Genomic DNA, 115,343 nt, shown 5'->3' with positions numbered 1-115,343 from the left:
GTAAGTAGTGTTTGTATGAAAGTAAACTTCTTCTCCCCTCCAACTAGTTTGAGGAAAAAATACTGAAGCTACAAATCTAGGATCTTTTTCTCCGAAAAAATCTTTTATATCCCAATCATTATTTGCTGTAAGCATAGATCTTGGTACATTTTGTCTTCCATCTTTATACTCAAATAACTCAGCAAAATCATACAGTACAGGGAAATTAGAGTTCCAGGTAGTATTAAAACCATCTGGATGCGCTAAGTAATCTAAATTATGACCTCTTACTATTGGCTCGTATACTTCTGCAAAAATTACCTCTGGATTACCTAAACCATCTGTTAAAAATAAATCTCCAAAATTTTTCACTTTGTCACTTGGACTTGCATTATAAAGACTAAATACTCCACTTTTCTCTAAAGCCACAGAAGCGTCGTAACTTCTTTTATAATACTGCTCTGTTAAAGATGAATTAATACCAACAACAGCATCTAAATCAACTTCACCAAATTTTGCTATACTCGCTGCATAAAGCATTGCTCTACTTTGTAGTGCTAGAGCTGTATATTTATCAACTCTACCTTCTGCTCCTGTTCTATCATTAGAAAACTTACCTATAATATCATTAAGTTCCGTATAAATAAAATCATATATTTCTTGTTCTTTTGCACGCTTTGGAAACAATTCTTCTTCAGGGTCATCTGCTTTTTGAACCTTTGTTATTAACGGGACACCTCCATATCTTTTTACCATATCAAAATAGATATAAGCTCTTAAAAATCTTGCTTCCAGTATTTTTTTATCAATATATTCTTTCTCAAAAGCTTTACTATTGACAATATTTTCGATAATAAAATTACTTTGCCTTACTGCCCCATAAGCCCAGTAGCCAAGTGTACCTGCCCCATTTTGTTGAGAATAGGTTCTTAAAAAAGCTTGGTTTGGTGCTTGCCAATTAGCAAAAGCAATAGCCTCTGCACCAATTGCACTAATAAGGCCCATATTTGTTTGCCCAAAAGAAGTAGTATTCATAAACTGCATAGATTCATAAATCTGTGACATATATGCCTCTGTTAAAGCTTTATCTTCAAAGACAGAACTCTCAGATAAAAAATCTGGCTCTACATTTAAATCATCATTACAGCTGAAAGTTGTAAGACAAATTGCTAAAAAAATTATAAATTTTCTCATATTGTTATTTGTTATTTTATTATTTTATAATCCTATTTTTATACCTAAAGTAACTGTACGTAATGTTGGTAAAGTAAAACCATCATTATTAGCTGCAGCCTCAGGATCGATTATGTCACTAAATATACCTAACTTATTAAACATCAATAAATTATCGGCAGACACATATAATTCACATTTATTCATTCCTGTTTTTTCTAAAATATTTTTAGGAATCGAATAATTGATACTTGCTGTTTTTAATCTTAAGTATGTTGCATCTTTGTACCAAAAATCTGAAAAATTATTATTCCAAGCACGAGCACCATTTCTACCAAAAGCTGGTAGTTGAGCATTAGGGTTTCCATTTTGACCTGGATTTTCAGGGTCTTGATAAAAACTATATTGTGTATGTATTTGGAGTGGTACACGTTCATTATCAAAAGGATTTCTTGCCTGAGTTGCAATACTTAAATTAAAACGAGTTGCACCTTGCCATAATAAGTTTAAACCAAAATTTTTGTATTTAAAATTAGTAGCTAATGCAAAAGTCATTTCTGGAAAAGTACCAAAACCTAACTGTTCTCTATCTTCTTGATTTATAATATTATCACCATTTACATCTTTATATCTTATATCTCCAAGTTGAGGCGAACCATTAAGGTCTTCTAATGTGTATTGATTTAAATAGTCATCTACCTCTAATTGATTTTGAAATAATCCATCAGATACATAACCAAATACTGTTTCATTAACAAACCTTCCTTCTCTTTTATTATACTTAACATCAATAGGATTGGTTTCATCAATTTCTTCCTCTACTTTTTCAAATTTTTCTCTAGCCAATCCAACATTTCCATTTAATGTAAATGTAAAATCTTCTCCAACTCTACCTTTATATCCTAAAGAAAGATCAAAACCACGATTGCTTCTACTATCTAAATTTGTTAGAGGTAAATTAGCTCCAAAAGTTGATGGAAAACCTTGTATTGGTCTTCTTAATAAGCCTTCTCTTAGTCTATAAAAAACATCTACACTACCATATAGTTGTCCATTTAAAAAACTAAAATCTAAACCGGCATTATAAAGTTTTGTTTGCTCCCAAGTAATAAATGGATTTGCCAACCCTTGATCTACAATTATTGGCGTTGCAGTGTTATCAAGGAAATATACATTACCAAGAGATTCTGAAAAACCAGTTAAGTAATCGAAAGTAGTTCTACCAACATTTGAATCTACACCAGTTTCACTATAAGAAAGTCTTAGTTTTAAATTTCTAACAAATTCATTATCTTTTAAAAAGTTTTCTTTTGATATGTTCCACCCAAGAGAAACTGATGGAAAATAACCCCAACGAACATCTGGTCCAAAATAAGAACTACCATCTGCTCTAATAGTTGCTTCTAATAAATATTTATCTTTATAACTGTAGTTTGCACGAGCTGCGTAACTAACTCTTTTATACTCTTGAGTTCTACCAGTACTTGCAGCACCAATAGATGTAAGGTCATCTGCTCCACTAATCTGCGGAACTTCAAAAGATAACAACTCACGTCTTTGAACAAATAAATTATTAAAGGTATTCGTTTCTTTTTCTTTTAATGCTAAAAATTTTAGATCATGGTTTCCTAATGATTTATCATATTCTATAAAAATTCTAGGAAGTATTCTTCTACGAGGTTCTCCGGCACCTGTAAAATAAGCCTGATCATAACCTGCTTGTGCAAAATTAGAAGCTTCAAGTGTATAACCATCGTTATCTTCTGTAACAGCTTCTGGATCGTAAGAAAAAACGTCATAAGCTCTTCGTAAAAAATCTTGATAATCATTTCTAAAACGTGCGTTAACTCTAACTCCTATAGATAAACCATCAATAAAGGGAGTTTTATATTTTAATTCTAAAGCAGCTGCTAGGGTTTCTGTTCTTGTTCTATTATAACCAGAAAACCTTTGATTTACCCTTGCCACTGGAGAACGCTGAGTAAAGCCTGAAAATGGTGCTCTGTCAGCATCTGGAAATTCATAATTATAGAAAGGTTGTGCCGTTCTTAAATCACCAAAAAAATCACCTAAAGTAGTTGCAGCATAATCTTTATATTCATCTATAAAAGAAGTGTTTAAACTCATCTTTAAATTCTCTGAAAGATCAGCATCCATATTATTAGTGATTGTCAATTTTCGATAGTCATAATCTCCTTCAAAAATAGCATCTTGTGTTGCTAGACCAATAGAAGTAAAGTATTTAAATTTCTCTCCACCGCCCCTAATACTTAAATTATGTTGCGCTATTGCAGCTCCACTATTTTTTAATAATCCATCAGCCCAATCATAAGATTTTCTTTGCCCAGAAGTGTATAAATCAAGTCTTTCTTGAGAGAAATCTGCAGGATACACTACATCAGCACCAGGATTTTTAGGATTATATTGATCGTTAAATATAGCTGACCTACCTAAGGTTAAATAATCTGTAGCATTCGCATAGTTTGCAAATGAAATTTCTTTTTGAAAACCATAATAACCATGATAATCTATTGATGTTTTACCTGCTTTACCTCTCTTTGTAGTTACTAATATAACCCCATTACCTGCTCTAGCCCCATAAATAGCAGCAGAGGCATCTTTTAAAACTGTAATTGACTCTATATCATTAGGATCTATACGATCAAAGAAAGACTCAACCCCATCTACAATAATCAAAGGAGCTCCAAACCCCCTAATACTTAAAGCAACATTATCTGAACCCGGTAAACCTGGGTTTTGATTTGTTAACAATCCAGGTATTTGTCCTATTAATAGGTTTTTTACATTTGTTACGGGGCTACTTACAACATCACCCACCTTTAAAGTTTCAATAGAACCTGTTATGGTTTCTTTTTTTTGAGTACCATAAGCAACAACCACAATCTCATCTAACCCTTCGTTATCTACTACCATTTTAAGAGAAATGTTATTTCTACCATTCACCAAAATTTCTTCAGTTTTATATCCTAAATATCGAAAAACAAGAGTTGCGTTGTCTTCAACTGTAATTTCGTATTTTCCATTAAAATCGGAGACGAAACCTTTTGTTGTATTTTTTTCCAAAACACTAACTCCTGGAAAAGGCTCTCCAAACTCATCAGTAATCTGTCCAGAAACTTTATTCTGCCCAATTAATGATGAAGAGATAATTAGGAAACCTGTCATAATTAAAAATAAGTGCTTCATATTGTATAGTATTTAATTGATTGTTTTTTTTGTTTTAAATATTATTTCGATAAGAAATTAAAATAATGATGTAAGATTAAAATTTTAAGTGTTGTAAAAATGGATTAATCAAGGTAAAATATGGACGCATCTATATTTTTCTAAAAAATCATTAAATGCCACCTTACTAAAAAGATAAAACCTACAATATTATATTTACAATTAATTATTCTTTAATTTAATCTTATAAATTTAACATACACCTTCTTTAAAATTGAAATGAAAAATTAGAAAATAATTTTAAAAGTACTAGTATTTAATGCTGTTAATCTTTACAAAACAATTTATAAACCATTAAAAACTTAATTTAAACACTTAACAGTCTTTATTTTCTTAAATCTAAGAATCTATTATATTTCAATTGAGAAAAATAACTGCATTTTGATATTTATAATTTTATTTAGTTTTTTTTACGTTATAATTAAAATAGGCATATAATTTTATCAAATATATAACGACCTACTAGTAAATAAAATAGACGAAAATATTTAAAATATAGACAAAAAAACTTAGGTTAAAAAAATATTTATTTCACAAAAACCTTTATAACTACCTAAATTAAAGGGTTTATTTAAATAAAAAAATACCAACTAAATTAAATAGCATAATTTATGGATTTAATCACTCTAAAAAAAAAGCATATATTTACAAATAAACTACCATTTAAAATGAATAAAAATTAAAAGTATATTTTACTATGGATACAACCGCTTTAAGAGAAGGCTTTTTGGGACAGAAATTAATTTCATTACCAAAATCTATAATTAGTATTGCAAAAAACAATCCTATTACTAAAAATTTTTACATTACCGATTTAGGTCATTATCCAAAAGCAAATAATCATTATAGACGAAGAAACAAAGGATCTAATGAATATATTTTAATTTATTGTACCAAAGGGCAAGGCGAAATTATTTTAGATGATATAAAACATATAATTTCTCCCAACGAATTTTTTATAATACCAAGAAAAGTTAAGCATGAATACAGAGCAGATGAATCTGACCCATGGACAATTTACTGGTTTCATTTTAGTGGAAATCTTGCTATCGAATTATTTAATCGATATAAAATTACTGATGCTAAAAATTATAAAAACACACCTTTTTCAAAAGAAAAAATAACATTGTTTGAAAAAATTTTTAATCTTTTTGATCATAATAATTTAGAAAATCAAATAGAGTATGCAAATTTACTAAGTTTAAGTTTTATTAGTACTTTTATTTATCAAGATTCCGATTTTAAAGTAAATAGAAGTGATAATGATAACGTTATCAATTCTATTAAAAATTTCTTGTTAGATAATTTGGATAAAAATTTTACTTTAGATGAAGTTGCAAGCAAGTTTAATTACTCAAAATCTTATTTGCACACAAAATTTAAATCAAATACTGGTTACCCAATTATGGTGTTTTTTAATCTCAAAAAAACTCAAAAAGCTTGTGAGTATCTAAATTATACAGATTTTAGTATTAAAGAAATTAGTTACAAAATTGGCTTTGAAGATCCGTTATATTTTTCTAGAATATTTAAAAATTTCATGGGTAAATCACCAAGAAATTACAAAAAAAGTCAAATAAAATAATATTTTTCAAGAACCTAAACAGGTATTTTTTTTAGAACTATTAATAAAATTTCTAACATTAACTTAAGTAGAAATCTTCACTAACTTTTTAAACAAAAAAAACAACTCAAACTACTGATTTACAATTGTTCTACCTAAAAAACCTGCACTAAAATAATTATAACTATTTAATGAATTATATTAAATATTTCCCTAACATATATGTTAGATAAATATTCTTAGTAACCATACTCATCGTTTTTTTTTTGGCATCATCTTTAATAAATGATGCCGAATATGCAAACCTATAGAAGTACATATCTATAAACTCTTTCTTGCAAGAATCTTCATTAATAATAACTTATGGTTATTGTTAATCAGTATAAAACATAAATTTACCTAAGAAGTTTAGCTAAAGACTATCAAAAGAAAACAATTATTTTTATTCTTTTAAAATTTTAACAAAAGCTGGTTTTTCTAAAAATATTTTAGCTAAATAAATACCTGAAGCTTCATTTTTTAGAGAAAGTTGAATTTGACCACCTACAACTTTGTATTTACTATTTGTAATTAACCTACCTGCTTCTGTATAAATATGCACTAAAACATCTTTTGAAGCATTAGGCACAGGTACTTTAAAACTTCCAGAAGTTGGGTTTGGAAATGCTTTAACGGATTCTGTTTCGTTTATAACATTATCATTTATAGACAAAGAGCTAACGTCTATTTTAAAATCGAAAACACCACTTCCATAAGTGGTAAATCTTACAATATCTTTAGACTTAATATACTGCACATCTGTAAAACTTGTTAATTCAGGCACATCATCTCCATTCATTTCAAACCATTTATCTTCTTCTGTAGAATAGACCCAGATTCCACTAAAATTACAAGCAGCAAATATAAATTTTCCTGAAGGAGCTACTGTAAAATCCATAATTTCATTAACATTAAGACCAATATTGTGGTTGGTGAATGTTATACCACCATCTTTAGAAATTAAAAAAATGTTGCCTTTACCTGTATAATATACTGTAGACTCATCTGCAGGACTTCCTTTTATAACCTGTCTTTGCTTTGTATGCTTATCTGTTTGACCAGGCATAGTACCAGTATAAGTTGTTTCTGTAAAAGTTGTACCACCATCTGTTGAATAGAAAAATTCTCCAGTTTTTAAACCAACATACCACCTATTTGTATTTACTGGAGAGTAATTAAAACTTACAGCAGATCCTGGAAAAGTATAAGGATGAATTGTTCTAATTAAAGTACTACCATTATAAGTAATCTTTTCTAATTTATTTTGACCAGAAGGAATATAAATAGCATCCTCATTATTGTCTGGTGAAGGAATCATGCTTGTTGCCCACCAATTTCCATAATAGTTTTTACCAACAACAGTGCCATAATTACCTCCATTAGTTGTGCTTGCTCTCCCTATTCTACCATACCAATACCAAAACCAAACTGAAGATTCATTTTTAGATAAAGCGACTCTAAAAACATCTGTATTCGCTTCTCTTGCAGTTTCGTAATATCCGTTTTGAGATGGTGTTCCAGAAAAACTCTGTGAACCCCTATCTTGATTTGCTACGTATATTTTATCGTGAATTTCACTGGTAACAGCATCATAAGAAAGCATATTAGGACTTCCTCTATTAATACTTTTCCAAGAACTCCAATCAGATGGGTCTGTGGTATAATAACTACCAAAATGAAATCCTGAAAAGGTAAAACTACCTCCATCTTCTTTATCATAAATTCTAAAATGTTCTAAATCCCAAACATAAGTTCCCGGACTTAAACGATGATTATTTCCTGCAAAACTAGCTCCAAAGTTTTGAGAAATAAATAAATCTACAAATCCTTTAAAAACAATATTTGGTTTTGTAGGATGCATTTCCACTATATTTCTGTCATTGGTATTATTTGTATGTTCCCAAGTTTCTCCTTCGTCTTTTGAATAATATATATTCTTGTTTCCACTACTTACATAAAAATAATAAACCCCACCAACTAAAGCTCCATGCAAGGTGTCTACTCCTGTAAAAGTTTGTGTTGGTTCTTTTATGATACTAAATTCACTCTCTCCTGCCTCCAGTTTAAAAATAAATATTTTCGAATCACTTTTTCTCCTAACAAAAGCGTAAATACTATTGTCATTATGAGGTTTAAGAGTATTAACCTCAAAAGAACTTCTAGAAAACTTATACCTAGATTCTCTATAATTTAAGCCGTAATCATCTGAAATAAAAAGTTTATCAAAACCAGAGTTGCCTTCAAAATTACCTCCATGAGCAACAACCCTTCTTCCTGTTGGCGTTTTCACAACATGCGTTTTAAAGTTTAGTGAATTTTGAAATAAGGCTCCATTGGCTGTTGTCCAAGTTCTACCTTCATCATCAGAAAACTCCATACCCCCATTTGATTGTTGATTTACAAGACGAAAACTATTATCTGGTAAATTAACACCACTTAAAACTAAACCTCTAAAATTTAAACTACTATTTCCTAAAAAATTTCGCTTATGATTTCTAAGAGACCATTTTACTTGTTTAGTATCATCAATTTTATAGAGGTGACCTGGTCTAGAAAGTACATACACCTCTTCGTTAACAGGGTCGTAAACAGAACCAAGTGCATCCGAACCACCTTCACTATAACTTGGCCCTACATTTGATGACATATGTAAATATTTTTGCGCCCAATTTCCATTAATTCTCTTATTTGCATAAGAATAACTTGGTAAATTAGAAAAATATTCTATTTCTCTATTTGGCTTTTTCTTACTATAATCTGTAAACTGATTGCCAGAAACCTTTAGCTCTTCTCTCCAATTTGCGTAGTCTTTCAACTCTTTTTCTTCTAATTTAGCAGGATCAAATGGTGGTGGTTGGGGAAACATAATTTTTGGTCTCCCTTTCTTTTCTTTATACTCAAAGTTAGCATCTGTACTATTGTTACTTTCTAGTAAATTATAATATATAAGTGATGTTATTACGATTATAACAAGTGATAGTATTAAGGTACTTTTTTTCATAATGAATTATATTTTTAAATTTTATAAATCTAATTGATGTATTAAAAACACTAATTATACTTTAAAAAAAATCTTTTTTATTAAACAATTGAGTCAAAAAATGATAATTTCAAATTTAAAATTAACTAAGTAGAAAAATATAGATATAATAACTTAAAAAATAGATAATAACATTTAAAAGAAGTTTTAACAAGGCTCTACAAACCCATATAATTAGTGATTTAAAAATACTTTGAGAAAAGCAAAAACAACAAACTATCGTTTATCCTTTAGAGACAGCAGCATTAAAGAATATTCAGATTTCCTAATCAGTTATTATCGGGTTCCTTACTTTGGTAAAAAAGAGAATAAACCGAGTAAATTAACCTATCATGAATCTAAAGGTTGGGTAAATCAAGACACGGTTTTAGCATCTATTAAAGAAGTTTTAATCCATAAGTTTATTGATTGTGGATATCGGCTTAACGAACTTCTATTTACAAAAGGATGGCTATCTAATTAATCATAAAAAGCTATTTAGAATCATAAAAGAAGAAGGCTTATTAAAACTAGAAAATCGGATAAACAGAAGTTGTTCTGGACGTAAATTTGTAAAATTCAGAAAAGTAAATACCTCTATACCTTTTTAAGGTTTAGAGATAGAGATAAAGAAGGTATGGATTCCTAACGTAAGTAAAAACACTTATTTACTGTCTATTATCGATGTGCATAGGCGTATAATATTAAAAGACTATTTTTCTTTTTCAATCAAACAAAATAAGGTAATCACATTTCTTTCTGATTTTTACTTTTAACAAACTCTGCAACTTCATAAACTTTAGGAGTGGTAACAAATACGGCACCCGAAGTAAAAGGCTTAGAAAATACAGACTCTAAATTGTCAGGTAGAATAGGTGTTTTAAGAATTAGAAAACATACCCAAAAAATATATAAATCTAGAGAAGGCAAACCGTAGAAAATAGGTTACGCTTTATTAATAAAAAGATGTGATAAAAGCAAATTTTGCCCCTGTAAACGCAGACTAATTTTATTGCAATTGCAGAACAGCTAAGAAATAAAGTTATAACTTTAATACGAAAGCTTATTCTTTAAAAAGCAACGTACATCAATTACAATTGTTTAAAAATCAACCCCAAATTAAAGTACACATAACAGACTAAATCTCAATTAAATATAAAACAATAACCATATTAAAAAAATAATGTAATTTTACATTAACTAAATAATTTAGAGAATAAATAGATCAAAATATTTTTGGCTAACAAAACGAAAAAAAATATTTTGACCGAGATAAAACTAATCTTGGTGTAGCACAGCTTTTTATGTATCTAAATAACTAACTAACTTTATAATTATGAAAACAAAAATTTATCTATCAATTGTGTTGTGCCTTTGCTCAGCACTAATGTTTGCAACCTCTTATAACGGAGATCCGTATAAATTTAAACAACCCGACGGAACCTATGTAACCGTGCATCTTTATGGTGATGCTTATTACATACGCGCTGAAAGCCCTGACGGTTACACTTTAATTAGAGATGAATCTACTGGTTGGATTAGTTATGCTAAGCTAACTGATAACAAAGGAAAATTGATTTCTACAGGTATCTATTTTAGAGAAAACCAAGCAAATCTAAAAAATAAATTACAAAAATTTAACTTAAAAAAACACTTAGATATTTCTAGTAGCGCCAGAAAATCTATAGTCAATGAAAATACAAAAATACTGAACCCTTCTTCTAGTACTATGAATAATTCAGTATTACAAAAAAGTGCAAAAAGCGCTGTTAATGGTACCATAAAAGGGCTAGCAATTGTTGTAGATTTTAGCGATTCAACAGCCCCTATAACCATGAACTCTATTAGAGATTTTTTCAATAAATCTGGCTATACTGGGTATGGAAATAATGGATCGGTTAAAGATTTTTTTTCTGATATATCTGGTGGTGCTTTAGTTTATGAAAATGTAGTTTATGGCTATTATCGTGCACCTAAAACTTTTGCAAGTTATGATGCAATGCCTTATGCCAAAGGAGCCCAAGAAATTCTTAACCAATCTCTAAATTGGATTAATAACCAAGGTTTTGATTTTAACACCTTAACTATAAAAAATGGCCGTATTCAGGCTATAAATTTAATGTATACAGGAACTCCTGCTGCATGGGCTAAAGGTATGTGGTATCACAAATCTACATATACTGGTTTTAGTGCAGATGGCGTATCAAGTGGAGATTACAATACAAGCCCTGTTAATAATGATTTATCATTAGGTACTGTTTGTCATGAAAATGGACACATGTTAGCAGGTTGGCCTGACACTTACACCTATGATAATAGCCCAAATGGTATTGGTGCTTTTGATTTAATGTGTTCTTATGGAAACAGGAAAAATCCATCAACACCTAATCCATATTTCTTAAATTTAGCAGGTTGGGGTACTACAATTAATATAAATTCTGCAAACCAAACATTTACTGAGAATTCTAATTCATTACGATCGTATAAATATACCAACCCTTCAAATTCAAAAGAGTTTTATTTAATAGAACCTAGAAGAAAAACAGGAAGAAGTACTTCTTTACCAGATGAAGGTATTACTATTTGGCACATTAATGAAAATGGGAATAATCAAAGAGCCGATAAACAAGTTGCCTTAGAGCATGCTAATAATAATATAAACGTTCACAATGCTGCGTGTTGGCACAACGGAGGCTCTACAACCTTTAATGATAACACAGCACCAAGTGCAAAATGGTATAACGGTTCCAATAGCGCTCTTAAGGTGAGTAATGTTGGAAACGTAGGTAATTCAATGAGTTTTACCATAGGAAATGGAGGAACTACAGGAGGTGGAGAAGCTGCTATTTCAAGCCCTACTCCAGGCAGTACACTAACTGCTGCTTCTATTAATTTTAAATGGAACAGACCTTCTGGTGCTAATAACTTCGACTTAATTGTGGGTACTACTGGAGCGGGATCATCAAACATTCGTTCTAGTTCTACTTTTAACACCACCAACCTAACAGTTAACGGTTTACCTACCAACGGTAGTACGGTTTATGTTAGATTGTGGACTTTAAATGGTTCTTGGTCTTATAAAGATTATACGTACAAGGCAACTACAGCAACTGCGGGAGAAGCTGCTATTTCAAGTCCTACCCCAGGAAGCACACTAACTGCTGCTTCTATTAATTTTAAATGGAACAGACCTTCTGGCGCTAATAACTTCGACTTAATTGTGGGTACTACTGGAGCGGGATCATCAAACATTCGTTCTAGCTCAACTTTTAACACCACCAACCTAACAGTTAACGGTTTACCTACCAACGGTAGTACAATTTATGTTAGATTGTGGACTTTAAATGGTTCTTGGTCTTATAAAGATTACACCTACAAGGCAACTACAGCAACTGCGGGAGAAGCTGCTATTTCAAGTCCTACCCCAGGAAGCACACTAACTGCTGCTTCTATTAATTTTAAATGGAACCGACCTTCTGGTGCTAATAACTTCGACTTATTAGTGGGTACTACTGGAGCGGGATCAACTAATATCCGTTCTAGTTCAACTTTTAATGGCACTAATAAAACAGTTAATGGTTTACCTACCAACGGTAGTACAATTTATGTTAGATTGTGGACTTTAAATGGTTCTTGGTCTTATAAAGATTACACCTACAAGGCAACTACAACAACTATATCTAATGGAAGTGCCAATATAACAAGTCCGTCGCCAGGAAGCAGACTAAATTCATCTTCTATTAACTTTAGTTGGAATAGACCCTCTGGTGCTACTTATTTTGATATTTTAGTAGGTACTACAGGAGCAGGATCAACTAATATACGTTCAAGTTCAACTTTTAACAGCACTAATAAAACAGTTAGCGGCATACCTACCAATGGCAGTATTATATATGTTAGGTTATGGACATTAAACGGATCTTGGAAATATAATGATTATACCTATAACGTAAATGGAGCACCTGTTAATTTAGAAGATAATTTAGACGAAAACATATCAATTTACCCTAATCCTACTGATAATAAATTTACTATTAATCTTGGTCAATATAAAAACTCAAGTGTTTCAATATTTAGTATAGATGGCAGATTAATTTATAAGGAATTACAAAAAGGTAACACAATGGAAGTAGATGCCATTTCTTTTAATACTGGAATATATTTAGTTCGTATATCAAACAATAAAGAAACAATAACTAAGAAATTAATAATTAAGTAAATTTATTAAAAATAAACTTACTGTATTTTAATAAGGCTGTTTACGTATTTAGTAAACAGCCTTATTTATGTACAATATATATGTTTTATCTAGAACAGTTTTTTTATCAATAAAAACTATTTTAGAACTTTTTACACACGCATATCTTAAAATATAATCTCTAAACTTTTGATAAAAAAAATTAAAAAAGTATCTAACAAAATAATAACACCACAGTAATTGTTACTTCAAATTTATTTTTAATTTTCAGATTTTGTTACTTGAATTAACGAAACCTAAATTCGGTTTATGAAAACCATTAACAAACTTATTTAATAACTTCTGCAGCTACAAGTGGTTATTGGATTCTAATTACGAGTTATGCTACGGTACTGTTTTTTACTACACAGAACATCAAGTTAAAAATTAGACAAAAAAATAAAGAGTTGGCATTACCAGCAAGTAACCTACACTTTTTACTTTTAAGAAGTAACAATTTTTATTAAATCTGAAGGATGCTCTAACACATGCTTAGATCCCGCATTAATCAAACTTTCTTTATCTCTAAACCCCCAAGATACTCCAACAGGAAGCATATTTGCATTTTTAGCTACTAAAATATCTACATCTGTATCGCCAACAAAAATAGTTTCTTCTGGTTTTACCTGCATTGCATCACAGGTCTCCAAAGCTACCTTCGGATTTGGTTTTTTATCAACCTCTACTTTCAACCCTAAAACAGGGCTCAAAAATTCTGGTAATAAAAACGCAGCTATTTTTTTTGTTAACGTATCTTCTTTATTAGAAAGTACACTTACTTTAATATTTTTAGCATTTAATTCTTCTAATAATTCTAATATGCCTTCGTAAGGTTTTGTTTTAGCAGTGCAAACTTCACTATACACCTGCATCATATCATTAAGACACGCTTCTACTTCTTTATCTTTAGGGTTTGCATCTGGCAGCGCCTTCACCACCAAACTCCTTACCCCACTTCCTACAAAAGTTTTATAGGTTTCATAATTGTAGGTAGGATATTGGCGTTTTTCAAGAACAACATTCATGGCATCTGCAATATCTTTTATAGAATTTACAAGTGTACCATCCAAGTCAAAAATAACCGCTTTATACTTCATTCTTTTTTTTGATAAAATTACTAATAATAGCTGATTAAGAGTTGAAAATAATAAAGATTTTCTGTTCTATTTTAAAGTAATTTATCATTAGTCTATACTAAAAAGACTTAAGACCACTGCTCTAAAAAACATAAGAAACAAGACTTTCTCAACTAGCTTCTTTTAAGTGTTTTGTATATTAAAAGATCGTTTTTTTTAAAATATTCGTAATTCAAATCTTCACGTAATAATTTCTATCTAACCAAATTGGGTTAAATAAAGCTAACTTAAAAACGTGATGTTTTTAGTAGACACTAGAAATATTATATAAAAGAAAAATCCCTCAAAAAGAGGGATTTAAAATAGTAATAGCTATAATCCTTAACACTAAAAAGAACTATATAACTAACAATTTACTGTGCTTTTTTTATTTCTAGTTTAAAAACTTAGGCTTAATTACTAACATTGCCCACGCCCAGTTTTGATTATTTGCTGCAGCTGCTTCTGTTACACCTTTTAATTCATACATACCGTCGCTTGCAAACATTTGAGAATACCCAAGTGCTAAAGAATATCCTTTAAATTTCTTTTTGTACACTAAATCTATTTCTGTTCCTAAAGATTTTTCTCCACTTGCTAATGCTTGCTCTCCACTAAAATTAAGTGCTTTAACCATTAAGCTAGAAGATTCACTTAAAGTGAAGTTTGCACTTAAATGTAGGTCTACTAAACCAATTGAGTTTGCATGATTCCCCACATAAAAATAATCCATAAAACCATTAAACTTATGGTTTGTTCCATATAAAGGGAAAAATGCTCCGGTTTCTCCTGCATCACCATCGTTACCACTAATAGCCTCTACACCTAATCCTAAACTTACTTTTGGAGCTACTTTATACGTTGCATCTAAACCAACTAAATACGCTCCTTTTACATCAACCTCTCCCTGACGTTTTCCTGTCTGTAAAAAAGCGTTTGCAGACAAACCAAAACTACCAGATTTATAATCTAAATGTGTTCCTAAGGTCTGTAAGTTACTTACGCCGTCTGCTTCTCCTGATACAGCATCAAATTCTTGAAATCCATTATTTAACAACAATAAACTACCCGTTAATTTATTCCACTTTTGTTTCATATATAACATTTGCATCGTTTTATATGAGAAAAAACCAGTTGTATTATACGCAGTACCTGCAGATTGAAAACCTGTTGGATTCGAATAATCTTGGTTAAATGCCAATGCAAAATCTAACATAAAATTATCTTTTTTATATTTAAGTAAAGCCGCATCGTGGTTTCTACCTTGTTGTGCCCAATCTAATCCTCCTAAGATTCTTTGATCATCATAAGATAATACTTGACGACCAATTTTTGTTGATGTATTTTCTCCTAACTTTAATTCTGCCCAAGCCTGAAAAACTGCAAAGGAATTATTTTGATCATAAGGTAAAATTTGTCTGTTTTCTCCCCACACCATTACATCTTGTAAACTTACGTACACCCAATAATTGTCTGTCATGTAGCTGGTATTTAAACGTACTCTTGTAGAAATTCCAAAACCGGCATCTGCTGCATCCGGAATTAAACTTCCAAATCCGTTTCTATATTCTGTTCTTGGTCTAAACTCTCCATCTAATGTAAATTGTGCATTTACAAACTGAAAACACGCTAACATTAGCCCTAAAATTACGTATTGTTTTTTCATTTTTTTCTTATTTAATTTAATCCTATTTGGTTTTTAATTGTAATTATTTGAGATTGAAATCTCAAAGATAACGCCCCTTATTTATGAATATTATGATAAATCTCACATTAAAAGACATAATTATCTTTTATTTAATGTTCTAAAAAATCTATTAAATGTTTTCTGTATGCATAGTAATCATTATGCTCTAAAACAGATTTTCTAGTTCTTGGTCTTTCAAAATTGATATCTAAAATATCTCCTATTTTTGCTTTCGGTCCACTGGTCATCATTACAACTCTGTCTGCTAAAAAGATAGCTTCATCCACATCGTGTGTAATCATCACAGCGGTAATTTTTTCTTTGTTCCAGATTTCAATTAAAATGTCTTGCAATTCTCCTCTTGTTAAAGAATCTAACATTCCAAAAGGTTCATCTAACAACAATACTTTTGGTTTTATTGCAAATGCTCTTGCAATACCTACTCTTTGTTGCATTCCTTGAGATAATTCACTTGCTTTTTTATGAAAAGCATCTTCTAAACCTACTTTTTGTAAATAGTATTTTGCAACATCATTTCTTTGTGCTTTTGTAGCTTTAGGAAAAACCTGATTTACGCCCAACAAAACATTCTGTAAAGAAGTCATCCAAGGCATTAAACTAGGCGATTGAAAAATAACACCTCTATCTGGTCCTGGTCCTTGTATATGTTTTCCTAACACAGAAATATTACCTCCAGAAATCGGGTTTAAACCTGCAATCATAGAAAGCATTGTTGTTTTACCACAACCAGAATGCCCAATAATGGTAACAAATTCTTCTTTTTTTATCTGAAGATTCAGATCTTCTAAAACCACATAATCCCCTTTTGGCGTAGGGTATACTTTTTTAAGATTTTTTAAATCTAACATTACATCATTCGAAGGAAAACGTGTGTTATTCGTAATAATCTTAGGTGTTTCTTGTTTTATTATAGTGCTCATTAGATTCCAAATTTAAACTGATTAACAAAATCTTTAGGCGTTAAATCTGGAAGTACATATTCCTTTTTAGCTTCAGATTTACGTTCATTTCCAATATCCATTAAATACTCAATAATAGCATTTCTGGTTTTCTTAAAACTCTCATTATCATTCATGGCTGTTTTATCTCTCGGACGCTCTAAATCAATTTTAAATTCTGGACCCAATGTTGCATTAGGCCCAGGCCTTAAAGGAATAATTCTATCTGCCATATAAATACCTTCATCCACATCATTTGTAATTAACAAGGCTGTTCTCTTATCTTTCCCCCAAATATTTAAGATTTCGTCTTGTAAATTACCACGTGTTAAAGCATCTAAAGCTCCTAGAGGTTCGTCCATAATTATCATTTCTGGTTTCATTGCCAAAGCTCTTGCAACTGCAACTCTTTGACGCATTCCTCCAGATAATTCGTTTGGTCTTTTATTTATTGCTGGCGTTAAACTCACCATTTCTACATAATTGGCAACAATTTCATTTAATTGCTTTTTGTTTTTCTTCGGAAAAGCTTCTTTTACTGCCATAAACACATTCTGACCAACCGTTAACCAAGGCAATAATGAATAATTTTGAAAAATCACTCCACGCTCATGACTTGTACCAACTACAGGCGCTCCTTTAAACAACACTTCTCCACTTGTTGGTTTTATCAATCCATTAATTAAATTAACTAATGTTGTTTTTCCACTTCCTGTAAAACCTACAATTGCAACAAATTCGCCTTCTTCTATTTTCAAGTTGATATTAGACAACACTTCTGTTTCTCCATCTGCTTGATGATAATTTTTGTAAATATTATTTAGTTCTAAATATGCCATCTTATTTATGTGTAATTGTGTAATTGCTGAACTGTTTAATTGTTGCTAAACTTACGTTTACACGTTTAAACAATTCCACGATTAAACATTATTTATATTGCATCCGTTTTATCAAAAGACACCCAATTCTGAATCGTTAACATCAATCTATCTAATAAAAAACCGATAATACCAATTACAAACATGGCTACAATAATTTTTGCATTAGAATCGTTTGCGCCATTTTGAAATTCTTCCCACACAAACAACCCTAAACCAGGACTCTGTGCCAAAAGTTCAATTGCTATTAAAACCATCCAAGCAACTGATAATGTTATTTTTAACCCTGTAAAAATTAAAGGTAAAGAAGAAGGTAAGATTACTTTAAAAATCTTCTGAAAAGTTCCTAATTTTAAAACTTTTGCAACATTTATATAATCTTTATCTACAGAAGAAACTCCCATAGCAGTATTTACTAATGTTGCCCACATAGAACAGAAACCAACACTAATAAATGAAATGGTAAACGAACTATCTTCATTAGAATCTATCAACAATGTTTTTACAATCATAAAAACTAATAAATACCAAACCACAGGTGATACTGGCTTAAAAATCTGAATAAACCAATTAAATGCACTTTTTAAAGTAGCACTTAATCCTATAAAAATACCTAAAGGAACTGCAATTAATAAGGCCAATAAAAACCCAGCAAATACCGTTTGTAAACTTCTAAATATTTGATCTACAAAAGAAGGTCTACCCGTGTAGGTAATTGCCTCTTTTCCTTCTGCAATTCTTTTGGCATTTAAAGCTGCTGTTTTTTCTATAAAAGCAGCTTTATCTGCACTAATAATTCTGTGATCTCTTAATAAAGAATGGAAAGATTCCCAAACCTGAGCAGGAGATGGTAATGTATTTGGCTGACAACTAGATTCAGCAGAAGCAATACATGCTTTTAAAGCATCTGCCGCAACTTGGCCTTGGTCTTGTAAAGCCTTTTCTATTTTAAATTCTGCCTCTATATTGTATAAAGACTTTGCCCCTAAATGCCACAAACCAATAAATAATAAAATGGAAGCAAGCGGCACTATTGTCTTGCGTAAAAAGTTTTTAAATGCTTCTTTTTCTAGTTTTCCAGTAAACAGATCTTTTAATGTTATAAAAAAACCTAATCCTATAAAATTAGAAACCTTCTCTAGTGTTAAACTTGCTTTCATGTGTTTATTTTTAAAGTTCTCGATACAAAATTTCTGAAAATTAATTTTTACTCGAATGACAGTACCTTATTTTTCAGTACTAATATTTTACGTTGTCACATCGAGTGATTTCGATTTTTCTTCGAAATTGTATCGAGATGTTTTTTTATCCTTTCCACAGAGTGAGGTATGAACGACGAGAAATCTTATAAATAGTGAGATTCCTCCTCATACTTCGTTCGGAATGACAAAATCAATTATTTTTTATCTTTATTTCCTATTTTAAAACTATTGATGTATCCTATAGGGTCTTTTGCATCGTACATTGTTCCATCAATAAAATCTGCTGTTGCTGGCTTGTAACCATCTGTTGTAGGAATATCTGTTGCAGGAATGTTTCCTTCTGCTACTAAAAGAGCTGCTGCTTTTTTCCAGATATCTGGTCTGTAAATATCCTTAATTGTACTTGCATACCAGTCTGCAGTTTTTGCATCAGGTATTTGTCCCCATCTTCTCATTTGTGTTAAAAACCAGATTCCATCAGAATAAAAAGGATAAGTAGCATTGTACTTATAGAATACATTAAAGTCTTCCATTTCTCTTTTATCTCCTTTTTCGAATTCAAAAGTACCAGTCATAGAATTTGCTAATACTTCTACTGGAGCACCTACGTATTGAGACATAGATAAAATTTGTACAGCTTCTTTTCTATTTTCTGGTTTGTCTAACCATTTACCAGCTCTAATTAATGCTTTGGTAACTGCAATGGCTGTATTTGGATTTTCGTTTACAAATTTCTCTGTCATAACAAATACTTTTTCTGGGTTGTTTTTCCAGATATCATAGTTTGTAACAACCGGAACTCCAATTCCTTTAAAAACAGCTTGCTGATTCCAAGGTTCACCCACACAATACCCATGAATAGTACCTGCTTCTAACGTTGCTGGCATTTGTGGCGGAGGCGTTACAGATAATAAAACCTCAGCATCAATTTGTCCTTGTACGTTTTCTTTGGTGTACATACCTGGGTTGATTCCTGCTGCTGCCAACCAATATCTAATTTCATAATTATGGGTTGAAACAGGAAAAACCATTCCCATTTTAAAAGGTTTACCAGAATTTCTATACTCAGTAATTACAGGCTTTAATGCTTCTGCTTTTATAGGATGAACTGGTTTACCATCTTTATCTTTTGCTACATGTGGTTTCATTTTAGACCAAACATCATTAGAAACTGTAATTGCATTTCCGTTTAAATCCATAGAAAAAGCAGTTACTAATTTTGCTTGACGACCAAAACCTGCTCCTGCAGCAATTGGCTGACCCGCTAACATGTGCGAACCGTCTAATTGACCATCAATAACACGGTCTAAAATATTTTTCCAGTTAGATTGTGCTTCTACAGAAACAAATAATCCTTCGTCTTCGAAAAATCCTTTTTCTTTTGCTATAGCTAAAGGAGCCATGTCTGTTAACTTGATAAACCCAAACGTTAATTGAGGTTTTTCTATTGCTAATGTTTTCGTTTTTGATACTGTTGCTTCAACAACTGTTGTTGCCTTTTTAGCTTCTTTACCACCACAAGCAAATAATAACATTGCTACAGGTAAAATGTAAGTTGATTTTTTAAATAGAGATTTCATTTTTAGTAAGTTTTATTAATCTACGTATTAATACTTATTTGTTTAACAAATATATAAGTAGATATGATTCTAACTTATGGGAAACCCCATGTTAAAACCTCTTTTTAAAACATACTATAAACTGCGATAAAACACTTTAAAAACCCAAACATTTAAAAATCAACAAATTAAATCAACATAAAACATATACGTATAATTCTACGTACTTATTTTAAGAATATTTTTTTACGTAAAAAACCCTTTAGATTTTAAAATCTAAAGGGTTTGTGATATTGATTTTTTAAAATTAGGTATCAACTACGCTCGACCAGACTTAAAGTTTATGGTAGTATTAAGAATCTAGATAGTAATTATGCTCACTAATTTCATTCTTTAAATTCTGAATATTGGCAATGCCAATTTTTTTTCCTTGAGCAATGATCAACCCTTCCTTTTTAAGTGTAGAAAAAATTCTTATAACTTGTTCTTCTGTAGTTCCTGCATAATCTGCATATTCTTTTCTACTTAAAGGCAGGTTTAAAAAACCTCTTAAATCGCCAAATTTTCTATGAATATATAGTAATGTATCAATAACACGTTCACGAACGGTCATTTGAGAAATCGTTTTTACTTTAGACTCACTTCTATTTAATTCGTTGGCGTAAAACAACATCATATCATACCCAAACTTTGGGTTTTCTAACAATGCTTCTTGTAAATCATCTTTAGAAAAGTAACACAAAACAGTATCTTGCAAAGCAATAGAACCAATAGAATAATATTCTTCTGTACCAAAACCTCTATGCCCTATAATTTCTCCTTCTTTAGCAAAACGCACAATTTGTTCACGTCCATTAATACCAGTTCTAAAAACTTTTACAGTTCCTTTTAAAATGAAAAACAAGCCATTTACAGGTGCTCCTTCCATAATAAATTGTTGCCCTTTTTTACATTTAAGCGTTTTCTTATGCTCTACAAAAGCTGAATTCGGTAAATTAGGTAGATTTTTCTTTATCAAACAATTCGTATTTATACAAGAAGCACAAGAAAAATCAGTAATTACTTTTCTTGAGTTTTTTAATACTATGTTTGAATTTATAATCAAATTATTTATGCTATATGTTACTTATTTAACTAATACTACTTTTTTAAAACTACTTTTAGGAGCTTCACAAAGCGAACATTCATAACTTTCAGGAAGCGCACTAAATAAGGTTTCTGGAGGAATATTTTGAGTAATATCGCCAAAGGCTTCATCGTAAATTGTGAAACAATCTTTACATTGATATACCTCTAATTCTGTGGTTTCTTTTTGTACCTCAACTTCTTTTTCTGCTTCTATTTCACTTCCTAATTGATCAAAATACAACTGACTTAATTCCATTAACAAACCGGGTAATTCTACTTTATCCACGTCTTGAACGTGCATAATATATTGCCTTGTATTCGGGTCGAAATTTTTAGCATACAAAAGATTATACGTATCTCTTGTTTGAAAGTTGCCAATCATTTCTGGTTGTTTATTTTTTTCAACAACTATCGATGTAAAATAATAAGCTGCTTTGCTATAATCTGTAATTCCGAAGGTTAAACCATACGTACTAATATCGTTTTGATCGAAATTAGAAACCAAGTATTTCTTTAAATTTAAAGCATCTTTATTAGCTACAGGAATATGCCAATTTAACTCTAACATAGAATGGCGCACATTAATTCCTCGCTTCCCTAAAAACTTCTCCCAAACCAGTTTAGATTCTTTCGGAATCCCTTTAACTACAAAAGATTTCCAAGGTGTAATAGAAATTTTACCAATTTTATTTTCAGAACACAATTCGCACATTTCTTTTAAGAAAGAAATATCATATTTATTGTTTCTCCAATACAAACCTAACCAGTATTTATCCATCCCAATTTTGTTCATTCCTTCAAAATAAGGAAAAGGATAAAAAGGCACTTCTAAAGGTTTATCTACCGTTCTATTATTGGTGTCTACTGCATCACTAACCAAATCGAAAATCATTTCGATGGTTTCTGGCTCTTCTTGAAGAACGTTTTCAATGGCAGTTTCAATCTTATCTAAATCCCAACTATAAATTAAAGCAGGATACATTTGTGTTTTTTTCCAATCTGGAAGCCTCACATACAAATACCAATAATCTTCGTGTTCTGAAGCGATAAAGTTTATATTCCCTGTAAACAAAGGAACTAAACGTTGTTTTGGATCTGTTAAATTTATTTTTAATTTAGATTCTGTATTAAATTGTTCTAAAAGATACAAATATCGATCTCCGGTTAACCAAGAAGTACTCGGAAAAATATCTGCACAAACATAAGACGAAACAATGTTTTCTACGCCTGTTTCATCGGCTTCTACAATTTTTAATTTATCAAATTGAGCTAACTCTTCTTGATTTACTTTTTTAGGCAATAAAATATCTTGTCTAGATCCAAAAGAAATGGTTTTTAAGCCCAAACTTTCTACAGATTCACAAATGTATTTTAGTTCTCCAGGAGATAAAACTCCACCTCTTACAATGATTCTATTTAACTGCTCGCTCATACTGTTACTTTTGCATTGTTCAAAATTTCTCTTACTTCCGTTTTACAACTTCCACACCCTAAACCTGCGCCTGTTTTGTTACATAATTCCGTAAAATTAGAACATCCTTTAGCAATGGCTTCTTCAATATTTCCTTCTCCTACTTGGCTACAAGAACAAACTAACTTTCCTAAAACAGGTGCATCATTAGATGCGCCTCTTAACAAAGTATCTCGTTTGTCAGACATTTCAATCTTGCTTTCAATTAAGGTTTTAAACTCTGCAAATTCATTTTTATCACCTACTAAAACAGCACCAATTAGTAAATCGTCTTTTACAATACACTTCTTATAATATCCTTTAGAAATATCTGTAAAAATAATTTCCTCGTAACTTGGGTCGTTGTCTGGTACAGAAACCTCTCCAATACTACACAAGTTTAAATCGCTAAATTTTAGAATATTCATTAGCACAGAACCATTGTAAGCTTCACTAATATCACCTGCAATAAAATTAGCTAAAATGCCTGCTTGCTCTTCTGCTGCAGAGGTAATACCAAATAATTTATTATTGAATTCTGCAATTTCTCCAATCGCAAAAATATCTGGATGAGAAGATTGTAAATGCTGATTTACCTTCACTCCTCGCCCGCAAACAATACCGTTATTTTTAGCAATTTCTATATTTGGCCTTGTACCAATTGCATAGACAATGGCATTGGCCGTAATGTATTTTCCACTTTTTAGGTTGATGGTTAACTCACCAGTATCTTCATCATCAAAAACAGTACTTACTTCATTATCAAAATAAATTTGAATGCCTCTTTCTTGTACGTTTATTGATAATAATTTACTAGAAATCTTATCTAATTGACGTTCCATTAATCTAGATGCACGCTGAATAATAGTGATTTTTACATTCTTATGCTTCATCGCTGCAGCCAACTCTAAACCTAACAAACCTCCACCAACAATTACAACATGTTGCTCTTCTGGCGGTAAACCTGTAGCATCTAAATAATTTTTAAATCGATCTGCATCATTTTTATTACGCATGGTAAAACGACCTGGTAAATCTATTTGTACATCTTTAGGAATAAAAGGTCTACTTCCTGTTGCTAAAATTAACTTATCAAACGAATGGGTTTCACCGTTAGAATCGGTAACTATTTTAGTCTCTTTATCAATCTTTTCTATAATTGTTTCTGGGTGAATTTTAATATTTAAATTCTTTAATTCAGCATTTTTTATTTTTAATAATTGCTCCCAAGAAAGTTCTTCTGTAATATATTCTGGTAATAAAACACGGTTGTAAAACAAGTTAGATTCCTTAGAAAAAACATGAATTTCATCTACCTCGTTATAATCTCTATAATTTTGTAAAAAACGAAAAGCGGCAGCTCCAGCACCTGCAATAATAATTTTGTCTTTCGGTTTTTTATATTTTGAAACTGAAACCGATGTAAATTTAAAATCTGGCTCTTTAGAAACCGGATCTATATGTGTATTGGTTAAATTATTAGCTCTATTTAAATTACTATTTAGCACTTTACCCCAATGCATTGGTAAGAAAACAACGCCTTCTTTAATTTCGTCTGTAATTTTTGCACGTACTCTAACAACTCCATTAGCACTTTTTATCTCTGTAATATCTCCGTCTTTAATTTTATTTAAATACGCATCTACAGGGTTTATTTCTAAAACAGGTTTTGGATAATGTGTTTTTAATCTTGCTACTTTTCCTGTTTTAGTCATGGTATGCCACTGATCTCTAACACGACCTGTGGTTAAAATTAACGGAAACTCGTCATTCGTTTTTACCGATGTATTTTCTATAGTTGATGGAACATTAAAAATTGCTTTTTGAGAAGGTGTATAAAACTTTTTATCTTCAAAAAGACGTGGCGTTCCTTTACTTCTATATTCATTTACGGGCCACTGAAAAGTACCTTCATTTTTTAATCGATCATAATTTAAAAAAGAAACATCAATATTTGTTCCTTTGGTCATCGAAGCATATTCGTCATAAATTTCTTCTGCGCCATTATAATTAAAACCTCTAAAGCCCATTCTTTGTGCAAAATCACAGAAAATTTCTACATCTGGTCTTGCTTCTCCTGGCGCTTCAATCTCTTTTGGTAAATAAGAAATTCTTCTTTCAGAATTTGTCATTGTACCTTCTTTTTCTAACCATGCAGCAGCTGGCAACACCAAATCTGCATAGTTTAAAGTATCTGCTTTATGAGAAATTTCTTGTACCACCACAAATTTAGATTTTGCCATGGCTTTTTCTATTTGATGAGAATTTGGCATACTCACCAACGGATTTGTACTCGCAATCCACACTGCTTTTACCTTTCCGCTTTCTAAAGCATCAAATAATTCTGTTGCTGTTAATCCTGGTTTTGCAGATATTTTATCAACACCCCAAAATTGCGCAACTTCTCTTCTATGTTCTTCGTTTCCTAAATCTTTATGAACCGCTAACAAGTTTGCCATTCCACCAACTTCTCGTCCGCCCATTGCATTTGGCTGACCCGTTAATGAAAAAGGACCTGCACCAGGTTTACCAACCTGACCAGTTATTAATGATAAATTTAAAAGTGATGTATTTTTATCTGTACCAATTACACTTTGGTTTAAACCCATTGCCCACATACTGATAAAGCCTTTAGATAGACCAATCATTTCTGCAGCTTTCTGAATTTCTTTTGCAGGAACTCCACAAATTTTAGATGCTTGTTTTAAAGTCGTTTCAAAAATAACTTCTTTATAACCATCAAAACCTTGTGTGTGGTTTTTAATAAAATCTTCATCAATTAAACCACTTTTGTACAAACACCTACCAATGGCATTGTACAAAACAACATCGGTTCCTGGTGTTAATTGCAAATGCAAATCTGCAAATTTTGCAGAATCTGTTTTACGTGGATCAATCACAATTACTTTTACCTTCGGATTTTCTTCTTTGCGTTTTTCAATTCGTCTAAACAAAATTGGATGACACCAAGCAGGATTTGCACCTGTTATTAAAAAAGTATCTGCTAATTCTATATCGTCGTACGAAATTGGCACACTATCTTCTCCGAATGTTTTTTTATAACCAACCACTGCAGAACTCATGCATAAACGTGAGTTGGTATCTATATTATTGGTTCCTAAAAACCCTTTTGTCAATTTATTAGCAATGTAATATTCTTCTGTTAAACTTTGTCCGGAAACGTAAAACGCTACAGCATCTGAACCATGTTTTTTTATAATTGATTTAAAAACGTTGGCAGCTCTATCTAAAGCCGTATCCCAAGAAACACGCTCACGCGGATGAGAACGACTCCAACGCATTTCTGGATATAAAATTCTATCTGAAGTATCATTGGCAACATAATGCAAGTTCATACCTTTAGAACACAACATTCCTTTATTAACAGGATGGTCTTTATCTCCTTCAACAAAAACCTTGTTGTTCATGTCTTTTTTTACGATAATTCCGCAACCTACTCCACAATAAGAACACGTTGTTTTAATTTCATTTTTAATCATTTAGACCAAGGTTTTATACAAAATACGACATTAAAATTTTACTAACCAAAATTCAATTTTTTTATTCTGATACATTAAAATTAGAGAACTGAATTTTTAAATCTGTTTTTCGTTTCTTAATGTATTAGATAATTGGGGGACAATCATCTGTTTTATCTTTTTACTTTAATTGGTATCAACTCTGGTGATAAACCATTTATTTTTTCTGTTTCATCTTCTTCCTCTGTAGAAAACTTAATTGCTAATGCTGCAATACCTGTAGCAACAACCACAAAACCAATTAATAAATATCCGTTTGCAACGGCACTTGAAGAAGCTGCAGATTGCGCTGCTTTAATAACCTCATCTCCCAAACCTTCGTTAGATACTATGGCTGCTTTTTCTGCCAATGAAGATTTAGATTTTAATAACATTGCTGCTAAAAAAGCACCAACATTTCCTCCTGCTCCAACAATTCCAGAAACAGAACCGATGGCTTTTTTATTAATAAACGGCACTACAGAAAACGTTGCTCCTTCTGCCATTTGTACACTTAAACTAAATAATATTAATAAAATAACTCCTAAAACCAAACTTGTTGCTCCTGAGAAAAATATCAACATAATTCCTTGTAACGTTAAGATGAAAGACAAGAATAAAACACGCCCTCTCAATCCTTTTAATTTCCCAAATTTATCTCCAAAGAAACCACCTAGAGTTCTTGCAAAAATATTCATCAAAGCAAAAGATAATACAATGTTACCAGCGGTTACTCTTTGTAACTGAAACGTATTCTGAAGATAATCATCCATAGTTCCGTATACTGTTAATTCAATTCCGAAACTGGCAGCATACACTACAAAAAGAATCCAAACTCTATAATCTTTTAATACTTCTAAAAATCCTATTTGATCCTTTTTAGTAACAATCATTTCTCCAGCAGCTTTTAATTCGCTAAAGTTTCCTTTTGGTGTATCTGTTGTAAATACGTAATATACAATACCCATTAAAAAACAAACAATACCAGCAATTACCATAGAATATCTCCAAGCTTCTCCGTCTGCAACTCCAAAAGCAACCACTGCTGCTGCAATTAAAGGCATACCTAATCTATTTGCACCACCACCTAAGTTACCCCAACCTGCAGAAGTTGCATTTGCGGTTCCTACAATATTTGGTGCAAACATTAAAGAAGTATGTACTTGTGTAATTACAAAGGAAGCTCCAATAAAACCAATAAACAATCTACAAACTAAAAATTGCGTTGGTGTTTGTACTAATCCACATAAAATAACAGGAATTGCACCTAACATTAACAGCCAAGTATAGCATAATCTTGGTCCGTATTTATCACATAATTTCCCAATCAATAAACGTGCAAAAACGGTTCCTGAAACGGCTAAAATAATTGAATTCCATTTTTGGTCTGGAGTTAAACCTAAATCTTTTACAACATCTGGCATAAATGGTACAATACCAAACCATGAAAAAAAGCATAAAAAGAATGATATTGATGTAATCCAAAATGTACGAGTGGATACATTCTTAAAATCGAATAAACTTAATTTTGTAGATTTTTCTTGAGATAGATTTATCATAATACATATTTTTAGATACACAAAACTAAGTATAAATACTTAATTAATATACTAAAAAATACGTATTTTATAATTATTACTAGATTAATAATTACGTAGTATTGAATTTAAGAATATGATAAAATTGGAGTTGAAAAATAATTGTTATGAAAAAGGTGTATTCCAATAAATGAATATTTTACAGAGAAATACTTAGGTTTTCTGATTGTTATAAGTTGTTACACAGGGGCTCACAGAAAAACGCAGAAATGCGCTGAGTTTTTTTTCTTTGCGCCCTTGGCGATATAACTTTGTGAGCTTTGCGGTGAGTTGTTACACAGAGACATCTACAGTCAAAAGACCTATATCAACTGATACTCTCTGGCCTTATTTGTTAATTCTTGTAAGTTTTTAGCTTCTAATTTCTTCATTAAATTAAAACGATGCACTTCTGCAGTACGCTTACTAATTGCTAATTCTTCTGCAATATCTTTATTATTCTTTAACTCTAAAACTAAAGTAAGTATCTGTCTTTCTCTTTTAGTTAACTTAAAAGGAAGCTCTTTTAATTCTGTTTTTGGTTCTGAAACTTTCATTGTATTACCATTTACAAAGTTATTCATTATAATGGTAGAAACATCACCTGTAAAATACTTATCGCCAGCAGCTACATTATTCACGGCTTTTAAAAACTCTTCTTTACTAGCTCCTTTTAACAAATAACCATCTGCACCGGCTTGTATCGATTTTACAACATACTCTTCAGAATCGTGCATAGAAAGCACTAAGGTTTTTACATCTATTTTCTGTTTTGTAATTTCTGCAACCACTTCAATACCATTCATTTCTGGCATACGAATATCTACAATAAGAACATGAGGTTTGTTTTTAGCAATTACCTCTAAAGCTTCTTTTCCGTTAGAAGCTTCATCAATAACCGTAATTCCTGTCTGATCTTCTAAAAGTGCTTTTATTCCATCTCTTACCAAAACGTGGTCGTCTGCTAAAACTACATTAATCATAATTACAATTATTTTATACGTACAAAAATAAGGTTTTTAAGTAAAACTACGTAATTAAAATAATCTCTAACCGTTACTTAATTTTCTAAAAGAATCTATCTGCATTATAACTACACTGTCACATCGAGTGATTTTGCTTTTTTTTTGCAAAATTGTATCGAGATGTTTTTTTACAAGAAATAAAAGTTAACAACCCTAAAAAAGTTTTCGATACAATTTTTCTTCATTCTTCAGAAAAATCACTCGAACTGACATTATGTAAAGCATATCTATATTAAAAAGTTAAATAGGAATATTCAAAGTAACTCTAGTCCCTTTTCCTAATTCAGAATTTAAGAATAAACGACCATCAATATATTTAATTCTTTCTTTCATAAAGGTCATTCCCATGCCTCCATCTCCGTTTTTTACTTTCTTTACTTTCGATGGTTCAAAACCTTGGCCATCATCATCAATAACAATACTTAGTATATTTTTACTGTGAGAAAGTGACACTAAAATATGTGAAGAATCTGCATATTTAATAGCATTGTTAATTGCTTCTTGGGTAATTCTGTAAATATTAATTTCTACCAAAGAATCTAAACGATCATTAAAACCTGTTTTGTTATAAAACATAATTTCTTTACCTGTTAATCTCCCTAGCTCTTGTGTTAACTTGGTTATTGCAGGCACAATTCCGTGATCTGATAATTCAGGCGGAGTTAAATTAAAAGTAGCGGTTCTAACTCCTTTTATAATATTGGTGGTTAATTCTTTTAGGTGTTCTATTTTTATCGTTGTCTTATCAATATCATTCATATTAATGCTTTCTAGATTGTATTTTAACCCTGTAAGCATTTGTCCAATTCCGTCATGAACATCTTTGGCAATTCTGTTTTGTTCTTTTTCTTGATTTTCAATAATCTTACTTGAGATTATTTTTTGCTGACTCATTTTCTCCTCGAAATTCTTTTTTACCAACCTTTCAATTTCTATCTGGGCAGCTTTTCTATCTGTAATTTCTGAAGCTATAATTAACAATTCTGATTTATCTTCTGTAGGCCTGTAAGGAACTATAGACATTTCTAACCAAATACCAACATCTCCTTTAATAGTTGCTTTTACCTCTCCTTGCCAACCCGTTTTTTTATATTTATTAATTAAATCTTCAATTAATAATTGCTCATTTTCATTGGTTGATAAAACATGCCAAAAGAAAACTTCTTTTTTAATTTTTGACAATCGAAATAAACGAGAAAACTTATTACCTATATGAATTAAACTTCCGCTTGGAGAAATTCTTGCAAACAATAGCGTTTCATCCATTGCATGACTTAAAGCACGTAATTCTTTAATGGATTTTTCTTTAGAAAGACTCAGTTCATCTGCGTCAAAAGCCATTTTTTTAGCTTTTTTTTCTGCAAATAATAAATCAGACAACGTAGCTTTTACTGATTTTGCTGCTGGCCAAAAAATGAATAATAACTCTCCAAAAAGAATCAATAAAGTTAAGCCCATTAAAGTAACCTCTAACTTTCTTAACCAAACTACTTTTTCTTCTGCTTCTAAATCATACTGATTTACAATCTCATCCATTATCAACAAAAAAGCACCTTCATTACTGGTTACCTTTTTAATTTCTGATGTTAATTCATCATTAGAAACATTAGAATTTTCTAACTTATTTATAATTGATTTTGATGCTTTCTGAATGGTATCAAAAACAGGATTGATTGCTATAAACTTGTTTTTAATTTTATCACTATTCTGCTTAGGAAGCCCTAAACTATCATTTCCGTTTTGAAGTGAATAATGAGACAACTCCCATAAATGAAGTGTTTCTGTAATTTTATTTTTAAGAAGAATTCTGTTTTTTTCATCCGAAGAAACCAAAAGAGAAACAATTTCTTTGGTTAATTTCTGACTCAACATTCGCTGTCTACCTGCAACATTAATTACGGTAGAATCGCTTTTTTGAGTTTCTAAATGATTGCGAACTAAAACCTGACTAATAATTACAGAAAGTGCGATAGCACTTAACGCAATCATATACAAACGGCTTAATTTATTAAACGTTCTTTGGTCTAATGAATTACCGTTTTTAGTCATTTTTAGGTTATATTTTCTATGAAATAGCTTGTTTTACCAATGCTAAACTTTTTTCTGAAAACGGTATTTTTAAAGCTGCTGCGTGTCCAGCATCAGACATTTTTACCCATGTTTTCTTTAAAATATCAATGATTTTTTCATCGGTATGTTTTGCTGCAAATTCATCAAAGTAATAATCTAGAAAAACCAGGCAAATAACATCTTCTAAAGTTTGAGATTCTTCGTTTTTCTTGATGAGTTTTTTTAAGATAATTTTCTGAACTCTATCTACAAATTGAGCATCGAAACCAACTTGTTCTAAGATTTCTCCAGTTAATTCTGCGTGCATCTTTTTTAACTCTTCACGCCATTTTAGATACCCAACTCTATCCATCGGAAACTCTTTTCTACCAATTTTCCAACGACAAATATGTTGTGCTCTTGCCGCAATTTGAAGTGCTTTTGATGCATTTGGATCAAACTGAAGTAACTTTCTTGTCATCCTTTGAGAATATAATAATTCTTTAGGATACTCTAATCCAGAAACTTGGTAGCTGTTTGGGTCTTCTGCGTTTTTTTTATCAATAATAGCAATAGCAGTTTCAAATCTTGTTGGCTTCATTTTTTAGTTTTATTCTGAGAAGCCAATATACACATTTTCTGCTTCAATCTTAACAGGATATACAGCAATAGGCGCTAAATCTGCATTTAAATTTTCGCCAGTTTCTAATGAAAACGTTTTTTTATGCAAAGGACATGCAATTTTAGGAATCCCTTTATGATCGCCCAACATACCTCTAGACAACACCATTTCTTGTTTTTCTGGCGATAAATTCTGACACGCATACCATTTGCCCAATCTAGAAAAATTAAACACAGCAATTTGTAAATCTTTGTATTTTACACACGCACCACCATCTTTTGGAAACGCACTTACTGGAGCAGCTTTAAACCAAACTTTTACTTCTGCTTCTTTTACTGTTTTGTATTTTAAAAGTAATGTGTCCATAATTATCTTTATTATAACTGTTAACTTTATATTTTTAATTGATCTGTTCTCGAAACAAAATTTCTAAAAAAAAAATTTCACTCGCACCGAAATCCACTTTTATTCTTATTCAAACTCTATATCCGTTTTTTATCATACCTAAAAAATCTGCGATTATTTGCGTAATCTGTGAGAAATACAAGGTCATGATTAGGGGATCAACCCGCTGATTCCGTAGATTTCCGCAGAGAAAAATAATTGTTTTTTCTCATAAAAATTGCGCTACATTATATTGTTATACTTTTTAGATTTATGATATTTTGCGAACAATCAATTTTCATAGTTTCACATCGAGTGATTTTGCCTTTTCGCAAAATTGTATCGAGATGTTTTATTTTAATTTTTCCAGAGTTCTGGCATTTTTTGATCACGTAAAGGCACAAATACTAAGTTGTCATCTCTATCATCTGAATTTACAAAATGATGAAAACGTTTCTTTGTTTCTTCGTTTGCGATGGCTTGTTTCCACTCACATTCGTAAGCATCCACTAAAAATTGCATTTCTTTTTCTAAGTCATCAACAATATTTAAGCTGTCTTCGATAACCACTTTTTTCAATTGCTCTATTCCGCCTTCTAATTTATCTAACCAAGCAGCAGTTCGCATTAACGGAGCAGCTGTTTGTATGTAATAAATTAAGTAACGATCTAAATATTTTATAACCGTTTCATTGTCTATTTTTTCAGCTAATAATTGTGCGTGTCTTGGTGTTGCTCCACCGTTTCCACCCACATAAAGATTCCAACCACCTTCTACAGCGATAATTCCAAAATCTTTACCTCTTGCTTCTGCACATTCACGAATACAACCAGAAACACCACCTTTAATTTTATGCGGAGAACGCAACCCTTTGTACCTATTTTCTAACTCTATAGCAAAAGAAATACTTTCATCTAAACCATAACGACACCATGTAGAACCTACACAACTTTTTACAGTTCTTAATGATTTTCCATATGCATGACCACTTTCAAAACCTGCATCAATTAACTCTTTCCAAATTGCTGGTAAGTCATTTAATTCTGCACCAAAGAAATCGATACGTGCTCCACCGGTAATTTTTGTGTATAAATTATACTTCGAACCTATTTGTCCTAAAACAATTAAATCCTCTGGAGTTACTTCTCCACCCGCAATTCTTGGCACTACAGAATAGGTTCCGTTACGTTGTATGTTTGCTAAAAATTTATCGTTTGTATCTTGGGTAACGTCTTCTTTATTTGGAGTATCATTATATAAACTTGCAAAAATTGAAGAAACTAACGGCTTACAAGTTTCACAACCATGACCGGTTCCTGTAGCATCTAAAACCTCGTTAAAAGTAGTCAGTTTTTTAGCTTTTATAATTCCGTATAATTCTTGTCTGCTATATTCAAAATGTTCACAAATTACATTTTTTACAGTTTTACCAAGAGATTTCAACGTTTCGTTTACTAAATCTGTAACCATTGGTTTACAACCACCACAACTTGTACTTGCTTTTGTTGATGAAATAACGCCCGCTAAATCCTCACAAGAACCATCTTTAATAGCCCCACAAATTTGACCTTTACTTACGTTTTCACAAGAACAAATTTGCGCTTCATCTGGTAAATCTAATGCACTACCAAAAGCACCGCCTTCTGTTGCTGGTAATATTAATTGCGCAGCATCTTCTGGAATTGCCATTCCGTTTAAAAATACTTGATGCAACATATTATAGTCTGATGCATCGCCTACTAAGATTCCTCCTAATAAAGATTTACCATCTAAACTAACGTTAATTCTTTTATATAAATGCTGTGTTTTGTTTTCGAAAATAACAGAATGTCCTTTAGATGCAGGCATAAAAGGCTCTCCAAAACTAGCTACATCTACACCAATTAATTTTAATTTGGTAGACATGTCAATTTCGGCAGGCATTAATGTTTCGGTCTTACCTAAAATTTGATCTACAGCAACACCAGCCATATCGTAACCAGGAGCCACTAAACCATAAATCATTTGGTTGTACAAAGCAACTTCTCCGATTGCGAAGATATTTTCGTCGGAAGTTTTCATTTTATTGTCAACTACAATTCCGCCACGAACGCCCATTTCTAAGCCACATGTTTTACCAAGTTCATCTCTTGGACGAATTCCTGCAGAAACTACTAACATTTCTACATCTAAAACATCGTCTTCGCCAAACTCCATTCCCGTAATAGCATCGTCTCCTAAAATCTGGTTGGTTGCTTTACTTAAATGAATATTTAATCCTATCGATTCTAATTTTAATTGCAATACTTTACTACTTCTTGCATCTAATTGTCTTGGCATTAATTTAGGTGCAAACTCTACAATATGCGGTTCTAAACCCATATCCATAACAGCTTTACCTGCCTCTAAACCTAATAAACCCCCTCCTAAAACAGCAGCTCTTGCATTTGGGTTTTTCTCTTTAAGGTTTGCAGCATATGCTAACATACCTTCTAAATCTTCTATAGTTCTATACACAAAAACCCCTTCTTTTTCTACACCTTTAATTGGCGGAACAAAAGCAGAAGATCCTGTTGCTAAAACTAAGTAATCGTAATTAAAAACTCTGTTTTTAGCAGTAATTATAGTTTTTGTAGTTCTTTGAATGTCAGAAACTCTTTCATCAACAATTAAATCAATATCGTTTTCTTTATACCATTCTGCAGGTGCCATTTCTAAAGCTTTTGCATCTTGGTTCTCGAAAAACTCACTTAAATGAACTCTATCGTAAGCGGGTCTTGGCTCTTCACCAAAAACAATGATTTTAAAATCTTTAGATTGAGATTGAGTTGCAAATTTTTCGCAAAACTTATAACCAACCATTCCATTTCCTACAACTATAATTGTTTTCATAATTACGTATTTGAATAACAAAACTAAGTATTATTACTTATTTATACGTATTTAATTTTATAAAATTTACGTATTAATTAAATTATTATTGATTTAAAGAAATAAATACTTATAAATTTGATATTATTTAAAATTCAGCAATTAGAATTGTTAATAGTGTATTTACGCTTTATTTCGATTACAGTTTTTAATATCTTTGGCAATCACACCTAATTAATTTTTTTAAATGGACGATTTTTTACTGTATTTTAAAATGGGCTTAAACCATGTGTTAGATTTAGCTGCATACGACCACATCTTATTTTTAATTGTTTTGGCGGTTGTTTTTAGCTTTAAACAATGGAAAAAAGTTTTATGGTTGGTTACTTTATTTACAATTGGTCATTCTGTTACCTTGGCTTTATCTGCGTATGGTATTCTAAAAATTAAAATGGATATGATTGAGTTTGCGATTCCGGTAACCATCTTTATAACCGGACTTGTAAATGTGCTTACGGCTAAAAATGCGTCTTCAGGGAAACAAAATATCAACTTAATTTTTGCTGTGCTTTTTGGGTTAATTCACGGATTGGGTTTTTCTAACTATTTTAAAATGATGGTTGGTAAAGAAGAAAATAAATTGTTTCCGTTATTAGAATTTGCTTTAGGTATAGAAGCTGCTCAGATTATTATTGTTTTAGGAATCTTAATTATTGGTACACTTTTACAAAACTTTTTTAGAGTTAGCAGAAGAGATTGGATTTTAGTTTGTTCTTCTATTGTAATTGGTTTTGCTATACAAATGATGACCGATAGAGTATTTTGGTAAACAACAAAATTTTCGATTTTTTACTATTGATAACTTGTAAGCTGCGTTAGGGATTGCAGTGAAAATCCTTTTTATGAAGTATGAATAAAAAGATTGTAACGTAAAGCCCGACCTGTAAGGGAACGCACAAAAAAGAGTACTTAGAGAGCGTCTAAATAAATTTTGTCTTATTATTAACGTCTTATTTCTGTAAATATTTTTACTTTCGTTCTAGTATGACGGATAAGAAACAATTAAAGTACGATAGGGCTTATTTAAAAATGGCTTTTGAGTGGGGAAAACTCTCACATTGTAAACGTAAACAAGTAGGTGCACTCATTGTAAAAGGCAGAATGATTATTTCTGATGGTTTTAACGGCACGCCCACTGGTTTTGATAATTGTTGTGAAGACGATGAAGGAATTACAAAGTGGGAAGTTTTACATGCAGAGGCAAATGCCATTTTAAAAGTTGCTTCTTCTACCCAATCTGCAAAAGGTGCTACACTTTATATTACCTTATCTCCGTGTACACAATGCAGTAAATTAATTCACCAAGCAGGAATAAAGCGTGTGGTTTTTGCAAATTCTTACAGAGATACTTCTGGAATCGATTTTTTACAAAAAGCAGGCGTAGAAATTATGCATTTACCTTATGAAAAATAGTAACAACTTACCTATATATTTATCTTTAGCAGTTATTTTAGGTTTACTTATTGGTGTTTCTTTAAACGGAAGCCCTATGAATATTATGATGTCTCTTTCTAAGAATTCTTCGCAAGAAATGAAGATAAAGAAACTGATTAATTTTATTGAAAAAGATTACGTAGATACTGTAAATACAGATAGTTTATTAGATGGTGCCATAACGCAAATGTTGGGTAAGTTAGATCCGCATTCTGTGTATATACCTAAAGAAAATTTGCAAGCTGTTACAGAAAACATGCAAGGCAATTTTGTTGGTATTGGTGTGCAATTTAGAATGATAAACGATTCTATTACCGTGATACAACCTATAAAAGGTGGACCAAGCATAAAAGCAGGTATTAAAGCTGGTGATCGAATTTTAATGGCAGATAAAGATACGTTGTATGGTAAAGATATGTTTACAGATAAGGTGCCTGGTTATTTAAAAGGGAAACCAAATACTAAAGTTGCACTTCAAATTTATAGAAAAAGTACAGACTCTCTTTTTACAATTGATGTGACTCGTGGTAAAGTAAATATTAAAAGTGTTGATTTAGCATATATGATTAACGATTCTGTTGGTTATATTAAATTAGATCGTTTTGCTAGAAACACCTATACAGAATTTAAATCATCATTACATACTTTAATAGATGATGGAATGACCGATTTGGTCTTAGATTTAAGAGGCAATGGCGGTGGTTTTATAGACATTGCTAATAGTATTGTTGATGAATTTTTAGAAGACGATAAATTAATTGTTTTTACCAAAAACAACAAAAATAAAATTGAAGAGTCTTTTGCCACTTCTAGAGGTGATTTTGAAAAAGGTGGTTTGTATGTTTTAATTGATGAAAACTCTGCCTCTGCATCAGAAATTGTTGCGGGAGCTTTACAAGACAATGATAAAGGAACTATTATAGGTCGTAGATCTTTTGGTAAAGGTTTGGTACAAATAGAAATGGATTTAGGTGATGGTTCTGCAGTGCGTTTAACAACGGCTCGTTATTACACTCCAACAGGTCGTTCTATTCAGAAACCCTATAATCATAATGGAAATAAAAATTATTATAAAGATTTTCAGAACAGAATTACAAGCGGAGAACTACTAAGCAGAGACAGTATAAAAGTAGTAGATTCTTTAAAATTTACAACACCAAAAGGTAAAATTGTTTACGGTGGTGGTGGTATTATTCCGGATGTTTTTGTACCTATAGACACTACTTCTTACATGACCAATTTCTATTTTAACACTATAAATAATTTTGCTTTTGATTATGTAGATAACAATAGAAAAGCTCTAGAAAAATGGACCATAGACAGCTTTGTTACCGATTTTGATACAGATAAAAAAGTATTTAATTCTTATTTAACAGAAGTTAAAAACCGTGTAAAACCAAATACTAAAACCAAAGAAAGTTTAAAAAAATACTTAAAAGCATCTATTGCAAACACTCTTTTTGGCGATGTAGGTTTTTATAGAATTATGCACAAAGATGATAACATGATTCAGAAAGTATTAGAACTAGAAAGCCAGAAATAATTAATTCGGTTAGTTTGTATTAGTAAAAGACGGTTACTCATAGTTGTTAGCACTAAAATAATCTTTAATGGTACGTATTAATTTGCTATTGTATACATGCTTTTGCACCAATTAAAAATATAATATCTTTTCTAAATTATTTGTAGTAGTTATTAGTGTTTTAAAAAACCCATTACTCTTCTAAGAACTACAATAAACCTTACTTATAATTACAATCAATAAAACCAATTGTATAATTGGGTTTGATAATGAAAGTTTCCAAGTTTTATTCGACTTATATTGTATATTTGCAGACAATTTAGATTTAATCTATTTAAAATTATGATAAAAGTTTCAGACACAGCGAAGAAGAAAGTCGTAGAACTAATGACTGACGATGGCTTTAATGCCGCAACCGATTATGTTCGTGTTGGGGTAAAAAGTGGTGGTTGCTCTGGTTTATCTTACGATTTAACTTTTGATAATAAAAAAGATGAAAACGATAAAGTCTTTGAAGAGAATGGTGTAAAAATTATTGTCGATAAGAAAAGTTTTTTATATTTAGTAGGAACAACTTTAGAATACTCTGGAGGTTTAAACGGAAAAGGATTTGTTTTTAACAATCCAAACGCAAACAGAACTTGCGGTTGTGGTGAGTCCTTTAGTTTATAAATAAGTTCAAAATTTAAGATTTAAAATTCCGAGTTATGGCAACTGTTAAAATGTTCGAAGATTTAGAAATTTGGAAACTTTCCAGAGTTCTTTGTAACGACATAAATACAGTTGCTAATAATACAGAATTAAGAAAAGATTATAAGTTATATAGTCAAATAGATGGTTCTTCAGGTTCAGTTATGGATAATATTGCTGAAGGATTTGAAAGAAATGGAAATAAAGAGTTTATTCAGTTTTTATCAATAGCAAAAGCATCTTGTGGAGAAACAAGATCTCAATTATATAGAGTTTTTGATAGAAATTATATTAATGAAAAAGATTTTAATAAATTAAAAGAACAAGCACTTAAGTTGAGTAAAATGATTGGTGGTTTTATCAGTTATTTAAAAAAGAGTGACTTCAAAGGAAGTAAGTACAAGGATTAGCCAATACAACTTTGAATTTTAAACAAAGAACTTTGAACAATGAAATATACTGAAGAAGATTTAGAAAAAGAATTAGAAACCCAAGAATATAAATACGGTTTTTATACAGATATAGAAAGTGACACATTTCCTGTTGGATTAAGTGAAGATGTTGTTCGCGCAATTTCTAAGAAGAAAAATGAGCCAGAATGGATGACTGAATGGCGTTTGGAAGCTTATAGAGTTTGGGAAAAAATGGAAGAACCAGAATGGGCAAATGTGCATTATGAAAAACCAAAGTTTCAAGACATTGCGTATTATTCTGCTCCAAAAAAGAAACCTAAATTAAATTCTTTAGACGAAGTTGATCCAGAATTATTAGACACTTTTAAACGTTTAGGGATTTCTTTAGACGAACAAAAAAAATTAGCTAATGTTGCTGTAGATATTGTTATGGATTCTGTTTCTGTAGCTACTACTTTTAAAAAGACATTAGGTGAAAAAGGGATTATTTTTATGCCAATTTCTGAAGCAATTCAAGAACATCCAGAATTGGTTAGAAAATATTTAGGAACCGTTGTACCAACAACAGACAACTTTTATGCAGCATTAAATTCGGCAGTTTTTTCTGATGGATCTTTCTGTTACATTCCTAAAGGTGTTAAATGCCCAATGGAATTATCTACCTATTTTAGAATTAATGAAGGTGGTACAGGACAATTTGAAAGAACCTTAGTTGTTGCAGATGCAGGAAGTTATGTTTCTTATTTAGAAGGTTGTACGGCACCAAGTAGAGATGAAAATCAATTACACGCAGCTGTTGTAGAATTAATTGCAATGGACGATGCGGAAATTAAATATTCTACCGTACAAAACTGGTATCCTGGAAATAAAGAAGGTAAAGGTGGCGTTTACAATTTTGTAACCAAAAGAGGATTGTGTGAAACCAACGCTAAAATTTCTTGGACACAAGTAGAAACAGGTTCTGCAGTAACATGGAAATATCCTTCTTGTATTTTAAAAGGAAACAATTCTGTTGGTGAATTTTATTCTATTGCGGTAACCAACAATCATCAGCAAGCAGATACTGGTACAAAAATGATTCACTTAGGTAAAAATACCAAGTCTACCATTATTTCTAAAGGTATTTCTGCAGGACACTCACAAAACTCATATAGAGGTTTGGTACATGTTGGAGCTCGTGCAGAAAATGCACGTAATTTTTCTCAGTGCGATTCTTTATTAATGGGTAATTCATGTGGTGCACACACGTTTCCTTACATAGAAGCAAAAAACAAATCGGCACAAATAGAACACGAAGCAACTACAAGTAAAATTGGTGAAGAACAATTATTTTACTGTAACCAACGTGGTATCGATACAGAAAAAGCAATTGCATTAATTGTAAATGGATTCAGTAAAGAGGTTTTAAACAAACTTCCTATGGAATTTGCTGTAGAAGCGCAGAAATTATTAGAAATTAGTTTAGAAGGTTCTGTAGGTTAAAAAACTACAAATAGTTACTGTTTACTTGTTTACCTATTAAATTACATAAACAACGAATACAGTTTAAAAATATATAATTATTAAAATAATGCTGATAGCCAAAAGCTAAAAGCCAATAGCATAAAGAGAATGTTAAAAATAGAAAATTTACAAGCAAGTATAGACGATAAATCAATTTTAAAAGGATTGAATTTAGAAGTAAAAGCAGGTGAAGTACATGCAATTATGGGGCCTAATGGTGCTGGAAAAAGTACCTTGGCAAACATTATTGCAGGAAAAGAAGATTATGAAGTTACTGCCGGAACTATTGAATTAAATGGTGAAGATATTAGCGAATTAGCACCAGAAGAAAGAGCACATAATGGTGTCTTTTTATCTTTTCAATATCCTGTAGAAATTCCTGGAGTTTCTGTTACAAACTTTATTAAAACGGCTATTAACGAAACTCGTAAAGCAAAAGGTTTAGAAGACATGCCTGCAAAAGACATGTTAAAAATGATTCGTGAAAAATCAGAATTATTAGAAATAGACCGTAAATTCTTATCTCGTTCTTTAAACGAAGGTTTTTCTGGTGGAGAAAAGAAACGTAACGAAATCTTTCAAATGGCAATGCTAGAACCAAAATTAGCAATTCTTGATGAAACTGATTCTGGTTTAGATATTGATGCTTTACGTATTGTTGCAAACGGCGTAAACAAATTAAAATCTAAAGACAACGCAGTAATTGTAATTACACACTACCAACGTTTATTAGATTATATTGTACCAGATTTTGTACACGTTTTACACGATGGAAAAATTGTAAAAAGTGGAGACGCTTCTTTAGCTTTAGAATTAGAAGCAAAAGGATATGATTGGATTAAACAAGAACTAGTATAGTTCACAGTAAATCAGTAGCAGTTTGCAGTCAAAAAACTGCATGCTAAAACAGAAATAAAATTAAAATAGTTAGTCATTAAAGCAATTTATACATGTCATTGGTAAACTGCCAACTGAAGACTGACAACTGAAGACTGAAATAATGGAATTAAAAGAAAAATTAATATCATCATATGTAGCTTTTGAAAACGGAATTGACATTAATTCTGATGTTCATGAGATACGTTCTAAAGCATTTCAAAACTTTGAAGCGTTAGGTTTTCCTACCAAAAAGTTAGAAGAATGGAAATACACGTCTTTAAACTCAGTTTTAAAACAAGACTATAGTATTTTTCCTAATAAAGCTAATAACATTGAATTAGCCGATGTAAAGCAGTATTTTATACATGATATAGATACGTATAAAATTGTTTTTGTTGATGGTAAATACAGCTCGTTTTTATCTGAAACAACGCATGATACTGTAGATGTTTGTTTAATGTCTGCCGCTTTAACAAAGCCACAATACAAATCGGTTATAGAAAACTACTTTAACAAAGTTGCAAAACAAGATAATTTAACGTCTTTAAATACGGCATTTGCTACAGAAGGAGCTTATATTAACATTCCTAAAAATGTTGAAGTAAAAAAGCCAATTCAAATTATCAATTTTACTACAGGTTCAGAAGCTGCAACCATGCTACAACCTAGAAATTTAATTGTTGTTGGAGAGAATGCTCATGTTCAAATTATAGAACGTCATCAAAGTTTAACAAGCAACCCAGTTTTAACAAATTCGGTTACAGAAATATTTGCTGATAAAAGAGCTTTTGTAGATTATTACAAAATTCAAAATGATGATAATAATGCATCATTAGTAGACAATACTTTTGTAGAACAACAATCTAATACTGTTGTATCTGTGCATACTTTTTCTTTTGGAGGAAATATCACTAGAAACAATTTAAACTTTTATCAAAAAGGAGAATATATAGACTCTATCTTAAAAGGAATTACCATTATTGAAGGAAAACAACACGTAGATCATCATACTTTGGTACACCATATTGAGCCAAATTGTGAAAGTCATCAAGATTATAAAGGAATTTATGATGAGCGTTCTACAGCTGTTTTTAACGGTAAAGTAATTGTAAATAAAGAAGCTCAAAAAACAAATGCTTATCAACAAAACAACAACGTTTTATTAAGTGATAAAGCAACCATTAATGCAAAACCTCAACTAGAAATTTTTGCTGATGATGTAAAATGTTCTCACGGTTGTACTATTGGTCAATTAGATGATGAAGCTTTATTTTACATGCAACAACGTGGTATTCCTAAAAAAGAAGGAAAAGCATTATTAATGTTTGCTTTTGCAAATACGGTTTTAGAAAGCGTTAAAATACCAGAGGTAAAACAACGTATTACCAAGTTAATTGCAGAGAAATTAAATGTAAATATTGGTTTCGATTTGTAAGGCAACGCAGTTGCTTTTTGTATAAAGATTAAACCACGCTTTTTGCGTGGTTTTTTTATGCTCAACTATTTTTTGTAACTTTAAAAAAACAAAATTATGAACAAAACAATTAAAACAATTTTATTATCTGCAGGAGTAGTACTTCTTGTTTATGGAATTTACACAATGGTACAGCCAGAAACCGAAATTTCTATTGGCGATTTAGATTTAGTAAAAGCACAAGACAATACAAACTCTTATATTACAATAGCATTAGGAATTGTAGCTGTAGCACTTAGTTTGATAAAAGGAAAGGACTAAATAATTCAACCTATTTTTTTACAAATGGTATTATTCTTCAATAGCAGAAATAACACCTTTTAAAAACTCATTTTCATCAAAGTTTTTCAACCCAAAACGTACAATAACCATTTCTTGATCGGGTAAAACATATACCCTTTGTCCTTGAAAACCATCCGCATAATACATATTACTAGGCACATCTTTAAAGTGGTTTTCTGCATTTAACCAAAACTGAGCACCATAAGTTCCATCAGAAGTTGGTGTTGGTGTGGTTATATAATCTACCCATTTTTTTGTAAATAATTGTTCTCCGTTCCAATTTCCGTTTTTAAGGTATAAAAGACCGAATTTACCCCAATCTCTTGTCGTTGCCCAAGAATAAGAAGAACCTACGTAATTTCCGCTTAAATCGGCTTCTAAGAGCATAGAATTCATTCCTATCTTATCAATAAAATCTGAATACCAAAAATCTAAATATTCTTGATGTGTTTTAAAATAGCTTCTTAAAATTCCAGATAATAAATTAGTGGTTCCAGAAGAGTAATTCCAAGTTTCGTTTGGCTTACCAACCAAAGGTTTGTTTTCTTGCATTTTGGTCATATCTCTATCTAAAAAAAGCATTTTAGTAGCGTCAGAAATTTCTTCGTAATTTTCATCCCATTCCAAACCAGAATTCATTTGTAATAAATTACTAATGGTAATATTTTTTCGTTCATCTTTTTGCCATGACGCAATTGGTGCTTTATCATTTACACCCAATTTTCCTTGATGTTCTAAAACACCAAAAACAGTACTTAAAATACTTTTAGTCATGGACCAACCCAATAATTTTGATTCTTTAGAAAATCCATCGGCATATTTTTCTAAAACAATTTGATCTTTATAAATGATTAAAACCGCTCTTGTTTGGTTTATTGAATCAAACAAAAAATCTACAGAACTATCTATTTTAGCATAATCTAAATTTGCAAAAACCGTATCTTTTTGCGGTGCATCTCCATAAGGATACACCTTTAAATTATCCCTTTTTTTTCTTTTAGGTACTAGGTAATTGGCAGTTTCATCCTTTTCTGTTAAGGTTAAAACAGCTCCTAAACCTTTTCTATAAACTGCTTTTCTAGTTAATAAGCCAAACGCAGAAGAAATTGCTATTTTACTTTCTAAATCAATTGCATCAGAAGCTAAATTAACAGGCGCAAAATTATTATCTGTTTTGTCTGTAAAGGCTAAAGTTCTATTGGCAACAAAAACAGAAGAAGCAATATTTTTAGCAGAATAGCCAGATAACATATTCAATTTTGGATAATTATAAATTATTGTACTTAAAACAAGAATCAATACTAAAAGTAGAATCCGTTTAAAAATTTTCATGAGAAAAGAGTTTAGTTATGTAAAAATAAGAAAATCATATTGGCTTTTTTACAAGTTTAAAAAATCAACCTTTATCTTTGTCTTTTAAATTGATTTTGTATGATAAATGTTGATAAAATTCGAGAAGATTTTCCCATTCTAAAAAGAACGGTTCACGGAAAACCTTTAGTCTATTTTGATAATGCTGCCACTTCACAAACACCACAAGTTGTTATTGATGCCATTGTAGATTATTATAGCAATTACAATGCTAATATTCACAGAGGTGTGCATACTTTAAGTCAGGAAGCGACAGATAAATACGAACAAGCACGTATTAAAATTCAGAAACATTTTAATGCAAAAGAAGCTTATGAAATTATTTTAACTTCTGGTACAACAGACAGTATTAATAGAGTTGCCGCTGGTTTTGCAACCCTTTTAAATGCAGGTGATGAAATCATTGTTTCGGCATTAGAACACCATTCTAATATTGTGCCTTGGCAAATGTTGTGCGAAAAAACAGGCGCTATTTTAAAGGTTATTCCGATGTTAGAAGACGGTTCTTTAAACATGGAAGCTTACCATAATTTATTGAATGAGAAGACAAAATTGGTTTTTTGTAACCATGTTTCTAACGCATTAGGAACCGTTAATCCAATTGAAGAAATTATTAATGCTGCGCACAAAGTAAACGCTGCTGTTTTAATTGATGGAGCTCAGGCTACACCTCATATTAAACCAGATGTACAAGCTTTAAACGTTGATTTTTATGTAGCTTCTGCCCATAAATTATGTGGACCAACAGGTGTTGGAATGTTGTACGGCAAACAAGAATGGTTAGAAAAGCTACCTCCTTACCAAGGTGGTGGAGAAATGATAGCTACCGTAACTTTCGAAAAAACTACGTATGCTGGTTTGCCTCATAAATTTGAAGCTGGAACACCAAATATTTGTGGTGGAATTGCTTTTGGAGCTGCCATAGATTATCTAAATTCTATTGGTTTTGATGAAATCGCAGCGTATGAAAATGAACTTTTAGCTTACGGTACGCAAGAACTTTTAAAAATTGAAGGATTAAAAATTTACGGAACCACCAAAGAAAAAACTTCGGTTATTTCTTTTAATGTAAATGATATTCATCCGTATGATATTGGCTCAATATTAGATAAATTAGGAATTGCCGTTAGAACAGGTCATCATTGTGCACAACCCATTATGGACTTTTATAAGATACCAGGAACCATAAGAGCTTCCTTTTCATTCTACAACACAAAAGAAGAAATAGATGTTTTAGTTGCCGGCGTAAAAAGAGCAACAATGATGCTTTCATAATTGTCATTGCGAGGAACGAAGCAATCTGCTTAGTGTAAGCTACAAATTTTTATGTATTACGTTCTATAATATAAAAAAAGGTTGAGCAATTGCTCAACCTTTTTTTTGTACTTAATTGTATATATTTCTTACTGTAAAAGCGGTGAATAATTTGTTGTAAAATCTCCTGCTTTTGCCAAACCATTTGTTGCTGTTGTAAAGTTAGAACCAAATTTAGCATCCATAGCAGCTAAAATTTTGTTAGCCATTAAAGCATAACCTCTACCTGTTAAATGAACTCCATCTAAACTTACCAAACCACCCGTAACTAAACTTGTTGTCATGGTATAACCATCAAACATTATTCCTGTAGAAGCTTCTTGTAAAACACCCTTAAAATCTACCAAAGCAATATTATCATTTAAAGCAGCAGCATCTTCTATAATTGTATTATAAGCATCTGTAGCGGTTTTTATTGCTAATTGTTCTTGTGGTGTAAGTACCCACTTATCTTCTAAAGGAAGGGTAATTCCTTCTGCAGAAAACTGACCCGCTAAAGTTGCTGGTAAAAGTCCATTACTTTGAGCAATTAAAGTACCCGCTGCAGTCATATTTACTGTTCCGATTACTCTACTACTTGGTAAAACAAATAAATCATTAGAAGTTGCAGATCTTGCTTTTCCATATTGTTGCCCTAACAAATTAGCCACCAAAGGTGCCGCTGCAGCAGGTAACCCTATCGATTCTACAAAAGGAACAAAAGTTGGACTCGCACCTAAACTATTAGTAATTGCAGCAGTTAAATCTGTGGCATCTTCATCATATATAACTAAAGAATTTGTTTCTGTAGCAGAAAAAACAATAGCACGTTCTGGTTCTCCAGCACCTACATACACCTGATTAACAGCGCCAAAAACTGAATTTAATAACGGAATTTGAGCCTTTAAAGTTGGTCCAGTTTCTGCGTCATTAGGATCTAAAGGATTATAAGGCACGGTTGTAAAGTGTGCTAATGTTGTAATATAAGGTAGATTAGCAACTACTCCTTTTGCTCCACCAGAAGTTAAAGTTGCAATCATACCATTAAAAACATTTGCAAAAACTAAAGGGTTTGTAATATCATTAGATCCATACGTTGCAGGGTTTAAATTCCCTGTAGGATTTCCTTCAGATGGAGATTGATCTACACCAGTACCTCCAGAAAGTGCATAGCCTAAAACATCATTACCACCAATTTCTGATAATGTAAAAAATGTTGGTGACTGTGCCATTGCATCTCCTAAAACCGTTGCTGTAGATGAAGAAGCCATTCTTGCAAAATAAGGATTAGCTAACCCTGGTATAACGCCTGCTGAGTTACCATAACCTGCCGCTAATAAATGAAAGCTTTTTGCCCCAGGAATACCAAAATTATTTAAGCTACCGCTAACAGAAGAAGTAACTTCTGTAGTTGGTGTTGCTGTTAAAGATTCTGGCCCAGAACCATTAAAAAATAATCTTGGTCCTTGTATTACATTTCCTGAATACAATAACCCACCAATATTATCATTCATTAAAGGTTGATTAAAATCTCCTCCTCCGGCAGCTTTAAATTTTGATGCTAAGATATTAGGAAAAGAATTTTCTTGGGCTGCTTTAAACAAAGCTCCATCTGTAAAACCTGCTGTAAAAGAGGCTCCAATAGAAACGTATTTAGAAAAATCTAACCCATTTGCATTTAATTGAACTTCTGCTGCTACTTCTTCTGGAATTGTATCCAACTCATTGTTTACATCACAAGACATAAAACCAAGCGTTAAAAGAAACAATCCTACATATTTATAATTCTTCATTAAATTTTGTTTTTTTTTTAGTTATTAATTGTCCAAGAAAGGTAGTACTGAGAACCAATAGCACCAACACCAGGAGCACTTAAATATTCTTTACCTGTTAAATTAGCACCTCCTAATTTAAAAACAGATTTCCAAGTAGGCACACTATAATTAATTTGTGCATCTAATACTGTTCTAGATGCAATTGTTGCGTCTAAGAAAGTAGATTCCCATCTGTATTCATCTTGCCATCTTGCATTAATATTAAAACCAAAGTTTTTAAACAAATTGGTGTTTCCAAATTGTAATTTTACTTTGTGTTCTGGTGTATTAAACCCTGCTTCAAAATCTGGATCAGAAGCTTGATCAAAATCAAATTTAGAATACGTATAATTTAAACCTAGATTAAAATCATTAAAAACCTTTGTGTTTAAACCAATAGAAGCCCCATAAGAATTAATATCTGCTGCAGAATTGGTATAGGTTTGAAAACCTGCAAAATCACCATTTCCTATAGCTATTAAAGCTAAAGGAACATTAGCACCACCAGGACCTACAGGTGCCGTTTGTGTTAAGTTTACATCTCCATAAAAAGGAACTACCACATTTTTATTTGCGATAAAATCTTCATATTGATTGTAATACACACTTAAATCTACAGAAATATTAGAGTCTCCTGTTGGTACAATACCTCTATACCCAACCTCAAAAGCAGTTACTTTTTCTGGTTTTACCAATGCTACATTTGCATTTGTAGGTAAATTAGATTGATCTGCTGCAAAGGCCTCTACAGAACTTTGAGAAAAGGCATTTTCATAAGCCATTCTACCAGAAATAGAAGTAGTACTTCCTATTGGTGTAGTACCAAAATTATTAGCAATAAATTGACCTCCTCCACTAACAGTTAAAGGACTTGTAGTGTATCTATCTAAATTATCTGGTGCAGAACCTACTAAAAAACCTCTACCTGCATTTAAACCGATGTATTGATCTTGTGTTGTTGGGTTTCTAAAACCTGTTTGAAAAGAAGCTCTAAAGTTTTGATTTTTATTTTCGCCACCTGCGTAGGCAAATGAAATTCTTGGTGAAAAATTACCTTCAAAATTTTGTGCTTTGTCATAACGAATAGAAGCTGTAATTTTTAAACGATCTTCTTCTAAAAATTTCTTTTGTGCTTGTGTATACACACCATATTCATTGTATTCTATTGGACCGTCATAATCTGTAAAAATACTACCGTTAGAATTTAAAGAGTATAACCTGTATGAACCACCAACCTGAAACTCTGCCCAATCTGTAATATCTTGTAAGTTATAGTTTGCATCTGCATGATAATATTTAGTATTGTCTTGAAATTTAGCACCAGTAACTAAATCTGGGTCTTGTATTACCTCTTCAAAAGCGGCTTTAAAACCTGCTGATCCAGGAAGTAACCTACCCGATTCTGCCGTTTGTCTTGCAACTGCATGTGCTTGATCTGCCGTTAAACCTGCTAACGTTCCTTGTACAAAAGCTCCGGTATACTCTCCAAACCAAGTATTGTCATCTTTCCAAGCTCTATTAATATTAATAGCAGCAAAACGAGTATCGTAAGAATTACCTGCATCTTCACTAGTTACATAACCTCTAACAAAAAAGTTTTTACCTTTTACTTCTAATTTATGTTGCTCCATTAAGAAGTCTTTAATATTGTATCTGTTGGTACCTTGATAAATAGTGTTTCCGATACCAAATTTAGAATTCCATACAATTTCTAAACGATCATCTCCAAAAGGACGATAATTTAAAGAACCTCCAAATTTTACACTTTTTGCTTCATAAGTCATTAAATCTCTTTCATCGTACCCTGTTCTACTTACATTTTCGCTAGGCACTAAAGCTGCTGCACCAGATGGTAAAATACCTAACCCCTCTAAGGTTTCTGCAACGCCTCTTAAATTGGTAGAAACCTCATCTCCATAAACATTTAAACCATCGTAGTTTCTATCAGAATTTCTATCTCCAGAAGTATAACTGCCATCTTTTGTATTTCTATAATCTGTTGCATACCATTCTGTACCTTTTAAATAAGATAAGGTAGCTTTTGCAGCAAACTTATCTGAAAAAGCATATGCCATTCTAATATTTAGATCTTTAAATTCGTTGTCTCCTGCAGCATCTTGACTTGTAATTCCTGATTTTAAAGAAACACTAATTCCTTGATCTTCAAAAGGGCTTTTACTTGTCATAAACATAATACCATTAAAAGCATTGGCACCATATAATGCAGAAGATGCCCCTGGAAGTAATTCTACCGTTTTTACATCTAACTCAGACATACCTAACAAATTACCCAAGGCAAAATTTAATGCCGGAGATGAATTATCCATCCCGTCTACCAACTGCATAAAACGCGTATTAGAAAACGTAGCAAAACCACGTGTGTTAACAGATTTAAAAGTTAAACTATTTGTATTAATATCTACTCCTTTTAAATTTTCTAGGCCATCATAAAAACTAGGTGCAGATGTGTTTTTAATTGACCTACTATCCATTCTTTCTACCGTAACAGGAGACTCCATAATACGTTCTGGAGTTCTAGAAGCAGAAACAACTATTTCATCTAAAGAAGTTTCATTTTCAATTAAACTAGCAATTACTTTTTGATTATTTTTTGTAATTTCTATTTTTTCTGGATGAAAACCTAATACAGAAATCTCTAAAGTAAAAGGTGGTTTATCTGTAACCTGTAGTACAAAATTACCATCAAAATCGGTAGTAGTACCTACCGCTTTTCTTGAAATTTTAATATTAGCACCAGGAATTGTTTCTCCTGTTTTGGCGTCTTTAACAGTACCTGTAACCGTGGTTTGAGCAACCATGGCAACACTACTAAAAGCTATAAACGCTAGAAGTATCATTTTTTTTATCATAATTTGAATTATTTGTTAGCTAAATGCAAAATACAATTTTTTTTGAATAATTCAATAAATAGTGCTGTTTTTTAAGATTATAACAATAATACCCCGTATTTTTATCAAATAAAAAGTTCTAAAAACTACTCTTTTACATATTAGAAGAAACGGTTAGTTATTGTACATTTGTAATATCTTTAATTATCTTTTTTTTGGATACAATTCAGAATATTTCTAATTTTTCTACTTCAGAAAAAACATACGTAACCATTGGTACTTTTGATGGGGTACATTTTGGGCATCAAAAAATTATTGACAAGCTTGTTTTAGAAGCTAAAAAAGCCAATAAAAAATCGGTGTTGCTTACTTTTTTTCCACACCCAAGAATGGTGTTACAAAAAGACAATTCTTTAGAGTTGATTAACACGATTGAAGAACGTGCAGAATTGCTTAAAAAAACAGGTTTAGATTACTTAATTATTCATCCTTTTAGTAGGGAATTCTCTAGAATGACGGCCTTAGAGTTTGTACGTGATGTTTTGGTAAATAAACTTAATATATCTAAATTAATTATTGGTTACGATCATCATTTTGGTAAAAATAGAGAAGGAAACATTGTTCAGCTTACTGAATACAGTCATTTATATGATTTTATTGTAGAAGAAATTCCGGCACAAGACATTGATGATGTTTCTGTAAGTTCTACCAAAATTAGACAAGCTTTAGCAGAAGGAAGTTTAAAAACCGCCAACAATTATTTAGGTTATAATTTTATGTTAAGTGGTACTGTTGTAAACGGAAAACATTTAGGCGGAACAATTGGCTTTCCAACAGCCAATATTGATGTAAAAGAAAACTATAAACTAATACCAAAAACAGGGGTTTATGTTGTGAAATCTACCCTTGATAATAAAACTGTTTTTGGAATGATGAATATTGGTAGTAGACCAACGGTTGATGGAAGCTACCAAACTATTGAAGTACATTTTTTTGATTTTAACCAAGATTTATACAACCAATACCTTACCATTGAATTGCTTTATTTTTTACGAGATGAAGAAAAGTTTAGTTCTATAGATGCTTTAATTGTTCAGCTTAAAAAAGACGAACAAACTGCTAGAGATTATATAAAAGAGAATCTTTAATTTTTTTACATAGGTTATGTTAATGCTACCTTTTTTTTAAGGAACCTTGCATCTCTTTTGCTATCACTGTTATGTGACTTCTCATTACATTCGAAGTGACAACTAGGGTGGTTTATTATACTTTCTAAATTAACATACAGTTTTGTCTTTTCGAAATGAGCTTGTTTAAGCGATTGAGAAATCTCATGAAGTTACCCAACTTTGTGTTAGCTTGTTTATGGGATTTCTCCTAATGTAGAAATGACAATTATAAAACCCTTTCAGGTTTTTAAAACCTGAAAGGGTTAAACTGAGTATTTTTTTAAGAACCACCTTCTTTAGTATTCAGAATAAGTAAATTGATTAAATTTATTTGGAATCTCTATGCGTTAAGGATAGAGCAATTGTTTGAGCTCTTTTTTGTTTTTCTACAAAAAAAGCGAGTGCGAAAGCCTGACCCTTGTGGTAACGCCCAAAAAGCGCCCCTTATAATTCTTCTTTTTGTGCTATTTTTTGTACGTATTTATAAGGAAACTTTTTATTGATGATTTCGTGGTAAATCCATTGCACAAATTATATCTTTGCATTTACAAAATTCTACAAAAATGTTACAAGTACAATTTATTAGAGACAACAAAGAAACTGTTTTAGCAGGGTTAGCAAAACGTAATTTTGCCAATGCAGAAACTATTATTGAGCAAGTTTTAACTGCAGATGAAAATAGAAGAGCTACTCAGGTTGAGTTAGACAATACGTTGGCAGAATCTAATAAAATGTCCAAAGAGATTGGTGGCTTTTTTAAGTCGGGAGAAGTGCAAAAAGCAAATCTATTAAAAGAAAAAACGGTTCAGTTAAAAGAAAAATCTAAAGAACTTGGTGAGCGTTTTAATACGTATGCAGAAGAATTACAAACACTTTTGTATCAAATACCAAACATACCGCATGCTTCTGTAAAAGCAGGAACTTCTGAAGAGGATAATGAGAAAATTTTTAGTGAAGGAACGATTCCAGATTTAGGAGAAAATGCATTACCTCACTGGGAATTAGCTAAGAAATACGATATTATAGATTTTGAATTAGGTAATAAAATTACAGGTGCTGGTTTTCCGGTTTATAAAGGAAAAGGTGCAAGATTACAACGTGCTTTAATCAATTATTTTTTAGATAAAAATACCAAAGCTGGTTATACAGAAGTGCAAGTACCACATTTGGTAAATACAGAATCTGCTACTGCAACGGGTCAATTGCCAGATAAAGACGGACAAATGTATCATGCTACAGTAGACGATTTATATTTAATTCCTACTGCAGAAATTCCTATTACCAATATGTTCCGTGGTAATTTAATGCAAGAATCAGAATTTCCAATAACAGTTACAGGTTACACGCCTTGTTTTAGACGTGAAGCAGGTAGTTATGGTGCACACGTTCGTGGATTAAATAGATTGCACCAGTTTGATAAAGTAGAAATTGTACGAATTGAGCATCCAGATAATTCTTATAATGCTTTAAATGATATGGTAGAGCATATTAAAGATATTTTAAGAGACTTAAAATTACCTTACAGAATTTTACGTTTGTGTGGTGGAGATACTGGTTTTACCTCTGCCTTAACGTTCGATTTTGAAGTGTTTTCTACAGCACAAGATAGATGGCTAGAAATTAGTTCTGCATCTAACTTTGAAACTTTTCAGGCAAATAGATTAAAACTTCGTTTTAAAAATAAAGAAGGAAAAAGCGAATTAGCGCATACCTTAAACGGAAGTTCTTTGGCTTTACCGCGTGTTTTAGCCGGTATTTTAGAGAACTACCAAACAGCAGACGGAATTAAAATTCCAGATGCTTTGGTACCTTATTGTGGGTTCGATATTATAGATTAGTACTCAGTATACAGTTGGCAGTAATCAGTTAGCTTGTTTGTGTAAAAAATTGTTTTTATACAATTGAGTACTGTTTACTGCAGCTGCAAACTGAAGACTAATTTGCAACGACAGCTACCATTAATCTTTTATATTTATTCATTTCTAATAAGGCATTTAAATACGCACTTATTTGTCCGTTTTTCATAAACTCAATTGAGTTATTTTTTGCAATTTCGTATTGTTTAGAAAAAGTATTCATCATCTTTAAATTTGATTGGTTATATACTCTATAGACAAGTTTTATGCCAAAATGTTACAAAAGGACGTTAAGAATAGCTGCCTTTAATAAAAATTTAACATTTATGTTGATTATCTTTGATTTGATATGAAAAAACTCTTTTTACTTATTTTCCTTACTATTAGTAGTATTGGCTACACTCAAAACGATTATTTGTTGGGAGAAAGTTATTACAGAGAAGGAGAATATGAAAAAGCAGCACAAGTATTTAAAAAACTATATGCTAGTAGTCCTTTTAATACATCGTACTTAAGTAGATTGATTTCTTGTTATCAAGAAACAGGCCAATTTTTAGACGTAGAAACATTATTAAAAGACAAACTAAAAAAACATGCTGAACAAGGATTTTTATATGTCTATTTAGGCTATAACTACGAAAGACAACAATTAAAAGAGCAAGCACAAGACAACTATAATTTGGCTTTAAAAACTATTGATAAAAACCCTTCTTTTGCTGGAATTATAGGCCGTATTTTTAAAGACTACAACTTGTTAGATAACGCTATTTTAGCGTATGAAAAAGCAATGACTAAGAATGAAAACGCTAATTATAGTTTTCAAATTGCACAGATTTATGGTGAAAAAGGCGATTACAAAAAAATGTTTGAAGCTTACATGAATTTGGTTGATAAAGATGACCAATACTTTAGTCTTGTTCAAAGATATACCAGTAAATACATTACCGATGATTCTGAAAATGAAGCCAACATTGTTTTTAGAAAAACATTATTAAAAAAATCTGCAAGCAACCCTAAAAATGTGTGGAATGTGTTGTTAAGTTGGCTATTTACCCAACAAAAACAGTACAATAAAGCATTGATACAAGAAAAAGCATTGTACCAAAGAAATCCTGACGATTTAACTGCAATTTTTAGATTAGGAAAAATAGCTTTTGAGAACACCAGTTACAAGGACGCAAAGGCTTGTTTTGATTTTGTTACCGAAAAATCGACCTTTAATGAAGAAAAAATTGCGGCATCTTTATACCTCGCAAAAATTGCAGTTGCCACAAAGAACCCAGACACAGAAAAGTTATTTGCTGCTCTTTTTAACGAATTTGGAAAAAATACAGCAACCATAAAATTACAAGTAGCATATGCAGATTTTTTAACTTTTCAGAAAAATAAACCTAATAAAGCTAAAGAAGTTTTAGAAGCTGCTATCAATTTTTCTAGTTCTAAATTTGATAAGGCAAGAATAAAATTAAAATTAGGAGATATTTTGGTGTTTACAGGCAACTACAACAAAGCATTAATTTATTTTTCTCAAATTCAGACGCAACTTAAAAACCACGAATTAGCACAACAAGCACGTTTTAAAGTAGCCCAAACAAGTTATTTTAAAGGCGATTTTACATGGGCTAAAGCTCAATTAAAAGTACTAAAGAGTTCTACAACACAAATGATTGCTAATGACGCTTTAGAGCTGTTTTTAAAGATTACAGACAATGAACCTGTAGATTCTATTCCTTCTGGATTAAAACAGCTAGCAAAGGCAGAATTACTATCTTATCAGAATAAAAATGAGGAAGCATTGGCGGAGTTACAAAGCTTATTTACTCCTAAAAACGTTTTTGCAAACGGATTAACTCTAGGTGATGTTATTTACGATGATGTGTTATTTTTTAAAGCAAAATTACTCATCAAACAAAAAAAATATGAGGAAGCTATCATCAGTTTTACTAAAATTATTACCGCAGATAACCAAGGAATTTATGCCGATGATGTGTATTATGAAATTGCCCAATTGTATAATAATCAATTAAACAATCCAGAAAAGGCGTCAGAATATTATCAAAAGATTATTTTTGATTATTCTTCTAGTATTTATCTAGTAGATGCCAGAAATAAATATCGAAAATTAAGAGGAGATAAACTTTTGTAAGGTTTTTAGAACCTAATAAGGTATAAATGCCTATTTAAATATACCTACAAGGTCTTAGAGACCTAGCAGGATAAAACCAAAAAAATGTACATATACAACGTAACAATAAATATAGATGAAACGGTTCATAAAGAATGGCTTACCTTTATGGAAACGCATGTTTTAAAAGTATTAAATACTGGTAGGTTTACCGCTGCAAAACTAACCGAAGTTTTGGTTGAAGAAGAAATGGGTGGTAGAACGTATTCCATACAATATACGGCCAATACAAGAGAAGATTTAGACGATTATTATAAACACGATGCAGAAAAATTACAACAGCAAAGTCTTAAAAAATTTGGTGATAAAATGTTAGCTTTTAGAACAGAGTTAAAGTTGATAAAAGAGTTTTATCCTACGCACATAGAAAATTAAGACAGTTCTAATTCTTTATTTGTTGATAATATTTTAGCCTGATAATCTAAGAGTTCTTTCTTTAAAATAAAATACCCTCTAGAAACCAAAAATTCATAACTATTTAAGGCTGCAAATAAAGTTTGAAGGTTGTTATCAAAATACGTTTGTTTACCAAAATATTGTAATTTTTCTGAGGTATATAAACTTAGAGTTTTTCTCATTTCAGCATTAATTTCAGCTGTATATAAAGCATCATCTAACATCGATTTTAACTCCTCTTTTAATTTAGTTTCTAAAGGTTCTATTCTTAAAAATTTAGATTTAATTTCATCATAAGGAGTGTTTTGACTGATAAAATCTAATTTTTCTAGCAGATCATAATAGATTTGCATCTTGTTATCAAAACCACCATCAAACTCAATTAAGTTTTTATAGAGGGCTTTAATATTTTGAGGATTAGTTGATACTTTTTCACAGTACTTATAAATACGAATATCATTATTTTTTATACTTTGTTCTAAAACCTCTAACTCTTTTTTAATATTATTAATTAAGGTATCTAGGTCTTTTTTGGAGTATTTTTCTCCATCATAGTCAAAAGTTTTAATTTTTATTTCGCCAGATTTTATCAAATTTAAGATTTCAAGATCATTTTTTAATGACAGTTCTATATAATTTCTATGAACACTCTCTGAAGAAAATAAATCTTTTCCCTTCACCTCACTATCCATTATAAAATCTTTTTCAATATCAAATTTTACAGGGTTCTTATTATCATAATACCCGTTATAAATTTCAGGAAAAGTATTATCTATATATGTTTTTTGAATTTCTTCGGCAAAATTTTCTAAGGAACTGTATACTGGTTTAGCTTCGTATTTTATATCATTAAATATTTTTTCAGTTAACTTTTCTTGGAGCTCTAATAAATTACGAAACAAGTTACCAGCCAAATTAAAATTCTGAATTTCTTTTTTAAAATCAGTCGCTTCAAGATTTTTAACTCTTTGTTCTATAGTAGGATGAGATGCCCATTGGTCTTCTATATTTAGTTTAGATTTATTATACCTATTTAAATCATTAAGTTTAATAAATGGTAATCCATTTTTAATTTCAATTTTATCTTTCTTTGCTAAGAAATTAACTAAATAACTTTGTTCTGCATAAATATTTTTACTTTTAATATTGTCAATCACTTTAGAATCATAATGTGATAAAACACCATTAAAAGCTACTTCTGCCAAATCTAGTCTTAGTAGAGAGTCTTTTAATGGTTTATAACCCGTTATGCTTGCTGCAGTTGTATCTGCATGAAATTCCATTTCTCTAGATAAAGCCATATAGCTTTTATTTAAATAATTATAAAGTTGTTTTAAAACCCATTGAATCCCTTTTACAATCTCTAAACCTATCATTACAAAAATGGCAAAATAATTACTCGTTTCTCCCCAACTTCTGGCCGCTTTATCAAATGAGTCATTATCATATAACATGTTAAATATTATTTGATTAAAATTATGAACATAACTTCCTACTTTCATACTTTTTTGACTAAAATGACCAAATTCATGAGCTAATATTGCCTTTAATTCTATTTCCGTTATTGTATTAATTAATCCCAAACCTATTTGTAAGTTCTTTTTAATAGGAAAAAACATACTCCAAAAACTAGAATCATAAAAAACAGCAGCAGTCACTTCTGGAGATAAGTATACCTTTTTAGGAAATGGTGTGCCTATTTCTTCTACCAAATTATCTATTAATTTAAAAAGTTCTGGTTGCTCAGTTCTATGTATCTCCGTTAAATGAGACAAGTCTTTTTTATTAGATTTAAAAAGAAATTTTATAATAAAAAAGAAAACTAAAACACCTAAACTAGCAAGACCAATACCCAATGCAATTGTAATTAGGTGTGGTTTTGATATAACCATAGTTATTGCACCAAAAACACAAATTACTGCAAGAGCAATGCATAAAAATACAATGAGTAGATAAACGAATAAAAAAACAACAATTGAGATAATTGCTTTTTTTGCTTGATTTTTAAAATTTTGGGAGATTTCTATTTCTTTTTTCATATTTTTTTTCAAAACACCAATATAAAAAATATAAAAAGATTTAAAACTGTCTCTTTTAATTTTTTGTACTTTATAAGAAGATCCTAAAATTAAATACAAAAGTGTTAGAGTTTGTATTACTTTTGTTTTTTAAGCATAAAACATAAACATGTCAGTTAAAGCAAAAAAACATTTAGGTCAGCATTTTTTAACGGATGAAAGCATTGCAAAAGATATTGCAGATGCTTTAACTGAAAATGGATATGAAGATGTCTTAGAAATTGGTCCTGGAATGGGGGTTTTAACCAAATACTTGTTACCAAAAAAAGCAAAAGTTACTGTAATGGAATTAGACCGCGAATCGGTTGCTTATTTACACGATACATTTCCGCTAGAACATATTAAATTAGATACTTCTAAAGAACATTTTGAAATTATTGAAGGTGATTTTTTAAAGCACAACATTCAAGATATTTTTAATAAAAAACAAGTAGCAATTATAGGGAATTTTCCTTATAACATTTCTACTCAAATTGTTTTTAAAGCGATAGAAAACAGGGAGTTTGTACCAGAATTTGCAGGTATGTTCCAGAAAGAAGTAGCCAAAAGAATTGCAGAAAAAGAAGGTAGTAAAGTTTACGGAATTCTATCTGTTTTAACGCAAGCTTTTTTTGATGTAGAATACCTTTTTACTGTACCTCCAACGGTTTTTAATCCACCTCCAAAAGTAGATTCTGGAGTTATTAGATTGATAAGAAAAAAAGATTATTCACTACCTGTTGATGAAAAATTATTTTTTAGAGTTGTAAAAACAGCCTTTAATCAACGAAGAAAAATGTTGCGTTCTAGTTTAAAATCTTTTAATCTTTCGGATACCTTAAAAGAAGAGCCTATCTTTGCGAAAAGGCCAGAACAATTATCTGTTTCTGACTTTATTTCACTGACGCAAAAATTAGCAGAAAATGACATTTGAAATCACTGATGAATTTTTAGAAAACCTATCAGAGCTTATCATTTCTAATAATGATAAAGAAATAACATCTTTATTTTCTGAAGTCCATTTTGCAGATATTGCAGAAGTTTTAGACGAAGTAAATTTTGATGAAGCTATTTATATTATTAAACTTTTAGATAGCGAAAAAACATCAGAAATTCTTACAGAATTAGATGAAGACATCCGTGAGAAAATTTTAGAAAACTTATCTGCAAAAGAAATTGCTGATGAAGTTAGAGAAATGGACACCGATGATGCTGCTGATATTATTGGAGAACTATCCGAAGAGCGTCAGCATCGAGTAATTTCTGCATTAGAAGATGATGAGCATGCAGCAGATATTAAAGAATTATTATCTTATAATGATAATTCTGCCGGAGCATTAATGGCAAAAGAATTGGTAAAAGTATACGAAACCTGGACCGTAGCCGGATGTATGCGAAGAATTAGAGGACAAGCCAAAGATGTTACCAGAGTGCATTCTATTTACGTAGTAGATAAAGAAGATAAATTGGTGGGGAGAATGTCTTTAAAAGACTTAATTATTGCCAAATCAGACCATAAAATTGCAGACATCTGTAAAGCAAAGGTAGATGCTGTAAATGTACATGAAGAAGAAGAAGCCGTAGCTAAAATAATGGCAAAATACGATTTAGAAGCCATACCCGTTGTAGATGATAATAACGTTTTGGTAGGTAGAATTACTATTGATGATATTTTAGATGTTATTAGAGAAGAAGCTGATAAAGATTACCAAATGGCGGCTGGTTTTTCTAAAGACGTAGAAGCAGATGATACTATTTGGGAACTTACAAAAGCACGTTTACCTTGGTTAATTCTTGCTCTCTTTGGAGGCTTTATTTCTGTTTCTGTTTTAGGTAGTTTTGATGGTGCTATGAAAAATTTTCCAGAACTATTTTTCTTTACCCCATTAATTGCTGCCATGGCAGGTAATGTAGGTGTACAATCTTCTGCAATTATTGTACAAGGTTTGGCAAACGACAGTTTAAAAGGCTCTTTATTTAAAAGACTTTTAAAAGAAATTTTACAAGGCTTTTTAAACGGTTTTGTATTAGCAACTTTATTAATGTCTGCAGGAATGTTGTTTTTAGGTTTTAATATCAATCTAGGAATTACTGTAGCGGCATCTTTAATTTCTGTAATTATTATTGCCTCAATTATTGGAACATTTATTCCTATTATTTTAGCAAAAAAAGGCGTCGATCCTGCATTGGCAACAGGGCCATTTATTACTACAAGTAATGATATTTTAGGTATCTTAATCTACTTTAGTATTGCTAAATTAGTATTAGGTTTTTAAGCCTTTACTTTTTAAAGCAATTTATTTCTCACAAAATAAAGCACTCAAAACAAAATTATAAAAGAGCATAAAAAAAACCTTTCAGGTAAACTGAAAGGTTTTATTCTTTTTCCTTGTTTCGATATCCATACAGGTATCTGCAATAATTCCCCAATTATAAATATATAATTATATAACAAAAATACAACTTATCTAAAACTAGAACATGTAAAAAACCGAAAGTAAAAATGTGGTTTTCCGCAGAAAAGAATATTTTCTAGACAAAAACTATAAAAAAAATCCTTAAAAATTAATCTATAATACCTAATTCTTTCGCTTTAAGCACCAAATCAGTATTATTTTTAGCGTTTAAATCGGCTCTTAAATTACATAATTTAGTTTCTATAGAACGTAGTTTTATAGGAGTATCATCTGCCTTAGTTATCACCCCTTCTAAATTGCTTATTTTAGGATAATTAGGAAGCTCTTTTAAAATTTGAACAGCTACATCATCCATTTGTATCTGAACGATGTTTCTACGCATTATTTTTTGATGAATTTCATGCGTGTAATAGTAATCGTTGGCTAACATTTTTTGAACCGCAAAACCAATTTCTGTAGCATCGCATTTACTTTTTAATAAATAAGCATTAGGATTTAAATTACTAATAACATTATACACTCTATTGGTTTCTGTATGCCCAGTAATCACCGCTATTTTAATATCAAATTCGTTATTTTTAATGGCTTTTATCAATTCTTCTCCTCCATCTAAATTTGTTTCGTCTGTAGTATTATCAAAACTTAAATCTGTAAATAATAATTGAAAAGGATGAGTCTTTTGGTGCTGTTTAATCAACTGAAAAGCGTCATCACAATTATTAGAGGTAACCACATCAAAATCTCCCACTTCTTTTAACGAACAAATAATACCTTGTAACACTAATTGATGATCATCAACAATTAAAATTTTTGTTTTATTTTCCATTTTTAGGGATTTCAATATCAATACTTGTTCCTTCTCCTATCTTACTTTCAATAATAAAAATACCATTAATTTCTTCTACTCTTTCTTTCATATTTTTTAAGCCAATTCCACTTTTCTTATCCTCTATATTAAATCCGTTCCCGTTATCTAAAATGGTTAAAAAAACAGCATTTTTTGTCTCTTTAAAACTTATAGTAATCTCTTTTGCTGCTGCGTGTTTTTTAGTGTTTTGAATACTTTCTCTTATCGATAAAAATAATGTTCTTTTTATAGCATTATTAATTTCTTGCCAATTTACACTATCTATTTCTTGTACTTTTATTCTAAAATTAACTTCAAAAAAATCTGATACTAAGTTAATTATCTGATCTTTAAAAGATACTTTATCAAAACTTTCACTACTTAATTGATGTGATAAATTTCGAACATTGTCTTTTATAACATCTAAACTTTTGGCTTCTTCTACCAGATTGGTTTTTGCCAACCTTAAGTGCAACATTCTAATATCACCGGCAACCTCATCGTGTAAAGATTTTGCTATTTGTTGTCGCTCTTTTTCTCTTACTTCTACCTGCTGTAACTTTGCATCAAAAAGCATTTTCTTACGTCTACTAGAAACAATACTTGCCCCAAAACCAATAAATAAAAGACTTCCTGCTGCAAGCAACCAACCAATTGTTTTTTGTTGTTTTTCTTTTTCTAACTCTAATTGTTTTCTAGTATTTTCTTCTTTTAAATGATCATTTTCTATGTCCTTCTTTTCAGTTTCATACCTTACTTTAGCAAACTGATTTTTTAAAGATCTTTCTCTTCTATACAAACTGTCATTTAATATAAAATGCTCTTCTAAAAGTAACCTTCCTTTTTCTCCTTTTATTAAGGTTGATAAACGAAAAAGGTTTTCTAAAATATATCGATTATAGCTTATTTCTTTGGCTTTTTCTAAGCCCTTTTTAGAATGATAAATGGCTTTTTTAATATTATTTTCATCTTTATAAAAATCGCCTAAAATAGAATGAGAAATAACCAAACCTCTTTTATAGTTTCTCTTTTCTCTCAATTTTAAGACTTCTAAATATCCTTTTAAAGCTATTTTTTTATTACCCAACATAAAGTTATTGTAAGAAAAACCCGCCAATGCAGATTCATATCTGTAATCACTTTTATATTTAAGACTGTCTATAGATAAACTTTTATTAAAATATTCTATTGCTTTTTGGTTATTTCCTTCAGATTCGTAGGTATTTGCTAAATGGTTATATAACCTAGCCTTTTCATATTTTATTTTTAAATGCGGACTTTTCTTTTGAAGTTCAAAAAATTTTAAATAATTTTTTCTAGCTTCTTCTTGTCTTTCCGTCATAAACATTACGTTTCCTAAACGTTCATACAAAAGCCCCGCAAAAAAAACCTCATAAGGCGACTTTTTAAAACCAAACTTTGCAATATGTGGCTCTACAAAACGCAACCCTTCTATAATAGAATTTTCGCTGCCTAAATAATCTTTTTCATCATACTGAATGGCAGCCATAGGAAGCAATCTTCTTGTTGCTTCGAGAGAATCTTTTAATAGAACAGAAATATTTTTAGACTTGTTATAATAATAAAAAGTACTGTCTGGTTTAAATTGAAGTTTAAAATACAGTGCTCTATAATAATACTCTTTGGCCAAAACCGTAGTGTCTTTAGTTTTAGTATAATATTGGTGCAGTTTTTTTGCAGACAGCTCTAAATTAACCAAATCTTCATTAAAAAAACTACGCTTACCAAAATTAACATACGTACACTTTAGTATAGAATCGCTTTTACTTTTTTCTGCTAATAAAAATGCTTTTTGGGGTAAATTAGTTTGTTTTGTCTTTTTATATTCTTTTAATAAAACACTAATAGAATCACCATCTTTTTTTTGAGAAAACACGGTAAAACTGAGTAAAAAAAGTAAAAAAAGAGTCTTTTTGGGGGTAAAAGATAAACATCTTAATTTTTCAAGAAATTTATATTTAGTCATCTTTTACAATGATTCAAATTTATTGTTAATTCTTTAAAATCTTTTTCTTTTAACATCATTAAAATAGGGAATTTTTTAGATTCTTTAAAAATAGAATTTTAGAATTAAAAATCAACTATAAATTATTCATTTTCTGAAATAAATCCCACAAAACAACACCTGTAGTTACAGAAATATTTAAAGAATGTTTGGTACCCAACTGCGGAATTTCAATACACAAATCTGAGGCACTTACCACTTCTTGCTGCACTCCTTTTACTTCATTACCCATTACAATAGCATATTTTTCTCCTTCCGTCGGATAAAAAGTATTTAGTTTTGTACTATTTTCTGCTTGTTCAATTGCCAATACTTTAACGCCGTCTGCTTTTAATTTTTCTACTAAAGTTAAGGTATCTTCTACATACTCCCAAGCAACAGATTCGGTTGCTCCCAAAGCTGTTTTATGAATGTCTTTGTTAGGCGGAGTTGCACAAATACCACATAAATAGATTTTTTCTATCAAAAAAGCATCACTAGTTCTAAAAACAGAACCAATGTTGTTTAAACTTCTAATATTGTCTAATACTACTATAATTGGGGTTTTCTCTACAGTTTTAAATTCATCTACTGTAATTCTACCTAACTCGTTATTCTTTAATTTTCTCATATCTTGTGAATAAGTTCACTGCAAACTGCTACTGAATACTGCTTACTAATTTTTATCTTCGCAAAACTAACTGAAAATTTCCAAAAACTTGGCAAAATCAAAACCAAAAAAGGTAACTCCTTTAATGAAACAATACAATGCAATCAAGAATAAATATCCTGATGCGATGTTACTTTTTAGAGTAGGAGATTTTTACGAAACTTTTGGTGAAGACGCTAAAAAAGCTGCCGGAGTTTTAGGAATTACATTGACAAAACGTGGCGCTGGTAGTGAAACAGAAACTGCCTTGGCAGGTTTTCCGCATCACTCTTTAAATACCTATTTGCCTAAGTTGGTAAAAGCAGGAATGCGTGTTGCTATTTGCGACCAGTTAGAAGACCCAAAAATGACCAAAACCATTGTAAAACGTGGTGTTACAGAATTGGTTACGCCTGGTGTTTCTTTAAACGACGAAGTTTTACAAACCAAAACAAACAACTTTTTAGCGGCTGTTCATTTTGATAAAAAACAACTCGGAATTTCATTTCTTGATGTTTCTACAGGTGAATATTTGGTAGCGCAAGGAAATGCAGAATACATAGATAAATTGTTGCAAAATTTTAGTCCGAGTGAAGTTTTGGTTCAGAAACAACACAAGCAACAATTTTTAGAATTATTTGAAAACCGATATTATACATTTTATTTAGACGATTGGGTTTTTCAAAAGGAATATGCAAACGAAACCTTGCACAATCATTTTGAGGTTAAAAGTTTAAAAGGTTTTGGTATTGCAGATGTTAAAAACGGAATTATTGCTGCCGGAGCCGTTATGTATTACCTTTCGGAAACGCAACACAATCAACTAAAACACATTCAGCATATTAGCAGAATTGCAGAAGACAATTATGTTTGGATGGACCGTTTTACGGTTCGAAATTTAGAATTGTATAATCCAAATTCTATCAATGCAGTCACGCTTTTAAATGTTATTGATAAAACCATTTCGCCAATGGGCGGAAGACTTTTAAAACGTTGGTTGGCATTGCCATTAAAAAATATCGACGAAATTAAAAATCGTCATGAATTGGTAAAGTTTTTTATAGATTCAGATAAATTTTCACAAACGGTAACCTACCAACTAAAACAAATATCAGATTTAGAACGATTAATTTCTAAAGTAGCAACTGGTAAAGCATCACCAAGAGAAATTGTACTTTTAAAAGATTCTTTAAAAGCGATTCTGCCGATAAAAGCATCCGCAGAAAACAGTAAAAATAATACAGTAAAAGCACTCGGAAATCAATTACATACGTGTGCAGATTTAATAGAAAAAGTTTCGCAAACGTTGTTTGATGATGCTCCGGTAAACATCAATAAAGGGAATGCAATTGCTACAGGAGTTCATCAAGAATTAGACGATTTACGTGCCATTTCTAACTCTGGTAAAGAGTATTTAGACAATATGTTAGCACGTGAAACGGAACGAACCGGAATTACAAGTTTAAAGATTTCGTTCAACAACGTTTTTGGCTATTATATAGAAGTTAGAAACTCGCATAAAGACAAAGTTCCACAAGAATGGATTCGTAAACAAACCTTGGTAAATGCAGAGCGTTATATTACCGAGGAATTAAAAGAATACGAAACCAAAATTTTAGGTGCCGAAGAAAAAATAGCCAAATTAGAGCAAGATATTTTTACTAAATTATTACAGTACATCATTCAATATGTACAGATAGTCCAAGAAAATGCACAGGTTATCGCAAAAATAGATTGTTTACTCTCTTTTTCTGTTTTGGCTATTGAGAACAATTATGTGCGCCCAATTATGGATGAAAGCACCGATTTAGAAATTAAAAATGGTCGTCATCCAGTAATTGAAAAACAGTTACCTATAGATCAAACGTATATTGCCAATGATGTTGTTTTAAATAGAACGCAACAACAAATAATTATGATTACTGGGCCGAATATGTCTGGTAAATCGGCCATTTTAAGACAAACAGCATTAATTGTTTTATTGGCACAAATGGGAAGTTATGTTCCGGCTCAGAATGCAAAAATTGGTATTGTAGACAAGATTTTTACGCGTGTTGGTGCCAGTGATAATATTTCTATGGGCGAATCTACTTTTATGGTAGAAATGAATGAAACGGCATCGATCTTAAATAACGTTTCTGAGCGCAGTTTAATTCTTTTAGATGAAATTGGTAGAGGAACGTCTACTTATGACGGAATTTCGATTGCTTGGGCTATATCCGAGTTCTTACACGAGCATCCAACCAAAGCAAAAACACTATTTGCAACACATTATCATGAGTTAAATGAAATGACTACCACTTTTGAGCGCATTAAAAACTTTAATGTGTCTGTAAAAGAATTAGAAAACACCATTATTTTCTTACGTAAACTGGTTTCTGGTGGTTCTGATCATAGTTTTGGTATTCATGTCGCTAAATTAGCTGGAATGCCAAATATGGTGATTCATAGAGCTAATAAAATATTAGCACAATTAGAAAAAAACAATAAAAGTGCCGAAGTTAAAGATGTTTTAAAACAAACTCAAGAGGAAGAAATGCAACTAAGTTTCTTTCAGTTAGACGATCCTTTGTTAGAAAACATTAAAGAGGAAATTCTTGCTACAAACATTGATACCTTAACTCCTATTGAAGCCTTGATGAAATTGAACGAAATTAAACGAATGTTGATTAAAAAGTAATGGTAAACAATTTAAAACAAGGTTTTTTCGGAATCGGAATTCAGAATGGAAAAACGCCTGAAAATTTAGGTGTTTTATGGCGCTCTGCCCAAAATATGGGAGCCAGTTTTATTTTTACCATTGGCAATCGTTATGCTAAACAAGCTTGCGACACACACAAAGCTACAGGTGCAATGCCTTATTTTCATTACGAAACTTTTGAAGATTTCTTTAACAACCTCCCAAAAGGCGCTATGTTAGTTGGTGTAGAATTAGATGAAAAAGCGGTACAATTAGAAACTTTTACACACCCAAGACGTTGTGTTTACTTATTAGGCGCAGAAGATCATGGAATGTCTAAATTAGCTATTGAAAAATCGCATCATTTGGTAAAGTTTAAATCGGAATTAAGTTTAAATGTGTCTGTTGCCGGAAGTATTATTATGTACGATCGGCAAGCGAAATTTAATTTTTAGGTGTAATACAATGAAAATTACTATCTATTAAGAAACAACGGTTAGTTTATAAAAAATAGTAGAAAAGCACAAACTTTGTAGTTTGCACTTAACTGCTATTTTTTATATACCCTTTTATAATATAAGTTTAAACTTTACTTAGAAAAAGTTTTATACTCTACCCGCTTTTAGAAACTAAAAGTATTTACACTATAGTTATACTTTGTTGGTTGTATTTTTTACAATTTAAGGTTAAATCTAAGGTCAAGTGCCGCTGTAATACCATTAATTTCATTTTCTCCCCAAGCATAACCCGCTCCAATTGCAAACTCAAAAATTAAATTATCAGAAACACTACGTCTTAATCCATATTTTGGTATAATACCAAATGATTTGTTTACATTAAGGTTTTCTCGGTTACTAGACGATAATAAATCTGGAACATAAAAAAATTCGGAACTGATATAATTAGCAGAATTATTTTTGGTTTTTTTGCCTTTATCTTCTCGTTTTTTTAAATTATAATAAAATCTAGGTTCTAAACTAAATACTGTTGTAAACACATAATCTACCTTATCGTTTGTCCCTTTTAAAAAACCTCCTTCATAACCAACTTCACTATTTAAAGTAAAATTATTACTTAAAGCTTTTTCATAACTTACCCAACCACCTATTAATCCTGCTTTTAAACCAAAAACATCTACCGTATTTTTATTTTCTTGTGAGTAAGTAACAAAAAATGCACTTAAAAAAATTGCTGTTATAATTTTCTTCATTATTATAAATTTATTTCTATTTTTAATTCTATACTTTATATCGTATAGATTTTTTTTAATCTTAAAGAATTATAAAAAACCAAGATTTAAGCTTTAACACTAAGAATCTTGGTCTTTAAAAAAATGAGCGCAATAAAATGAGATTTAGATTAAAAAACCATTCTTTTACCGTGCCATTGGCCATTTCTTTTTGCCATTCCAAATGCACTCATTCCTGTTAATGAAGGATTATTAAAATTAAAGTTCCAAGATGAAATACTAAAACTTCCACCACTTCCTGTTCCAAAATTATAAGTAATTTGAGGTGTAACAATACCAAAATCAATGATATTCTCTCTTTTATCACAATTTGTACAACTTTCAGAAAAATCATAAAACTGAACCCAAGTAGAAGTTTGAGTAGTAACAACAACTCCCATTTTCTTTAATTGTCTGTTACTATGAGATTGCAATAAACCTTTAGCCGTATTAAAAAGTTGTTCATAAATAAATTCGCGAACATCTTCTTCATCATTAAAAGGAGATAAAGGAGCACCAATTGCAACTTCTATAATAAAATCTACTTTGTTAGCAAAAGGTAAATTAGGTACAGGAATGTTACCTGCAAAAACAGAGTTGTAATAACCATTGACTGTCTCAAACATTTTACCATTATGTAAATAGATTCTTGCTGGCTGGTAATTAAGTAATGCTGCCGCTGGTGTTGGATGAGTAAATTTCCAAGTTAAACTATTAACTCCCAATGCAACTTCATCAGTATCTTGCTTTCTCCATAAACCAGTCCAACCTTTTTTCTGGTGCTTAGTTTTTATACCAATAACATAGCCTAAAAAGATATCAATATTATAGTATTTTATTTTTACTCTCTTTTTACTTTCATATTGATCTATACACACTTTGGTAGTACCAAATAAATTACCAAGCCAAGGTTTAGCACCAGAACATTGGTCTAATCCGTTAGAAATTATAGCTAATTGCGCATTTGGCGTTCCGCTTGATGAACTTGATCCTGAACCACTACTTCCTCCAGAACTTCCTCCTCCAGTGCTACCGCCTCCGCTACAAGGAGCATTATCTACTTCTGCAATAAAATATTCAAAATTTTGAACTTGTTGTAACCCACCACATGGGTTATTTTCTTCTATATATGCTAATTTTGTTGCTTCTGGTGTAGGTTCAAGTAAGTTTTTTGAAATCTGCTTTTTTTCTAAATAAGTATTTAAACTTTTAACCTCCTTTGCATCGGCTATAAATAAACCTGTATCTGTATATTTATATACCTTATCTTTTACTTGAAGTTCTGCATCTTGATTAAGAAAACTAGTAAAAACGTCTTCTCCAAAAATGTCTTCTAAATCATCAAAATTTTCTAATAAATCTTCATTTGTTGAAGATGTTTTTTGTTGTAAACCATTTTTATTTGATTTAGATTTTATTTTAGCCAAATGCCTTGAAACTTCAACCTCTTCTGTTTGCTCATTTACAATTGGTTTTAAAGAATAAAAATCTTTAGAGTAAAATTTTCTTTGAAGTAATTCTGCTAAATCATTTTCATTTTTTTCTCTTAATTCGGCATAATAACTTTGAAAAATTGATTTGTTTGGGAAATATAATCGCCCATTTAAAACTTGAATTTCATCATAATTTACAGCTTGTGCTTTTTCTTGAATGTTTTCGGTTTCTAGTTCATCACTACAAGATGTGAACAGCAACATGAAAGCTGCTAAAATTGAAAAATAATTAAATTTCATTGTACATTTTTTTTGTTAGCTCCTATATATATTAAATTTAAGACCGTATTTCGGAGTTAATTACAATCTTTTACTTTTATCTTTTCCTCTTTTAAGTGGTCTTTAATTATTTTAAATTCACACCCAATTATAGTATTTAACTACTCTATTTTAATATGTAAACACCGTTATTATTTATATTAAATTATACTATAATTTAGTAATCTTAAACCAAGAATATTTTACTGATTCTCTTTCTTTAGTTTTTACAAAAAAAAATTACCTTTCAAAGGTAGTAGCAAAAAAAACACTTGTCAATCCCTGAAAACAGTGAAATTTGTTCTCACTGAAAATGGTGAGACATCTAACTATTTTCAGTGAAGTTACTTTACATCTATTTTAATTTTTTAGTGATAAATAACTTAACCGTTATAGAACTAAAAACAACAAATAATATTTATTTAAAGTTATAAATAGGTGCTATTAAGCATCTTTAAAAGTGAAAAGAGAACTATGTTTTAAGGAACATATACACTTAAAAATGTTAATTAATATTAAGAGAATATTGATTAAAAAGTAATTATATTTGTAGTATGAATTCAACTCTTTTATTTATTAGCGGTCCAGAAATAATGGTTGTCATGTTAATCGTGGTAATGCTTTTTGGTGCAGATAAGATTCCTGAAATTGCCAGAGGATTAGGAAAAGGAATGCGTCAAGTTAAAGATGCAACTAATGACATTAAAAGGGAAATAAACGAAAGTTCAGAGAAAATAGGCGTTGATACTGATATCACAAAAAACATCAACAAAGAAATTACAGATGTTAAAGATAGTATTGATGATATAACAGGACCTATAAAACGTAATATGTAAAGCGTTTTATACCTCTCTTAACCTATTTAGTAGCTCGTTATTTTACCCTACTTATTGTTAATCCATCTCTTATAGGCAATAAAACAGTTTCTATTCTATGGTCTGTATTCAGTAACTTATTATATTCTAAAAGTACTTTAGTGTCTTTATCTTTTGGGTCTAATTCTTCAACTACTTTTCCACTCCAAAGTACATTATCAGACAAAATAATACCACCAGAATTCATTTTATCAATTATTAAGTGAAAATAATTAATGTAGTTAGACTTATCTGCATCAATAAAAACCAAATCAAATTTTTCATCAATAGTGGGTATAATTTCTATGGCATTACCAACATATTGTACTATTTGATCTCTAAAACCAGATTTTTCGAAATATTTATTTTGTAACGTTTCTAATTCTTCGTTTTTATCTAAAGTAAAAATTTTTCCTTCGGATGCTAAACCTTCTGCTAAAGACAATGCAGAATACCCTGTATAAGTACCAATTTCTAAAATGTTTTTAGGTTGAATCAATTTAGAAATCATAGACAATACTCGCCCTTGAAAAGCACCACTTAACATTCTAGGGTTTAACACCTTTTGCCAAGTTTCTTTACTTAATTCTTTTAAAATTGTAGGTTCTTGTTGTGAGTGATCTACAACATAATTGTCTATATTTTCTGGTAAAAAATGCATGGTAATGTTTGGTTGAGCGCAGTCTAGACCTTATTAATTGATTAAAGAACAAACCTTTCTACTGCCGCTAGAAAGGATAAAATCAAAAGTACAAAAAAAACGGAATCTATATTTCTATAAATCCCGTTTCTATCTAACAAAAAATCAAAAAATGTGATTTTCTAAAAATCACGAAAATATTGTTATATCTTAAGTTTTTCTAACTCTTTTTTTAAAGCATCTTTATCTTCTTCACTTAAACAACGTGTTGTTTGTTTGCAGCTTTTTGCATGGCCTTTATATATTTTTGTAAGCGTATTATTTTGCTTTGTATATAAAGAACAAATTCTACATCGTAAAAAATGAATATTCAATTTTACTTTTTCTGCTAATGTAGCAGCTCCGTATTGGCTTTTGTCACAAATAGTTGTGGCTTCGTCGCAAGTAATTTTTAAACTTTTAAACATGTCTTAATTATTAAACCAATTATCTTCCATACATTTTCTGAGCTGTGTTCTTGCTCTATGAATGATAACCCATAGGTTAGACGCTGTGATATCTAATTCCTTACAAATTTCTTCAGTTTCAAATTCTTGAATGGTTTTCATTCTAAATACCATTGCATATTTTTCTGGCAAAGCATCTATACAAGAATCTAATTGACTTTTTAATTCTTCGTTTTCAATTGTTTTTTCAGATTGATTGTCCCAACTTTGTGGCACTCTTTCCTCTATCCAATTTCCTTCATTTTCACCATCATCATAAAAATTCATTCTAACTTCGGCTTGTCCTTTTTTAGAATTAATTTTTCTATAATGGTCTATTATTTTTCTTTTTAAGATTGAAATTAACCAAGTTCTTTCCGTAGATTTTCCTTGAAAATTTTTAGCAGACTTTAAACCTGCAAAAAAAGTATCTTGTACCAAATCTTTAGCTAAATCTCCATTATTTACACGCACAACAGCATAATTATACATATAATCTGCATAATTATCTATCCATTTGTCGGTATTTAGTACAACTTGCTCTTGTGTCATCTTAGAATTAAAAAGCCAAATATAGTGCAAATTTTTATTAAAAATAGCTTTACAATTTCCTCTTCTTTTAATAACTATTTGTTTTAACGCCAATTTAACAAGTAAGTTTTAAATATATTTTTTCTATAATCAGAGAAAATACAAACCTAACAAGCTCCTTATAAATAACTTATTTACAGAATATTAAAAACAATTCAATTCTTAATTAAGTCCTAAAAAATTAGTAAAATCAACAATCTATAAACTTGTTACATATTTGCTGCTTTTTCATACATTTACATATACATAAAAAACAAAAAGTATGTCAACAGCAAAGAAAGAATATAAAAAAGTTACTGTAAAATCTCTTGTAGATATGAAGAAAAATGGAGAGAAAATTTCCATGTTAACTGCGTATGATTTTACAATGGCTAAAATTTTAGATGGGGCTGGTATAGATGTTCTTTTAGTAGGCGATTCTGCCTCTAACGTTATGGCGGGTCATGAAACAACGTTGCCTATAACTTTAGATCAAATGATCTATCATGCAAGTTCTGTAGTTAGAGCCATTAACCGTTGTTTGGTGGTGGTAGATTTACCTTTTGGTAGTTATCAATCTGACCCAAAAGAAGCATTGCGTTCTGCTATTAGAATTATGAAAGAAAGTGGTGGACACTCTATAAAATTAGAAGGTGGTAAAGAAATTAAAGAATCTATAAAACGCATATTAAATGCAGGAATTCCTGTAATGGGGCATTTAGGTTTAACGCCACAATCTATCTATAAATTTGGTACTTATACCGTAAGAGCCAAAGAAGAGGAAGAAGCAGAGCAATTAATGGAAGATGCTTTAATGCTAGAAAAACTTGGTTGTTTTGCTGTTGTTTTAGAAAAAGTACCTGCAAAATTAGCACAAGAAGTTGCAGAAGCAATCTCTATTCCGGTAATTGGTATTGGAGCCGGAAATGGTGTAGATGGTCAAGTTTTAGTTACCCACGATATGTTAGGGATGACACACGAATTTCATCCACGTTTTTTACGTAGGTATTTAGATTTATATAAAGACATGACAGGCGCTTTTGAAACTTATATTGATGATGTAAAAAGTGGAGATTTTCCTAATGATAAAGAGCAATATTAAATAACTGTTATTAGATTTTTTGATAATTAGATTGTTAGATGATTAGATTGTTAGATAATTAGATTGTTAGATAATTAGATTGTTAGATTTGACATAAACATTCTAAAATTGGATGAATGAAACTAACAATTTATTAACAATCTAGTTATTTTAAAATTTATAAAATATGCACAGGTATAAAGATTTAAAATTCTGGCAATTAAGTAGAGCATTTTGCACTGATATCTACATTATTACTAAGACTTTTCCTACTGATGAAAAGTTTGGATTAATTTCTCAACTAAGAAGAGCAGTAGTCTCTATACCTTCTAATATCGATGAAGGAGCAGCTAGAAGTTCAAATAAAGATTTTAAACGCTTTCTAAGAATTTCTTTAGGATCTTGTTATGAAATAGAAACACAACTTTTAATTTCCTTTGATTTAAGTTTTATTGATAAAAAAGAACTTGAAAATCTAAAATTCCAATAATCTAATAATCTTACTTTGAAAATATTACACTTAGACTCCAACCACGCACTTTTAATAAATCAATTAAATGATTTAGGATATCAAAACGATGAAGATTATACGTCTTCTAAAGAAGAAATTGAAGCTAAAATTCATTTATACGATGGTTTTATTATTAGAAGCAGGTTTTCTATTGATAAAGCATTTTTAGACAAAGCTACCAACTTAAAGTTTATTGGACGTGTTGGTGCAGGTTTAGAAAACATAGATTGTGAGTACGCAGAAAGCAAAGGAATTACATTAATTGCTGCTCCGGAAGGAAATAGAAATGCGGTAGGAGAACACGCTTTAGGTATGCTATTATCACTATTTAACAAGCTAAATAAAGCTGATAAAGAAGTTAGAAACGGCAAATGGTTGCGCGAAGAAAATCGAGGAATTGAGCTAGACGGAAGAACCGTTGGGTTAATTGGCTACGGAAATATGGGAAAATCATTCGCAAAAAAATTACGTGGTTTTGATGTAGAAGTTTTATGTTATGATATAAAACCAAATGTTGGCGATGCAAATTGCAAACAAGTTTCATTAAAAGAATTACAAGAAAAAGCAGCCATTTTAAGTCTACACACACCGCAAACTGAACTGACAAAAAACATGATAAATACTGATTTTATCAATGGGTTTAAAAAGAGTTTTTGGTTGATAAATACGGCTCGTGGAAAATCTGTTGTAACAAAAGATTTAGTTTCAGCTTTAAAATCAGGTAAAATATTAGGCGCAGGTTTAGATGTTTTAGAATATGAAAAAGCTTCTTTCGAAAATCTTTTTTCCGACGATAAAATGCCCGAAGCTTTTCAATATTTAATCCAATCAGAACAAGTGCTTCTATCTCCGCATGTGGCAGGTTGGACAATTGAAAGTAAAGAAAGATTGGCACAAACAATAGTAGATAAAATTAAAGCAAAATTCTACTAGTTTCTAATCTTTATAAAAACTTAAAGAAATGAAAAATAGAGTAACAGGCATAGGTGGTGTGTTTTTTAAAACTGAAGATACAAACGCAACAAAAGAATGGTATAAAAATCATTTAGGTTTTAACACCGACGATTGGGGTTGTACTTTTTGGTGGAAAGATAAAGATGGTAATAAATGTTCTACACAATGGAGTCCCTTTCCTAAAGACACCAATCATTTTAAACCTTCAAAAAAAGACTTTATGTTTAATTACAGAGTTGAAAATTTAGCTGAATTATTGGTAGCATTAAAAAAAGAAGGCGTTACCATTTTAGGTGAAATAGAAGAATATGACTACGGTAAATTTGGTTGGATATTGGATAACGAAGGAAACAAAATTGAACTTTGGGAACCTATAGACAAAGCCTTTCTTTAATATTAAACTTAATCTAAAATTATGTCAGAAAAAAAGAAAAATAGAGAAGAAACAGCTAATTCTATTACAAACGAAGCAAAAAAAACCATAGAAAATACAACAGAAAAAGCTAACAAAATTGCGGAAATTGCAAAAAGTAAAACTACAGAATTTGTTGAGGATGCTAAAGAGGTTCTAGAAAGTGCTAAGGAAAAAGTAAGTGATTTTTTATCTGATGAAAATATAGAAAAAGTAAAACAGAAAACAGAAGAATTTACAGAACTAGCCAAACAAAAAGCAGCTCAATTTACAGAAGAAAATAAAGATACCTTTGAAGAAATTAAAGAAAACGCATCTGAATTAGTAGGAGAAGCTGCAGAACATTTAGCAGATTTTACAGAAGATGCTAAAGAAGAGATAAAGGAGATAAAACAAAAATCGAAGAGTTTTTTACAACGCCTTCTTAAAAAGTAATCAAGAGAAATAATTATGCGTTTTTTATCTAACTACCCTACAGAAATTTTAATCTTACTCTTTTTAATTATTACTTATTTAATATCCGCCATCGAAAAAATTGTAGATTGGAAAGGAAGCATACTGTATATAAAAGATCATTTTAAAAACTCTCCTTTAAAAAATGGAGTGCCATTTTTATTAGCCATTCTTTTAGTTATAGAAATTACAGCGGTAGCATTAATGATTGTAGGAGTATATAAAATTTATACTTTAGAAACAAAAGAAATTGCTTTACTAGGAATAGAGCTTTCTGCGATTAGTATAATTTTTATGCTAATAGGACAACGTTTGGCAAAAGATTATCCAGGAGCGATGTCTTTAGGTGTCTATTTTATCATTACACTTTGTGGTGTTTATTTACTAAATAGTTAAAATTGATAGAATTTAAATAAGTTAATAAATAATATTTATAACAAAACCTCTTAAAACAAGCGTTCTAAGAGGTTTTTAATTTTTCTTAAACAACTAACACTATTAAATAAATAAATATTAATTACAGTTGTTTAAAATCGTTTTTAACTCTTTTTAAGCCCGTAAATTAAGAAGAGTATTCAGAGATTGGTCTTGCTTTTTAAATTTGAAACAAAACCTCTATGAAAAGCTTTCATAGATTCATTTTACCGGTTTTGTATTTCTCTCTTAAAAGTGAAACACAATAAGAATCAAATTTCATTGGTAACATTTGCTCTACAATCATATTCTCTTCATAAAATATTTTATGAATAGAAATTTAAGAAAAATGCCAAAGATGTCTTGGTACAGCAAAAGCAAACCAATACTCTTTATAATATTTAGCATCATCACTTTTTATCATTCGGCACTGCAATAATTAATATTCCGTTTTCAGAAAGTAATTCTTTTAACTTATAAAATATAATCAGATAAATTTTCTTTAGGTTCTAAAACATACCAAAATATAATTAACTTAATTTTTTTCCTATCTGAAGTAAATCTTCTTTTAAAAAAAATCTCTTGTGTCCTCCCCTACATCTAAAATACTTTTCTATGCAGTTTTAAAAGAATTAATTAAACTTGACTTTCTTTTAGGTTTCTATTTTTTTTCAGATTGATATACTTTATCAATAAACAATTTTTAAGGATCTGTATGCAAAATATAATTTTCACTTTTATAGTAGTTTTATAAATCTACAAGAACAAGTAAAGTTACAATCGTATCATATTCTGCATAAAACATTCCTTTATAAATTTCATCGGGTACCGTAAAATTCTTACAATTTAATAAAGGCTCTAATATTTTCTGAAGCCCTTTTTTTCTTCCATAAGTTTCTATTTTGATTAAATGTTCCACGAGGAACACTAGCATTTTTTTTATAAATTATCCATACATATAAACCAATAGTATAAAAAAATGTTATCAAAAAAAACTCAGAAACCTAGCATACTTGTAATATTAAAGTAGGATAAATTTTACTTTTTAATAAATACATCAGCAAATAAATCACCCCTATAATTTTTGATTCCTTTAAAATAGTTTTTTATTACTGTGTAAAGCAGCATTAAAACTAATTATTGAGAAACTCTATCTAGATACAATACGAAAATTTTAATCTTACATACTTGTTAGACTCCATAGAAAAATAGAAGACCAGAAAAGAAATATACTTTTTATAAAAAAGTATTTGAAAACCCTAACTTTAAAAATCATACACAATTTTTATTAGACAAAGCGCATTCTAAAAACTATATAATTTTTTATGTTTATCGAATAAAGTTTGGCAAAAGCACATCCAAAAACTAAATATAAAGATATCTACTTTGTAACTACACTTTTTAATGTTTATTTACTAAATAATTAGAATTGATATTTTTTTATAAATTCGATAAATAATAACTATAAAAAAACCTCCTAAAACAAGCGTTTTAAGAGGTTTTTAATATTTTCTAAACAACTACGTTATTTAATTATTAAACATTAATTAAAATCATTTTTAACGCTTTTTAAGTACATATGTTAAAGAAGAATATTCAGAAGTTCTTCTTGCTTTTAAATTTGAAACAAAACCTCTATGAAAAGCTTTAATAGGATTCATTTTACCAGTCTTATATTTTTCACTTAAAAGCGAAACATAATAAGAATCAAATTTCATAGGTAAAGTTTGTTCTACCATCATATTTTCTTCAGAAAATATTTTATGAATAGAAGTTTGTGAAAAATGCCAAAGATGTCTTGGAACATCAAAAGCAGCCCAATACTCTTTATAATATTTGGCATCATCACTTTTATGATTAGGTACAGCAATAATTAGCCGTCCATTGTCAGAAAGTAATTCTTTTAAATTTAAAATATAATCAGATAAATTTTCTACATGTTCTAAAACATGCCAAAGAGTAATTACATCAAAATTTTCATTTTCAATTTGCAGTAATTCTTTCTTTAAATTAACCCCTTTCTCTTTTGCTATATTTCTTGCATCAGCATTTGGTTCTACACCAGATACAGACCAATTGTTAGCTGCACATATTTTTAAAAAATCGCCTGTCCCCGCGCCTACATCTAAAATGTTTTTCGAAGGTGTTTTAAAAGAATTAATTAAATCTAATTTTCTTTTTAAGGTAATGTTTTTTACAGATTGATACACTTTATCCATAATCGATTTTTTACTATCGGTATGCGAAATATAATTTTCGCTTTTATAGTAATTTTCTAAATCTATAGGCACAGGTGAAGTCACCAACATATCGTACTCTTTATTAAACATTACCTCGTACGTTTCGTCAGATACCGTAAAATCTTTACAATTTAAAAAAGGCACTAACCTTTTGTGAAGCCCTCTTTTTTCCCCCATAATTTTTCTTTTTTATATAACATGTTCCACGAGGAACACTAGCAATTTTTTTTTAATTTATCTCCCCATATAAACTAAAAGAACAGAAATGTCGCTGGGTGAAACACCACTAATTCTACTAGCTTGTGAGATTGAGGTAGGTTGAATTTTACTCAACTTTTCTCTCGCTTCAAACGAAAGAGATTTTACTTTTTGATAATTAAAATTGGAAGGAATCACAACATTCTCTAACCTATTTAATTTATCGGCATTATTCTTTTCTTTTTCTATATACCCCGAATACTTTAAATGGATTACAGCTTGCTCAATAACTTCTTTATCAATTTTATTTTCTTCTAAAAATGTATTTAATTTCTTAATATTTTTAAAATCAGAAAACTCTAATTGAGGTCTCGCTGCAATTTTATAAAGCTTCATAGATTGATTAATCAAGGCTAAATTTTTAGCTTCTAAAATAGGATTTATCTCTGCTTCTTTTACACTTGTATTCTGTAAAAACTGAATTAATAAATCTGCTTTTTCTTGTTTTTCTACAACTCTATCTAATCTTTCTTTAGAAGCTAATCCTAATTTATAACCAATTGGTGTTAATCTTAAATCTGCATTATCCTGTCTTAAAAGCGTTCTATATTCTGCTCTAGACGTAAACATTCTGTAAGGCTCTTCTGTACCTTTTGTTATTAAATCATCTACCAGAACACCTATATAAGCTTCATTTCTTTTTAAAATAAAAGGATCTTTTCCTTGCGTTTTTAAAGCCGCATTTACACCTGCCATTAAACCTTGTGCAGCAGCTTCTTCATACCCTGTTGTACCGTTTATCTGACCTGCAAAAAACAAGTTCTCTATAATCTTAGTTTCTAAAGAATGTTTTAATTGTGTAGGCGGAAAATAATCATATTCTATAGCATAACCATATCTTAAAAATTTTACATTTTCGAAACCTGCAACAGACCGAATAGCTTTATCCTGAACATCTTCTGGAAGCGATGTAGAAAATCCATTTACATACATTTCACAAGTAGTCCAACCTTCTGGCTCAATAAACATTTGATGTCTATCTTTAGTTGCAAAACGATCTATCTTATCTTCTATCGAAGGACAATATCTTGGTCCTGTAGATTTAATTCTACCATTAAACATTGGTGATCTATCAAACCCTGTACGCAACAAATCGTGCACATCTAAATTAGTATATGTTAACCAACATGAACGTTGCTTTTGTAAAGGTTTAGTAGTTGGTAAATAAGAAAATTTTTCTGTCATTTCATCACCAGGTTGCTCTATCATTTTAGAATAATCTAAAGACCTACCATCTACTCTTGGCGGTGTTCCAGTTTTCATTCTTCCAGATTCAAAACCTTTAGCAACTAAATCTTCTGTAATTCCGGTTGAAGCTCCTTCTCCTGCTCTACCACCTCCAAAACTTTTATCACCAATATGAATTAATCCATTTAAAAAAGTACCCGCAGTAATTACCACAGTTTTTGCTTTTATTTCTAAACCTAAGGCAGTTTTAACTCCTATAATTTTATTACCATCAAACAATAAACCATTCACAGAATCTTGATAAAAATCTACATTTTCTGTTTGCTCTAACATCGTTCTCCAACATTCTGCAAATTGCATTCTGTCAGATTGTGCTCTAGGACTCCACATTGCAGGTCCTTTAGATTTGTTAAGCATTTTAAATTGAATAGCAGTCTTATCAGTAACAATTCCACTATACCCTCCTAAGGCATCAATTTCTCTTATTATCTGACCTTTTGCAATTCCTCCCATTGCAGGGTTACAACTCATTTGCGCAATATTCTGCAAATTCATTGTAATTAACAAGGTGTGAGCACCCATATTAGCAGCAGCTGCAGCAGCCTCACTCCCAGCGTGACCACCTCCTACTACAATAACATCGTATGTTGTTGAAAATAAACTCATTATATTATAGTTCCACGTGAAACCTAGTATTTATATTATTGATTATCAATTATTTGAACTGAGAAAGTGCTTCATCTTCTGCATTTCTCATTACTTTTTTTTCTTCTTCTGTTTTATCTTTTAAGCCCATGTAATGTAGAACCCCATGAATCATAACTCTATGCAATTCATTAACAAAAGAAACCTCAAAATCTTTAGCATTATCAGCAACTCTTTCTACAGAAATATAAATATCTCCACTAATTAACTTACCTAAAGTATTATCAAAACTGATAACATCTGTTAAAGTATCGTGCTGTAAAAATTCAACATTTAATTTATGAAGATACTCATCATCACAAAAAATATAATTTAATTCTCCTAAGCTAAAACCTTTATTGGACACCACAGTATCAATCCAATATTCTAAAAGATTCTCATCTTTTAACTCAAATTCTGTTTCGTAATTAAAAGTAACCATCTCTACTCTTTCTTTATGTTAGAAAAATATGCCCTAACTTTATTCTTATAAATTTGCTGCAAAGGTAATGATTGTCTGTTTAATATCTCTGTTTGATTGTAAAACTGCTTTTTAAATTCTAAAGCCTTAATATTTCTTTTTTTAAACCTATTTAAACTAGCATTAGATTTTCTTTTTTCATCTTCTCCTTGTTCTAAATTCGCATCCTTTAATTTTAATAATTGATAATTTAATTGCTGCATTTTTTGTAATGTAGCACCATTGAAACCTTTCTCTAAAATTTCATTTTCTAGTTCTTCCATCTTTTTTAAAGCCTTTCTTGCTTCTGTATTGATAGCTTTGTTAGAATTTTCAGATAGTTTTATTTGGTTTTGAAGTTCGTTTCTTAATAAACTTTGTTGCTTATAAATCTCGTATATTTCACCATTTAAATCATCATTAGCATTTCCTTCACTTCCCTTACCTCCTTTTCCATTCTTTCCGTTCTTTCCATTTTCACCAGCTTCTCCACCTTTACCTTGTTTACCACTTTTACCTTTATCACCTGGTTTAGTTCCTTTTTCACCTTCTTTACCATCTCCTTTTTTATCACCAGGTTTTGATCCTTTTTTCATACCATTTTTCATCTTTTCAGATAAATCACCTTGTTTCTTTATTAAATCTGGCAAACTAAAACCTTTTCCTTTTCCTTTCTTTCCTTTACCCATTTTCATGGACATAGAATTTTGCATACTACTTAAAATGTTGCTTAAATAATCTGCTAAATTATTCACTGAAGTCATAACATAACGTTGATTAGATATCCCATTTGAGAACATATTTTCAGAAAAATGCTCTAAGGATTGTTCTAAATTATAATGTGCGGTTGATAAATCATCTTTAATTTTTGCTGAAATTTTAGGCAACCTCATAGACAACACATATAAACTATCATCTATATGTTCAAAATACGTTTTAAGTTCATTTTGCTTTTTTAAATCTTTACCAAAATCTGGGTGCGATGTAGAAATGACATCAAACTTCTCCATTAAGGATTCTTGTTTAAAAGAAAAAGTAACTAGATTTTCTAAAATTTTTCGCAAATCATCCATATTTTCTTCCATAGATTCACCTTCCATTTCCATCATAGCTTTTTGCATTTTGACACTCATCTCCTTCATTTTTTTAGAGGACTTCTTCTGGCTTTGTTTTGCATCACTACTTTTTTCTTTAGATAAATTCTCTTCAGATTTTTTTAATTCGGAATCTATATCTTCTTTCTCATCTTCCACATCCGGAAGCTCCATTGGCTCTTTTAGCTTTTCATTATCCTTATTTAATTCTTCTAATTCTTTTTTAATAGCATCAAATTCTTTTTTAATATCCTTTTGCTTCTCTAAAACATCTTGTTTTTTGCTTGATAAATCCTCTTGTTTTTTTGATAATTTTTCTATTTTGTCTGCAATTTGCATTGTCTTCTGCTCCACATAAAAACGTTTAGTTAATTCTAAAATACGCTCTAAACTTCTTTCTTGTTGTTTATTTTGTTGTGATAATTCTTTCGCCTTTTTTAACAAATCATCTTTGTTAAGCTTCTCTGCCATTTTCTGAATTTCATCTAACAACTTTTGTTGTTTATCTAATTTTTTTAATTCTTCTATACGTTTATTTAATTCCTCTTTTTTATTCTGCAGATCATCATTCTCTTCCTTTTTTTCTGATAAATTCTCTTGTAACTTTTCAGTTTGACGTTCCATCATTTTATTATAATTATTCTGACGTTCTACAAACTTTTCAATCTTCTTTTTATCATTCCAATTAATCTTCTTTTTACCTTGTAAATTTTCTTGTACTTTTTCTAAATCTTTCTGTTGCTTTTTTTGTTTCTGAATAGAATTCTCAAGATTGTTAATCGTATTTTTTTGATTTTCCAATAACTCCCCTCCTACTTCATCTTCTGTTTTTTGTCGATATTTAAAAACAGAACTTTTAGTTTTTTTACTACCATTTACAGCATCATTATCAAATACCTGAAAAAACAACTCATAATTGATTCCTTCTTCAATATGTAAACCATCAGGAAAATTATAAAAAAAAGTTTGAATGTTTTGATTGGTAATCGGTAAATCAAAAGTTCTTAGATTCTCTGGTTGTTGATTATTATAATAAACAAGCTGCAATTTTTTTAACCCATAATCATCAGAGATTTTACCAGCAAATAAAGGTGTACTATTAACAATGCTATCCATATTAGATTGAATGGAAATAATAGGAAACTCATCTTTTATAACATCCACAGAAAACTGTAAATTTTCAAAATCTTTTAAATTTTTATTTGAAGATGCAATCTGATAATTAATGGGGTTTTTAATATATTTTGAATATTTGAAATGATTATCAGAAATCAACTCAAAAAAAGTTCTTTTATCATTGTTGATAAAAGCTACAAAATCTGTTTTATTTGTACTAACTTTCCAAGTAATGGTAGTACCTTCGGGAACAATAATATTTCCAGAATTTTTTACGGTTTCATTTTTCTTTTTAAGATATCTAGGGTAATTTATATCCAAAGAAATAGTATTTATAGTTGGTGTTTGTATAACTTCTATTTTATATTCTTGAGATTGAACACCATTAGCTTCTATAAAAAAATCAATAGGTTTTTGAACATCAGAAAAAGTATAAGAAAAGACTCCATTTTTATTATTTTCTAAAAAATATTGCTGATTTTCAAAATGGATTTGTACTTCACTTGGAACTACTTTTCCTTGGGTCTCAACCAAAATAGAAATAGATTTTCCTTGAATTACTTTTAAGTCTAAATTTTTTATTAAAAATAAAAAAGGTGCAGGCGGATTATAAACAGTATTATGATTTACAACGCGATGAAAGCTCTGTGATATTTTATCATTACCACCTGTAAATAAAGTAATTAACCAAATTAAAATAGGAACTATAGCATATTTTAAATATTTTTTATTTTTTGTAAAATCAACTGCTTTTACAAACGGAATAGGTTGTAATTCTTCTGATTTTTGATTGATACTTGCCAACAATAAATCAGTTTGATTAGTATTTTTTTTTAACTGTAAAATATTTAATAATTTATCTTGAACTTCAGGAAAATGACTTCCTATAATTTTTGAAGATTCTTCATCAGAAATACCTTTTCTTAAACCAATTAATTTAAAAATTGGCATCAAAATAAATCGAATTAACAAAAACAATTCAACTCCTAAAAAAAGCCAAAATAAAATGGTTCTTGCAGTGGGTTTTAACCACAGAAAATATTCTATAAATACCGTGAAAAAAAAATATAGAAATCCTAAAGAAATAAATAAAATTCCTCCTTTTATCAATTCACTCGTGTAATATTTACGCGTAAATTGATGTAACTTTTCCTCAATGTTTATAAGTAACGCCATAATTAACTATTAAAAATACTATTTTTACATTGATACACCATCAAATTACATCATAAAACCATATACATCCTAAAATAATAAGAATTTTAACGCAACCTTAAAGGTACATTTACATCTTATATTTGATACTTCTAACAATATTAAAAAGTTGTAAGTTTTAAAAAAAAATAGACAACTAACAAAAAAATACATCTTTACACTATGAAAAATTTATCAAAACTTTTATTTTTATTTATTAGTATTTCTGCCTTTTCACAAGGTCCTTGGACACAAGAAAAAGGAAAATTTTACACACAATTTTCATTTACTACAATACCAAGTTATAGTGAAGTATTCGGTGATCCAGATTACACTATAAACGGTGAAATAACAGACAATACATTTCAACTTTATGGAGAATATGGTATTTCTGATAAGACTACTTTAATTGTAAATTTACCTTATAAATTAATCAATTTTAAAAAAATATCAACAATTAATTGTGTTACAACACCTTGTCCTGGTATACTTGATAAAACATACAAAGAATCAACTCTAGGAAACATTGAAGTTGGTGTAAAACACAATTTTTACAAAAAAGATTGGTTGCTTTCCGGTCAGTTTTCTGTAGAAGCCAATACGGGTTCTTTTAATGAAAATACATCTATAAGAACAGGTTATGATGCCTTTACTTTCACTCCGCTATTTTTAGCAGGTAAAAGTTTTAAAAAATCTTATTTGCAAACTTTTATAGGAACCAAAATTAGAACAAATAATTACTCATCTAACTTTAAAATTGGTGGAGAATATGGTGGTAAAATTTCTAAGCATATTTGGTTAATTGGTTTTCTAGATATAGAAAAATCTTTTAAAAATGGAGACAATGATTTACAAAATTCTAATTCAGCAACAGCTTTATATGTAAATGATCAAGAATATGGTGTTGTGGGTGTAAAAGCAATTGGAGAGTTTTCTGACAATTTTGGAGTTACTGCAAGTTTACCCGCAGCGTTCTTTGGAAACAATGTTGCCAAACAAGTAGCGTTATCTCTAGGAATTTATAAAAAATTCTAAATAGTTTACAATATAAAAAACAACTTAAAAGCCTTTTCTAAAGGCTTTTTTTTATGCCTTTAGAAAACTATCTTTGCAATCATAAAAAAACAGAAAAGATGGAATCTAATGTACGTGTTCGTTTTGCACCAAGTCCTACAGGACCTTTGCATATTGGTGGTGTAAGAACAGCTTTATATAATTATTTATTTGCAAAAAAATATAACGGAACTTTTGTACTTCGTATAGAAGACACAGACCAAACACGTTATGTTGCAAATGCAGAACAATATATTATAGACGCTTTAGAATGGTGTAATATTCCTTTTGATGAAGGTCCAGGAAAGAACGAAAAATTTGGCCCTTACAGACAATCAGAACGTAAAGAATTGTACAAAGAATATGCAGATAAACTAATTGAAACTGGTTGGGCATATTACTGTTTTGATTCTTCTGAAGCTTTAGACGCAGAAAGAAAAGCGCATGAAGCAGAAGGTAAAACTTTTATCTATAACTGGCATAACAGAGCAGGCGGAACTTTAGTAAACTCTTTAGTTTTAACTGATGAAGAAGTACAAAACAAAATAAATTCTGGCGAAAATTATGTAATCCGTTTTAAAACGCCTCAAGATGAGCTTTTAAGAATGGAAGATGAAATTCGTGGAAATATTAGAATTGATACCAATACTTTAGATGATAAAATTTTATTTAAAGGAGATGGTATGCCAACCTATCATTTAGCAAATATTGTTGATGATCATTTAATGGAAATTACACATGTCATTCGCGGAGAAGAATGGTTACCTTCTATGCCATTACACGTTTTATTATACAAAGCTTTTGGTTGGGATGCTCCTAAATTTGCACATTTACCATTAATTTTAAAACCAGTTGGTAAAGGTAAATTAAGCAAACGCGATGGAGATAAATTAGGTTTCCCGGTATTTCCTTTAGAATATACAAACGATGTTACAGGTGATGTTTCACGTGGATATAAAGAAGATGGTTATTTTTCTGATGCTTTTATAAACATGTTGGCTTTCTTAGGATGGAATCCTGGAACAGAACAAGAAATTTTTAATTTAGAAGCTTTAATTGAAGCTTTCGAATTAAAACGCGTTAGTAAATCTGGTGCAAAGTTTAACCCAGATAAAGCAAAGTGGTTCAATCAACAATATATGCAGACAAAGTCTGATGATGAATTGACTGACTTATACCTTCCTATTCTTAAAGAAAAAGGAATTACTAAAGACAAAGAATTTGTTTTAAAAGTAGTTTCTTCTATTAAAGAAAGAGCCGTTTTTGTACATGATTTTTGGGATTTATCTAGTTTCTTTTTTGAAACTCCAACAGAATACGATGCAAAAGCTAGTAAGAAAAACTGGAAAGAAGGAACTGCTGAACTAATGCAAGAATTAATTACTCAAATTTCATCAATCGAAGATTTTACATCAGAAAATACAGAGAAAGAAATTAAAGAATGGATTACTGCTAAAGAAATTGGCTTTGGTAAAGTAATGCAACCTTTAAGATTGTCTTTAGTTGGTAAATTAGCAGGACCACATTTATTTGATATTATTGCAATGATTGGTAAAGAAGAAACTATTAAGAGATTAGAAAACGCAATCGAAAAATTATAATTATGAAAAATATAATCCTATTTATTTTGCTATTTTGTGCTTTTACAACACAAGCACAATATGGTTATGGTAACAGCCAAGGCAGACGACAAAACCAAATGCCACAAACAGAACAAAAGGCACCAGAACCAAATTTTGATGTAGAGAGATATATAGGAATTGTAGTTTATGATATTGAAAAAGCAGCTAAAAAATCGAGCATTAAACTTTCTTCTAAAGAAGGACAAGAGTTTAAAAAAGTATTAACTAAATACAATAAAGATATTAAAGACATTACCAGAATTAATACTTTTGTATTAAGAAGTACCAAAGATATGGTAGAAAATTATCAGAAAAAAGTGATGTCAACTGGTGATAATTCTTCTCAGAAAAAGGTAATGACAACCATGAATGAGAACTTAAAACCTATTTCTGTAGTACTTAAAGAAGAAGATCTAAAATTAGATAAAACTATGAAGAATCTACTTTCTGAAAAGCAATATAAAAAATGGATTAAGTATAATAGAAAAATATATAAAGTTTTTCCGAAAGAAGAAGAATAAATTAAAATGTTAACTATAATAAAACCCTGTAAAATTTAATTTTTACAGGGTTTTATTTTTAAAAAAAAGTGTAACATATATATAAAAATGCGTCCTATGAATAACTACTGAAAATCAGTATCTTTACGTAAATCAAATTATTAATTAAAAAATAAACTATGTTATCTTCAATACCTATTATTATCGTACTTGGTGCACTTGTTCTTTTTGCTTCCTTTTTTATGGTAAAACAACAATCAGCCGCTATTATAGAACGTTTTGGAAAATTTCACAGCATTCGTCAATCAGGACTTCATTTAAAAATTCCTTTTGTTGATAAAGTTGCAGGAAAATTGAGTTTAAAAATTCAACAATTAGATGTAATTATAGAAACAAAAACATTAGATGATGTATTTGTAAAACTAAAAGTTTCTGTACAATACAAAGTAATTAAAGATAAAGTATATGATTCTTTTTATAAATTAGATTACCCTCATGAACAAATAACAAGTTATGTTTTTGATGTGGTAAGAGCAGAAGTACCAAAAATGAAATTAGACGATGTTTTTGTAAAAAAAGATGATATTGCTATTGCTGTAAAAACAGAATTAAATGATGCCATGTCTGATTATGGTTTTGATATTATTAGAACCTTAGTTACAGATATTGATCCAGATGCTCAGGTTAAAATAGCAATGAATAGAATTAATGCTGCAGATAGAGAAAAAACAGCCGCACAATATGAAGGAGATGCACAACGTATATTAATTGTAGAAAAAGCAAAGGCAGAAGCAGAAAGTAAACGTTTACAAGGGCAAGGTATTGCAGACCAAAGAAGAGAAATTGCACGTGGTTTAGAAGAGTCTGTAGACGTTTTAAATAGAGTGGGTATAAACAGCCAAGAAGCATCTGCATTAATCGTTGTAACACAACATTATGATACTTTACAATCTATTGGTAGTGAAACGAATAGTAACTTAATTTTATTACCAAATTCGCCACAAGCAGGTAGTCAAATGTTAAACGATATGGTAGCTAGTTTTACAGCAAGTAACCAAATTGGTGAAGCAATGAAAAATGCAAAAACTAAAAAATTAGATAAATAATTTAAGTACATATTCACTTCATCTTTTGTTGAATTCTATTTAATAAAAGATGAAGTTTTAAACAAATGAAAATTAAAACAACTTAAAATATTTAAATTTATTAATAAGCTACTTTGTAAAATATAAGCTTATATAATATATAAATATTATCTTTTGCTCAAAAATTTACAACTTTGTTTAAGACTATCAAAAAAAAAATAAACCAACCTTTTGGTATTGAGGTATTTATTTTAAATAAATTACCAATAACCATCTTACATGGACTATTAGTTTTTCTATTTTTAAACCTATTTAAGCCTTTTAAATTATATCTTTTAAAAGAACATTTGTTTGGGTATACTGTATTAATGGGTGTTTTAACCTTTGTCCTTCCATTTTTATTATTTGTATTCTTAGAAAAAATAAATTATAAAAAATGGACTATTTGCACTCTTATATATTTAACTATTTGTTTTTTAATAATTTATAATTACATTTTATGGTTTTCAAGCGGTATTTATAAAGATATTACAGGTTTAGTTAAATTAAGTTTTTTACTCTTTAGTAAGTATTCTTCTTCTTTAGCTATACTGTCTATAGCAACTATATTTTTATTAAATGATTTAATAATAGCTTTTAAAAGAAAGCAAAAAAATAATCAAATAAAAGTACAAGAAATAACAATCTATTCAGAAAATAAAAAAGAGAACTTACGTATAAATATTAATAAATTAATTTATACTACTGTAACGGGTAATTATACAAGTTTTTATATAGTTACAGAAAAAGGAGTAAAAGAAGTAGTTTTAAGAAATTCATTATCTAATGTTCTTACACAGATAAGTAATTTTCCTACTATTTTTAGATGTCATAAATCTTATATTGTAAATACTTCTTTTTTTAATACTTTAAGCGGAAATACAAGAGGTTATTACTTAGAATCTGAACTATTAACAATACAAATTCCTATTTCTAGAAGTTTTAAAAAAGAAGAACTTAAAAATTTAATTTTCTATGAAAAAAATTATTAAATGGCTTTCTATGCCTTATTATTTTAATCCTTCGATAAAATTTAAACTAAAAATAAGTTTTTTTCACGGGTTATTTATATTTCTTTTTTTATATCTTTTTAAACCCTTTTATTTAAATCAATTTGAATTAATTATTTTAGAATATACTTTAGGTATAGGTATTATTGCATGTTTAGCTACTTTTATTGTTTTATATATTCCTGCGCTTATTTTTAAAGAATATTTTAATGAAGATAATTGGACCATTGGTAGAAATTTATTCTTAATGGTTGTAGGAGTTACCTTAGTGGGTATTGTTTTATGGTATATTACAGAAATATACTCTATAACCTATCAACTAAGAAAAATTAGTCTTTTAGAATTTCTATTTTACACACTTTTAGTAAGTTTAATTCCTTTAATCTACTTTATATTTTTAAATGAAAAAAAGATAAGAATTAGAAGAGAAAAAAAGGTTTCTGAAATTAAAGAAATTAAGAAAGAAAAAGAAATTAGTGTTTTAAAAGAATTAGCTAAAGAAATTAGTATTTACTCTGATAATGGTAAAGAAAGTATTACGTTTAGTATAGATAATTTAGTTTATGCAACTTCTCAAGGAAATTATGCAAGTTTCTTTTTAATAACTAAAAATGATGATTTAAAAGAAAAGATATTAAGAGTTACGCTAACTAAAATTGCTACCCAACTAAAGGAGTATGAAAACATTATAAGATGTCATAAAAGTTATATTGTAAATATTGATTATATAAATGACATTTCTGGAAATGCAAGAGGTTATTTACTAAAATCAGATTTTATTAAAACAAGTATTCCTGTATCAAGAAGTTTTTCTAAACAATCTTTACAAAGATTACTGCGTTAAACCTTCCCATTTATCCCAAATACCCCTAAAAAGTTCCTGTTTACAACAAATATTTAAAAATATCGATTATGAAATCTATATTTGTTGCACATAAAAAAGGATTAAAAATTTTGGGGGATTTTTTTAATTCAAAATACAAAAGCTCAACTTGTTTATACAAATTGAGCTTTTTTTTATGATTATAAAAAAGAATTAAACCGTTATTTCTTCTCTTCTATTTTATCTTCTGAATCTTCTTTAGCAGCGTTTTTAAACTCTTTAATTCCACTTCCTAAACCTTTCATTAATTCTGGAATCTTTTTTCCACCAAATAAAAGTAAAACCACTACTACAATAATTATTAATTGAGGACCACCAATAAATACAAAATTTGTTGATAAACTATACATGTTTTATTTAATTTAAGAATACAAAGATACAAAAAAGCATATAACAGATACTCTTGTTAATTTCTTTTTTGAATAATACCACCAATTACTTTTTTATCTTTTACTACTTCTGGATTTCCTTTGTAAAATATAGATCCTCCAAAACTTACTTTAGCACTTAATGTTTGTCCTGCTAAAATTTCTGCCTTAGCTCCTGTACCCGCAAAAACATTGCAGTTACCTGAGGTTTTCATACCAAAACCATTGTAAATACCATATAAATCTACTTCTACTTCTTGGTTTTTTGTACTACCAGAAAGTTTTACGATTCCTCCAGAAGAAGTTTTAACAGTAAGATATTTAACTTTTGTTGTTAAATTTATAAAAGCCCTTTCTTGTGCGTTTACTTCTAATTTATCTTGGTTAAAATCTTTACCAGTTATCGTTGCACCTTCATTAGCATCTATAATAGCAATATCTTTGTTGTAATAAAGTTTTATTAGAATTTTACCATCAGCAGCATTATTTTCTGGTTTTAAAGAAAATGGTAATGATAATTTTAAGGTGTTATTTACATTCTTAATTTTTACCTTTTCAGATTTTTCTCCGGTGATTTCTAATCTTTGATCAGAAGATTTAATCAACTCTAACTCTATACCATTATACACTTTTAACTCAGTATAATCTCCTAAATTTTTAGTAATAGTTGTTTGTGCACCTAATGTAAAACTGAACATTAGTGTGCAGATAAATACTATTTTTTTCATTGTTTTAAAATTTAATTACCGTGTTTAAATCAATAAACATACCACTATAAGAACTTAATAACGTTTATATAGTGGCAAAATTGCTAATTTTATTTTTCTATTAAACTAAAATCTAAATGTTTTCTTTCTAAATCGGTATGTTTTACCCTTACTTTAACATCATCTCCTAACTGGTACAAATTTTTAGTAGATTGCCCAACAATAGCATACTGTTTTTCATCAAAAATATAATAATCACTTTTTATATCTTTAATTCTAACCATTCCTTCGCATTTATTAGACGTAATTTCTACATAAATACCCCATTCTGTAACACCAGTTATTACACCATCAAAAATTTCATCTTTATGATCTTGCATGTATTTTACTTGCATGTACTTAATAGATGATCTTTCTGCTTTAGAAGCTAATTCTTCTCTATTAGATGAATGTTTACACTTTTCTTCATAAGGATCTGATTTTGGCGAATCTCCGCCATCTAAATAGTGTTGAAGCAATCTATGTGTCATTACATCTGGATAACGTCTAATTGGCGATGTAAAATGGCTGTAATAATCAAAAGCCAATCCGTAATGACCAATATTTTTAGTGGTATACACTGCTTTAGACATGGTTCTGATGGTTAAAGTTTCTATCATATTAGATTCTGCTTTACCATGTACATCACTTAACAACTGATTTAAAGAGTCTGAAGTAGCTTTTTTAGTATCTGTATTAATTTTGTAACCAAATTTACGAACCATATTTTCTAAAGAAGCTAACTTTTCTACATCTGGCTCATCATGCACTCTGTAAATAAAAGTTTTATTGGTTGCTTTTCCTTTAGAAAAACCAATAAATTCTGCTACTTTTCTGTTTGCTAATAACATAAATTCTTCAATTAATTTATTAGCATCTTTAGATTCTTTAAAGAAAACACCTACTGGGTTTGCTTCTTCATCTAAATTAAACTTCACTTCTACTCTATCAAAAGAAATTGCACCAGCTTTCATTCTTTTTTTACGAAGAATTTTAGCCAATTCGTCTAACTTTAAAGTAGCTTCTACAATTTCTGGAGTTACTGTGTATTCTTTATCTATGATAGAAATATCTTTAGGCATAACGTAAGGCTGCACATCGTCAGATAACTTTACATTTTCTATAATAGATTGTGCTTCTTCATACGCAAAACGTTGGTCTGAATACGTAACGGTTCTACCAAACCACTCGCCTACAATTTGGGCTTTTTTATTCAATTCAAAAACAGCAGAAAACGTTAATTTTTCTTCATTTGGCCTTAAAGAACAAACTCCGTTAGATAACATTTCTGGTAACATTGGTACTACTCTATCTACTAAATAAACAGAGGTTGCTCTTTTATAAGCTTCATCATCTAAAATAGTTTTAGGCTCTAAATAATGCGAAACATCTGCAATATGAATACCTATTTCATAATTACCATTTTCTAATTTTGTAAATGATAATGCATCATCAAAATCTTTTGCGTCTTTAGGATCTATGGTAAAAGTTAAATCTTTACGCATATCTCTACGCTTAGAAATTTCTTCTTTTGTAATTTCTATCGGTAAATTTTGTGCTTCTTTTTCAACCTCTGGTTCAAATTCAAAAGGCAAACCATATTCTAATAAAATAGAATGCATTTCTGTATTATGATCTCCTGGTTTACCAAGAACAGTTGTAATTTTACCAAAAGGATTTTTAGAGTTTTTTGGCCAATCTAAAAGCTTTGCCTGAACTTTATCGCCATCTACTGCGCCATTCATTTTACTTTCAGAAATAAAAATATCTGCATACATTTTGTTGTTATCTGGCACTACAAACCCAAAATTTTTGTTTTTGTTTTTTTGTAAAACTCCTACAAATTCTGTTTTTGCGCGTTCTATAATTTCTACAACGTCTGCTTCATATTTCTTTCCATTACGTCTTTTGTAAACAAAGGCTTTAACAGTATCGTTATGCAAACCTTTACCTAAATTAATATTCGGAATAAAAATATCATCTTCATAATCATCCGTAATAAAATATCCATTACCTGTAGATGTTACATCTAAAGTACCAATAGAATATTTTTTATCAACATTAATTTGAAACTTACCTCTTTCTACTTCTTTTATTTGTTTTGTTGCAGCTAATTCTGCTAATTTCTTTACTATTTGGGTTTTACCATCAGTATCAGAAATTTTTAATTTTGCAGCTATTTGCTTATGATTATAAGTTTTTTCGCTGTCTTCATTTAATACTTTAAATATATTTCTGGTTAAGTCTTTTACAACATTCCCTTTCTTTTTATATATTTTTTTCTTCTTTTTTGTCATTAATTCTTACTTCTTATTATATACTACCAAATTACAATTTTTTACTGTGATTTTCATTAAAAAATAGTTATCAATCTAATATTGTATTTTGGCTTTAATTTAATTATTATTTATGTCTCAATTAGACAAGTTTAGTGTTTATAATTCTTGGTTTATAATTGCAAATCCTATCGCTGGAAATCTAAAATTTTCTATACAGTGGAAGGAAATTAAACAATTATTAAACAACAAGAATATAGATTATTCTTTTGCTTTTACACAATTTTCTAAACACGAAATTGAATTGGTACAAAACGCTATTCAAAAAGGGTTTAGAAATATTATTTCGATTGGTGGAGATGGAACACTACACAATGTAGTTAACGGAATAATGATGCAAAGGTACGCAAAAACTTCTGATATAACTATTTCTGTGATACCTTTAGGAACTGGCAACGATTGGATAAAAACATATAACATACCTAATAACATAGAAAAAGCTGTAGAAATTATCCATAAAAAGAACACAATATTACAAGATATTGGTGTTTTAAAAACCGAAAGTAAAACTATCTATTTTAATAATGTGGCTGGTTTAGGATACGATGGTTATATTGTTAATAAACTAAAAACTTTAAAACGTTTTGGATCTATTGCCTACTTAATAAGCGGAATAGCAGGTTTATTATTTTATAAAAAAACTATTTTTAAAATTATTTTTGATAATAAAGTTATAGAAACTAATTGTTTAATGACAATTATTGGTATTTGTAAATTTTCTGGTGGTGGAATGCAGTTTACAGAAAATGTAAATTCTTCGGATGGTTTATTCGATATTACAATTGCTAAAGACTTAACAATTTTAGATTTATTTTTTAATCTTAAAAAATTATATTCAGGAAAAATTGTACATCATAAAAAAGTAGAAACTCATAAAACAAAAACCATTAAGGTTATTCCACAATCTTCTAAACCGTTTATACAAGCTGATGGAGAATTAATTGGAACTGGTACTATTTCTGTTGATATTGTTGAAAAAGCGATTAATTTTTGTGTTAATTAATAATAGATTTGTTTTTAATATATATTTAATCCCATTTTTCAACGGGATTAAATAAAAAGTTTTTTAAATTATAAATCTCACTTAAAATAGTAATTAATTAACTTACTAATTTCATGCAGTACCCCATAGTTTTTAAAATTTAAATTTCAATAAGTTAAAAAAATCTTAATTTTTGTGTAACGTTTTATAAATCAATACGTCTATATAAGAAAGGAACCAATTATTAAGATGAAAAATCTACGTAAAATCATTGCTTTATTCTTATTTATATTTATTACAGGTATTGTTGTTACGGTAATGAGTATAAATTCTTCTTTAAATAACAACAATGTTGAAAAGGAACTCGTAGAAATTCAAAAAGATACTTTATCTCTTTTAAATGCTGAGAAAAAAACAGTTTAGTACTTTCATCTTTTATTTCAATCTCTTCTCTACTTTATAAATTCTTTTTCAAAGAAACTTTAAATGAAGTAATCTCATTAAAGCAATTTTTAAAATTTTACTTTACTAACAGTTATCAACATTCTATATTATAATTATATTTTCTTTTTAAATTTAAAAAAAACAATAATGGTTATAATAGTGTGTGAATAGCTACTATAAAAAAATCACTTTTTATTTTCTTTTTTGAGTTATTAAAAATCATTGACAAGTTATGAGTTACTTAAAAGCTTAAAAATCAATTTAATTTTAGAGTTATTAACAATAGTTATAAACAGTAGTTAACCTAAAATTCTTAATAGTTAACATCAAAATCTATGTAAACAAATGGTTAATTTTATGTTGATAAACTTTTATCAAAAACTCATAAAAAAAGTTGTGTATGTGATAGTACTCGCTGTATTAAAATTATTTTTTAATATACCAAATTTACTTGTAAAACTTTACCGATACTTCTTAACAATTACCTAACATAGCTAAAGGGTTTAAAATTAATAAGTTATTAAAAAAGCTATTTTTTTGATTGTTTATAACTGTTGATAACCATAAAAAACTATATTTTTGTTGATGTAACTATGTCATTGCGAATGTAATGAAGCAATCTGTTAATTAATAAAAAGATTACTTCGTCATTCTTACTCGTTATGACAATATATAAAAATTAAATTATGACAATTGCCATTGGTAACGATCACGCCGGTACAGAATACAAATTCGAAATTATAAAACATTTAGAAAAAAAAGGCTATAAAGTTCTAAATTTTGGAACCGATACAAATGCTTCTATGGATTACCCAGATGCAATTCATCCAACTGCAGATGCTGTAGAAAGTGGTAAAGCAGAAATGGGTATAATTCTTTGTGGTTCTGGTAATGGAGCGCAAATGACTGCTAATAAACACCAAGGTATTAGAGCTGCCTTGTGTTGGAATAATGAATTGGTAGCCTTAACAAGACAACATAATAATGCAAACGTTTTAACGATTCCTGCACGTTTTGTGTCTTTACAACAAGCATTAGGCTTTGTAGATATTTTTCTTTCTACAGAATTTGAAGGTGGAAGACATGGAGATAGAGTACAAAAAATTTCTTGTGCTGGATAAATAACTTTTTCCGATACAAAATTTAAAAAGAATCACTCGAAATGATAATCTGTTAATAACTGTTGTTTTTTGAGTGATTTTACTTTTTTAGCCAAAAAATAAAGAGAATATTAAGATTTTAAATAATGAATTTTCAAATAAAAACCTTCTTAGAGTTAACAACTACAGAACTGTATCAAATACTTCAATTACGATCTGAAGTTTTTGTGGTAGAACAAGATTGTGTGTACCAAGATGTAGATTTTAAAGATCAAAAATCTTTGCACGTTTTTGGTACTAAAAATGATAAAATAGTGGCCTACACGCGTATTTTTAAACCAGGAGATTATTTTACTAACAGTAGTATTGGTAGGGTTGTGGTAGCTGCACCCGAAAGAAAATATGGCTACGGACACGATTTAATGAAGGCGTCTATAGAAGCGATAAAAACTCATTTTAAGGTTGATGAAATTACTATTTCTGCACAAAAATATTTAAAGAAATTCTACGAATCTCATCATTTTATTCAAATTGGTGAAGAATATTTAGAAGACGGAATTCCGCATATTAGAATGGATAGAAATTAATTAGTTTTCATTCAATTTGTCATTTCGACGATAGGAGAAATCTCATAAACTTACTCAACTTTAAATTTTTACTTTTAAGACTTTTCAATACTTATAAGTGATAAAATTTTAGGTAAATTATTTTCTTTTAAAAACGGACTCTAAAACTTAAATTAGGTGTAAAAGGCAGTGAATAATTGTCTACTCTTCTTACATTATTTTGGCTACTATCATCAACAACATAATAAGAATCTATTGTATTTTTTTTATCTGTAATGTTGGTAAAACCAAGACGAATAGTTGCTTTTAAGGCATCAGAAAAATCGAATTTATAGCTTCCAGAAAGATCTAATCTAAAGAAATTAGCTAAATTTTCTTGGTTAGGATTGTCGTAATTTACAATGGTTCTATTTCCGTTTTGTATGGTTTCATTTCCTAGAACAGGTTTTGTATAGGGTTTACCAGAACGTAAAACACCGCCAAAAGACACTTTTAATTTTTTAGTAAAACTGTAATTAAATGCAGCACTTACAGAGTGAGAAATATCTAAACTATTGGCAAAGGTTTCTGGAGAAAAAATATCGAAAGAATACTCATTTTTAGAATAGGTATAACTTAACCAAGTACTAATATTTTCAGTTTGTTTATTTACTAAAAATTCAACCCCTTTTACCTCGTAATTACCAATAGAATTAAAGGTTTGTATGTTGTTGTAAAAACCTTGATTTGCTGCTGTAATTCCGTCTACTTTTTTATAAAAACTTGTAATATCTACGTATAATTTATCTTTAGCATAGGCAGTACCAAAAGATACTTGTTTGCTTTTTACTATAGGGATATTTTCATCGTCAGAAAGAATCCATCTTCGTTTTTCGATGCCTAAAAAATTTTCTTCAAAATCTACTTTTTGCGCCGTTGTTTGGTTTTTTAATTCACCTTCTAATTTTAAAGAAAAGGCAGTATTTAACTGTTGTCTTATATTAATTCTAGGTTCAATTACAAATTTATTAAACTTATCAAAATAGTTTGCACGTACTCCAAACCTAGCATAAGTATTGTTTTTTTGATATTCAATTTCAGAATAAAAAGCACTTTTTAATAACACTTTTTTTTCTGTAGTAGAAAAAGTTGGTGCGTTTACAGTGGTGGTATTTCTAATGCCTATTTCATTAAATACCAATCCGTTAGTAAAAAATAAAACATCAGAAAATTCGTATTTAGAATTCAGTTTTATTTCTGTTTCTAAGACATTATTAAACTGCGTTTGAAACTGATCAGTATCATTATTAAAATCTGATGAATTAATTTTATAATCTGAATAAAAGGCAGATAATGTAGTAGAAAATTTGGCATTCCAATTTGCATCCCAACTAATTTTTGCACCTACATTTTCTTGTTTTAAAGCACTATTTTCTTCAATAAGTGTATTATTAGAAGTGTATTGTTCTTTATAATCTAAATTATTTTTAATGTGGATAAAATTAGTTCTTATGGCATGATTATAATTAACATCATATAAAACTTTAAAAGAATAATCGTAGAAATAAAAATCTGATTCTGTGTTATTTACAATATTTGAAGAAATAGAATTATCCTGAAAACTTCTAGAGAAATAATTGTTATATGTTGGTGTGTTAATAACATCTGTAAATGATCTTCTTGCAGAAATATGTACTTCTAAATTCTCTTTTAGAGGTACTTGTACAAAAGCATCTGCACTTAATAAATTAAAACCGGCGCCACCAGAAAATTTATTGGTAATTCTGTTAGAAGTTTCCATGTTTATGGTAGATGAAACTCCGTCTGAAAAAGTACTACTTGTACCATTTTTAGTCACAGAAACCTTCTTTGTTAAATAGGGATTATAAGCAGAAATAAGCCCGAAAAAATGACCAGCATGGTACATTTTTATTCCATCCCAAAGAATTAAATTTTGGTCGTTTGTACCGCCTCTAACGTTAATATTAGAAATACTTTCGTTTACACTTTCTACACCTGGTAAAATTTTAATAGTTTGTAAAATATCAGGTTCTATTAAACCCGGTAAAATTCCGAATTTTTCGGTATTTAAAACCGTACTTCCATCAGTACTTTTTTGCAAACCAGCAGTTAAAAAACGCGGCATTATAATTTCTGATAATTGCTCTGAAGCTTCTTCTAAAAACAATTGTTTACAACTGGGTAAAAACAATTCTTTAGCCGCAAAATTTTTAGTTTTAAAACCGATAAAAGAAATATTTAAAGTAGCATTTACAGGCACATTTTTTAAATGAAAAACACCGTTATTATTGGTTGTTGTTCCTAATTTATAGCCATTTACTTTTACAGAAGTTAGTAATAAAGGTTCTAGCGTTTTGGCATCTAAAACGGTACCGCAAATAGCAATGGTTTTGTTTAAAAATGAAACGGTTACGTATCTATTATCTAAAGTTTTAAACTGTAAAAATGTTTTTTTGTTTAAAAATGATAATAATTCATCAATAGAAATTCCTTGTTTTGGTTGTGGTATAAAAATGTCTTTTACATCAGTATCTGAATAAGAAAACTTAATATCGTAACTTTTTTCTAATGTTGATAGCAAGGTAGAAAGTGCAATTTTATCAGAAGAATTCTGAGTAAAAACAACACTTGTCATCAATAATAAACAACATAAAAGAAAACGTATTTTAGTGATCATAAGTATAGATAGTAATTTTTTTACCATCAATTTTATAAGACAATTGCAGCGGAATTGTAATAGATTTTAAGGCTACATTTATATCTGAATGTGTAAAACCACCAGAGTATAAAATATCTAAATCGATGTTTTTAGTTTCAATCGTATAATCAAACTGATTTTCTATTTCTTGCAATACAAAACGCAAAGCAGTACTTTTAAAATTAGACTCTTTTTGCAACCAAGATTTCTCGCTAATATCAAACGTATTGTTGGTATCAATAACACCATTAACTACTTTAAAAATAGTACCTTTTGGTAGTTTTACAAGGGTATCTTTATAAGCAACACTTACCAAACCTTCGTAAGTTTTTACTTCAAAATAATTAGTTCTTTCTTTTACGTTAAACTGTGTACCAAGCACGGTTACTGCTCCTATTTGAGTATTTACCGTAAACTTTTTTCCTTTTTCAACCTTAAAAAAAGCTTCTCCCTTTAGGGTTAAATTTCTACTATTTTTCCAATCTTTTTTAGAATAGGTAATTTCTGAGTTTGCGTTTAAAATTACTTCAGAATTATCTGGTAAATTAAAACTTTTTGTTTGTGCAAATTGGGTTTTAAAATTAGCTTCATTATTAAAAAGTAGAAAATACGATGTTGTTAACAATACAACAATTGCAGCAGCATATTTGTAGAATTTTTTAAAATTAAAGGAAACAACTTTGCCTTTTTTAGTGGTGTTTTTTGTCTTTAATTTTAAGTCCGCAAGGGCTTTTTCTACATCTACTTTTGGTGTTTCTATTTGCGTGGAATAATGTGCAATTTTTTCTAGAGTAGTAAAGTCTTTTGTTTCTTTTAAACGCGTCAATTCTTCATCAGAAATATCTCTGTTTAGCCATTTTAAGATGTCGTTTTCGTTTTCCATTTTTTGTACTTCTATATATGTAACAACTAATACGTAGTTTACCCTACCTTACATTGGTATTAAATTCCGTCTATGTTAGTTCTTAATTTTTTTAATGCTGATGACATTCGTTTTTCTACTGCTTTTTGAGAAATTTCTAACGTTTCTGCAATTTCCCGGTATTTTTTTCCATCAATTCTATTCATTAAAAAAACTTCCCTCTCGCCTACTGTTAAACCTGCAATGGCATTTTTTAGCTTGTTTTTAAATTCTTCTTCTTCTAATAAATAATCTGGACTTTGGTTATCTACATCTAAATAAGGACTACTTTTTGCATATTCAAAAACTACCTTTTGATGCTTTACTTTATTAAGAAAAAGATTGTTAATAACTGTAAATAAGTAAGACTTTGCTTTCGTAAAATCGACTTTAGCGCAATGTTCCCATATTTTTATAAATGCTTCTTGTGCTAAATCTAAAGACGTATTTTTATCACCAGACTTATAGAATGCAAAATTACTTGCAGATTGTATATGAGAAGTGTAAAACTCATTAAAATAAATTTCGTTACAAAGAGATTTATTAGTCATATAGGGGTTTTAAATAATAAAAATAAAAAAAAATTAAAACAAAGGTAGGGTAAATAAATGTTTAGTTGTTTTACTTACAGAATGACAAAAAAATAATCATTCTAAAAAAAAGGTAGGGTAAAATAAAACAAAGTTGTTTTACTCATATAAACAAGAAACATTAATTATAAAATTTATTAAAATGAAAACATTAAAATTAATTACAGCAATTGCTTTTACAGTACTATTAGGATTTACTTCTTGTCAATCTGAAGAAAGCAAAGAAATAGGTACCAATCCAAATGCTAATTCATCTACATCACCAACCGCTTCTAATTATGAAAGAGCAGCTCAAAATGATGGTTCTGATGATGATTTTTTAGACGGAAATTCTTGTACTGAATTATTATTTCCTTTAACAGCTACTGTAAACGGACAACAAATTACCTTAATTAGTAAATTAGATTTTTCTGCAGTTTTAAACATTATGGGACAATTTAATAACGATACTGATAATGTATCTTTTAATTTTCCAATTAGTGTTAAAACAAGTAAATATACAGAAGTAAAAGTTAATAATCAAGCAGAATTTGATGCTTTACAGCAAGAGTGTGAAAATGCAGAAGCACAAGGAAAAGGTGCAATTTCTTGTATAGATATTAACTTTCCGGTTACCATGTTAACTTATGATATTAGTTTAGAACAAACCGGAAGTGTGGTTGTACAATCAAAAAAACAACTGTATACGTTTATGACAGATTTACAATCTGATGAGTTATTTGCCGTAAATTATCCAATAAATGCAACTTTAAGTAACGGAACTGCTGTAACAATTAAAAGTGATGCAGAATTTCAAAATGCTATTTCAGAATGTGTTCAATTTGAAGATGAAAAAGAAGATGCAGCAACTACAGCAGCAGAGGTTGAAGCTATTTTATCTGGTACAAAATTTAAAGTAGAAACTTTTATTACAGCGGGTGCGAATACTGCAAACGATTATGCAAATTGGTCTATAGAATTTACTAACGATTTAAAAATTGTGGCTACAAATGTAGTTAATGCTGCACTAGGAGAAGTAGAAGGAACGTATACGGTAAGTTCGGAAACAGAAGCTTTTGTAAATATTAATTTTGCTAGTAATACCGCACTAAGTGCTTTAGGAAATGATTGGGTTATTAGCTCTTTTAGTAACACCTTAATTACATTACAAAGCAAAACAGATGCTTCTGTTACTTTAGCATTTAAGAAAATTTAAAAAGGAGAAGTAGTAGTAGGTTTTAGTTAGTTGATGATAACTTTACAACTATTATTCCCAAAATTTTAGTTGTAAAGTTTTAAATAAAAGTAAAATGAAAAATATTTTTTTAAGTGTAATTTTAGTGAGTAGTATCCTTATTTCTTGTTCGTCAGAAAATGACGATATAATAGAAGGAGAAACAGGTAATACCGTTAATGTAGCTACAAATAGACAAGCCACAGGTTCTTCTGCTAACGATTTACTTTCTGCAAATACCTTTAAAAAAATGATTGTAGAACTTGCATATATAGAAGGTTTTAAGCCTTCTGATGCAGCCATAAACAATTTTAAAAGCTTTATTACTAACAGAACTAACAAACCAGAAGGAGTAATATTTAGTATTAAAGAAATAGCCGCTACAAATAAAGAAGTTTATACTTTAGATGAAGTAGTAGCTTTAGAAAAAACAAACAGAACTACTTATAATTCTGATACAACAATTGCTGTTTGGGTATTATTTATCAATGGTAAATCTTCTAGTGATACTAATTCTAGCGCAATTTTAGGTTCTGCATATTGGAACACTTCTTTTGTTATTTACGAAGAAACAATTCATGGTTTAAGCAACAGTGCTTTTGAACCAGAAAGAAGCTTATTAGAATCATCTGTAATTCATCACGAATTTGGCCATATTTTAGGGTTAACAAATTTAGGAACCGAGTTACAAAGTGATCATGAAGATACAGAACATCCAAAGCATTGCGATGAAGAAGATTGTTTAATGTATTGGGCAGCAGAAACTAGCCAAGGAATTGGTACCATGATTTCTGGCGGACAAGTACCAACTTTAGATGCACAATGTTTGGCAGATTTAAAAGCCAATGGCGGAAAGTAAAAATAAAGGTAGGGTAAAATAAAGTTGAGTTGTCTTATATACGAGAACAATAAATATAAACTTTAAAATTATTTAAAATGAAAACATTATATATAACAATAGCATTATTAATTACAGGTCTTTTATCTGTAAATGCACAAGATAAAAATAGGGCTACAGCGGGTATTAAAGGAGGATATAATATCTCTTCAGTTAGTTTCGATGGAAGCTCAGAAACGGGTAGGTTACACGGATATCACATAGGTATTTATGGCGAATCTTACATTGGTAAATTCCTTTCTATTCAGCCAGAAATTTTGTACTCTAAACAAGGTTATAAAATTATAGATGATAACGGAACGTACACACAAAAGTTAGATTATATAAATGTACCATTGATGTTAAAATTATATCCTGTAAAAAGTTTTTTTATTGAAGCAGGACCACAAATAGGATTTTCAATTTCGCACAAAGAAACCTTTGATGCAGGTTTTATTTTATATGATACATCAGAAGAATTTGAACCTAGTAATTTAGATTGGGGCGTAAATGTAGGAACCGGTTTTAAGAGTGATGGAGGCGTAAGTTTAGGAGTAAGATACCATTTAGGTCAAAGTGATGTTTATGACCAAGACAAGCCAAAAAATAGAGTATGGCAGCTCTATTTAGGATTTGAATTTTAATCGCAGGGCGATAGCCAAGGATTTAATTACCAGATTATTGTATCGAAATTAAAAAACATGTTTCGGAAGCATACGTCGTACCCTTGGGTCTAGGTTGTTGATTCAAAAAAAAGGGAGATAATTATTTATCTTCCTTTTTTGTCATCTTATAAATTAAGTAACCAAAACCTACTAAAAAGTGTAAAATGATTACTGCCGCAACTATGTATAAAGTGGTGTTAGAATTATTCATTTTGCAAAAATATAAAGATAAATACTTTTTTTTTGTGATGAATGTTACATTAGGGTATCAACTTCTTTTACACCACAAATTTCTAAATCTCCCAAAGTAATTTCTCCTATTCTAACACGAATTAAACGTAAAGTTGGTAAACCTACAGCTGCAGTCATTTTTCTAACTTGTCTAAATTTACCTTCTGTAATAATAATAGAAACCCAGCTTGTTGGTCCGTGTCTTTCATCCCTAATTTTCATACTTCTTAGCGGAAATTTAGGATCTTCTATTATAAAAGCTTTACCAGGTTTTGTTATGTATTTTTTGCCATTAAAACCAATTTCTACTCCGGTTTGTAATTGCTCAATTTCTTTTTGGGTGATAACTCCATCAACCTGAACGTAATATTCTTTTTCGTATTTATGAGATCTAATTTCTGCAGAAACTTTACCATCAGTTGTTAATAATAGTAAGCCTTCAGACGGAACATCTAAACGACCTATAGCCATGGTTCCTTCTGGAAAATCGTGTAATTCTCCTAGTAATTTTTTCTTCCGCTTTGCGGGATTTACAAACTGAGAAATCATTCCCCAAGGTTTGTGAATTATAAAATGACGATGGTTTTCTATCAATTTATTGAGCTTTTAAAGAAGATAAAAAATCATTAAATGAAGCCCAATAAGTTTCATTACCTTCTGTAGTTTTCCACAACGCTCTAGAACCATGAATACCTTTTACTTCTGGTATAAAATGAGTTACATAAATAGGCTTTATTTTATTTACCAAAGTAGTTACACCGGCACTTTCACTTTTAGAAGAAGTTACAAAAACAGGTTTAGTATACGTACTTATGGCTTTATTGATATCAATACCTTTAAAATATTCACCAGGACTAAAAGCTGCTACTGCTTTAATTTTAGAATTATTTTCTCCCATTAAAAGCGCTAAAGAAGAAGAATAAGAACTACCAACTAACAAAATTTGTTTTCCTCCGTTTTGTTGATATACATAATCTATTGCAGCTTCAATATCTTGCCTTGCATCTAAATAAGTAAGCCCTAAACCTTTTGTTTTGGCAGCAATTGCTGTTTGGTTATCTATAGTATTTACAGTGTTGCCAGAACGTTGATCTATTGCCATTACAGAATATCCTAATTTATTTAATTCTATGGCAGTGTCTTTATATTCTCCTCTACTATAACCTGCCTGATGGCATAATAAAACAGTAATAGGCGTTTCTTTAATTTTATAAATATCTGCAGTAATTGGCAAACTATCTTTAGACGGAAATGTAATGGTTTCTTTTTCTAAATTAGGTTTTGTTTCTTCTTGTATCGTTTTATTTTCTGACACAACATTAGTTGGAGTTGTCGGTTTATTTTTACAAGAAAAAAGTAAGAGTACGCTAAGAATTAAAGAATATTTTATCATTTTGTTTAGGATGAAGTTTTAATATTTATAAATTAGATAACTAAGTTTTTTTAAAGAAATTATAAGACTTTAATTGTTACAGAAAAAGTATTTTTTCCTTCGGATAAACGCATGTTTTCTTCAGAGAATTTTTGGTCTGTGTAAGAAGTATACTGTGTAATTGGTTCAATACAAAGCATGTTTTCAACTTCTGTCCATAACATAAAATTATCAAAGTTTTTTGTGGTAATTTCTATGTCGTTTTTATCACTATTTTTTAAGATGATTTTATCAGCATTTAAAACCGGACAAGCATTAGAACCTGCTTTATAAACATCTGCTAAAGTAATTTCTGTATCGTTAGAAATTAAGGTTTCAGTACCTGTATTAGATAATAAAAATGCAGGATGATAGCCTAACATAAAAGGCATTCCTTTTTCTGATTCGATGATAAAATCGATTGTTAAAACATCGTTTTTTAAGGTAAAATTCTTTTCGAATGTAAAATCGAAAGGCCAAAAAAGTTTTTCTTCTGTAGATTTTACAGGAAATTTACTGTTGATGATTGCTGTATTCTTTTTATATTTTTTGATGAATTTAGCACTGCTTTCATCCGAAGAAATTAAAGAATAATCCATTTCTCTTAACAAACCATGTTGATCTAAAATAGCATCACCATTTTTGGTATGCACTCTAAAATTATTTTTAGAAGTTGGGCCAATTACCGGAAACATTTCGTCATCAGAATTACGCCAACCTTTACTTCCTTTTTGATGAATGTACTCTTGGTTGTTTTTCTGAAAACTAATTAGTTCTCCTTTTTCGATTGCAACTTTAGACTCTTTATTTTTTAAAAATACTGTAGAACTCATTACTCTTAGACTTTTTACAAAAATAGAATAAATTTGAATGCTATTTTTTAGGAAACTAATTTAAGTTTTTTGTAACTTGTGGCACTTATTTAAAAATAAAACAAGCAAGATTAATGGCGGCAGATAAAGAAAAAACAGCAAAGCTAAAAGCACTTCAACTTACTCTAGATAAGCTAGATAAGACTTATGGTAAAGGAGCCGTAATGAAATTAGGTGATGTAGTTACCGAAGATATAGATGCAATTTCATCTGGTTCTTTAGGGTTAGATTTAGCCTTAGGCGTAGGCGGTTATCCAAGAGGAAGAGTTATTGAAATTTACGGACCAGAATCTTCTGGTAAAACTACTTTAACGTTGCATGCAATTGCAGAAGCTCAAAAAGCTGGAGGAATTGCAGCATTTATTGATGCAGAGCACGCATTTGATAAATTTTACGCAGAAAATTTAGGAGTAGATATCGATAATTTAATTATTTCTCAACCAGATCATGGTGAGCAAGCATTAGAAATTGCAGAAAACTTAATTCGTTCTGGTGCAATTGATATTGTTGTTATTGATTCTGTGGCAGCATTAACTCCAAAATCCGAGATTGAAGGAGAAATGGGAGATTCTAAAATGGGTTTACATGCTCGTTTAATGTCTCAAGCATTACGTAAATTAACAGGTACTATTTCTAAAACAAAATGTACAGTTATATTTATTAACCAATTACGTGAAAAAATTGGTGTAATGTTTGGTAACCCAGAAACTACAACGGGTGGTAACGCATTAAAATTCTATGCTTCTGTACGTTTAGATATTAGAAGAAGAACACAACTTAAAGACGGAGATAGAGTTATTGGTAACAGTACTAAAGTTAAAGTTGTTAAAAATAAAGTAGCACCGCCTTTTCAAATTGCAGAATTTGATATTATGTACGGGCAAGGAATCTCTAAAGTTGGTGAAATTTTAGATATTGGTGTAGAATTAGGTATTGTAAAGAAAAGTGGTTCTTGGTTTAGTTACGGAGAAACAAAATTAGGTCAGGGTAGAGATGCTGTTAAAGGTTTAATTAAAGACAATCCAGAATTAGCTGAAGAACTTGAAGGTAAAATTAAGATTGCTATTGAAAATCAAGAATAAATATTAAAAGTTCTAACTATTATTATTAAACTGCTATAGAAGTAATCAATCTATAGCAGTTTTTTTATGCGTTTTCTAAAAGTATAATACAACAAACTATTTTTTATTGTGCAATATATATGTGCTTTTGCAAGACAGTGATTACTTTTATAGGTTTGTAGCATGATTCATCTAACAGAACAACTATCCTTACAAAAGATAAAAACAGAAGATTGTACCAAATTGTATAATGTTATGCGTGAGGTTTACCCTTTAGCTTACAGCCATTTTTGGACAGATAATGGAGATTGGTATGTAAATTCTCAATACGCTAAAGCGCATATCTTAAAAGAATTATCCGAAGAAAATACAGCGTATTATTTTGTACTATTTAAAGATGAAATTGTGGGTAATTTTAGAATTATTTGGGATGAAACTTTGCAAGGTTTATCCGAAGAAAAACAAGTAAAGTTACACCGAATTTATCTTCATAAAAAAACACAAGGAAACGGAATTGGTAAAAAATTAGTTGCTTGGTTATCAGAAAGAGCAATTAAAAAAGGATACAATGCCATTTGGTTAGATGCTATGGATGAACAACCACAAGCTTTTCAGTTTTATAAAAAGTTAGGGTTTGTGTATCATTCTCATACTTTTTTAGCATATGATTTATTATATAAAGAAGTACGAAAAATGAGTCAGTTATATAAAGTTTTAAACCCTTAATAGTTGTTTTTTAGAGCTTAAAATATGATAATTGTAGTTTTGAATATTTTATTTAATCCTTTAAAAATATATGTTTGTACTGTATATTTAGTAATTAATACTTTTTATTTATAAATTTGCAAAAGGTTTATTTTTTGAAGATGATACCTTTTAAAAAGCATAAAATGAAATATACATATATCATTATACAAGATAAAATTGATGATTTTGAAGATTTAAAAACAGCTTTAGATGAACATTCTGATTATAAATTTATAGCTACAGCAACAAATTTAGAAGATGGTTTTTCTTTAATTGTGAAAGCAAAACCCAATCTTATTTTTTTAGATGTAGAAATTAATGATAGAAATTCCTTTACACTTATTCCTAAATTAAAAGAGTTTTTTACTGATTTGCCAATAATTATTATGACAACAAAACATAATTATTATGCAAAAGAAGCAGTAAACAACCAAGTTTCTTATTTTTTAAGTAAGCCAACAGAGGCTGTAGAACTAGAAAATTCATTACTATTTTTTGAAAAAGTATTTACAGAAAGACAAACACACCTTGTAGTAAAAACAGGGGCAGATATCTATCTTTTACACTATAATGAAATTTCTTTTTTACAAGCGGAAAGAAATTATACAAGTATTTTTAATGCAAACGGAAAAAGTTTTTCAACATCAAAATCTTTAAAACATTTTGAAGAAACGTTACCTAAAAAATTTATTCGTGTTCATAGAAGTTTTATTGTAAATAAAAACTGTATTGAAAGATTAAATACTAGAAAAGGACAACTCTTTTTACAACCAACGGATACACTTCAGGATTTAGAAGAAAATTTTATTCCTATTGGAAAAGAATACCTACAGAAACTTAAAAACTCTTTTTCTTTTTAAAAATTATAACTCTTTTTTATCAATTATTTTGTTATAAAAAATGTTGTTAATCCTTAAAAAAATATTGTTGGTAGGTATTAAATGTATTTTTATCCTAATTTATAGAAATTTTAAAATAAAAGGTAATAATTTTAAATTACTACCTTTTTAAGTATTATTCTTTAGATAGAATTTTTACCAACCATAAAATTAAATAGGCTCCAAGACCTAAACCTCCAAATAAAACTAATAAGACAAATAATATTCTAATATTTTTTGCTGAAAACTGTGTTTTTGTACTTAACCATTCACATACTCCTAAAATCATAATTTTATTTTTTAATTTTTGTTAAACTCCTGTACTTCCAAAACCACCAGCACCACGTGCTGTTTCACTTAAAACAGTTACTTCTTGCCAGTTTATACGTTCGTGTTTTGCAATAATTAATTGCGCTATTCTTTCGCCATCATTTACAATAAATTCTTCATTAGATAGGTTTACTAAAATAACACCAATTTCTCCTCTGTAATCTGCATCTACAGTTCCTGGAGCGTTTAAAACAGTAATTCCTTTTTTAGCAGCCAAACCACTTCTTGGTCTAACTTGAGCTTCAAAACCAACAGGTAACGCTATAAATAAGCCTGTTTTTACAATGGCTCTTTCTAAAGGTTTTAAGGTGATTGCTGTTTCAATATTTGCTCTTAAATCCATTCCTGCAGCACCTGCTGTTTCGTAATTAGGGGTTGCGTGTTTCGATTTATTAATTATTTGTACGTTCATTGTCATTATAAATTATATAAAAATGTAATTACTTTTAAAAATTCTGCTTTCCAAAAAGACTCTGTATGTGTTCCTTTTGGTGCAATTTTAGTTTTTATGTTTTCTAATGGAAAACCAAGATCTATTAAGCGTTCTGCCATATTTTCTGTATCGGTAACCATAATAGCTTCTTCTTTATCACCGGCTAATAAATATAGTCTTGTATTTTTTTGATTCCCATTTTCTTCTGCAAATTTAATTACTTTATTAGAAAACCAAAAAGAGGAGGAAAGTGCACCTATTTTACCAAAAACTTCTGGATGTTTTAATCCGCCATAAAATGAAATCAATCCTCCTAAAGAGCTGCCAATGATGGCTGTGTTTTCTGGTGCTGGTTTGGTTCTGTAATTTTTATCAATAAAAGGTTTTAATTCATTTATTAAAAAATTGACATAAATAGCTCCTTTTCCTCCACCATATTTTAGGTTTTTCCAAGGTGTATATTCTTCAATTCTTTTCTCTCCACCATTTTCAATCCCTACAACAATAAAGCCTTTACCCTTTTTTTTATAGAGTTCATTTAGCGTTTCATCTACAGACCATTCGCCAACAAAAGAAGTTTTGTTATCAAACAAATTCTGAGCATCGTGCATATAAATTACATCATATTTTTCTGTTGATGTAGTATAATTTGGTGGTAAATACAACCAAATTTTATGTGGAATATCGTTTAAACCATCAATAATAAATGTTTTTTGTAAAATGGAAACATTGATTGATTTTGTAGAAAGTTTTTCTGTATTTTTTGTTTCTGTAATTTCTTTTTTTACTTCGGATTTTTTGACTTTACAAGCGTTAAAAACCAGTAGTAAAATTAGAAAATATATTGATTTTATATTCATATCTATCGTTTTAATATTTGTTTAATTTCCTCTTTTTCATTGTAATAAATCAATCCGAAGAAAAGTAAAATAGTTACTATAGAAAACCAATACTGTCCTCTAAATACTATAAAAGAAACCCACTCAAATAAAATTGAATATATTAAATAATACGCTATTTTTTTTAATTTATAATTTACCGGATAATGCTTTTTACCAACAAAATAAGACAACACCATCATGGTACCAAATGCTATTAACGTTGCCCAAGCAGAAGCCATAAAGCCTATTTTTGGAATCATTATTAGGTTAAAAATAATGGTTATTAAGGCTCCCACAATAGAGAAATACATTCCGTATTTTGTTTTATCCGTTAGTTTATACCAAATAGATAAATTATTATAAATGCCTAAAAATAAGTTTGCTAAAAGTATGATTGGCACAATAGAAAGTGCTTCAAAATATTCTGGTTTTCCTAATAAAATTTGTGCAAATAAATCTATAAAAACAACTACAATAAGCATAAAAAAGGATCCAAAAATGGTAAACCAAGTTAAAACTTTGGCATAGGTTTCTTTGGCATTTTTTTTATCAGCATTATTAAAGAAAAATGGTTCTGCACCCAATCGGAATGCCATAATATACAAGGTCATAAAAACACCTAATTTGTAACAAGCTGCGTAAACTCCCATTTGTTTTTCACCCAAAATATCTCCTAACAAAAGTTTGTCTAGGTTTTCATTGGTTACAAAAGCTAAGCTTCCAACCATTATTGGTAAACTATAGGCTAACATTCTTTTAAAAAGCGTAATATCAAACTCGAATTTAAATTTAAAAACAGATGGAAAAAGCAATCCAAAAGTAGATAAACTGGCTACAGTTCCTGCAACAAAAATATGAATGACTTTTGGGTTGTTCTCATAGTAATTTACAATGGTTTCTGGTAATGAAATTCCGTTTTTAATAGCATAAGGCACAAACCATAAAAAGAAAACATTTAAAATAGTAAATACACCAATATTTATCAGTTTTATTGCTGTAAATTTTAAAGGTTTGTTTGTAACGCGTAAATATGCAAAAGGTACAACTACTAGGGTATCTAGCGTAATTGTATAAACTAATAATTTAAAAAATAAAGGGTTTTTAAATCCGAAGAAAGTAGCAATTTCATTATTAAAAAATAACGCTAAAAAAAAGAAGATTAGCGTTGAAATTAACAAACTAATAAAGGATGTAGAAACTACTTTTCCTTTCTCTTTTTCCTTAGAAAAAAAACGAAAAAAAGCAGTTTCCATTCCAAAAGTTAGTAGTGCATTTAAATAGGCAGCATAAACATAATAATCTGTATTAACTGCATATTTTTCTGCATCTAATGTAGAGGTATGTAATTTAACCAAAAAGATATTAATTGCACGTGGTAAAACAGCGGCAATTCCGTATATTATGGTGTCTTTAAAAAATCGTTTTAAGGAACTCAAAAAATTAGTATTAGCATACACAAATATAATAATTCACAAATGCATTCATCATTAGATACTAATTTTCTTACTTTTGATATATAAAATGATCAATAGATGAATGAGGACAAAAAAATAGCGGTTTTTGGTGGTGGTAGTTGGGCTACGGCCATTGTAAAAATGTTGAGTGAAAACCTTGATACCATTGGTTGGTACATGAGGAGTGAGCAAGCAATTGAGCATATTAAAGAAAATGATCATAACCCAAATTATTTGCAATCTGCAGATGTGTATGCACGTCAGTTAGATTTGTCTAGTGATATTAATTACACCGTTAAAAACTACGATATACTTATTTTTGCAATTCCTTCTGCCTTTTTAATGAGCGAATTAAAAAAATTAGATACTTCTTTAGAGGGTAAAATTATTTTTTCGGCAATTAAAGGAATTGTACCAGAAACAGGTTTAATTATAGGAGAACATTTTAATAGAGAATTTAATATTCCTATAGAAAATATTGGTGTTATCACTGGACCTTGTCATGCAGAAGAAGTTGCTATGGAGCGATTATCGTATTTAACAATTGCTTGTAAAGATGAAAATAAGGCAAAATATATAGAAAAGTCTTTGCAAAGTTGGTACATAAAAACCAAGATTTCTGATGATATTATAGGTACTGAGTATGCAGCAATGTTAAAAAATATTTATGCTGTAGCTGCTGGTATTGCACATGGTTTAGGTTATGGAGACAATTTTCAGGCAGTTTTAATGAGCAACGCAATTAGAGAAATGAAACGCTTTATTAAAAAGGTACATAAAATGAAACGTAACATTAATAACTCTGCTTATTTAGGCGATTTATTAGTTACAGGTTATTCTCTTTTTAGTAGAAATAGACAATTTGGTAACATGGTTGGTAAAGGATATACTGTTAAATCTGCTCAAATGGAAATGAGTATGATTGCAGAAGGATATTACGCTACTAAAAGTGCCTTTAAGATGAAGGAAGAAAACGGAGCAAATACGCCTATTATAGATACGGTTTATAATATTTTATATGCTAACAAAAACCCTAAAAAAGAATTTCAAAAATTGACAGATAAATTAGATTAAATGTTTAATTTTGAACATTGATATAAAATATTAAACAATTGTAATGAAAACAATACAAGAAGTTGTAGAAAGTACCATTAGAAAAACACCTTTTATAGAAGAGGCTTTAAATGAAAAGTTGATAAATGTATCTTCTTTAGCAAGAATTATTTTGGCAGATGTTTCTGCTGCTTTAAAAAAAGAAGTAAAAGTAGGTGCGGTAATGATGGCAATTAATAGGCTTTCTCCTGCAAGTGAATTGCGTATTAGAAAGAATATTAAAAAGTTAGCTTTAGATTTAGGTGATGTAATTGTACGCTCTGATCTCTGTGATTTTACCTTTAAAAATACACCTTCTTTATTGCGAGAAATTGCAAAAATTCTAACAAAATCATCAGAAAATTCTGATTATTTTTTAACTGTTTCTCAAGGTATTTTCGAAACAAATATTGTTACTAGTAAAAATTTAGAACCTTTTGTTAAAGAAATTTTTGAACAAGAAATTTTAACCAATAGTATGCTAGATTTGGCTTCTATTACTATAAAATTACCTAAAGAAAATTTAGAACAATCTGGTATTTATTATTTTATTTTAAAACAACTAGCTTGGGCAGATATCTCTTTACAAGAAATTATTTCTACTACTAATGAAATGACAATTGTTGTAAATGAAGAAGATATTAACCAAACATTTGCCATTTTAATGGATATGAAATTACGTTAGTAAAATGGCTAAACAAGATCCTTATGCAGCATTAAGAATAAAGGAATTTAATATCTTTTTATTTGTTAGATTTCTCCTTGTTTTTGGTTGGTCTATGCAATTTATTGTTATTGAATGGGAAGTATATTCTCTTACAAAAGACCCTTTAAATTTAGGAATTATTGGTTTAATGGAAATTATTCCGGCATTTACAATGGCTTTATTTGCAGGTCATATTGTAGATCAAAATGAAAAAAGAAATTTATTAGCTATTTGCACAGCGGCTTTTTCTTTAATTAGTCTAGGTTTGTTTTTATTAACATCAGAGAGTGTAGTAGGGCATTGGTCTACAAATGCTGTTTTATACTCTATTTACGGGTTGGTTTTCTTTGGCGGCTTTTTACGTTCGTTTTTTGGGCCTACCATTTTTTCTTTAGTAGCCTTGTTAGTGCCTAAAAAAATATATCATAATGCGGCAACCTGGAGCACAAGTACCTGGAAAACAGCGTCAGTTTCTGGAGCTTTATTTGGTGGTTTTTTTATAAGTTGGATTGGTGTTGACATGACGCTTTGTTTAGTCTTTATATTGGTAATCTTATCTTTAACGTTCACTTTTTTAATTAAAAAGAAACCAATTTTAAATAAAAAGATTGGTGAGCCAATGAAAGAAAGCTTAAAAGCAGGAGTAAAGTTTGTATTTCAGAACAAAGCCATTTTAGGAGTTTTAACTTTAGACATGATTGCTGTTTTATTTGGAGGAACGGTAGCTATTTTATCTGTTTTTGCACAAGATGTACTTAAGGTGGGGCCAGAAGGTTTTGGTGTTTTAAACGCCTCTATTTCTATGGGAAGTATTGTTACCATGTTTTTAACAACTTACATTCCTATCAACCGAAAAACAGGTAAAAAAATGTTGATA

97 protein-coding genes (2 of these 97 running past the window's edge) are annotated in these 115,343 nt (G+C 29.9%); 48 read left to right on the top strand and 49 right to left on the bottom strand.

The window, feature by feature from the left end:
• Positions 1-1,173: the 5' portion of a RagB/SusD family nutrient uptake outer membrane protein gene (locus tag WG951_RS11785; RefSeq protein WP_105049612.1), read on the bottom strand. 588 nt of this gene lie to the left of the window's left edge; 1,173 of the gene's 1,761 nt are visible here — the first part of the coding sequence; the start codon lies at positions 1,171-1,173; its stop codon lies off the left edge, out of view.
• 24 nt (positions 1,174-1,197) lie between these two features.
• The gene (locus tag WG951_RS11780; protein WP_105049613.1) at positions 1,198-4,359 is read right to left on the bottom strand and encodes a SusC/RagA family TonB-linked outer membrane protein; all 3,162 of its coding nucleotides are present in this window, start codon (positions 4,357-4,359) and stop codon (positions 1,198-1,200) included.
• A 736-nt stretch (positions 4,360-5,095) separates the two neighbouring features.
• Here WG951_RS11780 and WG951_RS11775 point away from each other — a divergent pair.
• On the top strand, positions 5,096-5,983 hold the full coding sequence (locus WG951_RS11775; RefSeq protein ID WP_105049614.1) for an AraC family transcriptional regulator: 888 nt from the start codon (positions 5,096-5,098) through the stop codon (positions 5,981-5,983).
• 421 nt (positions 5,984-6,404) lie between these two features.
• Here WG951_RS11775 and WG951_RS11770 read toward each other — a convergent pair whose 3' ends face one another.
• Positions 6,405-9,002 carry a T9SS type A sorting domain-containing protein gene (locus tag WG951_RS11770; protein WP_105049615.1) on the bottom strand — a complete coding sequence of 866 codons (2,598 nt, stop codon included), beginning with the start codon at positions 9,000-9,002 and terminating at the stop codon, positions 6,405-6,407.
• 232 nt (positions 9,003-9,234) lie between these two features.
• Between WG951_RS11770 and WG951_RS11765 the strand changes: the two genes are divergently transcribed.
• The 3 genes from WG951_RS11765 to WG951_RS11755 all read left to right on the top strand — a co-directional run bounded on the left by WG951_RS11765 (position 9,235) and on the right by WG951_RS11755 (position 13,239).
• Positions 9,235-9,504, top strand: coding sequence for a hypothetical protein (locus WG951_RS11765; RefSeq protein ID WP_245893532.1), 270 nt, complete (start codon positions 9,235-9,237; stop codon positions 9,502-9,504).
• A gap of 321 nt (positions 9,505-9,825) precedes the next feature.
• Complete coding sequence (locus WG951_RS11760) at positions 9,826-9,957, top strand: hypothetical protein (protein WP_262510186.1); 132 nt, start codon at positions 9,826-9,828, stop codon at positions 9,955-9,957.
• A gap of 450 nt (positions 9,958-10,407) precedes the next feature.
• Entirely contained in the window at positions 10,408-13,239 is a 2,832-nt protein-coding gene (locus tag WG951_RS11755; protein ID WP_340914278.1) for a M6 family metalloprotease domain-containing protein, read from the top strand.
• A 461-nt stretch (positions 13,240-13,700) separates the two neighbouring features.
• Here WG951_RS11755 and WG951_RS11750 read toward each other — a convergent pair whose 3' ends face one another.
• From WG951_RS11750 to nirB, 15 genes are all read right to left on the bottom strand, one after another.
• Positions 13,701-14,354 carry an HAD family hydrolase gene (locus WG951_RS11750; protein ID WP_105049619.1) on the bottom strand — a complete coding sequence of 218 codons (654 nt, stop codon included), beginning with the start codon at positions 14,352-14,354 and terminating at the stop codon, positions 13,701-13,703.
• Between the two features lie 412 nt (positions 14,355-14,766).
• The gene (locus tag WG951_RS11745; protein WP_105049620.1) at positions 14,767-16,038 is read right to left on the bottom strand and encodes an alginate export family protein; all 1,272 of its coding nucleotides are present in this window, start codon (positions 16,036-16,038) and stop codon (positions 14,767-14,769) included.
• A 131-nt stretch (positions 16,039-16,169) separates the two neighbouring features.
• Positions 16,170-17,000 carry an ABC transporter ATP-binding protein gene (locus tag WG951_RS11740; protein WP_105049621.1) on the bottom strand — a complete coding sequence of 277 codons (831 nt, stop codon included), beginning with the start codon at positions 16,998-17,000 and terminating at the stop codon, positions 16,170-16,172.
• Positions 17,000-17,857 carry an ABC transporter ATP-binding protein gene (locus tag WG951_RS11735; protein ID WP_105049622.1) on the bottom strand — a complete coding sequence of 286 codons (858 nt, stop codon included), beginning with the start codon at positions 17,855-17,857 and terminating at the stop codon, positions 17,000-17,002. The genes WG951_RS11740 and WG951_RS11735 overlap by 1 nt, the downstream gene beginning before the upstream one ends.
• A gap of 92 nt (positions 17,858-17,949) precedes the next feature.
• Positions 17,950-19,056, bottom strand: a complete 1,107-nt coding sequence (locus WG951_RS11730) for an ABC transporter permease (protein WP_105049623.1) — start codon at positions 19,054-19,056, stop codon at positions 17,950-17,952.
• A gap of 236 nt (positions 19,057-19,292) precedes the next feature.
• On the bottom strand, positions 19,293-20,678 hold the full coding sequence (locus WG951_RS11725) for a CmpA/NrtA family ABC transporter substrate-binding protein (protein ID WP_105049624.1): 1,386 nt from the start codon (positions 20,676-20,678) through the stop codon (positions 19,293-19,295).
• Positions 20,679-21,009: 331 nt separating this feature from the next.
• Positions 21,010-21,675, bottom strand: a complete 666-nt coding sequence (locus WG951_RS11720) for a Crp/Fnr family transcriptional regulator (protein ID WP_245893533.1) — start codon at positions 21,673-21,675, stop codon at positions 21,010-21,012.
• 108 nt (positions 21,676-21,783) lie between these two features.
• Positions 21,784-23,217 (bottom strand): rubredoxin, encoded by a 1,434-nt coding sequence (locus tag WG951_RS11715; protein WP_105049625.1) that lies wholly within the window; start codon positions 23,215-23,217, stop codon positions 21,784-21,786.
• On the bottom strand, positions 23,214-26,735 hold the full coding sequence (locus WG951_RS11710) for a nitrate reductase (RefSeq protein ID WP_105049626.1): 3,522 nt from the start codon (positions 26,733-26,735) through the stop codon (positions 23,214-23,216). Before WG951_RS11710 ends, WG951_RS11715 begins: the two co-directional genes overlap by 4 nt.
• A gap of 152 nt (positions 26,736-26,887) precedes the next feature.
• A complete protein-coding gene (locus tag WG951_RS11705; RefSeq protein ID WP_105049627.1) occupies positions 26,888-28,312 on the bottom strand; it encodes an MFS transporter in 1,425 nt (474 codons plus the stop codon).
• Between the two features lie 341 nt (positions 28,313-28,653).
• Complete coding sequence (locus tag WG951_RS11700) at positions 28,654-29,313, bottom strand: response regulator transcription factor (protein WP_211296735.1); 660 nt, start codon at positions 29,311-29,313, stop codon at positions 28,654-28,656.
• Positions 29,314-29,595: 282 nt separating this feature from the next.
• Positions 29,596-31,404, bottom strand: a complete 1,809-nt coding sequence (locus tag WG951_RS11695; RefSeq protein WP_105049629.1) for a type IV pili methyl-accepting chemotaxis transducer N-terminal domain-containing protein — start codon at positions 31,402-31,404, stop codon at positions 29,596-29,598.
• A gap of 16 nt (positions 31,405-31,420) precedes the next feature.
• Positions 31,421-32,005 (bottom strand): DUF4202 domain-containing protein, encoded by a 585-nt coding sequence (locus tag WG951_RS11690; RefSeq protein ID WP_105049630.1) that lies wholly within the window; start codon positions 32,003-32,005, stop codon positions 31,421-31,423.
• A gap of 9 nt (positions 32,006-32,014) precedes the next feature.
• The gene (gene nirD, locus WG951_RS11685) at positions 32,015-32,392 is read right to left on the bottom strand and encodes a nitrite reductase small subunit NirD (RefSeq protein WP_105049631.1); all 378 of its coding nucleotides are present in this window, start codon (positions 32,390-32,392) and stop codon (positions 32,015-32,017) included.
• 375 nt (positions 32,393-32,767) lie between these two features.
• A complete protein-coding gene (nirB, locus tag WG951_RS11680; protein ID WP_105049632.1) occupies positions 32,768-35,281 on the bottom strand; it encodes a nitrite reductase large subunit NirB in 2,514 nt (837 codons plus the stop codon).
• A 226-nt stretch (positions 35,282-35,507) separates the two neighbouring features.
• On the opposite strand from nirB, the gene WG951_RS11675 reads away from it, so the two are divergent.
• From WG951_RS11675 to WG951_RS11635, 9 genes are all read left to right on the top strand, one after another.
• A complete protein-coding gene (locus WG951_RS11675; RefSeq protein WP_105049633.1) occupies positions 35,508-36,089 on the top strand; it encodes a HupE/UreJ family protein in 582 nt (193 codons plus the stop codon).
• A 215-nt stretch (positions 36,090-36,304) separates the two neighbouring features.
• Positions 36,305-36,733, top strand: coding sequence for a deoxycytidylate deaminase (locus WG951_RS11670; RefSeq protein WP_105049634.1), 429 nt, complete (start codon positions 36,305-36,307; stop codon positions 36,731-36,733).
• The gene (locus WG951_RS11665; protein ID WP_105049635.1) at positions 36,723-38,297 is read left to right on the top strand and encodes a S41 family peptidase; all 1,575 of its coding nucleotides are present in this window, start codon (positions 36,723-36,725) and stop codon (positions 38,295-38,297) included. The genes WG951_RS11670 and WG951_RS11665 overlap by 11 nt, the downstream gene beginning before the upstream one ends.
• A 321-nt stretch (positions 38,298-38,618) precedes the next feature.
• Positions 38,619-38,948 carry a HesB/IscA family protein gene (locus WG951_RS11660; RefSeq protein ID WP_105049636.1) on the top strand — a complete coding sequence of 110 codons (330 nt, stop codon included), beginning with the start codon at positions 38,619-38,621 and terminating at the stop codon, positions 38,946-38,948.
• Between the two features lie 35 nt (positions 38,949-38,983).
• Positions 38,984-39,376: a four helix bundle protein gene (locus WG951_RS11655; RefSeq protein ID WP_105049637.1), complete on the top strand. Its 393-nt coding sequence runs from the start codon at positions 38,984-38,986 to the stop codon at positions 39,374-39,376.
• A 39-nt stretch (positions 39,377-39,415) separates the two neighbouring features.
• Positions 39,416-40,861, top strand: coding sequence for a Fe-S cluster assembly protein SufB (gene sufB / locus WG951_RS11650; protein WP_105049638.1), 1,446 nt, complete (start codon positions 39,416-39,418; stop codon positions 40,859-40,861).
• A 129-nt stretch (positions 40,862-40,990) separates the two neighbouring features.
• Positions 40,991-41,740, top strand: a complete 750-nt coding sequence (gene sufC, locus WG951_RS11645; protein WP_105049639.1) for a Fe-S cluster assembly ATPase SufC — start codon at positions 40,991-40,993, stop codon at positions 41,738-41,740.
• 142 nt (positions 41,741-41,882) lie between these two features.
• Positions 41,883-43,196 (top strand): Fe-S cluster assembly protein SufD, encoded by a 1,314-nt coding sequence (sufD, locus tag WG951_RS11640; RefSeq protein ID WP_105049640.1) that lies wholly within the window; start codon positions 41,883-41,885, stop codon positions 43,194-43,196.
• A gap of 96 nt (positions 43,197-43,292) precedes the next feature.
• Positions 43,293-43,496 carry a hypothetical protein gene (locus tag WG951_RS11635; RefSeq protein ID WP_105049641.1) on the top strand — a complete coding sequence of 68 codons (204 nt, stop codon included), beginning with the start codon at positions 43,293-43,295 and terminating at the stop codon, positions 43,494-43,496.
• 30 nt (positions 43,497-43,526) lie between these two features.
• Here the strand turns inward: WG951_RS11635 and WG951_RS11630 are convergent, their stop codons facing one another.
• Positions 43,527-44,849, bottom strand: a complete 1,323-nt coding sequence (locus WG951_RS11630) for a serine hydrolase domain-containing protein (protein ID WP_105049642.1) — start codon at positions 44,847-44,849, stop codon at positions 43,527-43,529.
• A gap of 99 nt (positions 44,850-44,948) precedes the next feature.
• On the opposite strand from WG951_RS11630, the gene WG951_RS11625 reads away from it, so the two are divergent.
• Positions 44,949-46,163 carry an aminotransferase class V-fold PLP-dependent enzyme gene (locus tag WG951_RS11625; protein WP_105049643.1) on the top strand — a complete coding sequence of 405 codons (1,215 nt, stop codon included), beginning with the start codon at positions 44,949-44,951 and terminating at the stop codon, positions 46,161-46,163.
• 128 nt (positions 46,164-46,291) lie between these two features.
• On the opposite strand, the gene WG951_RS11620 is transcribed toward WG951_RS11625, so the two are convergent.
• Positions 46,292-47,974 (bottom strand): G-D-S-L family lipolytic protein, encoded by a 1,683-nt coding sequence (locus WG951_RS11620; RefSeq protein ID WP_105049644.1) that lies wholly within the window; start codon positions 47,972-47,974, stop codon positions 46,292-46,294.
• A 17-nt stretch (positions 47,975-47,991) separates the two neighbouring features.
• A complete protein-coding gene (locus tag WG951_RS11615) occupies positions 47,992-50,853 on the bottom strand; it encodes a TonB-dependent receptor (protein ID WP_394365384.1) in 2,862 nt (953 codons plus the stop codon).
• A gap of 206 nt (positions 50,854-51,059) precedes the next feature.
• Here WG951_RS11615 and WG951_RS11610 point away from each other — a divergent pair, with 206 nt between their 5' ends.
• Together WG951_RS11610 and serS are read left to right on the top strand one after the other, a co-directional pair.
• Positions 51,060-51,992, top strand: coding sequence for a bifunctional riboflavin kinase/FAD synthetase (locus tag WG951_RS11610; protein ID WP_105049646.1), 933 nt, complete (start codon positions 51,060-51,062; stop codon positions 51,990-51,992).
• A gap of 584 nt (positions 51,993-52,576) precedes the next feature.
• Entirely contained in the window at positions 52,577-53,851 is a 1,275-nt protein-coding gene (gene serS / locus WG951_RS11605) for a serine--tRNA ligase (RefSeq protein ID WP_105049647.1), read from the top strand.
• Between the two features lie 97 nt (positions 53,852-53,948).
• On the opposite strand, the gene WG951_RS11600 is transcribed toward serS, so the two are convergent.
• Positions 53,949-54,095 carry a hypothetical protein gene (locus WG951_RS11600; protein ID WP_170062904.1) on the bottom strand — a complete coding sequence of 49 codons (147 nt, stop codon included), beginning with the start codon at positions 54,093-54,095 and terminating at the stop codon, positions 53,949-53,951.
• A 123-nt stretch (positions 54,096-54,218) separates the two neighbouring features.
• Here WG951_RS11600 and WG951_RS11595 point away from each other — a divergent pair, with 123 nt between their 5' ends.
• Both WG951_RS11595 and WG951_RS11590 read left to right on the top strand, forming a co-directional pair.
• Entirely contained in the window at positions 54,219-56,015 is a 1,797-nt protein-coding gene (locus WG951_RS11595) for a tetratricopeptide repeat protein (RefSeq protein ID WP_105049648.1), read from the top strand.
• Positions 56,016-56,099: 84 nt separating this feature from the next.
• Positions 56,100-56,429, top strand: a complete 330-nt coding sequence (locus tag WG951_RS11590) for a DUF4286 family protein (RefSeq protein WP_105049649.1) — start codon at positions 56,100-56,102, stop codon at positions 56,427-56,429.
• Here WG951_RS11590 and WG951_RS11585 read toward each other — a convergent pair.
• Positions 56,426-58,489 (bottom strand): M48 family metalloprotease, encoded by a 2,064-nt coding sequence (locus WG951_RS11585; RefSeq protein WP_105050597.1) that lies wholly within the window; start codon positions 58,487-58,489, stop codon positions 56,426-56,428. The two genes, WG951_RS11590 and WG951_RS11585, sit on opposite strands and share 4 nt — an antisense overlap.
• Before the next feature lie 148 nt (positions 58,490-58,637).
• Here WG951_RS11585 and rsmA point away from each other — a divergent pair, with 148 nt between their 5' ends.
• Both rsmA and mgtE read left to right on the top strand, forming a co-directional pair.
• On the top strand, positions 58,638-59,441 hold the full coding sequence (rsmA, locus tag WG951_RS11580) for a 16S rRNA (adenine(1518)-N(6)/adenine(1519)-N(6))-dimethyltransferase RsmA (RefSeq protein WP_105049650.1): 804 nt from the start codon (positions 58,638-58,640) through the stop codon (positions 59,439-59,441).
• Entirely contained in the window at positions 59,431-60,783 is a 1,353-nt protein-coding gene (mgtE, locus tag WG951_RS11575; RefSeq protein WP_105049651.1) for a magnesium transporter, read from the top strand. Before rsmA ends, mgtE begins: the two co-directional genes overlap by 11 nt.
• Before the next feature lie 289 nt (positions 60,784-61,072).
• Here the strand turns inward: mgtE and WG951_RS11570 are convergent, their stop codons facing one another.
• The 3 genes from WG951_RS11570 to WG951_RS11560 all read right to left on the bottom strand — a co-directional run bounded on the left by WG951_RS11570 (position 61,073) and on the right by WG951_RS11560 (position 64,407).
• Positions 61,073-61,750, bottom strand: a complete 678-nt coding sequence (locus tag WG951_RS11570) for a response regulator transcription factor (RefSeq protein WP_105049652.1) — start codon at positions 61,748-61,750, stop codon at positions 61,073-61,075.
• The gene (locus WG951_RS11565; protein ID WP_170062909.1) at positions 61,740-63,668 is read right to left on the bottom strand and encodes a tetratricopeptide repeat-containing sensor histidine kinase; all 1,929 of its coding nucleotides are present in this window, start codon (positions 63,666-63,668) and stop codon (positions 61,740-61,742) included. Before WG951_RS11565 ends, WG951_RS11570 begins: the two co-directional genes overlap by 11 nt.
• A 205-nt stretch (positions 63,669-63,873) precedes the next feature.
• Positions 63,874-64,407 (bottom strand): RNA methyltransferase, encoded by a 534-nt coding sequence (locus WG951_RS11560; RefSeq protein WP_105049654.1) that lies wholly within the window; start codon positions 64,405-64,407, stop codon positions 63,874-63,876.
• Positions 64,408-64,531: 124 nt separating this feature from the next.
• Between WG951_RS11560 and mutS the strand changes: the two genes are divergently transcribed.
• Complete coding sequence (gene mutS / locus WG951_RS11555) at positions 64,532-67,105, top strand: DNA mismatch repair protein MutS (RefSeq protein WP_394365387.1); 2,574 nt, start codon at positions 64,532-64,534, stop codon at positions 67,103-67,105.
• Positions 67,105-67,560: an RNA methyltransferase gene (locus WG951_RS11550; RefSeq protein ID WP_105049656.1), complete on the top strand. Its 456-nt coding sequence runs from the start codon at positions 67,105-67,107 to the stop codon at positions 67,558-67,560. Before mutS ends, WG951_RS11550 begins: the two co-directional genes overlap by 1 nt.
• A gap of 218 nt (positions 67,561-67,778) precedes the next feature.
• Here WG951_RS11550 and WG951_RS11545 read toward each other — a convergent pair whose 3' ends face one another.
• Both WG951_RS11545 and WG951_RS11540 read right to left on the bottom strand, forming a co-directional pair.
• Positions 67,779-68,315 (bottom strand): hypothetical protein, encoded by a 537-nt coding sequence (locus WG951_RS11545; protein ID WP_105049657.1) that lies wholly within the window; start codon positions 68,313-68,315, stop codon positions 67,779-67,781.
• 149 nt (positions 68,316-68,464) lie between these two features.
• A complete protein-coding gene (locus WG951_RS11540) occupies positions 68,465-70,066 on the bottom strand; it encodes a hypothetical protein (RefSeq protein WP_146105290.1) in 1,602 nt (533 codons plus the stop codon).
• A 572-nt stretch (positions 70,067-70,638) separates the two neighbouring features.
• Between WG951_RS11540 and WG951_RS11535 the strand changes: the two genes are divergently transcribed.
• A complete protein-coding gene (locus WG951_RS11535) occupies positions 70,639-70,920 on the top strand; it encodes a Sec-independent protein translocase subunit TatA/TatB (protein ID WP_105049659.1) in 282 nt (93 codons plus the stop codon).
• A gap of 37 nt (positions 70,921-70,957) precedes the next feature.
• On the opposite strand, the gene WG951_RS11530 is transcribed toward WG951_RS11535, so the two are convergent.
• From WG951_RS11530 to WG951_RS11520, 3 genes are all read right to left on the bottom strand, one after another.
• Positions 70,958-71,599, bottom strand: a complete 642-nt coding sequence (locus WG951_RS11530) for an O-methyltransferase (protein WP_105049660.1) — start codon at positions 71,597-71,599, stop codon at positions 70,958-70,960.
• Between the two features lie 182 nt (positions 71,600-71,781).
• Complete coding sequence (locus WG951_RS11525) at positions 71,782-72,045, bottom strand: hypothetical protein (RefSeq protein ID WP_105049661.1); 264 nt, start codon at positions 72,043-72,045, stop codon at positions 71,782-71,784.
• A gap of 3 nt (positions 72,046-72,048) precedes the next feature.
• Complete coding sequence (locus WG951_RS11520; RefSeq protein WP_105049662.1) at positions 72,049-72,615, bottom strand: sigma-70 family RNA polymerase sigma factor; 567 nt, start codon at positions 72,613-72,615, stop codon at positions 72,049-72,051.
• 301 nt (positions 72,616-72,916) lie between these two features.
• On the opposite strand from WG951_RS11520, the gene panB reads away from it, so the two are divergent.
• The 6 genes from panB (at position 72,917) to WG951_RS11490 (ending at position 76,440) form a co-directional block, all read left to right on the top strand.
• Positions 72,917-73,735 (top strand): 3-methyl-2-oxobutanoate hydroxymethyltransferase, encoded by an 819-nt coding sequence (panB, locus tag WG951_RS11515; RefSeq protein WP_105049663.1) that lies wholly within the window; start codon positions 72,917-72,919, stop codon positions 73,733-73,735.
• 166 nt (positions 73,736-73,901) lie between these two features.
• Positions 73,902-74,204, top strand: coding sequence for a four helix bundle protein (locus WG951_RS11510; RefSeq protein WP_105049664.1), 303 nt, complete (start codon positions 73,902-73,904; stop codon positions 74,202-74,204).
• A 15-nt stretch (positions 74,205-74,219) separates the two neighbouring features.
• Positions 74,220-75,158 carry a 2-hydroxyacid dehydrogenase gene (locus tag WG951_RS11505; protein WP_105049665.1) on the top strand — a complete coding sequence of 313 codons (939 nt, stop codon included), beginning with the start codon at positions 74,220-74,222 and terminating at the stop codon, positions 75,156-75,158.
• A gap of 28 nt (positions 75,159-75,186) precedes the next feature.
• The gene (locus WG951_RS11500; protein ID WP_105049666.1) at positions 75,187-75,573 is read left to right on the top strand and encodes a VOC family protein; all 387 of its coding nucleotides are present in this window, start codon (positions 75,187-75,189) and stop codon (positions 75,571-75,573) included.
• 21 nt (positions 75,574-75,594) lie between these two features.
• Positions 75,595-76,026, top strand: a complete 432-nt coding sequence (locus WG951_RS11495; protein ID WP_105049667.1) for a hypothetical protein — start codon at positions 75,595-75,597, stop codon at positions 76,024-76,026.
• A gap of 15 nt (positions 76,027-76,041) precedes the next feature.
• Positions 76,042-76,440 carry a DoxX family protein gene (locus WG951_RS11490; RefSeq protein WP_105049668.1) on the top strand — a complete coding sequence of 133 codons (399 nt, stop codon included), beginning with the start codon at positions 76,042-76,044 and terminating at the stop codon, positions 76,438-76,440.
• A 766-nt stretch (positions 76,441-77,206) separates the two neighbouring features.
• On the opposite strand, the gene WG951_RS11485 is transcribed toward WG951_RS11490, so the two are convergent.
• From WG951_RS11485 to WG951_RS11465, 5 genes are all read right to left on the bottom strand, one after another.
• A complete protein-coding gene (locus tag WG951_RS11485; protein ID WP_170062910.1) occupies positions 77,207-77,377 on the bottom strand; it encodes a hypothetical protein in 171 nt (56 codons plus the stop codon).
• A gap of 640 nt (positions 77,378-78,017) precedes the next feature.
• Positions 78,018-78,875, bottom strand: coding sequence for a class I SAM-dependent methyltransferase (locus tag WG951_RS11480; protein ID WP_105049670.1), 858 nt, complete (start codon positions 78,873-78,875; stop codon positions 78,018-78,020).
• 57 nt (positions 78,876-78,932) lie between these two features.
• Positions 78,933-80,810 carry a tRNA uridine-5-carboxymethylaminomethyl(34) synthesis enzyme MnmG gene (gene mnmG, locus WG951_RS11475; protein ID WP_105049671.1) on the bottom strand — a complete coding sequence of 626 codons (1,878 nt, stop codon included), beginning with the start codon at positions 80,808-80,810 and terminating at the stop codon, positions 78,933-78,935.
• A 49-nt stretch (positions 80,811-80,859) separates the two neighbouring features.
• Positions 80,860-81,270, bottom strand: a complete 411-nt coding sequence (gene ybeY / locus WG951_RS11470) for an rRNA maturation RNase YbeY (protein ID WP_105049672.1) — start codon at positions 81,268-81,270, stop codon at positions 80,860-80,862.
• Positions 81,271-81,272: 2 nt separating this feature from the next.
• Positions 81,273-84,674 (bottom strand): DUF4175 family protein, encoded by a 3,402-nt coding sequence (locus WG951_RS11465; RefSeq protein ID WP_105049673.1) that lies wholly within the window; start codon positions 84,672-84,674, stop codon positions 81,273-81,275.
• A 201-nt stretch (positions 84,675-84,875) separates the two neighbouring features.
• Between WG951_RS11465 and WG951_RS11460 the strand changes: the two genes are divergently transcribed.
• The 6 genes from WG951_RS11460 to WG951_RS11435 all read left to right on the top strand — a co-directional run bounded on the left by WG951_RS11460 (position 84,876) and on the right by WG951_RS11435 (position 90,845).
• Positions 84,876-85,727 (top strand): hypothetical protein, encoded by an 852-nt coding sequence (locus WG951_RS11460; RefSeq protein ID WP_105049674.1) that lies wholly within the window; start codon positions 84,876-84,878, stop codon positions 85,725-85,727.
• 98 nt (positions 85,728-85,825) lie between these two features.
• Positions 85,826-87,346: a glutamate--tRNA ligase gene (gene gltX / locus WG951_RS11455; protein WP_105049675.1), complete on the top strand. Its 1,521-nt coding sequence runs from the start codon at positions 85,826-85,828 to the stop codon at positions 87,344-87,346.
• 2 nt (positions 87,347-87,348) lie between these two features.
• The gene (locus tag WG951_RS11450; protein WP_105049676.1) at positions 87,349-87,888 is read left to right on the top strand and encodes a hypothetical protein; all 540 of its coding nucleotides are present in this window, start codon (positions 87,349-87,351) and stop codon (positions 87,886-87,888) included.
• A gap of 158 nt (positions 87,889-88,046) precedes the next feature.
• Positions 88,047-88,973: an SPFH domain-containing protein gene (locus WG951_RS11445; RefSeq protein ID WP_105049677.1), complete on the top strand. Its 927-nt coding sequence runs from the start codon at positions 88,047-88,049 to the stop codon at positions 88,971-88,973.
• Between the two features lie 173 nt (positions 88,974-89,146).
• Positions 89,147-89,983, top strand: a complete 837-nt coding sequence (locus WG951_RS11440; RefSeq protein WP_105049678.1) for a LytTR family DNA-binding domain-containing protein — start codon at positions 89,147-89,149, stop codon at positions 89,981-89,983.
• Entirely contained in the window at positions 89,967-90,845 is an 879-nt protein-coding gene (locus WG951_RS11435; protein ID WP_105049679.1) for a LytTR family DNA-binding domain-containing protein, read from the top strand. The genes WG951_RS11440 and WG951_RS11435 overlap by 17 nt, the downstream gene beginning before the upstream one ends.
• Before the next feature lie 200 nt (positions 90,846-91,045).
• On the opposite strand, the gene tatA is transcribed toward WG951_RS11435, so the two are convergent.
• From tatA to rnr, 3 genes are all read right to left on the bottom strand, one after another.
• Complete coding sequence (gene tatA / locus WG951_RS11430; RefSeq protein ID WP_105049680.1) at positions 91,046-91,234, bottom strand: twin-arginine translocase TatA/TatE family subunit; 189 nt, start codon at positions 91,232-91,234, stop codon at positions 91,046-91,048.
• A gap of 56 nt (positions 91,235-91,290) precedes the next feature.
• Positions 91,291-91,980 (bottom strand): head GIN domain-containing protein, encoded by a 690-nt coding sequence (locus WG951_RS11425; protein ID WP_105049681.1) that lies wholly within the window; start codon positions 91,978-91,980, stop codon positions 91,291-91,293.
• A gap of 89 nt (positions 91,981-92,069) precedes the next feature.
• Positions 92,070-94,295, bottom strand: a complete 2,226-nt coding sequence (gene rnr, locus WG951_RS11420; protein ID WP_105049682.1) for a ribonuclease R — start codon at positions 94,293-94,295, stop codon at positions 92,070-92,072.
• A 112-nt stretch (positions 94,296-94,407) separates the two neighbouring features.
• Here rnr and WG951_RS11415 point away from each other — a divergent pair, with 112 nt between their 5' ends.
• The 4 genes from WG951_RS11415 (at position 94,408) to WG951_RS11400 (ending at position 97,447) form a co-directional block, all read left to right on the top strand.
• The gene (locus tag WG951_RS11415; protein WP_105049683.1) at positions 94,408-95,337 is read left to right on the top strand and encodes a diacylglycerol/lipid kinase family protein; all 930 of its coding nucleotides are present in this window, start codon (positions 94,408-94,410) and stop codon (positions 95,335-95,337) included.
• Between the two features lie 228 nt (positions 95,338-95,565).
• Complete coding sequence (locus tag WG951_RS11410; RefSeq protein ID WP_170062911.1) at positions 95,566-95,739, top strand: hypothetical protein; 174 nt, start codon at positions 95,566-95,568, stop codon at positions 95,737-95,739.
• Between the two features lie 707 nt (positions 95,740-96,446).
• Complete coding sequence (gene rpiB / locus WG951_RS11405; protein ID WP_105049684.1) at positions 96,447-96,881, top strand: ribose 5-phosphate isomerase B; 435 nt, start codon at positions 96,447-96,449, stop codon at positions 96,879-96,881.
• A gap of 125 nt (positions 96,882-97,006) precedes the next feature.
• Positions 97,007-97,447 (top strand): GNAT family N-acetyltransferase, encoded by a 441-nt coding sequence (locus WG951_RS11400; RefSeq protein ID WP_105049685.1) that lies wholly within the window; start codon positions 97,007-97,009, stop codon positions 97,445-97,447.
• A gap of 127 nt (positions 97,448-97,574) precedes the next feature.
• Here WG951_RS11400 and WG951_RS11395 read toward each other — a convergent pair whose 3' ends face one another.
• Genes WG951_RS11395 through WG951_RS11385 form a run of 3 tightly spaced genes read right to left on the bottom strand, consistent with a single transcriptional unit; the run spans position 97,575 to position 101,576 of the window.
• Positions 97,575-100,103 (bottom strand): TonB-dependent receptor, encoded by a 2,529-nt coding sequence (locus WG951_RS11395; protein ID WP_245893534.1) that lies wholly within the window; start codon positions 100,101-100,103, stop codon positions 97,575-97,577.
• Positions 100,093-101,007 (bottom strand): FecR family protein, encoded by a 915-nt coding sequence (locus WG951_RS11390; RefSeq protein ID WP_105049687.1) that lies wholly within the window; start codon positions 101,005-101,007, stop codon positions 100,093-100,095. The genes WG951_RS11395 and WG951_RS11390 overlap by 11 nt, the downstream gene beginning before the upstream one ends.
• A 59-nt stretch (positions 101,008-101,066) precedes the next feature.
• Entirely contained in the window at positions 101,067-101,576 is a 510-nt protein-coding gene (locus WG951_RS11385; RefSeq protein WP_105049688.1) for an RNA polymerase sigma factor, read from the bottom strand.
• A 181-nt stretch (positions 101,577-101,757) separates the two neighbouring features.
• On the opposite strand from WG951_RS11385, the gene WG951_RS11380 reads away from it, so the two are divergent.
• The 3 genes from WG951_RS11380 to WG951_RS11370 all read left to right on the top strand — a co-directional run bounded on the left by WG951_RS11380 (position 101,758) and on the right by WG951_RS11370 (position 104,349).
• Positions 101,758-102,810 carry a hypothetical protein gene (locus WG951_RS11380; RefSeq protein ID WP_105049689.1) on the top strand — a complete coding sequence of 351 codons (1,053 nt, stop codon included), beginning with the start codon at positions 101,758-101,760 and terminating at the stop codon, positions 102,808-102,810.
• Between the two features lie 94 nt (positions 102,811-102,904).
• Positions 102,905-103,687 (top strand): membrane metalloprotease, encoded by a 783-nt coding sequence (locus tag WG951_RS11375; protein ID WP_105049690.1) that lies wholly within the window; start codon positions 102,905-102,907, stop codon positions 103,685-103,687.
• Between the two features lie 77 nt (positions 103,688-103,764).
• Positions 103,765-104,349: a porin family protein gene (locus WG951_RS11370; RefSeq protein ID WP_105049691.1), complete on the top strand. Its 585-nt coding sequence runs from the start codon at positions 103,765-103,767 to the stop codon at positions 104,347-104,349.
• A 276-nt stretch (positions 104,350-104,625) separates the two neighbouring features.
• On the opposite strand, the gene WG951_RS11365 is transcribed toward WG951_RS11370, so the two are convergent.
• Genes WG951_RS11365 through WG951_RS11355 form a run of 3 tightly spaced genes read right to left on the bottom strand, consistent with a single transcriptional unit; the run spans position 104,626 to position 106,845 of the window.
• The gene (locus WG951_RS11365; RefSeq protein WP_262510190.1) at positions 104,626-105,192 is read right to left on the bottom strand and encodes a pseudouridine synthase; all 567 of its coding nucleotides are present in this window, start codon (positions 105,190-105,192) and stop codon (positions 104,626-104,628) included.
• 4 nt (positions 105,193-105,196) lie between these two features.
• Positions 105,197-105,994, bottom strand: coding sequence for an alpha/beta hydrolase (locus WG951_RS11360; RefSeq protein WP_105049692.1), 798 nt, complete (start codon positions 105,992-105,994; stop codon positions 105,197-105,199).
• A 59-nt stretch (positions 105,995-106,053) separates the two neighbouring features.
• Positions 106,054-106,845 (bottom strand): aldose 1-epimerase, encoded by a 792-nt coding sequence (locus WG951_RS11355; protein WP_105049693.1) that lies wholly within the window; start codon positions 106,843-106,845, stop codon positions 106,054-106,056.
• Between the two features lie 113 nt (positions 106,846-106,958).
• On the opposite strand from WG951_RS11355, the gene recA reads away from it, so the two are divergent.
• From recA to WG951_RS11340, 3 genes are all read left to right on the top strand, one after another.
• Positions 106,959-107,966 carry a recombinase RecA gene (gene recA / locus WG951_RS11350; RefSeq protein WP_105049694.1) on the top strand — a complete coding sequence of 336 codons (1,008 nt, stop codon included), beginning with the start codon at positions 106,959-106,961 and terminating at the stop codon, positions 107,964-107,966.
• A gap of 162 nt (positions 107,967-108,128) precedes the next feature.
• Positions 108,129-108,671: a GNAT family N-acetyltransferase gene (locus WG951_RS11345; RefSeq protein ID WP_105049695.1), complete on the top strand. Its 543-nt coding sequence runs from the start codon at positions 108,129-108,131 to the stop codon at positions 108,669-108,671.
• Between the two features lie 164 nt (positions 108,672-108,835).
• A complete protein-coding gene (locus tag WG951_RS11340) occupies positions 108,836-109,552 on the top strand; it encodes a LytR/AlgR family response regulator transcription factor (protein WP_170062912.1) in 717 nt (238 codons plus the stop codon).
• A gap of 154 nt (positions 109,553-109,706) precedes the next feature.
• Here the strand turns inward: WG951_RS11340 and WG951_RS11335 are convergent, their stop codons facing one another.
• From WG951_RS11335 to WG951_RS11320, 4 genes are read right to left on the bottom strand one after another with little or no spacing between them, the layout of a single operon-like run.
• Complete coding sequence (locus tag WG951_RS11335; RefSeq protein WP_105049697.1) at positions 109,707-109,859, bottom strand: PspC domain-containing protein; 153 nt, start codon at positions 109,857-109,859, stop codon at positions 109,707-109,709.
• Between the two features lie 21 nt (positions 109,860-109,880).
• Positions 109,881-110,312, bottom strand: coding sequence for a dUTP diphosphatase (gene dut / locus WG951_RS11330; RefSeq protein WP_105050599.1), 432 nt, complete (start codon positions 110,310-110,312; stop codon positions 109,881-109,883).
• A gap of 5 nt (positions 110,313-110,317) precedes the next feature.
• Entirely contained in the window at positions 110,318-111,193 is an 876-nt protein-coding gene (locus WG951_RS11325; protein WP_105049698.1) for an alpha/beta hydrolase, read from the bottom strand.
• Between the two features lie 2 nt (positions 111,194-111,195).
• Entirely contained in the window at positions 111,196-112,650 is a 1,455-nt protein-coding gene (locus tag WG951_RS11320) for an MATE family efflux transporter (protein WP_105049699.1), read from the bottom strand.
• Between the two features lie 96 nt (positions 112,651-112,746).
• Between WG951_RS11320 and WG951_RS11315 the strand changes: the two genes are divergently transcribed.
• The 3 genes in view from WG951_RS11315 to WG951_RS11305 are tightly spaced (at most 43 nt apart) and all read left to right on the top strand, a layout consistent with a single transcriptional unit that may run on beyond the window.
• Complete coding sequence (locus WG951_RS11315) at positions 112,747-113,742, top strand: NAD(P)H-dependent glycerol-3-phosphate dehydrogenase (RefSeq protein ID WP_105049700.1); 996 nt, start codon at positions 112,747-112,749, stop codon at positions 113,740-113,742.
• A gap of 43 nt (positions 113,743-113,785) precedes the next feature.
• Positions 113,786-114,445: a hypothetical protein gene (locus WG951_RS11310; RefSeq protein ID WP_105049701.1), complete on the top strand. Its 660-nt coding sequence runs from the start codon at positions 113,786-113,788 to the stop codon at positions 114,443-114,445.
• Between the two features lie 4 nt (positions 114,446-114,449).
• Positions 114,450-115,343 carry the 5' portion of an MFS transporter gene (locus WG951_RS11305; protein WP_105049702.1) on the top strand. It continues 375 nt past the right edge of the window, so only the first 894 of its 1,269 coding nucleotides appear in the window; its start codon is at positions 114,450-114,452; its stop codon lies beyond the right edge, outside the window.

Source organism: Polaribacter butkevichii (genome assembly GCF_038024105.1).
GTDB classification, from domain to species: Bacteria; Bacteroidota; Bacteroidia; order Flavobacteriales; family Flavobacteriaceae; genus Polaribacter; species Polaribacter butkevichii.
The sequence above is the reverse complement of the archived record's forward strand: the minus strand, read 5'-3'. Positions and strand labels throughout refer to the sequence as shown.

Coding starts and splice junctions, on each gene's coding strand:
- WG951_RS11715 (WP_105049625.1), bottom strand. CDS start 23,217: ATGAGCGAGCAGTTAAATAGAATCATTGTAAGAGGTGGAGTTTTATCT.
- WG951_RS11545 (WP_105049657.1), bottom strand. CDS start 68,315: ATGAAGAAAATTATAACAGCAATTTTTTTAAGTGCATTTTTTGTTACT.
- WG951_RS11625 (WP_105049643.1), top strand. CDS start 44,949: ATGATAAATGTTGATAAAATTCGAGAAGATTTTCCCATTCTAAAAAGA.
- WG951_RS11630 (WP_105049642.1), bottom strand. CDS start 44,849: ATGAAAATTTTTAAACGGATTCTACTTTTAGTATTGATTCTTGTTTTA.
- rsmA (WP_105049650.1), top strand. CDS start 58,638: ATGTCAGTTAAAGCAAAAAAACATTTAGGTCAGCATTTTTTAACGGAT.
- WG951_RS11490 (WP_105049668.1), top strand. CDS start 76,042: ATGCGTTTTTTATCTAACTACCCTACAGAAATTTTAATCTTACTCTTT.
- recA (WP_105049694.1), top strand. CDS start 106,959: ATGGCGGCAGATAAAGAAAAAACAGCAAAGCTAAAAGCACTTCAACTT.
- WG951_RS11375 (WP_105049690.1), top strand. CDS start 102,905: ATGAAAAATATTTTTTTAAGTGTAATTTTAGTGAGTAGTATCCTTATT.
- WG951_RS11690 (WP_105049630.1), bottom strand. CDS start 32,005: ATGAAGCCAACAAGATTTGAAACTGCTATTGCTATTATTGATAAAAAA.
- WG951_RS11595 (WP_105049648.1), top strand. CDS start 54,219: ATGAAAAAACTCTTTTTACTTATTTTCCTTACTATTAGTAGTATTGGC.
- nirD (WP_105049631.1), bottom strand. CDS start 32,392: ATGGACACATTACTTTTAAAATACAAAACAGTAAAAGAAGCAGAAGTA.
- WG951_RS11590 (WP_105049649.1), top strand. CDS start 56,100: ATGTACATATACAACGTAACAATAAATATAGATGAAACGGTTCATAAA.
- WG951_RS11520 (WP_105049662.1), bottom strand. CDS start 72,615: ATGACACAAGAGCAAGTTGTACTAAATACCGACAAATGGATAGATAAT.
- WG951_RS11730 (WP_105049623.1), bottom strand. CDS start 19,056: ATGAAAGCAAGTTTAACACTAGAGAAGGTTTCTAATTTTATAGGATTA.
- WG951_RS11465 (WP_105049673.1), bottom strand. CDS start 84,674: ATGGCGTTACTTATAAACATTGAGGAAAAGTTACATCAATTTACGCGT.
- rnr (WP_105049682.1), bottom strand. CDS start 94,295: ATGACAAAAAAGAAGAAAAAAATATATAAAAAGAAAGGGAATGTTGTA.
- WG951_RS11750 (WP_105049619.1), bottom strand. CDS start 14,354: ATGAAGTATAAAGCGGTTATTTTTGACTTGGATGGTACACTTGTAAAT.
- WG951_RS11655 (WP_105049637.1), top strand. CDS start 38,984: ATGGCAACTGTTAAAATGTTCGAAGATTTAGAAATTTGGAAACTTTCC.
- WG951_RS11315 (WP_105049700.1), top strand. CDS start 112,747: ATGAATGAGGACAAAAAAATAGCGGTTTTTGGTGGTGGTAGTTGGGCT.
- gltX (WP_105049675.1), top strand. CDS start 85,826: ATGGAATCTAATGTACGTGTTCGTTTTGCACCAAGTCCTACAGGACCT.
- WG951_RS11735 (WP_105049622.1), bottom strand. CDS start 17,857: ATGGCATATTTAGAACTAAATAATATTTACAAAAATTATCATCAAGCA.
- WG951_RS11600 (WP_170062904.1), bottom strand. CDS start 54,095: ATGATGAATACTTTTTCTAAACAATACGAAATTGCAAAAAATAACTCA.
- WG951_RS11390 (WP_105049687.1), bottom strand. CDS start 101,007: ATGGAAAACGAAAACGACATCTTAAAATGGCTAAACAGAGATATTTCT.
- WG951_RS11705 (WP_105049627.1), bottom strand. CDS start 28,312: ATGATAAATCTATCTCAAGAAAAATCTACAAAATTAAGTTTATTCGAT.
- WG951_RS11370 (WP_105049691.1), top strand. CDS start 103,765: ATGAAAACATTATATATAACAATAGCATTATTAATTACAGGTCTTTTA.
- WG951_RS11700 (WP_211296735.1), bottom strand. CDS start 29,313: ATGATTAATGTAGTTTTAGCAGACGACCACGTTTTGGTAAGAGATGGA.
- sufD (WP_105049640.1), top strand. CDS start 41,883: ATGGAATTAAAAGAAAAATTAATATCATCATATGTAGCTTTTGAAAAC.
- WG951_RS11425 (WP_105049681.1), bottom strand. CDS start 91,980: ATGAAAAAAATAGTATTTATCTGCACACTAATGTTCAGTTTTACATTA.
- WG951_RS11710 (WP_105049626.1), bottom strand. CDS start 26,735: ATGATTAAAAATGAAATTAAAACAACGTGTTCTTATTGTGGAGTAGGT.
- WG951_RS11660 (WP_105049636.1), top strand. CDS start 38,619: ATGATAAAAGTTTCAGACACAGCGAAGAAGAAAGTCGTAGAACTAATG.
- nirB (WP_105049632.1), bottom strand. CDS start 35,281: ATGAAAACAATTATAGTTGTAGGAAATGGAATGGTTGGTTATAAGTTT.
- WG951_RS11525 (WP_105049661.1), bottom strand. CDS start 72,045: ATGTTTAAAAGTTTAAAAATTACTTGCGACGAAGCCACAACTATTTGT.
- WG951_RS11560 (WP_105049654.1), bottom strand. CDS start 64,407: ATGAGAAAATTAAAGAATAACGAGTTAGGTAGAATTACAGTAGATGAA.
- WG951_RS11670 (WP_105049634.1), top strand. CDS start 36,305: ATGACGGATAAGAAACAATTAAAGTACGATAGGGCTTATTTAAAAATG.
- WG951_RS11620 (WP_105049644.1), bottom strand. CDS start 47,974: ATGAAGAATTATAAATATGTAGGATTGTTTCTTTTAACGCTTGGTTTT.
- WG951_RS11325 (WP_105049698.1), bottom strand. CDS start 111,193: ATGAATATAAAATCAATATATTTTCTAATTTTACTACTGGTTTTTAAC.
- WG951_RS11415 (WP_105049683.1), top strand. CDS start 94,408: ATGTCTCAATTAGACAAGTTTAGTGTTTATAATTCTTGGTTTATAATT.
- WG951_RS11410 (WP_170062911.1), top strand. CDS start 95,566: ATGAAAAATCTACGTAAAATCATTGCTTTATTCTTATTTATATTTATT.
- WG951_RS11380 (WP_105049689.1), top strand. CDS start 101,758: ATGAAAACATTAAAATTAATTACAGCAATTGCTTTTACAGTACTATTA.
- WG951_RS11535 (WP_105049659.1), top strand. CDS start 70,639: ATGAATTCAACTCTTTTATTTATTAGCGGTCCAGAAATAATGGTTGTC.
- WG951_RS11775 (WP_105049614.1), top strand. CDS start 5,096: ATGGATACAACCGCTTTAAGAGAAGGCTTTTTGGGACAGAAATTAATT.
- dut (WP_105050599.1), bottom strand. CDS start 110,312: ATGAACGTACAAATAATTAATAAATCGAAACACGCAACCCCTAATTAC.
- WG951_RS11725 (WP_105049624.1), bottom strand. CDS start 20,678: ATGAAATCTCTATTTAAAAAATCAACTTACATTTTACCTGTAGCAATG.
- WG951_RS11695 (WP_105049629.1), bottom strand. CDS start 31,404: ATGACTAAAAACGGTAATTCATTAGACCAAAGAACGTTTAATAAATTA.
- WG951_RS11460 (WP_105049674.1), top strand. CDS start 84,876: ATGAAAAATTTATCAAAACTTTTATTTTTATTTATTAGTATTTCTGCC.
- WG951_RS11435 (WP_105049679.1), top strand. CDS start 89,967: ATGAAAAAAATTATTAAATGGCTTTCTATGCCTTATTATTTTAATCCT.
- WG951_RS11500 (WP_105049666.1), top strand. CDS start 75,187: ATGAAAAATAGAGTAACAGGCATAGGTGGTGTGTTTTTTAAAACTGAA.
- WG951_RS11510 (WP_105049664.1), top strand. CDS start 73,902: ATGCACAGGTATAAAGATTTAAAATTCTGGCAATTAAGTAGAGCATTT.
- WG951_RS11495 (WP_105049667.1), top strand. CDS start 75,595: ATGTCAGAAAAAAAGAAAAATAGAGAAGAAACAGCTAATTCTATTACA.
- WG951_RS11310 (WP_105049701.1), top strand. CDS start 113,786: ATGAAAACAATACAAGAAGTTGTAGAAAGTACCATTAGAAAAACACCT.
- WG951_RS11480 (WP_105049670.1), bottom strand. CDS start 78,875: ATGGGGGAAAAAAGAGGGCTTCACAAAAGGTTAGTGCCTTTTTTAAAT.
- mnmG (WP_105049671.1), bottom strand. CDS start 80,810: ATGAGTTTATTTTCAACAACATACGATGTTATTGTAGTAGGAGGTGGT.
- sufC (WP_105049639.1), top strand. CDS start 40,991: ATGTTAAAAATAGAAAATTTACAAGCAAGTATAGACGATAAATCAATT.
- WG951_RS11450 (WP_105049676.1), top strand. CDS start 87,349: ATGAAAAATATAATCCTATTTATTTTGCTATTTTGTGCTTTTACAACA.
- WG951_RS11585 (WP_105050597.1), bottom strand. CDS start 58,489: ATGAAAAAAGAAATAGAAATCTCCCAAAATTTTAAAAATCAAGCAAAA.
- WG951_RS11445 (WP_105049677.1), top strand. CDS start 88,047: ATGTTATCTTCAATACCTATTATTATCGTACTTGGTGCACTTGTTCTT.
- mutS (WP_394365387.1), top strand. CDS start 64,532: ATGAAACAATACAATGCAATCAAGAATAAATATCCTGATGCGATGTTA.
- WG951_RS11345 (WP_105049695.1), top strand. CDS start 108,129: ATGATTCATCTAACAGAACAACTATCCTTACAAAAGATAAAAACAGAA.
- tatA (WP_105049680.1), bottom strand. CDS start 91,234: ATGTATAGTTTATCAACAAATTTTGTATTTATTGGTGGTCCTCAATTA.
- WG951_RS11755 (WP_340914278.1), top strand. CDS start 10,408: ATGTTTGCAACCTCTTATAACGGAGATCCGTATAAATTTAAACAACCC.
- sufB (WP_105049638.1), top strand. CDS start 39,416: ATGAAATATACTGAAGAAGATTTAGAAAAAGAATTAGAAACCCAAGAA.
- WG951_RS11385 (WP_105049688.1), bottom strand. CDS start 101,576: ATGACTAATAAATCTCTTTGTAACGAAATTTATTTTAATGAGTTTTAC.
- WG951_RS11335 (WP_105049697.1), bottom strand. CDS start 109,859: ATGATTTTAGGAGTATGTGAATGGTTAAGTACAAAAACACAGTTTTCA.
- WG951_RS11635 (WP_105049641.1), top strand. CDS start 43,293: ATGAACAAAACAATTAAAACAATTTTATTATCTGCAGGAGTAGTACTT.
- panB (WP_105049663.1), top strand. CDS start 72,917: ATGTCAACAGCAAAGAAAGAATATAAAAAAGTTACTGTAAAATCTCTT.
- WG951_RS11355 (WP_105049693.1), bottom strand. CDS start 106,845: ATGAGTTCTACAGTATTTTTAAAAAATAAAGAGTCTAAAGTTGCAATC.
- WG951_RS11400 (WP_105049685.1), top strand. CDS start 97,007: ATGAATTTTCAAATAAAAACCTTCTTAGAGTTAACAACTACAGAACTG.
- mgtE (WP_105049651.1), top strand. CDS start 59,431: ATGACATTTGAAATCACTGATGAATTTTTAGAAAACCTATCAGAGCTT.
- WG951_RS11675 (WP_105049633.1), top strand. CDS start 35,508: ATGGACGATTTTTTACTGTATTTTAAAATGGGCTTAAACCATGTGTTA.
- ybeY (WP_105049672.1), bottom strand. CDS start 81,270: ATGGTTACTTTTAATTACGAAACAGAATTTGAGTTAAAAGATGAGAAT.
- WG951_RS11530 (WP_105049660.1), bottom strand. CDS start 71,599: ATGCATTTTTTACCAGAAAATATAGACAATTATGTTGTAGATCACTCA.
- serS (WP_105049647.1), top strand. CDS start 52,577: ATGTTACAAGTACAATTTATTAGAGACAACAAAGAAACTGTTTTAGCA.
- WG951_RS11665 (WP_105049635.1), top strand. CDS start 36,723: ATGAAAAATAGTAACAACTTACCTATATATTTATCTTTAGCAGTTATT.
- rpiB (WP_105049684.1), top strand. CDS start 96,447: ATGACAATTGCCATTGGTAACGATCACGCCGGTACAGAATACAAATTC.
- WG951_RS11395 (WP_245893534.1), bottom strand. CDS start 100,103: ATGATCACTAAAATACGTTTTCTTTTATGTTGTTTATTATTGATGACA.
- WG951_RS11740 (WP_105049621.1), bottom strand. CDS start 17,000: ATGAGCACTATAATAAAACAAGAAACACCTAAGATTATTACGAATAAC.
- WG951_RS11615 (WP_394365384.1), bottom strand. CDS start 50,853: ATGATACTTCTAGCGTTTATAGCTTTTAGTAGTGTTGCCATGGTTGCT.
- WG951_RS11340 (WP_170062912.1), top strand. CDS start 108,836: ATGAAATATACATATATCATTATACAAGATAAAATTGATGATTTTGAA.
- WG951_RS11780 (WP_105049613.1), bottom strand. CDS start 4,359: ATGAAGCACTTATTTTTAATTATGACAGGTTTCCTAATTATCTCTTCA.
- WG951_RS11745 (WP_105049620.1), bottom strand. CDS start 16,038: ATGAAAAAACAATACGTAATTTTAGGGCTAATGTTAGCGTGTTTTCAG.
- WG951_RS11540 (WP_146105290.1), bottom strand. CDS start 70,066: ATGAAATTTAATTATTTTTCAATTTTAGCAGCTTTCATGTTGCTGTTC.
- WG951_RS11770 (WP_105049615.1), bottom strand. CDS start 9,002: ATGAAAAAAAGTACCTTAATACTATCACTTGTTATAATCGTAATAACA.
- WG951_RS11550 (WP_105049656.1), top strand. CDS start 67,105: ATGGTAAACAATTTAAAACAAGGTTTTTTCGGAATCGGAATTCAGAAT.
- WG951_RS11570 (WP_105049652.1), bottom strand. CDS start 61,750: ATGGAAAATAAAACAAAAATTTTAATTGTTGATGATCATCAATTAGTG.
- WG951_RS11360 (WP_105049692.1), bottom strand. CDS start 105,994: ATGATAAAATATTCTTTAATTCTTAGCGTACTCTTACTTTTTTCTTGT.